We start from the raw sequence: 83,935 nt of genomic DNA, 5'->3' as shown, positions 1-83,935 counted from the left end.
CCCCCCGTATGAAGCCCCTTGCGGAAGGGTCCTCGGGACGGAAGAGAGGCGCTGACTGTCTGAGCGAAGCCGAAGGCGCAGCGAGTTTCAGCGCCGCCGGCCCGAGGGCCCTGGAGCAAGGTCCCCGGGCGGAATCCGGGTGCCCTTCTTGGGGTACTTTCTTGGGCAAGCAAGAAAGTACCTCGGGGTGCGCTGCCGAGACAGCGCAGGCAGGCGGCCGAACGAAGGCACGTAAACACCGGGTGCCGAACCAGACCCAGCCTCCACGGCGCCGGACAGGCGCGACGCTCGCCGTCCGCTGGCGATCAGTCGCGTTCCTGGAACCAGAGGATCAGCCGCGCGTGATGCTTCGGCTGTCCCTCGACTCCGAGCCCCGGGCGCAGGTCATATTCCTCGAACGCACTCTCGAGCGTGTCGCTCTCCTCCAGCCATTCCTCGGTCATCCGCAGGATCAGCGTGGTCGGCGACGGCCGATGCACCGCCGGATGGAAGCGCTGCGAGATCATCCCGGGCAACGGGGGTTCCGGCTCGGACCGGAAGCCGTCGTCGTCACGGAAGCGCTCCCAAGCCGTCTCCAGCAGGGCAATCGCGGCACCGCGATCACCACTGTCGTGCGCCGAATCCCAGTCACGCAGCCCCTGGGCAACATAGGCGTAGTCGTTCAGCGTGCCCTCGCCCGCGTCTTCGCGAGGCAGGCCCATCAGCGTCGGCAGTTCGTCGGGCGACTCGGCCACCTCCAGCAGCCACGCGCGCACGGCCTCTCCGGCCTCCTCGAAGCGCTCGTCGTGGTCCGCCGCCAACGACAACGCGGACAGCAGGAGCCCGTGCGCCCCGGTCAGGACCTTTTCGTCGCGCGGCAGACCGCGCTCTTCTCGGGCCACGATCAGGGCTTCGCGGCCACTGTCCACCTTCTCCTGTACCGCCTCCTCGTCGAGTTCGAAGCGTTCGGCCAGTTGCGCGACCGTTTCACCGCTCCGCGGGAGATAGCCCAGATCGAACACCTTGGCACCTTCCATGCCGAAGTAGGCACGCACCAGTTCGGGATTCTCGTGGTCCGCCAACGCGGACTCCAGATCTTCTTCCGGCCACAGATAGGCCCCGCCTTCGCGGCCTTGATCGTCCACTGCCGAGAGGCTCGCGGCAAAGCCACGAAAGCCGTCCGGACCGGGCTCCGCCTGGTCCCCCAGATCGTCCTCGCGCAGCGCCATGTCGCGTTTGACGAAGTCCAGGTTTTCCAGGCCCAGTTCGATCCAGTCCTGGCGGTCGAAGTGCTCACCCGCCTTCAGGTATACCCAGGCCAGCTGGGCCTGATCCTCCAGCATCACCTCGAAATGCGGCTCGCCCCAGTCCGGGGTGTCGGAATACCGGAAGAAGCCGCCACCCAGCACATCGCGCAGCCCGGATCCACTCATCTCTTCCAGCGTGATGTCCAGGAACTCGGGGACCCAGTCCGGCGCTTCGCCGATGCGTTCGGCCTCCAGCAATGCGCGCAACCAGGGCGAATGCGGAAACTTGGTTGAGCTGCCAAAGCCGCCCTGGAGGTCATCCGCCTCGCGTTCCATGGCGGTCCACAGGACCTGCGGCAGACGCGCCGCCCGGCTGTCGGACATCGGTTCTTCACCCTTACGCAGTTGCTCGGAGAGCTCATCACTGCCGCGGCGGGCGAGGTCGAGCAACGCATCGTAATCCGCCTCCAGGCGTTCGGTGATGCCGTCCAGGAACTCTGCGAAGTCATCGCGCGGGGCGTACACCACCCCGGTCAGCGCATGACCCTCGGGCGTCACCACCACGTTCAATGGCCACCCCGCGCTTCCGGCCGTCGCACGCTGGAACTCGAGCAGATAGGTGTCCAGTGCCCCGTTCACCTCGCGATCGACCTTGACCGGTATGAAATGCTCGTTCAGGCGTTCGGCAATGCCTTCATCCTTGAAGCTCTCGTCCTGCATGACATGACAGTAGTAGCAGGAGTAGTACCCGCTGGAGATCAGTAGCGGGCGCTGTTCCTCACGGGCCTTCTCAAGCAATGCAGGGTCCCACGCCCGCCATTTGACGGGGTCGTCTACATGCAAGCGTAAATACGGAGAAATGCTGTCCGCCATTTCGGGGTTCGCCTGCACGGGCAGGGCGACGGCCAGGCACAGAACTGACGCCGCAGCCAGCATGAATCCGCCTCGAATCCACCGAAACTCCGCAACATTTCTTTCCTGCGACATGGTCGCCTCCGTTTGGGATCCTCTCTGCATTGTTAGGGGACTGATTACTTCCGGGGTTCATTCCACCCGAGCGGACCAATAGTGCCCGGCCGGGAGGACGCAACAGCCACTGCCTCGCGCTCGACAACCCAACCGATCGCCATCATCCAATGACTGGCAGGTTGACGAAACCCAGGTGCCAAACCGATGCTCTGCACGGGCCATGCTAGGTACATGAAACGTACAGATTCTGTACAATCCGAATATGACCAGTGCGACACAAGTGGGCACGTCCGAACAGGAAGGTCTTTATCCTATCCGCCACGTGTGCGCGGAAACGGGGGTAAACGACGTAACCCTGCGCGCCTGGGAGCGCCGCTACGGGTTGATCCGCCCGATGCGCACACCCAAGGGACACCGGCTCTACAGCGCGGATGACATCGCGCGCATAAGGCGCATCCTGGAACTGCTTGACCAGGGAATCCCGGTCTCCCAGGTCCATCGGGTTCTCTCCAGCGAAAGCACGAGAAGCGAGCCTCGTTCCTCCCCGCGTAATGCAACCAAGTCCTCTGCGCCGCACGAACATGCGGATATCGGCCGCCCCGGAGTGGCTCCACACACCCTCGACCCGCTGGCCGAGACGCTGTATGCCTCCGTCATGGACCTGGATACCGGCAAGCTGGAGCGCACCTATGCACGCTTGGTGATGCGCCATGGCTGGGACGGCGTGCATGAAAGCGCATTTCTCGAAGTCTACCGGCGTCTGCGAGAAGAATCGCGACACACCTCCGACGGAGAAATACGCCTGGCAGTATTCGCCTCCTGGGCAACAACAGCCTTCGCCGATCAATTACGCGCTGCGATCCGGGCCTGTGAGGGGCCTGCAATCCCCTGCCTGGTCCTCGGGGGCGGGCACCAGCAGGTCGGCGGCATGCTCCTGCAGCTGGCCTGCGCCCGCCGTGGCGTGCAAACAGTCTCGGTGTTTGACGCAACCAGCCCCGAGGCCCTCGACACGCTCGTACAGCACCTCCACGCCCCTGCACTGGTGATCCATGGGTCCTCCCAACTGATGCGCTCGCCCGAGCTTCCGCGCGTGGAGGCGATCCTCGACCACCCTGGACCGCGCTGCTATCTCGCAGGCTCCGCCGCCCTGGAACTCTCGCAGATGGAACACCAGCGCGAAATCGAAGTGCTACCCAGGACCCCGCTCGAAGCCGCGGACCACCTCAGCCGGCAACTCCAGCCCTGAGACGATCCACCACCCGTTCGTGGTCCAGGGTGCAGGCCGCCGCCATCCGTGAACGACTGCGACATGGAGACCGCCTCTGATGACCGGCCCTGCCCTCGTCTGGCTGCGCCAGGACCTGCGCCTGGGCGACCAGCCCGCGCTCCACGCCGCCGTCGAACGCGGCGGGGCCGTGATCCCGGTGTTCATTCATGCCCCGGACGAGGACTTGCAGTGGCCCCCCGGGGCCGCCTCCAACTGGTGGCTGCACCACAGCCTGCAGGCCCTCAACGAGGCGCTGAACGAGGCCGGAAGCCCTCTGGTCGTGCGCGCGGGCCCGAGCCTCGACACCCTGCGGGAGCTGGTCGCCGAGACCGGGGCCGAGGCCGTGTACTGGAACCGCGTCTACGAACCGGCCCGTGTCCTGCGCGATCAGGGCATCAAGGCCGAGCTGCGTGCCGACGGCCTGGAGGTTCGCAGCTTCAACGCGGCCTTGCTGGTCGAGCCCTGGGAAGTGGAGACCGGCCAGGGCGGCCCGTACAGGGTCTTCACCCCGTTCTGGCGCGCCTGCCTGCAACGCGGGATCGAACACGACCCGCTCCCCGCCCCCTCCCGTCTGCCGGGCCCCGAGAAACCACCGGCCTCCCTGACGCTCGATGACCTGGCGCTGCTGCCCCGAATCGACTGGGCCGCCGGTCTGCGCGCCACCTGGACGCCCGGCGAACATGGCGCCCGGGAGCGCCTGGAGCGGTTCCTCGGACAGACGATCACGGACTATGCCGACAGCCGGGACCGCCCCGACCAGGACGGTACCTCCGGGCTGTCACCGCACCTGCATTTTGGCGAGGTCTCGCCGCGCCAGGTGCTGCGCGCGCTGCGCGATGCCGGCATCAGACTGGAGCACAAGGGGCCCGAGTCCTTTGTGCGCGAGCTCGGCTGGCGCGATTTTGCGCACCATGTGCTCTATCACTTCCCGCACACGCCGGAGCAGCCCATGAACCCGCGCTTCGAGGATTTGCCCTGGCGCGAATCGGAGGCCGACCTCGCCGCGTGGCAACAGGGCCGCACCGGCATCCCGATCGTGGACGCGGCGATGCGCCAGCTGTGGGAAACCGGCTGGATGCACAACCGCCTGCGCATGGTCACGGGATCCTTTCTGACCAAGAACCTGCGGCTGCACTGGGGGCACGGCGCCCGCTGGTTCTGGGACACCCTGGTCGACGCCGATCTCGCCTCCAACACCCTGGGCTGGCAATGGGCCGGCGGGTGCGGGGCCGACGCCGCGCCCTATTTCCGCATCTTCAACCCCCAGCGCCAGGGGGAACAATACGACCCGGACGGGCGATTCGTGCGACGCTTTCTGCCGGTGCTCAAGGAGACCGAAACACGGTATATTCACGCCCCGGGCGCCGGCGGCACCCAGGGCTATCCGAGTCCGATCGTGGATCTGAAAGCCAGCCGCCAGGCCGCATTGGAGGCCTTCGAGGCCATCAAGAAGACTTCATCCCGTTAAAGAACATCAATCCAGCAAGGCCCAGACATGACCTTTTCCGAACGCAACCTAAACTACCCCAAAGGCGTTAGCTACAACTTCAGCCGCCACGACAAGACCACCCCGGTACGCGTGACCCATGAGGGCAAGCGCTACGTCGGGCAGATCCTGAACTCCAAAGCCCCTTACCGCATTCGCGTGACGGAGGAGATCGTCGCGCCCGGCTCCGCGCGCTTCATCCCGGTACGCGAGATCCAGGTGCAAACCCTCGAGGGCGTCGAGTACCTGCACAAGGGCTACCACGGGCACTAAGTCGCCCGCGGGGGGGCATCCAGCCCGGCTCCTCCCCGAAGGAGTCTGGGGCATGGGGACTCGTGTGCAGATGGGCCCCATGCCCTAAACTCGGAGCATAGTCACGACAGAAACCGACCTGGCGTCGGCAAGGGGTTCGCCATGAAGTATCGGCTGATCGGCATTCTCGGCACTGTCCTGCTGGCTTTTCTGCTCGCCAGCCCGGCGGCGGCGGAAAAGCCTTCCGACGAGCGCGCGATTGCGGGGCTGGAACACGGCCAGATCCTCTGGGACATCACCATCGGCGACCCTGAACGCCTGATTGCCCGGCTGAGCGTCATCGAAGAGACCTACGAGGACATGGTGCGCCAAGGCCTGGAGCCGAACATGGTGTTCGCGTTTCGCGGGGGTGCCGCCGCGCTGATCGCGCGCGATACCGACCACCTGGAGATCGAGGACGTCTCGGCGGTGCGCCACATCCATGACCGTCTGGCCGACATCCAGGAACTGGATGGCGTCCACATGGAGGCCTGCTACATCGCCACCCGCCGCTTCGATCTCGGGCAGGAAGACCTGGTTCCGGGTATCAACCTGGTGGGCAATACCTTCCTGTCCATCATGGGCTACGAGCAGCAGGGCTACACCACCATCCGGATCGACTGACCCAACCCCCCAAATAACGTTACAATTCGCGTGGTATCGTCTTTGCGGTCATACATCGCGGGCGAGGCGCGCAATAACCGGCCGGACACCCGCAACGGCGGCAGTGTCGTCAGGCAGGACGCGCCCGGCGTTTGCGACAGGGGGAATGGTTGGCCCATCTCGAGATCACGACCTTTGGCACAGTCGGCGTGCGGATCGAGGGCCGCGATGTGGCGGCCCTGTCCGGCACCAAGCTGGGGCTATTGCTGACCTACCTGGCGGCTGAATGCCCACGACGTGTGCCCCGCCAGGAACTGGCACGCCTGTTCTGGCCCGAGCTCGACAGCGACAGCGCGCGCGTCAACCTGCGCCAGGGGCTTTTCCAGCTGCGGCGACAACTGCCCGACGGGCCAAGCCCTGGCCTGCTCGAGGCCACGCCACGCTACGTCCATTTTCGACTTCAGCCCGGTGCCGAGATCGACGTGATCGCCCTGCGCCGCCTGCGCGCTGACCGCGGCAACCTGAGCCCCAACCAGCTGGCCACCCAAGTCCTTGCGGTGATCCGGCAATACCATGGCCCCTTCCTTCAGCCGGTGCGGGCACTTCAGGATCTCCCCGAACTCGCCGCCTGGGCCCAGACACAGCGCGAGCACTACTGGTCCCAACTGCTCACCCTGATCGAAGAAAACCTCGCGGACCTCTGCCATTCCGCTGACGCCGAATCCCTGCTTGCCGAGCTCCAGCGCCTGCTTGCGCTCGAGCCCCACGAGAAAGCCCTCCACCGCCTGCTCATGCTGACGATGGCCGGCATGGGAAATCGCGAGCGGGCACTGGAACACTTCGAGCGACTGAAGCAACAGACAGGGGAAGACCCTGGCAATCTGCTCATTCGCACTCGCGACGAGATAGCAACCCCAACCCCGAAGGCAACAGCGCCGGCGTCCCTGCATGCCGGATCCGAAACGGCTGCCCTGCGCGCTGAACGGCGCCGTGTCACTGTCGTGTCCTGTTTGGTCCAGCCGGACGCGGATCTCGATGTCGAATTGCAGCACGAGCGCATGCAACACGCGCTGGAACAACTGGATCTGGTCCTGCTGAACCACCGGGGCCATGTCGTTCGCGCACCCGGCAGCGGTCTTCTTGCCTATTTCGGCTATCCCGCGGGGCGCGAACAGGCTACCGTGGATGCCGTCCATGCCGCCTGGCAAGCCCTGCAGACAGCCCCAGCCAACTGCCAACTCCGCATGAGTGTCGATACCGACCTCATCGTAACCGGCGTCGACCCGGATATCCCCGATCCCGCCGGCCAACTTAGCCAGCGTGCACAGGTGCTGGCGCGATCAGCGGACACAGGGACGATCGTGGTATCCCCGTCCGTATACCAGCGAGTCTCGGGATACTTTCTGTTCAGCCCCCACGAGGGCGCTACGGGGGAACTCGCGGGGAGTCAGCGCGTTACCGGCAACCCCGGGCCCCTGGATCGAGTGGATGCACAGCATGCCCGAGGGCTGACCCCGCTGGCCGGGCGTACGGCGGAGCTTGAACGCCTGCAGAAGGTCTGGCACCAGACACTCAATGAACGCACCCCGCACTTCGTGCTGATCCAGGGAGAGGCTGGACTGGGCAAGAGCCGTCTCGCCCGGCACCTGGACGAGCGTATCCGCGGGCAGGCGCGCTCGCGCTTCCTGCTGAAGTGTCGCGAAGACCGTTCACGGCAATTGCTGACCCCCGTGCGCCAGGCGCTCGCCACATGGGTTGGACGCGGGACGATGAATGCCAGCCGCGAGCGACGCCTGGCGCACGCTCTTGCCGCCACGCAGTCGCTTCATCCTGACGCCGCCGCTACCCTGTCCCACTGGCTCACGCACCCTGACAGCAACGACCTCGAGCGCCTCGCTGCGAATGGGCTGGACCGGGATCGCATTATCGATGTGCTTGTCGATCTCACCCGGCGTCGGGCAATGCGTGGCCCCATCCTGCTGATCTGCGACGATGTGCACTGGATGGACTCGGGCACCGCCGAGCTTCTCCGACGCCTGTACCAGCACCTGCCCGAGCAGCCGCTAATGGTCGTGCTCACTGCGCGCATGAGTTTTCGCTCCAACTGGCGCGATGTCGCCCTTGAGCATCTGCGCCTGCACGCACTGCCCGAGGCCGCCGCCCACGAAATCATCGAGCGCCTCGATGCCCAGCATCGCCTGTCTACGCACCTGCGCCATCAACTCGTCGAACGCGGCGAGGGAGTCCCCCTCTTTCTGGAGGAGCTGACGCGCTACACCCTGGATGCGGCGCGTAGCGGCGCCCTGCCCGACAGCCTGCCGCCGGGCCTGTCCAACCTCCTCGTGGCGCGCCTGGAACAAACCGGTACCTCACGCGACCTGGCCCATGCGGCGGCCGTGATCGGGCGCGATTTTGACACCCGAATGCTGAGTCACCTGCTGGGACAACCGGCCGACGCAATCCGGCGCCAGCTCAGCCGCCTCACGGGCCGCGGATTCATCGAACCCGTCGGCGTACTGGATGGGGTGCGCTATCGTTTCCGTCACGCCCTGTTCCGTCAGGCCGCGTATGAATCCATGCTGCTGACCGAGCGTACGCGGCTGCACGGTCGGCTGGCCGACCTCCTGCGCGATGATGAAGGCACGAGCCACACCGACTGGGGGCAGGTCGCCAACCACCTCTATCAAGCCGGGCGTTTGGATGAGGCGGTGCCCGCCTGGCTCGAGGCGGGCGAGACCGCTTTCGCGCGCGGCATGCTGCTGGAGGCTTCGCGCTACTTCGAAGATGCCCTCATCTGCCTTGATCGCGAGCTCGCCGACCGGGAACCCTCGGGAGAACGCGACAAGCAAACGCTGCGCGCCCTCGGGGGACTCGGCGCCTCGAATCTCGCGCTACTTGGCTACGGCTCGCGCACCGTCCACGCCATCTTCGAACGGGCCCTGCGGGTCACCACGCCCCAACGCGATGCAGTCCAGTACTTCCGTGTGCTCTGGGGCCTGTGGCACGGCGCGGGGTCCTGGCACGGCTTCGACGAGGCCCACCGCCTGGCCAACGACATGGAGCAGGTCGCAGCGCAGTCGAGCGACCGCCTGCTGCAGATCGCCGCGCACTACGTCCAGGGCAACACCCATTTCTGGAGTGGCCAGTTCCCGCTGGCCCTGGAACACCAGACACGGGCGCTTGCACTGTACCGCGAGGACGACCACCCCCACCTCGTCGCGCGCCATACCGAGAACCCCGCGATCAGTGCGCGTGGGTTCATGGCCTGGACGCTTCTCTTTTTCGGCAACCATGCCCGCGCCTGGGACGAAATGGATACCGCCTGCGCCGAGGCCGCGGCGCTGGAGCACCGGCCTACCGAGGCCTTCGTCTATGCCTTCCGCGCGGCGCTCGGTTTCTTCGCCGACGATCCCGACGAGGCCCTGACCTCCGCCCACCGCGCGCTCGCGATCGCGGACGCCTACGACTATCCACTCTGGCGGGCCTCCGGCCTGGCACTCCAGCACTGGGCCCTCGCCCGTCAAGGCGATACCTCCGCCGTGGCACCACTCCGGGAACAGGCAGAAGCCCTGCGTCACATCATGGACGGCGTCAGCACCATCTTTCAGCTGTTCCTGCTCGACGCACTGCATGCAACCGGCGTCGAGCCGTCAGAGCGCCTGGAAATCGCGACCGAGGCGCTGAGGAACTGCCTGAATCGAGGCGACCATGGTTTCGAGCCCGCGATTCGCCGGCTGCGCGCCCATGCACTGCTCGAATGCAGCGACAGCATCGACGACGAGGGCTGGCAGGAACTGGAGCGGGCAAGACGGCTGGCGCACGACCACGGCAACCCGAACATCGAGCGGCTGACCCTGCTCGACTATGCTCGCTTTGCGCGCGACGATGTCTGGCGCCAGTGGAGCGAGCGCGAACTCTTGCGCATCAACCACTGCATCATCCCGCGCCGGTACGCGCCCGAGGAGAGACTGCAGCCTAACCCGCGTCTCGCCTGATCAACGCCCCCGCCACAAAAAAGAAAAGGCCCGAACCTTACGGTTCGGGCCTTCTCGGAATAATGGCGTCCCCACGGGGATTCGAACCCCGGTCGCCGCCGTGAAAGGGCGGTGTCCTAGGCCTCTAGACGATGGGGACGTAGAGGCAACGTCTCGTTGCTAGTTTGGCGGGCCCTGGGGCCGGCCGCTTCTTTTGCCTCCGGCGGTCTCACGATACAGGATCGTGGTCACCAAACCGGTAAACACCAGAAGAAATCCAATCGGAACCGCCGCAATCAAGGGCTTGGACCAGGTTTGCTCCCCGGTGAACATCAGCCCGAAACCGCCGAACAGTCCAATCACTGCGATCACCAAACCCACCCAGATGGATATAACCCCAAAACGATGCATCGGTGATCTCGCTTACACCCGAATTTGGTGGAGCCAGGCGGGATCGAACCGCCGACCTCCTGCATGCCATGCAGGCGCTCTCCCAGCTGAGCTATGGCCCCGTGTCAGGCGAGCGCGTACTGTAGCCAGCACCCCCTGGAGTGTCAACCCGCCTCCGCCGAAATTTTCTTCAGCGCCCGGTCGATCCGGGCCAGCGACCGCTCGCGCCCGATCAGCACCAGGGTATCGTCGATCGGCGGCGACACGGTACCGCCGGTCAGGGCCACACGCAGCGGCTGTGCGACCTTGCCCAGCTTGAAATCCAGGCGCTCGGCGGTGTGCAGCACAACCTCGTGCAGCGGCTCCTTCTCCCAGGCACCGAGCGCGCTGAAACCGTCGTGCAGGGTCTGGAGCACGGCCTCGGCGTCGGCCGTGAGCTGCTTGCGTGCCGCCTTCTCGTCGTAGTCCTCGAACTCGCGGTAGAAATACACGCTGTTCTCGGCCATCTCGCGCAGGGTGCGTGCGCGCTCGCGCTGGGCGATCACCACATCGCGCATCGCCGGGCCATTGGACGGGTCAATGCCCAGCTGGCCCAGATGCCAGCCGAACTCCAGCGCCACATGATCCGGGTCCAGCGTCTTGATGTAGTGCTGGTTCAGCCACAGAAGCTTGTCGGGGTTAATCGCGGAGGCGGACTGGTTCACGTCCTGGATGTCGAACAGGCGCACCAGCTCGTCCACCGAGAATATCTCCTGATCGCCATGTGCCCAGCCCAGGCGCACCAGGTAGTTCAGCAGGGCTTCGGGCAGGTAGCCCTCTTCTCGGTACTGCATCACCGAGACCGCACCATGGCGCTTGGACAGCTTGGCACCGTCCGGACCCATGATCATCGGCAGGTGGCCATAGCGCGGTGGCTCCACACCCAGCGCCTTCAGGATGTTGATCTGGCGCGGGGTATTGTTCAGGTGGTCGTCCCCGCGGATCACATGGGTGATCTCCATGTCCATGTCGTCGACCACCACCGTCAGGTTGTAGGTCGGCGAGCCGTCGGAGCGGGCGATGATCAGGTCGTCCAGCTCGCTGTTCTGGAACGCGACCTTGCCGCGCACCATGTCGTCGACGATGGTCACACCCTCGTCCGGCGTGCGGAAGCGGATCACCGGCTCCACGCCCTCACGCGGCTCGGTGCGCGCGCGGCAGCGGCCGTCGTAGCGCGGCTTCTCCTTGCGCGCCTTCTGCTCCTCGCGCATCGCATCCAGCTCTTCCTTCGTGCAGTAGCAGCGATAGGCGTGGCCTGCGGCCATCAGCTGGTCGATCACTTCCTGGTACCGGTCGAAGCGCTCCGTCTGGTAGAACGGTCCATGATCGTAGGTCAGCCCCAGCCAGTTCATCCCCTCGAGGATCGCGTTGACCGATTCCGCGTTGCTGCGCTCCAGATCGGTGTCCTCGATGCGCAGCACGAACTCGCCACCGTGGTGGCGGGCATACAGCCAGGAGAACAGCGCGGTGCGCGCACCGCCAATATGCAGATAGCCGGTCGGACTGGGGGCAAAACGGGTACGAAAGCTCATGCGTCAGACACTCGATTCCGGTGGTCGTGAAAGGCGCACAGGGTAGCAGAAGCGCCGTGGACCGACCGCCCGGAAACGAAAAAGGCCGGGGACAAAGCCCCGGCCTGCAAGGATCCCCACAAGGAGGATTCAGTCTCGCACGCCCGTGTTTACGGCAGCGCGGGGATGTCGAAGCGCGGCATCTCTCCAGTCAGCGCATGCATGAAGGCCTCGATGTCCGCGACCTCGTCATCGCTGAACTCCATGCCCAGCATCTCTTCCCCCATGATGCGGATCGCCTCGTCCAGCGTGGCGGTCTCGCCGTTGTTCATGTAGGGGTAGGTCAGCGCCACGTTGCGCAGCGTCGGGGTCTTGAACGCGTACTTGTCGGCCTCGTCCTCGGTGACCAGATAGCGGCCCTTGTCCTCCGAGCCCGGCACCTGGATGCGGTGGAAGTTGCTGTCGGTCAGCGCCGGCCCGCTGTGGCAGGCCACGCAGCCGTTATCGGCGAACAGCTTCATCCCGCGCATCTGCTGATCACTCATCGCGCCCTCGTCGCCGGCCAGCCAGCGATCCAGCGGCGAGTTCGGGGTGTTCAGCGTGCGCTGGAAGGTCGCCAGGGCCTTGGCCACGTGGTCGGTGTTGATCACGTTGTCGCCGTCATAATCGGGATAGGCGGCCTCGAACTTCTCCTGATACTCGTTGAACTCCTCCAGGCGCGCGATCGCCTCCTCCAGCGGCATCGCCATCTCGATCGCGTCCTGGATGGGGCCCAGCGCCTGGCCTTCCAGATCGTCCTCGCGGCCATCCCAGAACTGGGCCGTGAAGAAGCCGGAATTCAGCACGGTCGGGGTGTTGCGTTCGCCGACCTGACCGTCATGGCCCACCGCGCGCGGGATGCGGTCCGCCCAGCCCAGCGCCGGGTTGTGGCAGGTCGCGCAGGAGATCACGCCGGAGCTGGAGATGCGCGGTTCGAAGAACAGCATCTTGCCCAGCTCGATCTTCTCCTTGGTCATCGAGTTGTCCGCCGGGATCGGCGGCAGCGCCGGCAGCGGCTCGAACACGTCGCGGTATTCGGAATAGTCGGTATCGGCCACGGCCGGAACTGCGGCCCCGAATGCGACGGCCGCGCAGGCCGCCAGCGCCGTCATGCGGAATCCGGAAAGCGTTTTCATACAGGTCTCCCTTGAGTAACAGACATCTGAGAAGCGGATATCGGTGAGGGCCGATATAGACTCGGTCCAAACCACTTAAAGCCCACCCTACAGACGCGGGAACCTGGTCGCGATCAAAATCCGCCCCGGAGATGATCTGCATCAATTATCAGCCTTCAGGGGAGCCGGGTTCGCCTCCACTACACCGTTTCCCGGGATACCCGGACAAACTTGACCCCCTCAAATCCTTCAACTACGGTCCACCACTCTCCAGGTGCCCCGGCGTCCAACCGTCGGGGATAATCGGGAAGCCGGTGCGCGAATCGACATTCGTAAGGCCGGCGCTGCCCCCGCAACGGTAGGCGGAGACGGGCGGATCCAATGCCACTGCGGCGCATCCCCGGGATGCCGCGGGAAGGCGATCCGCTGTGGATGCATCGCGCATCTCCTCCGCGAGTCCGGAGACCGGCCTGGAGAACACCCGACGCCGCGGTGGGCGGCCGAGCGGGCCAGACCGGCGTGTTCGCATCACCCGGCCTACCCTGCTCCCTGCCCAGCTTCCGGCGTCGTTTCATCCACGGCGTGCGGGGTCGCGCGTCCAAGGGAGCAACCCAACAATGACCCATACCCATCTCCGACCGGGGCAACATGCCGTCCCGGCCCTGGCCACCCTGTGCCTGATGACGGCCGCGGGCATCGCGCCGGCACAAGCCGGTTTCGAATTCGGCGACGCGGAAGACGGTCTGCAGGTCACCCTGGATCCGCTGATTCAGGGCCGCTACAGCTACGAACGAGACCCGGATGGCTCCAGCAGCGAATTCGACTTCCGTCGTGCCTGGCTGGACACCTCGGGCACCCTGTTCCACCCCGATCTGAGCTTTCGCCTGCAGCCGGATTTCAGCAGCGGCGAGCTGTCCATGCGCGACATCTGGTTGCAGTACGCAATGGGTGAACACCTGGGCCTGCGGGCTGGCCAGTTTACGGTCCCCTTCGGCCTGTCGCGGGACATCGGTGGCCCCAACCGCCTGTTCACCGAACTGAGCATCGCCGGTAACCAGTTCGAGGTGCCGGCCGGCCGCGACACCGGTATCGCCCTGCTGGGCGGCGCCGGCGACGACAGGGCATGGGCCATCGGCGTGTTTGACGGTCGCGGGCGTCTGGATCAGCGCGACGATCGCCCCTCCACATCCGGCCACCTGTTCAGCGCGCGCGGCGCGTGGGCCCCGGTCGGCGCAGTCCCACGTGACAACACCACGTTAGGCCAGGCCGTGGAGCGCACCGTCGCCCTGGGCGCCGGCGTACAGGCCACCAGCCGCAACCACCTGCGCGACTGGAGCCGCGGCATCGAAGACACGGTGGCCAACCAACGCGCCGACTGGATCACCGCCACCGCCGACGCGGTGGTCAAGTTCGCCCATACCTCGCTGTCGCTGGCGGCCTTCCGCCGCGATGTCTCCCCCGACCGCACCGCGAGCTACCACGACCTGGGGGCCGAACTGGAACTGGCGCAGTCGCTGCCGGTGGAGGGACTGGAGTTCGCCGCGCGCCACGCCGTATTGCGCCACGACGCAGGCGACGATCTTGGCACTGACGAGCGCTGGCAGCGTGAATGGGGTGCCGGCCTGAACTGGTATCACCGTGGCCAGCGGCACAAGACCCAGCTGATGTGGCTGGACCGCGACACCGACACCTCGGCCTGGGATCTGCACCTGCAGCACCAGTTCCGCTTCTGAGAAATGACCGGGAGAATCGACATGAACCAGATGCAACCGATCCATCACCCGTTGAGAACCACCCTCTTTGCGATCCTGTTGCTGGCTGCCGCCGGCAGCCCGGCCACCGCGGAGGTCACTGTCCCGATGCCGGGTCCCTGGGGCGACTATGACGAGACCCTGGACGATCCCGCTGAAGTGGATGCGACCGAGGCCTTCCAGCGCTTTCGTCAGCAGAGCATGCAGGGGACTTCGGCTGTATACCGTAGTCTCGAGCAGATCCTGCGCTACAACGCCCCTTTCGCCGAGCGCCTGCCCAAACTCGCCGACGAACTGGCCAGCCGAGCCGAAGAGATCGAAACCTGGTTCGCGCAGGAGACGCCCGCACGGGACGGAGAGGACGGGGCACTACCCGGGGCCTGGCAAGATCCGGAGTTCTCCGAGTACAAGGCGGCGTTCCGCAAGGCCACGGCCGAGCTGCAACGAAAAGTCGACGCGGCCGACGACCTGGAGGACGAGGAATTCCAGCTGCGCGCAACCGAGGTCCTGAACGGCGTGCGCCATCACTGCCTCGCGTGCCACGACAACTACCGCCGTCGCTGAATCACGCCTTAACCTGGAGCCGCCTGGTGGCCCCGTTCCTGATCAACCGTCCGACACTCAGTCGCCGTCCATGCCGCGGTAACGGCGCACATGCGCCGGGTCGTACAGCGCACTGTCGCGGAAATCGCCCGGGTCCAGCGCCGGGCCCACCAGGATCAGCGCCGAGCGCCGTGTGGTCAGGGCCTGCGCCCGTTCCGCGATATTCCCCAGCGAACCGCGCACCACGGTCTCGTCCGGCCAGCTGGCGCGGAAGACGATCGCCACCGGGCAGTCGCAGCCATAGTGCGGCCGCAGGTCCTCGACCACGGTCTCGATATTGTGCAGCGACAGGTGGATCGCGAGGGTCGCCCCGGTCGCGGCAAAGCTCGCCAGCCGTTCGCGCTCCGGCATGGAGGACGCCCGTCCCGGCGTGCGCGTCAGCACCACCGACTGCGCCACCTCCGGCACCGTCAGTTCCCGCCCCAGGGTCGCGGCGGCGGCGGAGAATGCCGGCACGCCGGGCGTGATGCTGTACTCGATCCCGGCCGCCTCCAGCCGGCGGATCTGCTCGCCCAGCGCGCTGTAGACCGACAGGTCGCCGGAGTGCAGGCGCGCCACGTCCTGGCCCGCCGCGTGGGCCCGTTCGATCTCCTCCATGATCGCGTCCAGCGTCAGCGGCGCGGTGTTGATCACGCGCGCCCCCTCCGGGGCATGCTCCAGCACCGCCTCCGGCACCAGCGAACCGGCATACAGGCACACCGGGCAGGCCGCGATGCGATCGCGCCCGCGCAAGGTCAGCAGATCGGCCGCACCGGGCCCCGCTCCGACAAAATGAACCGTCATCATCCCTCCTCGAAAAGCTCGTCCGTCCCGTTCACCATGCGCACCGCGACCGCGCAGCTCGCCCGCGCGGAGAGCCGCCGCGGCAGCAGCAGGCGCGCCCCGTCGCCGGCCACCGCCAGCGCCGCCGCCTCCGCCACCGAACCGACCCCGGCGACGGCACGCGAGCGCGCCGACTCCGTGGACAGGGCAGCGTCGCGCACGGCCAGCGCGGCCGCCGACGCGAACACCGGCTCCAGCTCCAGGTCGCGCGCGGCCGTCCACAGCACCGGGCTGTCGCCCTTGTGCCCCGGGGCCGCCAGCTGCCGGATCTCGATCGCCTCGCCGCCCCCCGCCCGCAACCCGGCGTGCGCCTCGGCCAGCACCTCGCGGACCAGCGCCTCCAGCTCGCCGGCCGTGCAGGCCGAGGCGAAGCCGACGCCGGGGGTCACCCGGACACGCGCCCCGCTCAGCGTTTCCCTCAGCCCCGGCGCAGCGACCACAGGGTCACCGGCCGCAGCGGCTTCCAGCCGGCCATGCCGCCCAGCGGCTCCGCGCGGCTGACGTTGATCCGCGTGAGCTCGCCGCCGTGGCGCTCGTGCGCCGCCGCCAGCACCGCGTCCCCTTCCACGGTCACGCTGCTGGCGACCAGCCGCCCGCCCGGGCGCAGCTGGTCCATGCAGTGCTCCAGCAGCCCCGGCGTGGTCAGCCCGCCGCCGATGAAGATCGCGTCGGGTGGCGGCAGGTCTCCCAGTGCCTCCGGCGCCCGCCCGTGGATGGGACGCAGCGCCGGCACTCCCAGCGTGCTCGCGTTGCGCGCGATGCGTTCCAGGCGCTCCGCGCGCGGCTCGATGGCCACGGCGGTGTTGGCCGGATCCGCCAGCATCCACTCGATGCCGATGGCACCGGACCCGGCGCCCACGTCCCACAGCCGCTCGCCGCGACCGGGCGCCAGCAGGGCCACCGCCACCGCCCGCACCTCGCGCTTGGTGATCTGTCCGTCCTGCTCGAACTGCGCCTCCGGCCGGCCGGCACTGGCGGCCAGCACCTGCGCCGCCGGATCGGCCCGGCATTCCAGCGCCACGGTGTTCAGCGCCTCGATCGCGACCTCCGGCCAGGCCCCGGCGCGCGCGCTGAAGGCCGCCTCGCGGTCCGCACCCAGGGACTGCAATACGGTCAGGGTGGAATCGCCGAAGCCGAGCCCGGTCAGCCAGTGCGCCAGTTCCGCCGGGGTATCCCCGTCGCGGCTCAGGATCAGCAGTCGCGCGCCGTCATGCAGCCAGGGCCGCAGCGCCTCCATCGGCCGGCCGTGCACCGACAGGCAGTGGGTCTGCTGCAGCGGCCAGCCCATGCGCGCAGCGGCCAGACTGAATGCCGAGGGCGCCGGCCAGACACAGGTCTGCGCGACCGGAAAACGCCGCATCAGGGTCGCACCCACCCCGAACCAGAAGGGGTCGCCGCTGGCGAGCACGCACAGCGGCTGCCCGGCGCGCGCCTCGATCCAGTCCAGCGCGGTCTCCAGCGGCGACGGCCACACCAGGCGCTCCTGCCCCGGCCGCTCCGGCAGCATCTCCAGATGCCGCGCGCCGCCGATCACCGTCGCCGCCGTGTCCAGCGCCATGCGGGCATCCGGGGCCAGCCCGTCGAGCCCCCCCGCGCCCACGCCGACGATGTTCAGCCATGGCGCTCGCTCCTCGTTCGTGGCTAGACTGTTCATCCTCATGAGCTCCCGTTCATCCTCCGATACCGGCCCCGGGGCGGCGCGCCCGCGGCAGATCCTGCTGCTGGGCGGCACCACCGAGGCCGCGGAACTGGAACCGCTGCTGGACGGCCACCCGTGGCTGCACGCCACCGTGTCGCTGGCCGGACGCACGCGCAGGCCGGCACCCTCGCGACTGCCGCGGCGCACGGGCGGGTTCGGCGGCGCCGACGGCCTTGCCGCCTGGCTGCACGAACACGCGGTCGACGCCCTGGTGGACGCGACCCACCCCTTCGCACGGCAGATCTCGGCCAACGCCGTCACGGCCGCACGCAACACCGGCATCCCGCTGGCCCGCCTGACCCGACCGTCGTGGGAGGCCGGACCGGAGGACCGCTGGATCCGCGTTCCCGATCTCGCGGCCGCCGCCCGCGCCCTTCCGGAACTCGGCCGGCGCGTGCTGCTGACCACCGGCCGCCAGCACCTGGAGGCCTTCGAGGCCGCGCCCGAACTGGACTACGTCATCCGCACCATCGACCCGCCCGAACCGCCGCCGGCGCTGCCGCGGGTTGCCTGGATCCACGCCCGGGGCCCGTTCACGGCCGAAGACGAGGCGCGCCTTTTGCGGGAAAACACGATTGACGTGCTGGTGACCAAGGACAGCGGCGGCGATGCCACAGCCGCCAAGCTGCAGGCGGCCCGCGAACGGGGTATGCCGGTTGTGATGGTGGAGCGCCCGCCGGACGCCCCCGGGGTGCCGCGATTCCACGCCCCGCAGGAGGTACTCGACTGGCTGGAGGGTCTTCCGGACGCGCACGGCTAACGCGGCTCCCGCCTCATTCCGCGGACTCGACATAACGCGGGGTGTACACGTGGCGCCGGCCGGAGGGGCGCTCCAGCACCCGGGTGGAGGCGGCGCCAACGATCACCAGCGTGCTCATGTTCGCCATCGTCGGGTCCACCTCGCCGAGAGTGGAGATCTGCACGTCTTCGCGTTCGCCGCGTCCCACCGCGGTGGCCAGCATGACCAGGGTGTCCGGACCCTGGGCCTCGCGCACGATGCCCAGGGCCTCCCCCAGCTGCCATGGCCGCGCGCGCGAGATCGGGTTATAGAACGCCATGGCGAAGTCGGCCTCGGCCGCCAGCCGCACCCGGCGCTGGATCAGCGACCACGGCTTGAGGTTGTCCGACAGCGAAATCACGCAGAAATCGTTGCCCAGCGGCGCACCCAGCCGCGCGGCGGCGGCCTGCATCGCCGAGACCCCGGGAGTCACGTCCACCTCGACTCCCGCCCAGCGTTGTGCCTGCGCCCCTTCCAGCGCCTCGAAGATCGCCGCCGCCATGGCGAATACACCCGGGTCGCCCCCCGAGACCACGACCACGTCCCGCCCCTCGGCGGCCATGTCCAGGGCGTGCATCGCACGCGCCAGTTCCTCGCGGTTATCCGAGGCGTGAACACGGTGATGAGGGCCCGCAATCCGTTCCAGGTACGGCCCGTACCCCACCAGATCGGTGGCCGCTTCGAGACGAGCAGCGACCTCCGGTGTGATCCATTCCGGCCCCGCCGGACCCACCCCGACCACACTCAACCGACCGACCACCGGACCGCCATCCCCGCTCATCGCCGAACCCCGCGCCCGGGGATCACGATCATCGAGAAATAGGGCACCCGTTCCGGGATCTCGGACAGCGGCAGGACCCGCTCCTCGGCGGTGCTCGCGCGTTCCACGTACCAGGCGCGCTCACTCAGCCCCAGCTCCTGCAGGACACCGACCACCGCATCGCGATGGGTGCCCACTTTCATGATGACCGCTGCATCCGTCCCCTGCAGGGCCTGGCGCAGATCGTCGATCGGCATCGTGCCCGGGATCACCGTCAGCAGGTCATCGCGCATGGTCAACGGAGTTGGCAGTTGGGCGGCAGAGGCCATCATCGAAGTCACTCCGGGCACAATACTCGTGCGAAAGCGCTCCTTGAGCCGCAGGTATACGTGCATGAAGGAGCCGTAGAAGAACGGGTCGCCCTCGTTCAGCACCACGACCGAGCGCCCGGCTTCCAGTTCGGCCGCCAGCTGCTCGGCACAGGCGTCGAAGAACTGTTCGATGCGGCAGCGGTATTCCTCGGAGCCGTGCGGAATCTCGTTGGTCACCGGGTACTCCAACGGCATCTCGCACTGGCCGGTACCCAGGTGGGCGTCCACGATCGCACGCGCCTGACCGCGCCCGCCACGGCGGCAGAAGTAGGCCACTACCGGACTCTGTGCGATCAGCCGCGCGGCCTTCAACGTCAGCAGCTCGGGATCGCCGGGCCCGGTGCCGACTCCATACAGGCAGCCCGCCTCCGGGGATGCATTCACAGGGGAAGAAGTCGTCATATCCGGTCACTCGCAAAGGCGTTGATGGCCGCCGCGGCCATGGCGCTGCCACCGCGGCGTCCGAAGATGGTCAGGTACTCGAGGTCCAGCGGGCTGGCGGCCAGCGCCTCCTTGCTCTCCACCGCACCGACAAAGCCCACCGGGATACCAAGTACCGCGGCCGGACGTGGCGCGCCCTGGTGCAGCATCTCCAGCAGGTGAAAAAGGGCCGTGGGTGCATTCCCGATCGCCACGACCGCACCCTCCATATGCGGTCGCCACCATTCCAGCGCCGCCGCCGAACGCGTTGTGCCCATACGCTCGGCAGCAGCCGCCACCCCGTCCTCGCGGAGGCTGCAGATCACCGGGTTATCCGCCGGCAGCCGGGCCCGCGTGACCCCATGCGCCACCATGTTGCTGTCGCACAGGATCGGCGCGCCGGCGGCCAGCGCCGCGCGAGCCGCCCCGGCCACGCCGGCCGAAAACCCGACGTCCCGTGGCAGGTCGGTCATGCCGCAGGCGTGGATCATGCGCACCACCGCAGGCACCAGATCCCCCGGAAAACGATCCAGCGCCGCCTCGGATCGAATAATCGCGAAGGATTCCCGGTAGATGGCTGCGCCGTCGCGTTCGTAATCGGGTACAGCCCCGGCGGTATCGCTCTGCGTCATGTTTCGTCTCCGTTATTCACCATCGCGTTGAGGCGCCGACCCAGCTCGGCCGGTCCCAGCCTGTGCAGGGCCGCGAGCACCCCGCCGCGCTCTGCGTGCGCAATCTGTTCAAGCGCCGACAGGGCCGCTCGCAGCTGATCCGGCGAAAGGCCCACAAGAAGGGTCTCCCAGTGCGCCGGCGCACATTGCAGCGACAAGTCGTAATGCCCCGCCCGCGCCGCAAGGACCATTCGGGCATTCGCGGGCCTCCCACAGTGCTTCTCGCAGCCACTGACATGCAGATATTCGTCATCTGCCAGCAGTCCGCGGGCGGCTGTCGCGAGCATCGCGGCGTCCGCCCGCGTGAATGTTGTACCCGCCGAGCATCCCGCCTGCCCGACACAGGCGCTCACCGCGAGGCGAGGATCCTTTGGATCCGTTACACCGCCCCATGCAGCCAGCCGGTCCAGGGCGATCGGCCGCGCCCCGACCAGCAGCACGCTGCGCCAGGGGGTGAGCCGCAGGCACCCTTCCCCGCCGCGGATCTGCTCGGCCAGCCCCCGCAGGGCCTCGGCGCGCAGGGCTCCGAACGGAAACGCGACCCCGAAGGCGTCGCCATTCAGGCCCGCACCAATCCCGGAGTCGGCGTTTTCGCTGCTCCGTGCCGCAATCGGATCCCCACCCGGAAGCACTCGCTCCAGTCCGGGAGGCGTCAGGGCCTTCGCGCCGAACCGAGCCAGGGCGCCGGGCAAACGCCCCGGCGGATCCGGATCCCCCTGGCGCAGCGCCAGGAATTGCTCGAGGACTTGCAAGGCGGCGTCCACAGCCTTCTCCGGGCGTGCCCACCCAAGCACCGTCGCGGCCTGAGCCGACGCCCCGACGGCCACGCGAATCCACACGCCACCCGGTCCCGTACAGGCCTCCAGCCGAAGGTCCGCCGGCACCCGGCCCAGCGGCAAATCGCCACCCGACTCCACCAGCACCCCGACCTTCGGCGGCAGCGCGCGCAGGCGCGGGGTTGCCCCCAGTGCCCGCACAAGTTGCCGCGCGATGGGCTGTACATCCATGGCGGCCTCCGGGTCGATATCCGTCGCCGGTGCCACCAGCACATTGCGCACCGCCTCCGCCTCGGGATCGCGATCCGCCAGACCCGCCGCCTCCAGTTCGGCCCGTGCCGTCTCCAGGCCCGGCGTGTCCAGACCGCGCAATTGCAGATTGCCGCGACTGGTCAGCTCCAGGTCACCGGAACCGAAACGCAGCGCTACCTCGGCGAGGGTGCACGCCTGCGCCGCGTCGAGCCCTCCGATCGGGTGACGTACCCGCATCAGAAGCCCGTCTCCGGTCGTCATGGGCGCAGCGACTCCGGGACACGCCCGGCGCACACGCGGATGCTCGGCACCCAACGGCTTCGCACCCCTGCTCATGACCGGATCCGCACGCCGCGAGCGACCAGGGCCCAGGCCACCCCGCCGACAACCAGGGTGGTCCCCACGAGCACCCAGAAGGTTGTGGCCCAGGCGAAGGACCCGGTCCCCAGCAGACCGTAGCGAAAGCCCTCGACCATGTAGTACAGCGGGTTCAGCGCCGCCAGCGACTGCCAGGGCTCGGGCATCCGTTCCACCGGATAGAACAGCCCTCCCAGATAGATCAGGGGGGTCAGCACGAACGTCGCCACCACGGAGGTGTGGTCGAAACTGCGCGCGTACAGGCCATTCAGCAGGCCGGCCAGGGCGAACAGCGTGGCACTGACCAGCGCGATCCCCAGCGTCGCCGCCAGGTGGTGCAGTTGCAGGTTGGTAAACGGGATTGCAACCAGCGCCACTAGCGCCCCGGCCAGCAGACCGCGGATCACCCCGCCGGTTGCAAAGCCCGCCACGATCAGCCAGGCGGGGAGTGGCGCAACCAGCAATTCCTCGATGTGCCGCTGCAGGCGCGCGCCATAGAACGCCAGCGTCACATTGCTGTAGGCGTTGGTGGCCACGGCCAGGATGATCAGGCCCGGCAGGATGAAATCGGCGTAGTCGACGCCACGCATGGTGCCCAGCTCGCGCCCGACCAGGTGACCAAAGATCACCAGAAACAGAACGGTCGTCACCACCGATGGCAGCAGGTTCTGCACCCAGGCACGCAGGAAGCGGCGCACCTGCTTGATCACCATCCCGCGGTAGGCAAATCCGTAAGCCGCGAGTCTCATGTCCCGGCCCCCCGCGATGCACTGGCACGTTCCGCGATGCGCTGCAGGAACAGCGACTCGAGCCGGTTGCGCTTGTTGCGCAAGCCCGCCACCTGGACACCGCACGCGCCGAGACGCTCAAAAAGCGCGTTCACCTCCATGCCCTGCGGGAGGTCAATCTCCAGGGTCCAGCGATCCACCCGCCGGATCGCCAGCCCTTCCAGCTCGGGGCACGCATCAAGGGGGGCGCTCAACTCGAGCACCAGGGTCTGCACGTTCAGCCCGTGCAGCAGTTCGCCGGTCTCGCCGCGCGCAACGATCTCGCCCTGATCCAGAATCGCCAGCGAATCGCACAGCGCTTCCGCCTCCTCGAGGTAGTGTGTCGTCAGGAGGATGGTCACACCATCCGCATTCAGCGCACGCAGCAGTTCCCAGGTTGTATGGCGTCCCTCGAGGTCCACCCCCGCGGTCGGCTCGTCCAGCAGCAGCACGTGCGGGCGGTGCACCAGCGCCCGGGCAATCATCAGCCGGCGCTTCATTCCGCCCGACAGCCCCCAGGCGGACTGCCCCCGCCGGTCCGCCAGGCCCACCTGTTCCAGTACCTGGCCAGTACGCTCGCGCGCCCGCCGCGGGGACAATCCGTAATAGGCCGCCTGGGCTTCAACAATCTCGCCCACCGGCTCGAAGCTGTTGAAGTTGATCTCCTGCGGCACCACGCCCATGCAGGCCTTCGCCGCAACCGCCTGTGTCGCCACGTCGAAGCCGCAGACCCGGATCGACCCGCGATCCGCCCGCACCAGCGTGGTCAGCAGTCCCACCAGGGTCGTCTTGCCGGCCCCATTCGGCCCCAGCAGGCCGAAAAAGCGGCCCGCCGGCACCTCCAGGTCAACATCCGCCAGCCCAACCCGGCCACCGGCATAACGCTTGGCCACCGACTGCAGGGCGATCGCCGGGGCCATCATGGCGCCAGACCCCCGGCATCCCTGGCCCACCCGACGATGCGTCCGGCCCGATCCACCGCGCAGACCTCCAGCGCCGTGGTCTCCGGCAGCATCCCGCGCGCCCGCTGCCAGGCGCGCGCACTGATACGGTCGGCCAGCGCCACACCCTGCTCCAGGCAATCCGCAAGCGCCTGGGCGCTGGTATTGGCCGCGCGGATGCGCGCGACCAGTGCCTGGCTGCCTCCCAGATCCGCCGCCTCCTCCGCCAGCGCGTCGAGATCGATGCGTGACTTGCGGCTGTGGGCATCCAGGTGCCCGGCCGCGAATTTGCTGAGCTTGCCGAACCCCGCGGCCAGCACCACCGCGGGCAGGGGGTGACGCCTCAGATACTTCAGTGCCGCCCCGAACAGATCCCCCATCTCGATCAGCGCCATGTCGTCCAGACCGTACTGTTCGCGCATCGCGGCCTCGCTGGTACCCCCGGTGCAGCAGGCCACGCGCGGGCAGCCGTTGGCGCGGGCCACGTCTATGGCCTGATGGATGGATGCGATATAGGCGGCGCAGGAGAATGGCCGGACGATGCCGGTGGTGCCCAGGATCGAGAGCCCCCCGAGGATCCCCAGTCGAGCGTTCATGGTCCGCCCGGCAATGCGTTCGCCACCGTCCACGCCGACTGTAACCCTGAAGCCCCCGCTGTACCCGGCGGCTGCAGCCAGTGTCTCCAGATGCCCCTGGATCATGCGTCGTGGGACCGGATTGATGGCGGGCTCGCCCGGCTCCAGCACCAGGCCCGGGCGTGTGACCGTCCCGACCCCGGCACCCGCGACGAACTCCACGCCGGGCGCACCGCACAGGTTCACCTCCACCCAGACCCGGGCCCCGTGGGTGGCATCCGGGTCGTCGCCGGCATCCTTGATGACCCCGGCAACCGCGCCGCCCGGAGTGGGTTCGAGGTCGTTCAGTGTCAGGCTCACGACCTGCCCCTTCGGCAGGATGACCTCCACCGTCTCGAGCCGCCGCCCCTCCAGCAGCCAGCGTGCGGCGGCAACGGCGGCGGCGGTCGCGCACACACCGGTGGTCAGCCCCGTGCGCAGGCGCCCGCTGGTCTCGGGCGTCTCCGGGCGCATGGCGCCCGCCGAGCTGTTCTGCTCAGCCGGTTTCATGCGTTCCCGGGACGGACTCGGCACCCTGCGTGGCGATCGTCTCGCGCAGGCGCACGACCTCGCCCACGATCAGCAGCGCCGGCGAATGGATATCCAGATCCGCCACCCGCGCGGGGAGGTCGGCCAGAACGCCTTCGATGACACGCTGGCCCGGCCGCGTCCCCTGTTCGACCAGCGCGGCCGGCATCGCGCCGTCCGCACCCGCCGCCATCATCTCGCCACAGACCTCGGCCAGGGTATGCAGCCCCATGTAGACAACCAGGGTCTGCTGCGGATGCACCAGCGAGGCCCAGTCCAGATTGGTCTCGCCGGCACGCCGGTGGGCGGTAACGAACTGGCAGCGATAGGCGTGATCGCGATGGGTCAGCGGGATCCCTGCATAGGCTGCACAGCCACCGGCTGCGGTAATCCCCGGCACGATGCGCACTGGCACCCCGGCGGCGGCAATCGCGGCGGCCTCCTCGCCGCCCCGCCCGTAGACAAACGGGTCACCCCCCTTCAGGCGCACCACGTAGTGCCCCTCCCGGGCCAGCGCGACCATGCGATCGTTCAGATCGCCCTGATCACAACTGTGCCGCGAGCGCGCCTTGCCCACGTACAGACGCTGCGCCTTGGGGTTTGCCAGATCCAGGATCGCCTGCGGGATCAGGCGGTCGTGCAGCAGGATATCCGCGTGCTGCATCGCGCTGAGCGCGTCCAGTGTCAGCAGGCCTGGATCGCCCGGCCCCGCGCCCACCAGATCCACGCACCCGGCCCGCCGCTCGCCGCGAAACGGGAGGGTCACCCCAGGGCGTGCACCGGATCCGATCCTGGCCACCTTGTGCTGCCTTGTGCCCCTCATGCCTGGAACAGTCGCGCCGTGGCCTGCGGGTTGGAGGGGAACCAGGCATGCAGATAGGTCGCGGTCAGGCGCCCGTCACGATAGATCGCCTCGCCCTGCGACCCCGTCCCGCGCGCACGCCAGCAATGACCATAGGGCTCGAGCCCGACCTCGGAATGGGTGTGATGGAAGGTGTGCCCGCGCAGCTCGCCCTCCGGCAGCGGGGCCGCCTGGAGCCCCAGACCCTGCAGGCGGTCTGCCAGCTGGGCCTTGCCCGGCACCAGCCCGGCCATAGCCGCGGCATGGCCCTCGCGATCGGCCAGTTCGTCCAGCAGGTAGAGAAAGCCCCCGCACTCCGCCAGGATGGGGCGGCCCGCCGCATGATGGACCTCAAGGTCCGACTTCAGGGCAGCATTGTCGGACAGCTGATCCAGATACAGCTCGGGGTAGCCACCCGGCAGCCAGACGGCATCGGCCTCTGGCAACCCGTCCCCGGCAAGCGGGGAAAAGAACCGCAGTTCGGCGCCCATCTTCTCCAGCAGACGCAGGTTGGCCGGATACATGAAAGCAAAAGCCGCATCCCGCGCGATCGCAATGCGCACGCCGGACAGCGCCGCCTCGATCGGCGCAATTGTTTCCGGATCAAAGCGCATCGGCTCCGGGAGCCCTGTCACCCCAGCCTCTTCAATCGCGGCCGCTGCCGCCTCCAGCCGCGCATCCAGATCGGCGATCTCGCCGGCCTGCACCAGCCCCAGATGACGGTCCGGGACACTCAGCGTCTCGTTACGCTGCACGGCACCAAAGAAGCGGATTGCCTCCGGGGTGCAATCCTCCAGCATCCGCGCATGGCCGGGACTGCCCACCCGGTTGGCAATCACGCCGGCAAACGACAGGCCCGGACGGTAGGTCGACAAGCCATGCACCAGCGCCCCGAAGGTCTGGCCCATGCCGCTGGCATCCACCATGGCCAGGATCGGCAAGCCGAAGGCCTGGGCCAGATCCGCACCGGACGGATCCCCGTCAAACAGCCCCATCGAGCCCTCCACCAGGATCAGATCGGACTCCTGGGCCGCCTCGTACAGCATCGCTCGACAGGCTTCTTCCCCGACCATCCACAGATGCAAGGCGTCGACCGGATGCCCGGAGGCCTGTTCCAGGATCATCGGGTCGAGGAAGTCGGGGCCGGTCTTGAACACGCGCACTCGCAAACCCTGGTTGCGGTGGTAACGGGCGATGGCGGCGGTGATCGTGGTCTTGCCCTGGCCCGAGGCCGGGGCCGCCACGAACGCGGCGGGGCAGCTGACACTCACAGCTCGATCCCCTTCTGCGCCTTGATGCCGGCCTGGAAGGCATGCTTGACCACGCCGATCTCGCTGACCGTGTCGGCCGCCTCGACCAGCGCCTTCGGCGCGGCGCGGCCGGTGGTGATCACGTGCTGCATCTCCGGTCGCGCGGTGATGTCCTGCAGCACCTCGTCCACATCCAGGTACTGATATTTCAGCGCGATGTGCAACTCGTCGAGCAGCACCAGATCGACGTTCGGGTCGCGCAGCATGTCGCGGGCATGCGCCCAGGCATGGCGGGCGGCTTCGGCATCCTTCTCGCGGTCCTGGGTCTCCCAGGTGTAGCCCTCGCCCATCACGTGGTACTGCACATTGTCCTGACCGCGGAAGAAGGCCTCCTCGCCGGTGGCGAACTGGCCCTTGATGAACTGCACGATGCCGACCTGCATCCCGTGCCCCAGGGCCCGGGCGACCATGCCGAAGCCCGAGGAACTCTTGCCCTTGCCGGTGCCGGTCAGGACCAGGAACACGCCCTTTTCTTCCTGCGCCTCGGCGATCTTGCGGTCCACAATCTCCTTCTTGCGCGCCATGCGCTGGGCGTGGCGTTCGGCGCGTGCGGCTTCGGTGTCGTCGCTCATGTTCTGGTGACTCCTTGATTTGTTTGTATAGGCACGTACGGACGGCCCCGAGATATAGCTATTCGCCGATCAGGATCATGCGTCCGGTTTCCGGGTCACGGTAGACCTGGCCCATCGACTCGAAGCCGGAGCCGGCCTCCCCGGCACCCTCGGGCGGGTCCGGGATCTCGCGTCCGGGCTCGATCTCGGCGCCGCCACTGGCCGGTTCAAGGCCACTCCCCGAGGCGGCCATCACCACCATCAGGCCGACGGCGAACACCAGCATGATGTCGGCCAGGTTGGCCAATGGCCCCATCGGCTCTTCGTCAGGGGCATCGAAGCGGCTGGCGCGGTAGTGCGGGACCCTCATGCCGCCGCCTCCAGGCGCTCCATCGCGGCGTCATACCAGCGCCGCCGGAGGCGTCCGAGCAGAAAGCCGAGGATGCCGACCAGCAGCCCCAGTACCGTGGTGTTGAACGCCACCGTAACGGCCTGGGCGAGGATTTCCAGTTCCCCGCGTCCCATCGCCGCCAGCCCCGGCCCCAGCGGGATCAGCGTGCCCATCAGCCCGAGCATCGGGCCGATGCGTGCCAGCAGATCCGCACGGTCGATGCGGCGTCGTGCGCGGTAGGCCAGGCGCTCGGCATCGCCGGTGGCCTCCAGCCGGCGCACCCCGCCGGAGCGCTCGCCCAGTGCGAGCCCAAGCTCCCAGACGGCGACCGCCACCAGCACCAGCAGGCCGACAATCACCGGCTCCAGCAGCCAGCGCACTACGGTATCCATCAGTTCCATCGTGATCGAGAACGGCATTCGTGTTTACCTCACTAACCTTTGTTCGGCGCTTCCCACGTTCGTGCGTAGGAGGCCAGCCCCCTGGCCGATGGGGTCTATCCGGCGGCGCATCGGCCAGGGGGCTCGCCTCCTACAGGAGATACCCAAGCGGCGGTTATCGGCGGCGGCCTGCGGCGATACCGCCGATCAGCAGCAGAAACAGCGCGGCGGCGACCATCCAGGGAATCCAGGGCATGCCGACCGCCTCGTCGCCGGTCTCCTGGCCACTCTCGGCCTCGGCCGCTTCCGGCAGCTCCTGCATCTCCCGGGCGTCCGGGTCCTCCAGCGGCTGGATCTCCGTGACACGGCTGGGATCGGCCTCCGCCTGTGCGCGATCGATCTGCGCGGACGCGCGCACGGCCTCGAAGGCCTCGCGCAGCTCGGGGTCCTCCAGGCGCTCGGCCACCTCGTCCAGCATCGGGTGGTCGGGGCGCGTGTGCCCGCTGCCCGGCAGGCCGTGTTCCGCAACCAGTTCGGCAAAGCGTTCGGACAGGGCCTCCAGTACCTCCGGTTCGGCCTCCCAGAACCCGCGACTGGCAGCCACCAGATGCACGGCCTGCAGGTGGGTCTTCAAATGCACGTTGTGGCCGTCGGCGAGAAATTCGTCCACGCCCAGTCCGTGCCGGTCCTGTAGATAGATGTCGTGCACCTCGTCCCAGACCCAGGAGCGCACGATCTCGGGGTTGGTGGCCTGCCAGCCCCACAGGTTGTCGACGAAGTCGCGGGCCATGGTGCGGGCCCCGGCATAGCCGTGATCCATCAGCGGCTCGATCCACTGCGGGTTCAGGTTCTGCCCCTGCAGCTCGCGCATCAGCGCGCGCCCCAGTGTCTCCACCTGCGGATTGTCCGGGTCGGCATGCTGTAGCACTCGGTTGTCCGGCACCTCGCCACGCAGGCTTTCCACGGCAGTGGACAGCCCACCCTGGAAATCGAAGCCGTCGTCGTTGTCCAGCAGCCCGTACAGGTGCGAGGCGCGACCCAGATAGGTGTGCCCCACCCCCGCCACGCGCGACTCGAACGCCTCGTGCGCCGCATCTCCGGATGCCGTGGTGCCATAGGCATGCCCCATGCGGCGCAGGTAGGCCGCCCCCAGTTCGGCGCGATCCTCCCAGGCGCCGGAGCGGTCCGCCAGGCGGTTCACCCCGGCGCCGTACGCCCCCGGTGCGGTGCCGAACACGCGCAACGCGGCCTGCTCCCCGGCGGAAGCACCGTCCAGCCCCGCCGCGCGCAGGGCCTCGGTGTCCTCCACCCACTGCGCGGCGACATCGTTACGCGCCAGCGACTCGTCGCCAGGGTCACGCAGATCCTCCGCCAGCGGAGCCAGGGCTGCTTCCAGTGCCTCTTCCAGTTCCGGGTGCTCCTCGAGGATCGTCTCCGAGGCGCCATCCAGCGCCAGCCGTGCGGCCCGGTCCAGCCACACGAGCTGGTCCTCGTAGAGATCGCGGAACAGCCCGGAGGTGGTAAACAGGGCATCCCGGCGACGGTCGCGCCCGGCCTCGTCGAGATCCATGCGCTCCAGGCCCTCGACGATCCCGCGACTGTTCCAGGCGGGCCGGATTCCAAGCATGTCCATGCCGAAGGCGATCATCACCCCCTCGTCACGCACGGTGTCGGAGGCCCAGAGGATGATGGCCTCGCTGCCATCCGCTTCCGGATCACCGTGCTCGCGGGCATCCGCGGCGAGTTCCTGACCGATCCCCCAGGCGATACGGGTTGGCACCAGGTCCGCCGACAGGGCATGGAAGTTTGTCCCGGTGGGCAGTACATCCGGCGTGCGGATCGGATCGTTGCCCTGACCCGGTGGCACGAACCGACCCTCCAGGGCGGCCAGCAGATGGGCGCGTTCACTGGCGGGCGAACCCCGCAGCCTGGCGTCCCAGTCGTCACCGGCCTCACCATCCCCGGCCATCGACTCGAGCATCGTGTCCACGGCTTCGTCCGACCAGTCGCGACCGAACACATGCAGACCCAGCGGCATCTGGTCCTCCTGCATGTCGGTCAGGTAGTGGCCGATCTCGTGCACGAGCAGCTCTTCGTCCATCTCCGCCAGGGGCGTGTCACCGTGATCATGGGCGTGACCGTGGTCATCGCCATGATCATCGTCCCTGCCATGGTCGTCATGTCCATGGCCACCGTCCTGCTCATGCCCGTCGGAGTGGTCATCGTGGTGCCCATCTCCGTCGTCGTGGCCGTGATGGTGATGGCCGCGCGCCAGTTCGCGTTCGATGGTCTCGGTCAGGCCCAGCTCGTCGATACGCTCGCGCAGGGTCTGGGCGGCGCGCGAACGGGTGGCCGCATCTGGCTGGGCCGCGGCCTCGTAGGTCTCCACCAGCTGGCGCAGTTCCAGCAGGCTGTCGTAGAGCTCGGTGGCCGCCAGCGGCGGGGTCAGGTGGCTGATCATCACGCCCATCGAGCGGCGCTTGGCCTGGATGCCCTCGCCGACGCCATCGACGATGTAGGGATAGATGATCGGCAGGTCGCCGCCGAGGATCTCGGGGTAGTCGTCCGGGGCCAGCCCCGCACGGCGGCGCGGCAGGAACTCGCGGGTGGAATGACGCCCGACGTAGACCAGCGCATCCGCCTCGAAGTGCTCGCGAATCCAGTGATAGAAACCGGCGTACTGGTGCGTCGGCGGGAAGGTCGTATTCGCATGCAGCAAGCGCTCGCTGACCTCCCACCCGCGCGGCGGCTGCGGACCGATGAACACGTTGCCGAACTCGATACCCGGGAAGAGCATCTCGCCGTCGCGCGTCATGGCCTCGCCCGGTGGCTCGCCCCATCCGGTCAGACCCGGGATGCCTGTACGCACCAGGGCCTTGCGCAGCTGTTCGGTGGTTTCGTGTTCATCTTCACCGGCCAGCGTGGCCTCCCAGGCAGCCTCGTACTGGGCGAGCAGATCCAGCGCCCGTTCCTGGGCGTCGTGCGGGTAGCTCTCGAGCATATGCCGCAGATCGCCAACACCGCTTTCCAGCGCGGCCTCCGCCAGTTCGTGCTTGTCCGCGTCCCTGGCCGCCTCCAGGCGCGCCTGCAGGTAGCCGATCGGTCCGTCGACCAGCTCCGCCTGCACCGCGGCAGGCAAGCCGTCGAAATACGCCTGGTACTGATCTCGATCCAGCGAGGCGACCCGGCCGGCAATCGCGTCCAGCGCGTCCGCCTGTTCCGGCAGATTCACCGCCCGGTCCTGGATCATGTCCAGCAGGGCCTCGGCATCCTCCGGCACCTCGTCCCCGAGGTCGTAGCCGGCGGCGTCCAGCCGTTGCAGGATCTCCAGCAGTGATTCCGGGACATCCAGCTTGTCGGCGCCAATGTTCTGGCGACCGGGCGGATGGTTGTAGTACACGACCGCGACCCGCTTGTCTGCGTTGTCCAGCTGGCGCAGCCGGTTCCAGCGCTGCATCCGGTCGGCCAGGGCCTCCACCCGCTCGCCCACCGGTTCGGGCAGCGCCAGTTGCACGCCAGTGCGTTCGTCCTGCGTGGGCTCGCCCGCGGTCGCCAGCACCATCGGCTGGCTGGCGCCCTGCAATTCCGGCATGGCCACGTGATAGTGGACCTTGTCCCAGGGGATGCCCTCGTGCGAGAGCCGCCACTCGGTCTCGCTCACGTCCGCCAGGCGAATCCCCTTGACCACCGGGACATCCAGCTCGCCAAAGGCCTCGGCCACCGCCTCGCGGTTGCCACCTCCGCCCACCACGAAGTCCTGCAGGCTGACGATCCCGCGCAGCTCGGCGGGTGCCGCCGATGCAGCGAGGTTCTCGACCGCCTCGCGGCTGGCCCCACCCCAGCGCGCGAGTACCGCGAAGCACTGGATATCCCGGGCCGCCAGCGCCTCGCAGGTCGCATCCAGAAGCTCGCGGTCACCGGGACGGTCACCGGTATCCAGGTCCAGCACAGCCACGGCCGGCCTGGCATCCAGGCCAAGATCCCCCGGGTCGGCCACCGACTGGCCATCCCGGTAATAGCGGATGGTCTCGCGCGGATCCGGTTCCGGCACCTCGATCGAGTGCCCGCCCCGAGCGACCAGCCAGCGCATGAGGCCCTCCATGTTCTCCGGTGTGCGGCCCTGATAGAACGCACGTCCGATCAGCCAGTCGGCCTGGTTTGAGAAGCGCTCCTGCTGCCGGGCCAGGTGCTCGCGCGGATCCTCGCCCGCTTCAGGGTTCTCGGTCAGTTCGGTCCGGGCCTCCTCGTCCAGCTCCTCCAGCACCGCCTGGCCATCGATGCGGGACAGCGCGGTCAGGCGCCGTTCGCTGTTGATTGCAAGGATCGGCGCTGACTCGGCCGGTGGCTCTTCGCGCAGCAGACGTTCGAGACGACCGGCCTGGTCCCCGAACACCGCGGCCACGAGCACCGCGTCGGCATCGCGCCACAGCGCCTGGACTGACGAGTCCGACTTGTCCGCCAGCTGCTCAGGCGTGCGCAGCACCACCTCGGCATCCGGCACGGCCTCCAGGAATCGATGCGCACCGGCGGCCACCTCTGGGGCCGAGCGCTCGGAGACGATGCCGACAATCCTGGGATCCGCCCAGGCGGGCGCGCTCCACAGCACAACCATCAGCAAAACCACGCTGCGTTTCCAGAAGGACATGCGATCAACCCCGAAGAAAATCCGATGGGGCAACGCCACCGATACCGTGGTGGCGTCGCCAGGCAGTTATGCGCAGGAAGGTGCCGTGGAAACGGCACCCGAAAACCGGCAAACGCAGGCGGTCTCAGCCGCGCTTGTTGGCCGGCTGCCAGAGGATTTCCGCGCCGTTCTCGTGACGTGCAAGCACACACGACAGAGCACGAACAGAAGATCCGACAGGCGGTTGACGTAGGCCAGCGAACTTGGCCGCAACGCCTCGTGGTGATTCACCGCCACCAGCCGGCGTTCCGCGCGCCGGCAGACCGTACGGGCGATGTGGCAGTCGGCCGTGGCCGGGCCACCGCCCGGCAGGATGAACTCTTCGAGCGGCGGCAGATCGGCGTTGAAGCTTTCCAGCTCCACATCGAGCCGCTCCACAGAGGCATCCGGCAGTGCCTGATGCCCCGGCACCGCCAGCTCCGCCCCCAGGTCGAACAGCTCGTGCTGAACCAGGGCCAGCACGCGCCGAACCTCTTCCGGCAGATCGTGGACCAGGACCCGGCCCACGACACTGTTGAGCTCGTCCACGTCGCCAAACGCCTCGACGCGGTGGCTGTCCTTGTCCACCCGCGAGCCATCGCCCAGGCCGGTCCGGCCTTCGTCACCCGTGCGGGTCGCAATCTTCGACAGTCGATTACCCATGGATCACCTCTGCTGGTAGCGCAGCTTGACGAAAGCGGCCCGACCCGGCTGGTTGTACCCTCCGGCGGTCTCGTAGTCCTTGTCGAACACGTTATTGACCGTCGCCTGAATCTGCCATTCCGGCGCAATCTGATAGCTCGCTCGCAGGTTCAGCAGCCCGTACCCGGAAAGGCGTTCGTCATTATTGGCGTCGTTATACGAGCGGCTCTTCGCAATCACCGAACCTCCCAGCGAGAGATGCTGGAACTGCCGATCGAGATCCACACGGGCCGTCACGGGTGAACGCCGCTGGAGCTCGTTGCCTGTTTCGCGATCCTCAGCATCCAGCATCGTCAACGAGGCACGGGTAACCCACCGGGCGGTTGCATAGCCTCCTTCAAGCTCAACCCCATGGATCCGCGCCTCGTCGATATTCTCAGCCTGGAAGGCAATCGGATCATAGCTGATCATCTGATCCAGCTCGGTGCGAAACACCGCCGCATCCGCATAATACGGGCCACTGCTGTAACGGGCACCGAGTTCGAAAGTGCGCGACGTCTCTGGTTCAAGATCGGGATTCCCGAACCCCGGGAAATAGAGATCGTTGAATGTCGGAGCCTTGAAGGCGGTCCCATAGCTGGCCCGCAGCCGCAGGGCGTTGTTGGCCTGCATGCCCCAGGCGACCTGCCCGGTGGTCTTGTCGCCGAACTGCTCGTTATCGTCGTATCGGAGTGATCCTTCCAGGTCGTGGTTGCCGAGCTCAGTGCGCACGACCGAATACACGCCGACGTTGTAGCGCGAGTCTTCATCGTAATCCGCAGAGCCGTCGACCTGGTCTTCGTAGGAATCCACCCCGGCGATCAGGTCGGTGCGCTCACCCAGGCGGATATCATTGCGCCAAGCCAATTGATCCCGCCTCGTATCGAAGCGGTCGGCACTTCCCCCCAGAACGCCACCTTCGGTGATTTCGTCACTCTCATCCCGTGACTGCCCCATCGTGATTTCCGTGTCCCAGTGATTGCTTACCGGGATGCGGACACCGGCTCGTAACGCGGCATGAACGAAATCCGTGTACGCCCGATCATACGGACCCAGGTTTGCAAAAGTGACGGGGTCGGACTCATCCGCATCGTATTCAGAACGTCCCTCCGAATACAGCACGTTGCCGAAGACCTCGATCCCGTTGTCCAAGCGGTGAGCCACTTTGCTGGCCAGCGAGGTGTTGTCGTAGCCGTCGCGGTCGTCATCGCCGACGTCATCCTGCACATTGATGCCGTCAGTACCGAAGTGACTGACCGAGAGACTGTAGGTTGTGTTATCGGTGCCACCGGCAACACCAACGCCGGCCTCCCAAGTGTTGAAACTGCCGCCGCCGACAAACGCGTTGACTTTCGGAGGGCCCTTGCGGCCCTCACGGGTGAAAGTCTGCACTACGCCGCCGATTGCGTCGGAGCCATAGATGCTGGTGCGTGGGCCGCGTACGATCTCGACGCGCTCGATCTCTTCCGGAGGCAGGAACTGCCAGCTTGCACCACCCGACGTCGCAGAACCCATGCGCACGCCGTCTATCAACAGCAAGGTATGGTCGGAACTCGTGCCACGCGCATAAACGGAAGTGGACTTGCCGAAGGCGCTGTTCTGGGAGGTTTCGATCCCGGCTCGACCCTCCAGCAAATCGGTGAACTGCTGGGGCTGCAGACGCTCGATCTCCTCGCGTTCGATGACGGTGACAGAGGAAAGGGTCTCATCAACGGTCTGTGCGATGCGCGCGGCGGTGACTTGGACGGTCTCCAGGGTGTGCGCTTCGGAATCGGCGTTCGGCGTCTCGGCCAGAACCGGGGTGGTGGCCAGCAGGATGGCCGTGGAAAGTGCTGTGCGCTTCATGTCGTTCGTGTCTCCCGGCGAGTCGCCCGCACGCCGTTGATTCGTCGGGACCGAGCGGACAGGGGGATACAGACACGAGGGGGACCGGCCACAACCGGCTAGCGGCCGGGCTGATCATCCGCCTCGCATGCCCGCCGCATGCCGCGCGATCATTCCCTGGCCGGTCTCCGGGCTGACGAGCGTTCCGGTGCAGCGCCTTCCCGAACGACCTCGTTCAGTGGCGTGTGCCGCGACCATCAGAGGCCATCAGGGCCTCTCGCTCGATCACCGTTGCGGGGGCAGCGTCGGATTCGTCCAGGTCTGCCCACAGCCGTGGACGGACTCACCGATCTTCCCGTTTAACCCGCGGCGCAAGTCGCCGGCGGGCACCAGAAAACGCGGTAAAGCCTATACAATTGGTCAAGAAATTGCCAGCCCCGCCCGGCGGCACGGCGGCGTCAGGAGCGTTGCGACTCGGCCTGCAGGTAACGGGCACCACGCTTGAGCAAACGACCCCAGGCCTTGTCCTGCAGCATGGCGTCGAATTCCGGCGAACGTTCGGCACGCAAGGCTACTGGCGGGGTCTGCGCACCCTCCTCTACCGGGTGCGCAGCGAGCATCTCGAGTCGTTCCCGGCTAGCACCGTACTGCTGCTCCAGGAAATCACGCATGGAGTCGGACAGGGGCAGGTAGTAGATGCGCGTCAGACGCAGGGCCAGCCACTCCGCCATGCGGCCGAGATCCTGGCGCACGAGGCGCACCATGGCCGAGCCCAGACCGGCCTTTGCATCCGCACTCATGCCGACGTAAAGCCCCCCCAGATAGGCGGCCGGGTTCGCATAGATCGCTCGCTGAATGCTCGGGTTGGTCAGGTCGGCCAGAGGCTCGAGGATCAATGCGAGCTGGATGCCGATGCGCTTGGCCGTATCCGCATCCAGCACCTGCCCTCCAAGGTAGAACAGATCACCCTCGCGCCGTATGCCGAGCTCGGACAGGTATTCGCAGAACTGGTCGGCCAGGCGCAGCTTCTGGTCGTCCGTCAGTTCGATCACCTCCTCGCCCACCCGAATGCCGCGGGTACTGCGCTTGAACCACTTTTGCTGGCCCTTTTTCTCGACCTCCCTGCGTCGCAGCGCTTCCCAGCGCTCGACCGCCGCGGCATAGCGGCTCTGGGCCTGCATGAGCTGGTCACGCGCCGCACGTAGATCCTCGACCTGACGCAGTGCCCGCCCCAGCAGGCGGCCTTCCGGCGAGTGCACGAGCGGACGGGCCTGCTCCAGCTGCCAGAGGGCATCCAGCACCTCCCGCCCGATGCCCAGGGTCGACGCGCGCAGGACCTGCGGATCCAGCCCACTGGCCGGGCTTTGTGCCAGCAGCATCGCCAGGGAGCGCAGGCGGCTGACCACCCCCGCCTGCGCGACACGGAACCGGTTGCCCTGGTACTCGAGCCGGTCGAGCGCATGCCCCAGCCGCCAGCCGCCCGACCACTCGAAACTCAGCCGCCGGATCTGGCGCCCGTTGACCAGCTCGAAGGCCAGCACGAACATCGCCTGGGCATCATCCAGGGTACAGCGGGTCAGGTCGTCCGAGTCCGCCGCCGAGAACAGGCGATCCAGGAACTGATCGATCCGCCGCACACCGTCCTCGCGGGTTGGTGCGACGCCCTGCAGACGGTCGCGCAACGAGTCTGCCAGCTCGGGGGCATCGTGGTGCAGCTTTTCCAGCGCCGCCATCCGTGCATCGGCGGTCACGTCCACCAAATCCGCGACGCGCGAACGAAGCCCCAGCCGACGATAGATCTCGATCTGCTCCGCGGCCGACGCAAGGCTGGTATCGCCGGTCATCTCGCGCACCGCGACCGCGACTCCTTCCGGCGAGATGTCCACCTCGTGCAGCAGGACCTCGGCGGCCTTGCGCCGCCGCATGTCCGGCGCCATCTCGGCCATCGCCAGATCGCGCGTCACAAAGAGCAGATCGGGCAACAGGTCGATGGTATTGCGCAGCTGATCGCGCGAGCGCTCCTGCCGTCTGCCCCGGGTGGCGTCGGCAATAAAACGCGCCAGCAGACCGATCACCCCGAACAGCAGCGTGTAGACGGCAAAGAAGATGAAGTTCTGGGCCGGGGCCGCGTGGCCGAAGCCGAGGAAGTAGCCCCCCTGCATTGCAAGGAAGGTCACCGGACCGGCGGCCCACAACAGCTGCAGCATGTTCAGCGACCAGGGCACTTTGCGCGCACTGGCCGCGACCTCGGTGATCCGGCTGCGTCCGGCCGCCTCGATCAGCACATGGTCCTGACTCGGGCTGGCCGCCTCCGGAGCCTCCTGGCGCTGTTGCCGCTTGCGAAACCTGCCGAACACCCGTCGTCCCTGCCCCTTCAGCGTTTCGGTGAAGTGTAGGGAAAAAGCGGGGTTGCGGGTGCCCGACGAGGGGAAAACGTTCCGAAAAACAGAAAATTGATCGGCGTTTCCCTACGCGGCACTGCGAGCCTGGGCGGCCGCCTCGCCGGGCGGGATGGAGACCACCTCGGGTGCCTCGTCGCCATACAGGTAGTCACGGGTCAGCGGCACGGCATCCTGCTGCTTGGCCATCTGGATGTGGAACACCACCTGGCGCCACCAGCGAAACGTCCCTTCGCAACTGGCCAGATAGAACTCCCACATGCGACAGAAGCGTTCGTCGAAGTGCTCCACCGCCTCGGCGCGGATGTTCTGGAAACGCCGATACCACTCCGCGAGAGTCTCGGCATAGTGCAGCCGCCAGAACTCGATATCGGTGGTATGCAGCGGGGTCGGTTCCAGCGCCTCCATCACCTCGGACAGGGCCGGGGTGTAACCACCAGGGAAGATGTACTTGCCTAGCCAGGGGTTGGTTGTCCCTGGCGGTCCCTGTCGGCCAATCGTGTGCAGGACGGCCACGCCGTCGTCCTTGAGCAGGTCGTTCACCCGCTGGAAGAACGTGCCGTAGTTGGGCACGCCGACATGCTCGAACATACCGACGCTAACGATCCGGTCGTACTGGTCGTCGTGTTCGCGATAGTCCTGATAGAAAAAACGCACGCGATCGTCCAGCCCCCGGCGCTTCGCCTCCGCCTGGGCCACGCGCAGCTGCTCCCTGGACAGGGTAATGCCATCCACCTGGACATCGGCATTCTCGGCCAGGTGGAAGGCCAGCCCACCCCAACCACAGCCGATATCCAGTACCCGCTGACCGGGCTCCAGCACCAGCTTCTTGCGCAGCATCGCGCACTTCGCCTGCTGGGCCTCTTCCAGGGTCATGTCCGGGCGCTCGAAATAGGCACAGCTGTAGAACATCCCGTCGTCGAGAAAACGGCGGAACAGCCACTCGTCCACGTCGTAATGGTGCGAGATGTTCTGGTAGCTGCGCGCGATGCGGTTCCCCTGCTCCAGGATCCCGCGGAACATGCACACCAGCGGGTGGACGCGACGCTGGAACATGGGTGCAAAGTTGCGCATGGCCACATCCAGAAACACCCGGATACCCTCGGGCCCCGGCGACCAGAGCCCGTCCATATAGGTCTCGCCCAGCTGGAATCCGGGATCGCGCGCAATACGCTTGAGAGCCGCCGCATCGTGGATCTGCATCGTAATCTCGGGCGCCCCCTGCCCGAATCGGCGCTCGCTCCCGTCAGGCTCGCGCAGGATCAGCGTGCCGTGGCGCATGTATTCGTTCAGCATCCGTTCGATCATTGCATCCCTTCCCCTGCGAATCGTCTGCCACATGGAACAGAGCCTGTATATCGCGCTGGCCGCGACACAAGCATCTGAAATAGCGGATCGTCGCCACCTCAAAAGGTTCCACACTCACAATAACGGAATTCCTCATGCGAGCAAGCCTCTTCCCGTGAGCCACAGGCGCTTCCCTAGCCGCGGTCAAAACCGCTAACCTGCGCACATGACATTGCGCCCAACCCAAGCCTGCGAGCACTGCTCCCTGCGTCAGCTCTGCCTGCCGATGGGGCTGCCGCAGAACGAACTCTGGCAACTCGACGAGATCGTTCAGCAGCGCCGCCCGATCGAGAAGGGGACTTCGCTGTTCAATATGGGCGAGCGCTTCGACACCCTGTTCGCCGTGCGAACGGGCGCACTGAAAGCGGTCCTGATCAGCGACGACGGCACCGAACAGATCACCGGGTTCGCCCTCGCCGGCGACCTGCTCGGGCTCGACGCGATCCATTCCGGGAAACATCCGGTCAGTGCCGTGGCGCTGGAATCCACCAGTGTCTGCGCAGTCCCGTTCACCCATGTGGACGACCTTGCCGACAAGCTGCCCACCTTCCGCCAGCACATGATGAATGTGATGAGCAAGGGGCTGGCCCAGGACGAGAGCGTGCATGCCCTGCTCGGGCAGCGCACGGCGGAGCAGCGCCTGGCCACGTTCCTGGTGACCCTGTCCGAACGGCACCGTGCGCGCGGCCTGTCCCCCGAACGCTTCTATCTGCCGATGTCGCGCGCCGACATCGCCAACCATCTGGGCCTGACCCAGGAGACCATCAGCCGCCTGTTCACGCAGCTGCGCAAACAGGGGGTGATCAGCCTCCACACCCGGGATCTCGAAATCCTCGAGCCGAAGAGCCTGCACAATGCCGCCGGCGTAACCCTCACGTCCGCCGCCAGCGGTGCCTGAGGCTGCCAGGCCGCACGGCTTGGGCTTCGACAGCTTCTGGGATTTCGCGCTGCGAATCTGGGCCTCCGCACCAGCCCGGGAACGCCTGCTGCACTGGCAGGAGAACCATGACGTCGATGTCATCCTCGCCCTGTTCGCCCTGTGGTACCCGGGGGGCATACGCAAGCACAACTGGGAGGCGCTGATGCAGGCCGCCGCGAGTTGGCGCGATCGAACCACCGCCCGCGTGCGCGCCCTGCGCCGCCGCCTCAAACCCGAAGGCCCCCACCAGCCGAACCGGGCGGCGCTGTACACCGCCACGAAGGCGCTGGAGGTCACATGCGAACGAACGGCTGCGATGCGCCTGTTTAAGTCCGCCCTGGATCTCGGTGATCCCGCCGCGACCCCCGACCTCACACGGCGTCTGCAGCTTCTGTTCCCGGCCCTGCCCGTGACCGAGATCCGGGACGGAATACCCGAACTCACACAGGCCGGCTGCACATAGGCTATCCTCCCGGCACATTTTCTACAGGCAAGCGGCATGTCGGACGATCTGCGCAACCAGCTCCTGAAGACCGGGCTGGTGGATGAAAAACAGGTGCGCAAGGCCAAGAGCCAGAAGCACAAGGCCCAGAAGACACAACCAAAAAAGAAAAAGGGCAAGCCCGCCGACGCCGAGGCCAGCGCCGCGGCGGCCCGCCAGGCCGAGCAGGCCCAGCGCTCGCGCGAGAAGAACCAGGAACGACAGGAAAAGGCCGAACGCCGTGCGCGCCGGGCCCAGATTCGCGAACTGGTCAACCAGCACCTGGCCCCGATCCCCACCGGCGACGCCGCGATCGACTACCACTTCCAGTTCGACGGGCAGATCCGCCACCTGCCGGTAACCGAGGACACCCGCAAGCGCCTGGTCGACGGGCGCGCGGCCTTGGCAGGCCTGGAGCTGCACCCGAGCAAGGGTTTCCGCGTAATCCCGCGCGAGATCGCGGACAAGATCCGCGAGCGGGATGCCGAGTGGCCGCTGGTCATCCCGGCCGAAGAAAGCGGCGATTCCGAGCCCGATCCCGACGACCCGTACAAGGACTACGTCGTCCCCGACGACCTCATGTGGTAGCGCCTCGTTCGGGGCTCAGCCCCTGCCGGGATCGCCCCCGGCCTGGGCGGTGGCGAGTTCGGCGAAATGCTCGCGGGCGCGGGCGACCAGTTGGGCCGGCAGCCCGTTCTTCTCGGCAATCGTAAGGCCGAACGACACACCCGGCTCGCCGATCAGCAGCCGGTAGGTCGGGGACAGCGTCTCGGCATCGAACTGCATCGAGGCGTTCACGATGCCCGCATGCTGGGCGGCGTAGTCCTTCAGGGGCGCCAGGTGGGTATTCACGATCCCGCGCGTGCCACGCGCACGCAGCTCGTCCAGCATCGCCATCGCCAGTGCCGCGCCCTCGTCCGGGTCGGTGCCCGTGCCCAGCTCGTCCAGCAGGATCAGGCTCTCGGGGCCGGCGTGGTCCAAAATGCGCTTCAGGACCTCCACATGCCCGGCAAACGTCGACAGGTGGTGGAACAGGCTCTGGTTGTCGCCGACATCGACCATCACCTGGTCGAAGCGCCCGATGCGGCAGTCCTGCTCGGCCGGGATATGCAGCCCGCACCAGGCCATGGTGACCAGCAGCCCGAGCGTCTTCAGCGCGACGGTCTTGCCGCCGGTATTCGGCCCGGTGATCAGCAACAGGGGCTGCTCGCCATCCAGTCGGATCGACAGCGGCACCGGCTGCGGCCCGTTGCCCTCGGCGAACTGCAACAGCAGCAGCGGGTGGTAGGCCTCGATCAGCTCCACCCCGGCCTCCGCCTCCAGCCGCGGGGCATGGGCATTCATCTGTGCGGATAGCTGCGCGGCGGCGGATGCCAGATCGATCCAGGTCAGGGCCGTCAGCATCAGCTCCAGCGGCTCGCCGTACTGGCGCACCACGTCGGTCAGCTCGCGCAGCAGGCGCTGCTGCTCGGTATTGATCTGGCCGTTGACTGTATCCAGCTGGTTGTTCAGCGGCACCGCCTCGATCGGCTCGACAATCTGGTCGCGCCCACCCATCGCGGTGCCACGACGCACGCCCTTGACCGCGTTGGCCGCCTCGCCGCGCAGCACCATCACCGCGCGCTCCTGGTGCCACTGGACCTTCAGTGCGTCCTCGCCCTTGTGCACGACATCGGAGGCCGCCAGGCGCTTTTTCACCACCGCCTCGACCTCGTCGCGCAGGCGTCCGCGCTGTTCGAAGGCCTCGACCAGCGAGGGGCTCGCGTCTTCGCGCAGCGACCCGCCGGGGTTCAGGCACGCCGACAGGCGCTCTTCCAGCCCCTCGGGCGGATACAGCTTGTTCAGGTCTGCCGGATAGATCTCGGGGGTGTCCGCCAGTTGATCCGCCAGCTCGCGCGCATGCCGCATGATCGTCTGGAGGTTGTGCAGGGCCTGCACCGGCAGCGCGGCCCCGGGGTTGGATGCCTGGCGCAGCGCCGCGCGCACGTCCGGCAGCTGCCCCAGACGCGGCAGGGTGCCCGCATCCAAACGCTGGCGCGCGACGGTCACCGCAGTCTGCAGTGCGCGCGCCGCATCCAGATTCGGTGCCGGCTCCAGCCCGCGTGCGGCATCCGCGCCGTATGGCGTCGCGGTCAGGCGCTCCAGCAGACGCTGGATCGCGGGGAATTCGAGGGCCTTCAGATCAACCTGCATGACATACCCTTGTGCATGAATTCTCTATCGCAGACCCTGTGGGAGCGTGCTTGCACGCGAAGCCCCTGCCAAGGCCGGATGCAGGCAGGGGCTTCGCCGGCAAGCCGGCTCCCACAAGGGGGAGACCAGGCTCCGGCTTACTCCTCGGCCTTCTTGAACATCCCGAGGTAGGCCTTCTTCTCCAGCAGCGGTTCGCGCATCACCGCCAGCATGTCGTCCAGGTGCTCCGGCGTGCTCATGCCGACCAGGGACGTACCCAGCCCCGGCGTGGAGCGGTTGAACTGCATCGCGCGCTGCGCCGGATTGGGCAGGTCCGCCAGCTGCTGCCCGACCACCTCCACCGACTGCTGGGCGAGGTGTCCCTTCAGCATGGAATGGGAGGCGAACATGTACACCTCCAGCTGGTGCGCGGCCTGCAGCGGGCTCGCCACATTGCCCTGCCCGGTCGCGGTATTGAAGCGGGTGAAGCCTTCCAGCATCACCTGGTTGAACGGGAGCATCCCGATCTTGAAGTGGTGCCGGGCGTGGTCGTCGCCGGTCACGGTCTGCGCGGCACGTTCGGCCAGGCCCTGCATGGAGGTCAGCGACTGAAACACAGCGGCGTCGGTCTCCTCGCGGAAGCCCTCGAACGTGGAGATCCCGTAGGCGCGGATCTTCTTTTCCCGCGCCGCGCGCTCCAGCACCTCGAACACCGGCTCCAGCTTGCGGTTGGTCGCCTCCTTGCCGATCTCGTGGATATGGACCTCGGGCTGGTCGATGATGAAGGCATCCAGCGTCTCCACCCCCATCAGCGAGCGCGACAGTTCCATCTGATAGTGGATGTACTCCGGCGTCAGCAGGTGCGCGCCCTTGGCCAGATCATCGCGGTTGCCCATGCCCTGGGACTCGATCTCGCGCTGGAACCAGGCGTCCATGTCATCAGGCGGCCCGCCGCGCAGGGTCAGAAAACCACCCTTGGAGATCAGGAACATCGCCTCGCGCGGGACCCCGGCCTCCAGGGCCGTGCGCACGCCCGCGCCGACGGCCGCCAGCGAGCGCCCGTAGCGGTAGTGGGCACCGGTGTCGACGACATTGATGCCCTCGGTCAGGCCACGGGCCACGATGGCGGAGATCGCGGCGTCCACCTCGGCCGTGGCGGCGCCACCAAAGGTGCCAATGCCCAGGCTGGACAGGCGCATCTTGGCGCGCGAGAACTCGCTGTAGTGGCCCTCGGCGGCCTTGCCCTCGGCGATGTAGTGTTCCGCATACCGACGCGTCGCCTTGGCGTTGGCGTATCCGGGGATCAGTTTCTGCGGCGATTCCATATTGCTCCTCTGCACAATCCGGAGAGGGCCGGTACTCGTTGCGCACCGCCCACTCGCATCCATCCGGAAAACGCGAATCCTACGTCACCCGGGCGTGATTGCTAAAACCCATCCAAACCGGCGAGTCTCCCGCGCGGCCGGATTCCGCCCTGGGTGGATCGTGCAACCCTTCTGTGATCATGGTTGCGCACACCCCCGGGGGATTGGTTCATAATGGTGCCGGACGCGTCGCTGCGGCGTGCGAAAGTGGCCTGGTGGTACCCTTGAGCCTTAATTCTTCACCACGGGACCGAGCACTTCCGTTTCGTTGCGCATGTCCGTCATCGAGCGGAAAGCCTTAAGATTCGGAGGCTTCTCCCACCTGAACCTCTGGTTCAAGGTCGATGGTCACTTCGGCGCCCGCGGGGCGCGTCCACTTCATTACTTGCGGATCGTATGTCCAGGGACGAGACCTCCTTCACGCCTGACGAACTGCGCCAGCTACGGCTGCGCCTGCGCCGCGAACGCGCCGCGCTGTCCGACGAGCGGCTCGAGATTCATTCCGCCCTGATCTGCGATCACCTGCTGCGCTGGTTCCAGCGCTGGCAGCCCCATTGCATCGGCGCCTACCGGGGCCTGCGTGGCGAGGTGGATCTGACCCCCCTGACCGTGGCCCTGGCCCGACGCGGCACTCGCATTGCCCTGCCGGTGATGGATGCCAAGCGCCCTGGGCGCATGCACTTTCACGCCTGGGGGCCGGACGCCCCGCTATGCCACAACGGCTTCGGCATTGCCGAGCCCTGTCCCGATGCCCCGCGCATCTGGCGCCGCGAGATGCAGGTGGTCCTGCTGCCGCTGGTCGCGTTCGACCACGCCGGCAACCGCATGGGCATGGGTGCGGGCTACTACGACCGCTACTTCGCCCGCCGCCGCTTCGGTATCCGCCGCCCCAAGCTGATTGGCGTGGCCCATGCCCTGCAGGGGGTCGAGGCCCTCCCCAGCCAGCCATGGGACGTCCCACTGGACGGCGTGGTCACGGAGGACGGCTGGCATGCGCTGCCCCGCCGCGCGCGGCACAATACGCACACCTGACCCACACGCCCGAGCCGGCACGAGGAAACCGCATGGCCTACTGGCTGATGAAATCCGAGCCCGACGAGTTCAGCATTGACGACCTGGAACGCGTGGGCGTGGAGCCCTGGGACGGCATCCGCAACTACCAGGTGCGCAACATGATGCGCGACGAGATGAAGAAGGGCGATCTCGCCTTCTTCTACCACTCCAACGCCAAGCCGCCGGGCATTGTCGGCATTATGCGCATCGAGAAGGAGGCCTATCCGGACTCCTGCGCCTTCGACCCCGAGGACCCGCACTACGACCCGAAGAGCGACCCGGACAACCCGCGCTGGCTGCGGGTGGATGTCGCCTTCGAGGAAAAATTCGGCGACATCATCACCCTCGACTGGCTGAAGCAGCAGCCGCAGCTCGAGGACTGCCCGCTGGTGCGCCGCGGCAACCGCCTGTCGGTCATGCCGATCACCCAGGAGCAGTGGGACTTCATCCTGAGCCACGCCCAGCGCGGAAAATAACCGCGTGGCTACGCTCTACCACTTCCCGCACGACGCGAAGGCCGACCGCCTGCGCCTGGCCTGTGGCTACAAGGGTGTGGAGCTCGAAACCGTCGCGCTGGACTGGTTCGACGACGAGACCTTCTTCGAGCTGGGCGTGGCCCGCCAGTCGCCGGTCCTGCAGATGGATGACGGTACCCTGGTAACCGACACGCTCACGGCGCTGCGCGACATCGACCACCTGTTCCCGACCGGGGAGCCCCTGGCGGAAGGCGTAATCCCCGAGGATGCCTGGCAGGCCCTGGTCGACTGGCGCAGCAAGGTCGATGTGGTGCTCGATCGGTTGTACGCCCCGCTGGCACCGGGCTTCCACGGCATTGGCGAGAGCGCCGAGGCCCTGGCCGACTACAAGGCCCAGGTGCAGCACCGCTTCGGCCTGTCGCTGGAAGAGCTCGCCAACGATCGCTACGACGGCTACAACCAGCTGGCGAAGCTGAGCCGTCTGCCGGATCTGGCTCGCCACCTGGCGGCCAGCCGCTTCTACCTCGGCCACCCGTCCATCGCCGACTGCGTGATCGCCGCCGACCTCTACCCCCTGCAGATGCACGACGGCATCAACCTGCCGGTCGACATGCTCTACTACCTGCGCCGCGTCGAAGAGGCCTTCAACACCCCCCTCGACACCCAGTGGCTCGCCCGCTAAGCGCGCTCAGCCGAAGCGGTAGTGCTTGCGGATGTCGCGGTGGATCTCCCAGGTGCAGTCCATACCCTCGGGGAAGGTCACCAGATCGCCCTCGCCAACCGTCACCGGCTCGCCGCCGCCGTCCGGGGTGACCGTCACCTGTCCTTCCAGGATGTAGCAGACCTCGCGCTCGTCGTAGTGCCAGGGGAAGGCCGAGACCTCCTTTTCCCAGACCGGCCAGTCGAATACGCCCAGCCGTTCCAGATGGTCCTGCTCCGGCCGATGGATCACTTCGATGGACATGGCAGTCTCCTCTATCGGGAAAAATGGCAAGCCTAACGGGACCGCGACCGGGTGCCAAAGCGCGATTACATCAGCGTCTCCCTAAGCATCGGAGCGAAAAAGCCTTCTCTCGCCCGGGTAAAGCCAGCGCACGAGCAACAACACGAAAGCGATCACACCCAGCGCAGCCGGTACATATTCCAGCCAGAGACCCAGTTCCCAGGCGATATAGGCCGTCACCAGGGCCCAGAGGAAGGGGATGATCGCCAGAATCAGCGCCGGGCGTGGCTGGGCCAGCAGGAGAATGCCCAGAGTGAACAGCATGGTGGGTCCGGGCACCACACCCACGTACTGCGCCTGTGCCCACGGCGTCCCCAGGAGCAGAACCTCCAGCAGCACATGGCCCACCATGGCATAGGCCATCACCAGGACCGCCACAGTCCCGGCCAGCCCTCCAGGCCAGCCAAAGCCATGGCGTGCCAGTAGCGTGAGGGCGAACACCAGCATCAGCCCCTGTGCGACGAACACGCCCGCCAGACGGCTCGCCCAGAAATGGAATTCCGCCAGCGCGCCGCCAATGAACGCGACCCCGATCCAGACCCACAGCACCCCGAGCAGCAGACCGACGACACGCCCGGCCCCGCGCCCGCCCACGAGGGCCAGCGCCAGCGCGACGAGCACCATCAGGGCCGCGACCCCGTGCAACGGCCAGATACCACGATTGTATTGCCCGAAGATCGACAGCAGGGTTTCGGCGGCGAATGGCAGCATCTGGACTCCCCGGCAGGGTTACAGGACCTCGACGTAGTCGATCATGCGCTGGCGCATGTCGTCATCCGGCATCGGACCGTAGAGGGCGCCCATGTTTTCCCGCATGTGCTCCACGACCGAGGTTGCCGGGATCGCACAGGTGATGTCCGGGTGCGAGACGATGAACTTGAGCAGGAACTGCGGCCAGTTCTCGCAATCGATCTCCTCTGCCCAGTCCGGCAGTGGCTCGTTCTCGAAGCGGTTGATCAGCTCCTTGCGCCGGAACGGGCGATTGGCGATCACCGCCAGCTCGCGCTCGCGGGCCAGCGGCAGGAGGCGCTCCTCCGCCTCGCGATCGACGATGTTGTACGTCAGCTGCACAAAGTCCAGGTCCTCGCGTTCCAGGATGCGCGCCAATTGGTCGTGACGGCGCCCGTGGGAGGTCGTCACCCCGATATAGCGGATCTCGCCCGCCTCGCGCTTCTCGCGCATCGTCTCCAGATGCGCCTCCCAGTTCTGCAGGTTGTGCACCTGCTGCAGGTCGAGGGTGTCCAAGCCCCACAGGTCGAGCGACTTCGCATGCTGATTGCGCCCGGTGCCGGTGCTGCCCGTCCAGATCTTGGTCGCCGAGATCAGGCCTTCGGGATGGCCCAGCTCCTGCAGGCAATGCCCCACCACCGCCTCCGCGCGTCCATACATCGGCGAGGAGTCGATCATCCCGCCGCCGCGCCGGAAGAAGGTATCGACAATCTCGGTGCGCAGCGCGAGGGCATCCGGGTCATCCGCGACGTTGAAGGTGATCCAGGTGCCCATGCCGATCACGGGGATCTCCTCACCCGAGGACGGAATCGCCTTCCTGTTCGGTTCGCGTCCCTCGCCGGCCGCGCCTGCAAGCGGCCAGCCGGTACCGGCGGCAATGGCCGAACCGGCCATCCACTGCAGAAACGACCGGCGCGAACGCTGATTCGGGACTCTCGCCATGCGACGGCTATCCTTCGGAACCTTACCCACGTGGTCCCGCCGAACGCGCCAGAAGTTCCAGGCCGGGAGCATTTCGGCCTGCCAGAACGAAAACGGCCCCGGGCAGATGCCGCGGGGCCGGGGCAGGCGGACGGGCCGCCCGGGGCTTCACATCCGCCTAGATAAACAGACAGATGTCCGACTCGCCGGCGAACTCGAAGAACGCGGCGGCGCCGGCATACTCGATGCCGTCAATGAACTCGCTGGTGTCCATATCGAACAGATCCACGGTCATCTGGCAGGCGATCATGCGTACCTCGGCCTCCTGACACAGTTCCCGCAAATCCTCGAGATCGGAGACGCCTTTCGCCTTCATCTTCTTTTTCATCATCGTCGTCATCATGCGCTGCATGCCCGGCAGACCCTGGAGCATGACCGGCATGGGCATGGGCATGGGCATGCCCGGGTTGCCCAGCGACGTGACCTGCAAATCCATCTTCTTGCGCAGCAGCTGCAGCCCGTAAAAGGTGAAGAACACTTCCACTTCGTAGCCGAGCGCGGCCGCAGTCGAGGCCAGGATGAACGGAGGATAACCCCAGTCCAGACTGCCCTTGGTCGCAATGATGGCCAACTTCTTGGTGTCGCTCATTCACTCCTCCTTGGTGGTGGAGGATGGATTCGCCACAGCCCCCTGCGCGCAACCCACCCCCTGTGGATCGAGGTCACCCCGTGCGACCTCGATACTTGGATCTCGTACAGCAGCGGTAATCCGGACCTGTTATTTGGAAGCCAGGCGCGCCCTGCGCCAGTCGCGGATCAGTGCGCAACCCGCGCATATTCCGAGCGCTGCCAGGCTGGCCCAGACCGAGATCGGGACCAGGATCATGGCCAGCGCAAACAGTATCCAGGCGACAACCGTCATAATGAAACTCCCGCATCGTTCCCTCGCCCCCTGACGAGAAAACCATGCATCGCGGATTGCTCAGGGCAACGCCTTCGGCGTTTCCCTAACGCACTTCGGGGCGCTCCGCGTTCGCATCCCCCGGCGTGTCGGCGGCCGGCACTTGCTGTCCAGCATCACCGGTCGACTCCGATACAGTATCCGATTGTGTCTGTTCTGCCGAGCGATGCACATCGGCAGCCGAGGCCCGCCCCCCCGTGCGCGATACGGGCCGGGCATCGACGAACTGGTTGTTCAGGCGCTGGATATAGGCCTCGGCGCGATCGCGCAACGCATGCAGGCGGCCGATCTTGCGCCGTCCCAGACCCAGCGGTGCGCGACGCAGCATCCAGCGCCACGGACGCGTGTTCTTTTCGAAAGCCGCCCGCCAGTTACCGGCGGCCGACTCGGTCGGCAGCGTGCGCGCGATGCGCCGGGCGACCCAGCGGCGGTTAAAAAAGTGGAGCCCGGCCAGCACAAGGACCAATACAACAATGCCGGTCGACGTCCAGATCGGGTGCTCGCCCATCGACGCCCAGGCCGAACCGTCCATCCAGGGCCCGAATCCGCCCGCCGTGTTGTACCCGATCACACCCAGGATCACGGCAATCACCGCGAACATGGCGGCATCGATCTGAAACACCCGCCGCCGCCACCGCTCCAGTGCCCTTCGCAGTGCAGGCAACGCATCCATTTCGATGGATTCGGCGATCGCCTGCAGCGAGCCGAGGATACGATACGAGCGTGACGAGCTGATTTCCTGGATCTTCTCGTGGATCTCCGCGCGATCACGCTGCGACTTTTCCTCGTAGCGTTCGCGCACCTGCTCGTCGCCGATCTCGACCCCGGCGCTCTCGTTGAACATGCAGTAGAAACGCCCGGTCGCGTTGCCCTGGCGCACGACCGCGCGCTGCCAGGCGGAGACGACCTCTTCCAGGTTGTCTTCGCGCCAGGTGGTGTCGATCTGGTTGAGCACGAACACCAGTTTGTTGAAGTCGTTGCGCTCGGCGACGCGATTGACCAGATGCTCCAGCGTGTCGCGCATCGCGCCCGGCTCCGGGTGCCGGGCATCGAAGAAGACCACCACCAGATCGGACAGATCGATGATGTGGTCCGTCAACTGCAGGATCGTCGCGCGCTGCTCGTCGGCATCGAATCCGGGCGAGTCGATCAGGATACGGCCGCGCAGGCGCTCGGAGTTGGCCGTCTTCATTGCCAGGAAGTGGTCCACCGTGCGACCACCGCCATCGGTGATGCGCTCGATCTCGTCGGACACGCGATAGAACGGGAAGCGCGGATCGCCGTCCAGCGCCAACCCTGGCAACTCCTGTACCCTCTCGCTGCCGCCGTAACTGATGACCGTGAACTTGTCGTCCACCGCCTGCGAACCACTGCGCTGCACGGTGGTCCCGACGTACTCGTTGATAAACGTCGACTTGCCCGAGGAAAACGTCCCGAGCACCGCGATCATCGGCCACCAGGAGATGGTAAACGCGTAGGAATCGTCCTGCGGATTCAGCAGCCCGGAGGCATAGCCGACCCGGTCCAGCTCGCGAAAGGGGTCGACGACCCCCTTGAGAACCGGATTTTCTTCGGCGAGGCGATCGCTCAGCAGCTTGAGCTGCTTGCGGACGCGGCGACCAGGACGATTGAACATGCGGACTCCGTTGCTGCGGTGGTTGCCGAAGGACACAGCCGGTTGTGTGCCCGGACACCCCCGCGATGTGGGTTGGTTCTGTTCATGATACCCACTGCGCCCACGCCTGTGTGGCACGCAGTTCGGGTTACGGCCGCCCGGGGACGCTGGCAGTTGGCCAGCGCCCCCCTGACAGCGGCTCGAAAACGCCTGAGAAACGCTTACTGATTCACGTTCCTCTATCGATACTCACCCAGGTGCGCCGCACCGTCCTCGTGATGCCGCTCGTAAACCGGGGCGAGGCGTTCCATCATGCGATGCCGTTCGCGTTCGGGCAGCACCTTTAGGGCGCCTTCCCAGGCATCCATCGCACCCTCGATATCCCGCATGGAAAAGAGCGCGTTGCCCAGTTCCCCATACAGGTCTGCCCGCTGGACGGAGTCTTTCGGCAGCGCTTCCAGACCCTCGCGCAGCACGCCCACCGCCGCGCGCGGCCCCGAACGCCAGAAGGCCTCACGCCCGGCCTGCAAGGCCTTGTGGGCAAACCGGGCGGCACGCTCGGCATCCGCGTCCACGGCCGCATCGCCTTCGAACGCTGGCTCCCGCTCGGCGGTCAGGTCGACTGCCGGCTCGGTTTCCGCGTCTTCCTCGACATACGGCTGATCATGCGCAGCACCGGTCATGGGATCGGGATCCCCCTCCTCCTTGAGGTCCCGGGCCGGCCCCGGATGGGCATCGTCCTCTGCGACCTCGTCCTTCGCGTCCTTCGCGTCCTTCTCGTCGGTCGCGTCGGTGTCGTCCGCCGGCACCGCGTCGGCCTGCTCGGCCGCCTCGTCCTCGGGGACCGCCTCGGCACTCGGGGCGAGGAAATCGCGTGCCGACCACGCGATGAACCAGAGCACAATCACGATCACGATGAAGTAGCGATTAATAAAACTGCGCGGCTTGTCTGCTTTATCCATGCGTCACCCGTCGGTTTACCTTCCAGGTTAATCCTACATCCTCTGTCGCTGTCGGCGCACCGCGCGTTTCCTGCACGGAGCAATCAGTCATCCATCTCCGGCGTCAGGTCAGTGTCGTCGTCAAACGATGGCTCGTCACCCATGCCACCCTCGGTGGGCGGGGGATCACCCGGACCATCGCCGCTTTGCTCGCCCGGGGGCTCTGCGTCGCTCGGCGGCATATCCTGCCCGCCCGGCGGCTGGCCCTGCGGCGGCTCCCCACCTGGAGGCTGACCTTGCGGCGGCTGGCCTTGCGGGGGTTGCCCGGCAGGAGGCTGACCTTGCGGCGGCTGGCCTTGCGGGGGTTGCCCGGCGGGCGGCTGACCTTGCGGCGGCTGGCCCTGGGGCCCCTGCCCCGGCGGTGCACCCTGCGGGTCGCGGCCTTGCGGATCACGCGCGCCCGGCGGCTCGCCCGGTTCGGCGTCGCGCTGTTGCGGGTCACGTTGCTGCGGCGGCTCTCCCTGTCCGGGCGGTGGTGCGCCACCCGGGGTGCCGCCCGGAGGCGCCCCGCCCGGGGGACCCCCTGGCTCGCCACCCGGAGGCGCGCCGCCAGCCGGGCCACCCGGATCGCCACCCGGGCCACCGCCGGGGGCCTGTGCATGGTCCTGATCCAGGTCATATCCCCGCTCGCTTTCGAAGGCGGGGCGCTCACCCAGGCCGGAGGGGCCGGAATAAGGCGCAAGACCCGAGTTGTCACCAGGTGCGTGTTGCGCGGAAACGGCAAAAGGGACGGCCATCAGGGCGCCAAAGACCCCGGCCTTGAGAAGACTGCGTGAATGGCTCATGACGAAACCTCCGTCGGAGCTGACTGCGTGAGTTTGGGGGCCGAACGAACGCCCGGCCCCCGAGGGTCGCCCCGATCCTGGGGCACGCTGGGATCAATCGTCGCGCGATTCCATGTGACGCTCCATCTCTTCGCGATAGGCCTCGCGCGCACGTTCGATCGCGCGGCTGCGCGCCTCGCGGTCGGCCTCGCTTTCCTGCATGCGGCCGCGCATGCCCGGCATGCGCTCCGGATCGAAATCACGCATGCGTTTCTGGTGCATCGGGCCGTGGCCATACGGGGCACCGTAATGCATCGGACCCTGATGGTAATACCCCGGACCATAGCCGTAGCCATAACCCGGTCCCGGGCCATAGCCGTAACCGGGGGCCATCGGGCCAGGACCATAGCCCATTCCCGGCCCCATGCCTTGACCGGGGCCCATGCCGTGGCCGGGACCCATGCCCATTCCCGGACCCATGCCTTGTCCGGGGCCCATACCGTGGCCGGGACCCATGCCCGGACCCATGCCGTATCCATACGGCCCAGGCACTGGCTGACCGTACTGAGCACGTTCACCTTCCTGCTCATCCTGCTCGTCGGCCTGGGCAACCCCCAGGGTCAATACCGACAGGGCGGCGGCCATCGCCAGCGCGCCACCGATTTTTGTCGAAGCGGTTCGTTTGCTCATGATGTTGCTCCTCACTTCTTGTTGCAGTTCGTTGGTAGCCGGGACCGCCCACACACCATCCGGTGCAAACTCAGCCCCTGTCGATTCCGATAGTAGAACTGTGACCACACAATTGCCCGGATGACTCCGCGCCTTCAGGTGCGGATGTCCGGCCATCCAAGCAAATCGCGATGTCCGACCCCCAGGGTAACGTCCCCCGCGGCCAGTTCTGCCGTGCGCCGGACTCCCCAGCCATGAAAGGCGGCCCGCTGTTGCGGAACCTGCTCGGCGGCAGCCTCGACCCAGCCGCGGATCAGCGCCTCGCCGAGCCCGACCTCCTCCGCCCCCAGGTACCAGTCGCTGTTGCGTACCTCTACCCGGTACGCAAGCACCGCCAGGGCACGCGCACAGGCTTCAGCGGCCTCCGGACCCAGGGCCGGCCCCAGTCCCTTGTCCCGGCGCTGATGTCCATTGATCGCTCGGAGCACCAAGGCATCCAGCGGGTCTGGCTTGCTCCATTCGATGCGCCCGTCGTAGTTCAGCGCAAACAGGACTACCGATTGCTGCTGCGTACAGGCGGCGACCAGCTGGTGCAGCCAGTCCGCGGAGACCAGATCCAGCAATGCCGAGGCCGTCACCAGATCCGCATCATGCGGGATCGGCGGCGGGCCTTCGGAAAAATCAAGCACCTGTCGGGCGGTGGCGACGGCACCCTCCGGCTCCGCGACCGTCGCCAGCAAGCCGGCATCGTGATCCACCAGCGTCCAGTGCTGCGGCCCGGCCAGACGCGGCGCCAGGTAGCGCAGGTTGGAACCGGCCCCGCTGCCCAGGTCCACGACATTCAGGGGGCGCGCGCGCTCCGCAAGCGCGTCGTTCAGGGGCACGAGCAATGCCTCCGACCGGGCGGCATGATCCGCCGGTTCGCGCAGAGCCAGCCAGCCCGCGGCAAAGCGCTCGGCCATCTCAGACCGCCTCCAGCCACTGGGCCAGACGACGGGCACCCTCCGTCCAGTCCGGCAGCGACTCGGCATGCGCACGCCCCGCGCGGCCCATGCGTCGACACTGTTCGGGGTCGCACAGCAGACTCTCCAGCGCCTGGCGCAAGGCCTCCACGTCATCGGGCGGCACCAGCAAACCCGCCGCCTCCGGTACGGTATGGGGAATGGCCCCGCCGGTGGTCCCGATCACCGGGAGACCGCGCATCATCGCCTCGGCAAAGGCCATGCCGAAGCCCTCGTAGACACTCGGCAGCACGAAGATCGAGGCCTGGTCATAGAGCTTGCCCAAACCCTCGTGTGTCAGCACTCCGGGTGCCGAGATCCGCGCCTCCAGCCCGCCCTCGGCAATGGCATCACGCACGGAGGCCGTATAGTCCGGATCACGATCCATCGCACCAGCGAGCTCGGCCCGCCAGGACCGTTCGCGCAGGCCGGACAGTGCGCGCACCAGCTCGAGCTGTCCCTTGCGCGGCACCCAGGCGGCCACGCACAACAGCACGGGCACCCCATCCTCCGGGCCACGGGCCAGCGGCGCCGATTCCACGCCGGGCAGAATGCTGCAAAGACGCTCGGACGGCACACCCCAGTCGGCCGCCTGCGCCCGCGTATAATCACTGGTCACGACCACCCGCGAGGCAAGGGCCACGGCCGCGCGCTCAGCCTCGAGCAGCGCTTGTGAGCGCGCAGGCGCAAGCCCCGCCTCCAGGCCCAGGGGGTGATGCATCAGGTAGACGAGCTGCAGGCGCGCCGCGTGACGCCGAAGGACGGCGGGACTCGCGCCCGCGGCCAGTCCGTCGAGCAGCACTCGCATGCCATCGGGAAAGCCCGCCAGGGCCTCTTCCAGGGCCTGCTCCGCGCGCGCATCAGGCCCGGGGAACTGGCCCTCCAGCTCGCGCAGCTCGACCCGCCAGCCCTGCTCGCGCAGCCCGGCGATCATGCGCGCGTCGTAGCGGTACCCGCCAGTGGGCTGATCCAGCGCCCCCGGGACCAAGAATCCAAGCCTGGACATGCGTCAGGGAGCACCCTCGTAGCTCGCCCAGGCCACATGGGACTCGTGCAGGGTCACCGCGACGGCGTCCAGTCCCCGGGCCGACTCGCCGAGCTCCCCCTGGGCGATGGCCTGCGCCACGCGCTGGTGGATCGCATAAGCGAGAAACTCGGTGGTCGTGTTCTGGCCACGAAAGTCTTCGCGCTCGTCAAGGTTCTGGTAATTGAGCTCGGCCAGGATCGCCCGCACGACCTCGCTCGCCCGGCCGATATCCACCACCAGACCATCGGCATCCAGCGCCACACGGCGAAAGGTCACGTCCACCACATACGTGGCGCCGTGCAGATTCTGCGCCGGGCCGAACGTCTCGCCGGAGAAGCTGTGGGCGATCATGAAGTGGTCACGGACATTCAGGCTGTACATGCGTTCTCCTTGCGCGGTTTCGTGGGCAGGATCAGTAGCGAATGCGGTGGCACAGCGTACGATCCGCCTCAGGCCCTGTCACCCGCTGCATCACGGCCGGGAGATCGGCAAACGCATCCTCGCCGGTTATCAGGCCGTCCAGGGCCGGATCGTCGAGCAGCGCGAGTGCAAGCGCCAGCCGCCGCCGGTAATCCCAGCGTGGCGCCCGCGCGGGCGGGATGCGCCCGACCTGCGAGCTGCGCAGGGTCAGTCGGCGTGCGTGGAAACCCTCCCCCAGCGGCAGATCCACCATCCGGTCACCGTACCAGCTCATCTCCACCACCCGCGCCTCCACGCCCGCCAGGCTCAGCGCCTGGCGCAAACCGGCGGGATTGCCGCTGGCATGCAGCACCAGGTCGAGGTCCTGCAGGGAGGCATCCTGCGCGGCCTGCTCCGGGGTCAGGCGGGGCAGGTCGAGTGCGGCACAGATGTCTTCGCGCGCAGGGTTGGGGTCGATCACGGACAGCTCGGTTCCCGGTATGCGGCGCAGCAGCCATGCCGCGAGGAGGCCCACCACGCCTGCGCCGATCACGGCGACGCGGTCTCCGGGACCGACGGCGCTGTCCCAGACCGCGTTGATCGCGGTCTCCATGTTGGCCGCCAGAACCGCACGTTCGGCGGGAACAGCCTCCGGCACCGGCACCACGGCCTGGGCCGGCACGACATATTCGGACTGGTGCGGATGCAGGCAGAACACTGTCTGCCCCGCCCCGGGGCCTTCGGTGACGTCGCCCACACTGATGTAGCCGTACTTCACCGGGGCCGGAAAGTCGCCCGCCTGAAAGGGCGCGCGCATCGCCGCGTACTGGCTGGGGGGGACGCGGCCATGAAACACCAGCGACTCGGTCCCGCGGCTGATCGCCGAATAGCGGCTGCTCACCCGCACCTCGTCGACTCCGGGGGTGGTCAGGAACTCGTCACGCAACTCGCCCCGGCCGGGTCCAGTGACCCAGAAGGCGCTGGCAAGGGGCGCGCTCATGGAGCGGTTCGATCATCGTCCGGCATGGGGGCAGTGTGGTCGATGGTCGTGATTCCCGGCAACTCGCGGGCGTATCCTAGGGAAACACTGATCAATGTACACGCTCGCGCTCGAGTCGCTTTTGCGTGCGAACAAGGCGCGGCGACCGCCGTGCAGTCATTCTGCACAAGGGAACCGCAACTCGTGCGCGCGCCCGTTTTTGATTACAACGGGCGGCCGAGCCCCTTCGGGGTTGGCACCCCAGGTTCCCCGATCCTGCGTTGCGGCCCTTGCCGGTAGAACCACTACCGGCTGCACACCGCGCCTTGTCTCGGAAAACCTGGGGTGCCAACGCGAGCGTGTACATTAATCAGTGTTTCCCTAGATGTTTCCTCAGGACGACTACACTCGAGCCATGGATTCCACGCTGACCTCCAACCGCTGGCCCGAACGCGCACGCACGGGCCTGCGCACCTGGGCGCGGGACTGGGCGCTGGCCGGTGCGGGCGGACTGGCGCTCTCCGCACTGCTGGGCTGGCAGATCGGTGCTGTCGCCCCGCTGCTGATCGCGCACGCCGGGATCTGGGTCCTGCTGGGTCTGATGCTGGTCATGAACACCCCCAGCGGCGGGCTGGCCGACCGGCACCGCGGACCCGGCCCGGCCAACCGCGTAACCCTGGCCCGCGCCGCAATCGCGGCCCCGCTCGGGGCACTCGTTCTGGCGGCAGCTGCCGACCCCGACACGATCGTACTGCTGTGGGTCCTGGGACTCGCCGCAGCGGCCCTGATCCTGGACGGCGTGGACGGTGCCGTTGCCCGCCGCACGAACAGTCGCACGGCCTTCGGTGCGCGCTTCGACATGGAGCTGGATGCGGCCATTATCCTCGCCCTCTCGATCCTGGTCTGGTGGATGACGGCGGTCGGGGCCTGGGTCGTGCTGATCGGCGCCATGCGCTACCTGTTCCTGGCTGCACAGCGCATCTGGCCCTGGCTGGCAGAACCCCTGCCTCCGAGCCGTCGGCGCCAGGCGATCTGCGTATTGCAATCCGGCGTCCTCCTGGTCGCCCTGCTCCCGGGCCTGCACCCTGTGGCGGCGATTGGCGTCGCCCTTGCAGGGCTCGTGGCCCTGACCGGATCGTTCGCCACCGACATCCGCTGGTTACACCGTCAATGCCCCGGAGGTTCGACATGATCAACGCCCGTGCCCCACGCTCGCTGCTCCTGGCCGGCCTGCTGGCCCTGGCCCTCCCTGTCTCCGCGCTGGCCCAGGCCGATCGCTGGGAGATCGACCCGGAACACCTTGCAGTCGGCTTCCTGGTCGATCATGCCGGCTTCGCCAAGGTCCTGGGCATGTTCCTGGAGGCCGAGGGCGAATTCACCTTCGACCCGGAGACCCGGGAACTGCGCGAGGGGTATTTCGTCGTGCAGACAGACAGCGTGTTCAGCAACCACGAGGAGCGCGACGACCATCTGCGCAGCGATGACTTCCTGAATGTCGAGGAATATCCGGAGATGCGCTTCACCGCGACCCAGTACGAGCCCACCGGCGATGACACCGGGCGCCTGACCGGTGACCTGGAACTGCTGGGCGAGACCCGGCCGGTCACGCTGGACGTCACGATCAACAAGGTGGGCCGCTATCCGTTTCCGCTCGGCGGGATGTTCGGCCGCCCCTACGTGCTGGGCGCCTCCATGCGCGGCAGCTTCGACCGTTCGGATTTCGGCATGACCTACGGTCTGACACGGGACCTCGTGGGGGACGAGGTCGAACTGATCATTGAGCTCGAGGCCCAGCGCCAGTAGGCCCGGCGCCGGACATCGGGGCTCAGGTGGGGGCCGGCGCGGCCCGCTCGCGGTTCAGCAGGTCGCGCAGGGTGCGCCCGTCCAGGCGGTCACGGCGTGCGGACTCCAGTTCCTCCAGCGTGGCCTCGACCGCCGGATCGCCCTCCAGGCGGCGCAGGGCGCGGGCATCCGCGTCCTGACGCAGGGCGTCCAGGATCTCATCCACCCGGATCCGCTCCAGGTCCCGCCCTGGCACGTATCGTGAACCGTCCGCACCGGCGCGCACCAGCAGCCCCGCCGACTCCAGCGCCTGCGCAACCTCCCCCAGGGCATTGCCCGGCACCGACAAATCATGCGCCACATGATCCAGCGTCGGCGGCGCACGACCATCCAGGAAGCGCTGACCCACCTGCTGCATCAGGTGCAGACCCATGCGCTCGCGCGCCGCGCCGGACAGGCGCAGCCGCAACCCGCGCACCGTCATGTACTCGGGATGCTGCACGTAGAAGGCCACATTGGCCCCGATCAGCAGGATCAGCCAGGCAAGGTAGATCCAGATCAACAACAGCATCATGATCGCGAAACTGGAGTAGATCGCGTCAAAACGCGTGGAGCCCGCCACCATGGTCGCGAACCCCCAGCCAATGCTCTGCCACAACAACCCGGCCACAACCGCCCCGACCAGGGCCGGGAACAGCCTGACTCGCGTGTTTGGCACGAACACATAGATGAAAGTGAACGCCGCCATGATCAACAGATATGGCACCAGCCGCGAGACGCCGGTGATCAGCGTGCCGAACGGTTCGATGCCCGCCACCGTCTGCATGGCAGTAGTGGACATCACCGTTGCGGTAATGCCCAGCGCGGACACCACCAAAAGCGGACCGATCAGGATGACCGAAAGATAGTTCGAAAAGCGCTGGGCAAAGTTGCGGCTATTCTCGACGCGCCAGATGGTATTGAAGGCCAGTTCGACCTTCTGTACCAGCGCAATAACGGTATAGACGAGAAACAGCAGGCCGATAAAGCCCAGTACGCCGACCCGCATGTTGTCGACGAACTCGATGACGTTGTTCGCAATCTCGACCCCCTGCTCTCCCAGCGGCTCCAGAAAGCCAAGGACGACTGGCTCCACTGCGTTGTGCGCGCCGAAGGCCTTGAGCACCGAAAACGACAGCGCAATCAGCGGGACAATGGACAACAGCGTGGTATAGACCAGACTCATCGCGCGCAGCGTGAGCTGACCCTCCTTGGCCTCGTGCACAATCGCCGCTGCCCCCCGCACTACCCCGAGCCCCACGGCCTGCCAGCGCGGAAGCTGCGTCAGGTCGGTATCCTGCACCAGCGATACCAGACGCTGGCGCTGGGCCTCGATACGTTCGGCCAGCGTCAGCGCCGGCACCGGTCACTCCGTATGGCCGCCAGACTCATCCGGGCTATTTCTGCCGCCACTGACCGTCGCGGTCCTGGTACCAGTAGCCCGAGGGCGCCTCTTCCACCCAGACGCGCGCGAAGGTCTCGCGAATCCGGTCTTCCCAGTCCGGGCGGTCATTCGCCCGCGCGATCTCGCGGTACAGCGAGTCACGGTCGGAGTTTTCCTCGCTCACCAGCCGCTGCACGGTGCTGCGATCACGCAGCGGGACCTCGGAGAGGTCACGGATTGCCACATCGGCGTTGCGACCGAAGCCGATTGCCCCGCTGCGGAAATGGGGCGAAAGCTCCGGTGCCCGCTCGCGCATGGAGGCGCGAATGCGGTTGATCGCCGGGGTCTGGATCTGCAGGTCGGGACCCTGCGCGGCGGCCGGACTCACCAGACGGTCCAGCACCCAGGCCAGCGCCGGCAGGCTCGCATTCGCCGGGGCATTGGGCGGTATCAGCATCGCGCCGGGCTCGGCTTCCGATGGTGCCTCCGATTCCGGAGTGCCTTCCTCCACCTGCAACGCGTCGCGCACGATCGCACGCGCGGCCTCCTCGGCTGCCGCTGTGGGGAAGTAGATATTGATGGTCACGCAGCCCGCCAACAGGGCGAACAGCAGCGCCAGTCCCGGAACACTCCACAAAGCCTTCATGCCGTATTTCCCTTGTCGAGGCGGTCGATCCCGCATGATCCTCAATCTACACCATCAGCCTGAACGGCAACCAAACACCGAACCCCTCGAGTAAATACTGATCAATGCACCACCGGCCCATCGCCCGCCTGGATCGTCCCGAGCCGGTTGATCAGTTCGGGCCAGTCGACCCGGCGGTTGTAGCCGATCACCCGAATCTGCGGGATGCCGCCACCCTGTACCAGCACGAAACCGCCATCCGGACGATCGGCGACGCCAGAGACCGTGCAGACCTCGCCGCGCAGCTCGCACCGAAAGCCCAGACGACGATAACTGAAGTTCTCGAACACCCGCAGGAAGACCGACGAAGCCGCGGCCTGCAGGCCTCCGCCCAGCTCGGTCATGTCCTCCACCGCCCGCTGACTGATCCGTCGACGTCCCGGATCGCGCTCCGGGGTCATGAGTTGCAGATCCATGTGCACCGGCGACCAGTCCACCATCACCAGATCGCGCACGTGTCCGGAGATGCGCCCCTGCACGCGTCCGAAGTCGAAGGCCTGCGTCAGGGGATCCAGATCCAGCCGCTGGATCTCGGCCGACAGGCCCAGTTCCGGGGCATAGCCCAGCAGATCATGGATATACACATCGCGGAGTATGACCTCGCCATTAAACACCTGGACCAGCAGCCGGCCATCCACGTTCAGGTCACCCCGCTCGTAGCGCACCCGGGGGATCATGCCGGCCAGCCGCCCGGAGAACCGTGGCCAGCCCAGCACCTCGGTCAACGGCTCCAGGCTGATCGCTCGGATGCCGCCCTCGAAGCGCACATCCGGCCCTGCATCCGTCTGGCGCAACTCGAAGGCCCCGACCCGCAGCCCGCCATCGAAGATCGGGATCTCGGTTTCGGCCAGCAGCTCCAGGCCGGCCGGCAGAGCGCGAACCTGCGCCTCGAAGGCATCGAACGGCAGCCCGTACAGGTGGGCGACATCCATCGCGAAGGTGCCGGGACTCCCCGCCTCGTCGGCCGACCAGTCGAGTGCCCCGCGCGCACCGGCCAAGCCGAAGCGCCCCCGCCGATCGCTGGCATCCAGTTCCGACCATTCCAGGTCGGCGCGCCGGGGCTGTGAGCCCACCAGTTCCACACGTCCTTCGAGCTGCCCCCCGGTGGCCATATGCCCGAGCACCGTCCCGGCCAGCCACGGGGCCAGCAGGGCATCGTAGACCGGCGCGAGCGCATGGACCCGACCGTAAAAGACGCCATCCAGCCCCGCCCCCGGCTCATAGGCCACCGCCTCGCCCCGCGTCTCAAGGGCATCGCCGTAAAGCAGATCCAGGGCGTCCATCCGGAACGCCAGGGTTCCGGGGTCCCCCTCCAGCCCGTTCAGGGAAACCTTCACCGGCCCCTCCTCGTCCAGATCCAGAAACCAGGGATCGATGTAGACCCCCCCCCCTTCCAGAGCGAGATCCAGATCCCAGCGCGTGCCATCCCCGGACAACTGCGCCGTGGCGCGCAGTTCCTCGCCCGCCTGCAGCCCCAGCGGATCGCTGAAGGCGACATCTTCCAGCCCCAGACGCGCGGTGACCCGACTACCCGGACGCAGCCGCAGGTCGAGGTCGGCGCGGCCGTCTCCGATGGCCACCGGCAGTTCAACGGGCTGGCGGTCGAAGGCGACCAGCGCCTGGAGGTCCAGCCCCCGCAGCCGGGCGTCGACATCCCAACCGCGTTCCGGGGCGAAATCCGCGCGCAGGCTTCCGCGCCCACCGAACCACCCGGGCCAGTCCCCGGCCAGCCGCAGATGGCCACTGTCGCGGGCCCAGGCCAGCGCCAGGCGGTGGCCATCCAGGCGAAGATCGCCCGAGCGCCCCCACAGGCGCGCGTCGTCACACGCCACCTCGCGCCGGGTCAGGCGCAGCTCGGCACATTCCACCCGCGCGGCGCGCAGCGTACCCACCGGCTCCGGCAGCTCGATGCGCTCGGCGCGCAGCTCAAGGCTCAGGCGCCCATCGCTCCAGCTGACGCGGGAGCTCAGTCCCTCGGCGCTCAGGGCCTCGTGCACCACCGAATCGATGCTCAGTTCAGCGCCAAGGGATACAGCCGATTCGGCCCAAGCGCCGGAAGACGTTCCCGCCACGATGCCCCCCACGCAAAGCCCCGCAAGCATCCAGCGCACCGGACGGGGCACGGGCATCAGTCTCCGGTACTGCCGCGCAGGCGCTCGCGCAGTGGTAGCGCCCCCCGCGCCAGCCACTCCCGCAGGGCAAAGCGCGAGGTCTCGATGGCCTCTGTGGTGGGCAGGAAGTCGCGCAGGCCGCGCGGGTCATCGGTGGTGCCGCGCAAACCGGCAGGCGCCGGATAGGCATCGAACCCGGCGCGCTCGAAACACTCCAGCGCACGCGGCAGATGCATCGCCTGGGTCACTACCAGTACGGCCTCCACTCCCTGCCCCTGCAGGCGTTGGCGTGTATGCGTGGCGTTCTCGCAGGTGTTGCGCGACGTATTCTCGAGCCAGCGTGCCGAGACCCCGAGGTCCTGTTGCAGGGTCGCGGCCATCAGTTCGGCCTCCGAACGGCGCCCGGGCAGCGCCCTCGGCGTCCCACCCGAGACCACGATGGGCAGGTCGGTGGCACGGTGCAGCCGCGCGCCCTCGCGCACACGCTCGTGGGTGCGGGGGTTCAGGGCGTCGTGTCCGGCGTCCTCCGCGCGGCCCACCCAACGACCACCGCCCAGGATCACGATCGCATCCGCCCGCCCGGTCGCCAGTACGCTGTCGCGCACCTCGCGCTCGAGGGTATCCGCCAGGGGCTGTGCCACGACCTGCAGGCTGGGCAGCACCAGCGCCAGCAGCCCCAGCGCCAGGAGCGGCCGGCCACCACGCCAGTCGGCCCGCCACAACAGCACGCCCAGCACCGTCAGGGCGATACCCAGCCCCGGCGGCAACAACAGGTGTTCCGCAATGGTTTGCAGGGACGCGAGCATGGGCGGTCCCGGGGGGCTTACTTCTTGCCCGGGGAGTAGAGGTAGTGGGCGTAGGTCGCCACGTCCTCCGAGACACGGCGGATCAGGTGATCCAGGCTGATGATCGCGAACTCCAGCAGGTTCACCGCGATATACGGGTTCTCCACACGCAGGCGGTCGTACATCGAGCGCGACAGGCGCAGCAGCCGCGTCTTGTCGCTCAGCGCACGCATGCGCACGCCGCGCGGCACCCGGTCAAAGAACGACATCGACCCGGCCAGCTCGCCGGTTTGCATGCGGCCCACCTCGATCTCCTGGCTGCCGTCGTCGTGATACAACGCGGCCGTCCCGCTCACCACGAAAAACAGCGACTCGCCCACCTCCCCGATATCCGCGATCACCTGCTTGTGGTGGGTCTCCACCACCTCCAGGTATTCGAGCAGGACTTCCACCTCCGCAGGCGTCAGGGACGCGGAGATCGGGTGCTTGGAGAGGAATTCGGTCAGCAGTTCCTTGGACATGAGAGGGCTTCCTTCTGACGGGTCCGCAGTAGCAGTGAGGGTGGTTTAGAGTATAACGATTGTACCCTCGGCACGGGGGACGGGATGTACCGAGGAGACGTGGATTGATCGACATTGAGGCCCTTCGCCGCCACCTGCCTGCCCGTCTGCGAGACGGTCGGGCCCTGTTGCTCGTGCCCGACACGGACGGGCTGAACAGCCCGTTGGACGTGGAATGCACCACGGCCGCGGTGTTTCTCGAGAACCCACCGGAGCCCCGTGTGCCACTCGTCCTGCTGCTGGACACCCTCAGCACGCTGGATGTCCCGACCGGCCAGCACCTGCTCGGCGGCCTGCGGGACCGCTGGGCGGACGAGGTACTGATCCTGCATCGGCTGGACGACGAACGCTGGGGACTGAACGAGTTTCTCGCGCTGGGCTTTCGGCGCGACCCGGACGCCGAATCCGCCGCGCCGGATCATGCGGTCTACCGCACCAGCCTGTACGACTACAAGCTGACGCCGGACTGGCTGAATGCCCGCTTCTGGGCGAATCCCGAGATGTGGGACAAGGCGCGCTGGTAGGCGCGCGGGGCCTAATCCTTATCGGGATTCAGCCGTGGATGGGTCTCCTCCCCCCACAGCAGTACCAGCGCACCGGACAGGAACATGGCGATGGCCACGAACCAGAAGCCCCAGGTGACCGAACCGCCGATGTGGGCCACGATCCCCAGACCCAGCGCACCAACGCCGTAGCCGAGATCGCGCCAGAAGCGGTAGGTCCCGATCGCGGAGCCACGCCAGTTCGGATGGGCGATATCGGCGACTGCCGCGCTCAGGTTGGGATACAGAAGCGCCATGCCAAAACCGGTCACGGCCGCCGCGAATGACCACCAGATGACCCCCTCGCCGAGCAGCGTCAGGGCCACGCCAGCGCCGCAGATCCACATACCCCAGACGATGGGCTGCAACCGCCCCACATGGTCGGAGAGTTTGCCGGTGGCGAACTGCGACCCGCCCCAGACAAAGCCGTAGATCCCCACGACCCAGCCGATCGCGGCCAGGCTCAGCCCCTGCTGATACAGGAATACCGGATAGAACACCCAGACCAGGGCATCGACGAATTTCTCCACCAGGCCCGCCTGACTGAATGCGGCCATGCGCCGGTCACGCCACGACATCAGCGTGAACACCTCCCAGGTGGTCGGCGTATCGGCAATGGATTTGGGATAACGCGGTTGCGGCCCGGTGGACTGCCCGGCGGCATGCCGGGCCCCCTCGGCCCTGGCCCAGTCCAGGGTCTCGCGCACCCACAGTGCGGTCATCAGGATCGCGATCAGAATCACGACCACACCGAACACGAACACCCCCATGCGCGGTCCGAGGGCAGCGGCCATATAGCCGGTCACGATCCCGGCCACGGCCACCCCGACATAGCCGGAGAACTCGTTCATGCCCATGGTGAAGCCGCGCTCGTCGCTCCGGGTGATATCCATCTTCGCGGTCTGGGTCATCGACCAGGCGAGCCCCTGGTTTACACCCAGCAGAATGGTCGCGGCCACGATCCAGCTCCAGGACGGGGCGTAGAGGATCATGAACGGGATCGGGATGGCCGCCATCCAGCCAAGCATCAGGACGGTCTTGCGCCCCATGCGCTCGGACAGGCGCCCGGCCACGAAATTGAGCACGCCCTTGACCACCCCGAACGCGACGACGAACGCGGTCAGCAGCATGAACGAGCCCTCGGCCACGCCGAACTCGTCCTCGGCCAACGCCGGGATGACGGTGCGCATCATCCCGATCGTCAGGCCGACAAAAAAGACCTGGATCAGCTGCTGCCCGAACTGCCCGAGGTTCTCGCGAATCCCGTGGGTCAGGTGCTCGTAGGCCTGCGCGGCCCTGGATGGATCACTCATATTCGTTCCTTGTCTTGTACCCCTCAGGCCGCGATGTTCGCGGCCACATAGGCATCCATGCCGGGCGGACGCGGGGGGATATCGCTCGTCAGGAAGTCGACGAACGCATCGCGATCACTGAACGCAAGCCCCGGGTTAAATCGTTTCTCGAAACCCAGCGTGGAGGACGGCTTGCCCGACAGACCGGCGCCGCAGGCGCTCCCCGCGTAGTGGCCCGGGTAGATCTCGAGCTCATCCGGCAGCCCCAGCAGCCGCTGATGCAGGCTGTCGTACAGCTGCCCGGCCATCTCGCGCTCCTGCCCGGCCAGGTCGGGGCGCCCGACGCTCCCGATAAACAGCGTGTCACCCGTCAGCACGAACCAGGGCTGCTCACCGCGCCGCTTGTCGGTCACCAGCAGGCACACGCTGTCTTCGGTATGCCCCGGCGTGTGGAGGACCTCTACTTCGACGTTACCAGCCTCGATCCGGTCGCCGTCGCGCAGGGGATGAAAATCAAACTCGACCACCTCGCGATCCGATTCATGGAGGCAGTACTTCGCGCCGGCACGCTCTGCCAGATCGCGCCCACCGGAATAGTGATCGGCGTGGACATGGGTATCGATCACGTGCGTGATCTCGACGCCGACCTGGCGTGCCTGCTCCAGGAACCACTCCTGATCACCCTCGACGACGTCCACGGCAATCGCCTTGCCGAGCGACCCGCACCCAAACAGATAGGACAGTGAAGATTCACGGGTCGGCAACTGACGGAAAAACATGACATACCTCCTGGATCATCCATGATGACGGCAAGGATCGCGCGAGAACGGGGAAACCGGCTGGTTTCATTCCGGGAACGGCGCCCCGCAATCGAACGGAACCTGCCGGGCACGATATTTAGTCTAACGTTCGTTAGAATGTAAACTAGTCCGCCACCGAAGGGATGTCAAATACGTTCTGGCCAATACAGAGGGGGGTCCACCGCAGGACACGGGCGAACATCCAGCGGCACGCCACTCACACGCCTTGCTGGGGGCGCTGACGCGGGAGTGAGCGAACCTGCAAGTCCGCCAACCGAGGTGGTTTCAGCCGTCGGAGGGTCCTGGGAAAACTCGGATCAGGGTTTCCCTTGTTCAAGGGGAAGGCCCTGATGGCGCCATTCGGCCACACCTTCATCGAGACGGACCGCGCGGAAACCGTGTGCGTCCAGGATCGCGACCGCGTCGCGCGCCATCAGGCAATACGGGCCCCGGCAGTAGGCAACCACCGGGATATCCGGCGCCAGTTCGTCGAGGCGTTGCTTCAGCTCGCGCAAAGGGATGGAGCGGGCGTGCGGCAGATGCGCGGTGGCGTACTCGATGTCCGGGCGAACGTCGAGGACGATCACCTCGCCCTTGCGGGCCTGCTCCAGCAGCTCCTGACCGCTCAGCGGGACCATGTCACCGGCGCTGGCCGTCATGTCCCGCACGGCGCCCTGCAGCTCCAGTAACCGGCTCTCGGCCAGCTCCCGCAGCACAACCCAGAAATCCGCGACGCGCGGGTCCGCCAGGCGGTAGAAGATGCGCCGCCCGTCGCGCCGGGACTCCACCAGGTTGGCCTGACGCAGCTCCTTCAGGTGGGCACTGGCCAGTTTGACGCTGATCTGGGCGTCCGACGCGAGCTGATCGACGCTCTTCTCCCCCTGCACCAGGAGCTCGATCAACTCGAGTCGCTTCGGGCTGGACGCCGCCTTGCCGATCCGGGCGACCTGGTCGTAGAGCAAATCCTTCAGTTCGCGATCGGACATGACGCATTCCGGATGGGGAAGTCGGCAAGGTAGACCGCCCCGCCGCAAGGCGCAAGGCCCGAGCGCGAACGAGGGTTTGTTGCGCCGAATTCATTCTTGACTAGATTACTCGGGAACTATTTATTAGCAGTTGGTAACGAACTAACTGACAAGCCGTGCCCCGCCGCAGGGGCACCCGTTCCCGAAAGGAGGACAACCATGAGCCAGCTGATCCACAACTTCCCGGCCGACGGCGTCGTCACCATCAACCGCGTGATCCTGAAGCCGGAGTACAGCATCGACGACCTGCAGGAACGGGTTGCCATGCTGTGCGAAAACGTGAAGACCTATCACTCGGACACCGGCTTCGTCGGCGGCTTTGTTGCCCTGAACTCCGGCGCCGTCTCCAACGAGGGCTCGACCATCGGCCAGGCCGTGGAGAGCCCGATGAAGGACAAGGAGGCGCTGATCATCACCTTCTGGCGCAGCTTCGAGGAACACGAGGCCTCGCACCGCAGCGAGACCTTCCAGCCGCTGTTCCAGGAGGTCCTGGAGCTGTGCGAAAACGGTAACGAAGAGATCGCCTACGAAATGCTCTGGTCCGGCGCCGCCTATTCGCCGGAAGAGGCCAAGGCTGCCCGCGAGGCGAAGGAAACCCACCAGGCGGCCTGAACCGCCTGCATCAGGGAGTGAACTCCAGTCGCATTTCTCTCCCGCGACTGTGCCCATTGCCGGGACTTTGCGTCCCGGCTTTTTTATGGCCGGTCGTCCCGGATCCCGGTCAAGGCTGGCTCAGCGGCGTGGCTCGTCGTCCGCAGAGGATTCGTTCATCTCCGGTGGCGAGGCGAGCGTATGCGTCTTGTCGTCGTAGCGGCCCTTCAGTTCGTCGGAGCGTGTGTGTTCCCACAATGGAACCCCGACGAAGTAGCCGGCACGGCCGATCGCATGCGCAGCCACCGGGGCGGTGAGCAGCAGAAAGCCGATCACGGCCACCGCACGGGCGGTCACGCCCCCGTCACCGAAGTAGACAGCAACCCCTACCATCATCAGGCCGGCCCCGAGCACGCCGGCCTTGGTCGTGGCGTGCAGACGCATCGGCAGGTCCGGCATGCGCACAAGCCCCAGCGCTGCCACCATCATGAAAGCGGCCCCGATCACCAGAAAGAAACCCGTAATCAGTTCAATCATCTTCGCGGTGCCCCCCTTTCTCGAGATAGCGGGCGAACCCGATTGCGGCGAGGAATGCAGTCAGCGCCAGCACCATCGCCACGTCGATGAACGGGGTCCGGCCACTGGAGATTACGTACACCGCGATAAAGCCAATGGTCAGGGACGCGATCAGCTCCAGCGCCACTACCCGGTCGGGCAGCGTCGGCCCGAGATAGAGACGCCAGAACCCCAGCACCAGGGAGATGCTGAGCAGGACATTGGCCACGATGATGGCGATTTCGAACATCTGTGTCCCCCGCGCCTAGCGCAGGACCTCCAGGGCCCGGTGTTCCAGATACTTGATCGAGCGAACCACCGCGTCGCGGTCCTCCAGATACATCACGTGGATGTAGAGCACCTTGCGGTCGGTCGATACGTCCAGGCTCAGGGTGCCCGGCGTCAGTGAAATCAGGTTCGCGACGATCGTGATCTCGCCATCGGTCTGCGCATCCAGCGGAAAGGCAATCACGCCGGGGACCATGTGGTGGGTGGGCGTCATCACATCGTAGGCCACTCTCAGGTTCGACAGGAACAGCTCCCACAGGAAGAACCCGATGAAGGCAATGAACCTGGGCACCCGGCGCGCGTAGCTTGCGAACGCCGGCTTGTCGCGTAGCGCGAAGGCCAGCAGCACATAGCCAAGGAAGAAGCCGATCAGCAGGTTGCCCCCGGTGAAGTTGCCGGTGAGGAATACCCAGATCAGGGCCAGCGCGATGTTCCAGGTCAGGGCGATCATTGGCGCGCCTCCCCGAGGACCGCCTCGATGTACTGCGACGGATCCAGCAACTGCTCGGCCGACATCGCCGCCATCTGGTAGATCGGCTCGCCATACAGGCCAATGGCCACGGTCATCAGCGCGAGCATGATCACCGGCACCCACATCCAGATCATCGGGCCCGAGCTTACATCACGGATCTCGTCCTCGACCCCTTCCGGCTGTGCCTTCCAGAAGACCTCCGCCCAGATCTTGATCATCGAATAGAGCGTCAGCAGACCGACCACCAGCGCCACGGCGACGACCCAGTAGGCCTCGGCCTCGATGCCCGCGCGGATGATGATGAACTTGGCGAAGAACCCGGACAGCGGCGGCAGACCCGCCAGCGACAGCGCCGGAATCAGGAACAGTACGCCCAGCATCGGATTCGTGCGGTAAATGCCGCCCATGTACTTCAGCTCGTGGGTGCCCTTCATCACGAAGGTAATCCCGCTGATCAGGAACAGATTCGCCTTCACGATGATGTGGTGCATGATGTAGAACACGCCACCCACCAGCGCCAGCGGCGTATACAGCGCCAGCCCCATGATCATGTAGCCGATCTGGCTGATGATGTGGAACGACAGGATGCGCCGGAACTCGTAGTGGGCGGCCGCCCCGAGCACGCCGGTCAGCATCGTGGCCGCGGCGACCCACAGCAGGATCTCGTGGGTATAGTCCACATCCTGGTTGAAGATCAGCGTGAACACACGGAACAGCGCATACACCCCGACCTTGGTCAGCAGGCCCGCGAACAGCGCGGAGACCGCGACCTTCGGCGTGTGATAGGAGGCCGGCAGCCAGAAGAAGAACGGGAAGGCCGCTGCCTTCACCCCGAACGCGACCAGATACAGCATCGCGATCACGGTGATCAGCCCGGTGTCCTCCACCGTGGACAGCTTGTCGCCGATGTCCGCCATGTTCAGCGTGCCGGTCAGACCATAGGTCAGACCGATCGCGGTCAGGAAGATCATCGACGACAGCAGGTTCAGGGTGACGTACTTGATCGCCCCTTCCATCTGTGCGCGCTCGCCACCCAGGATCAGCAGCGCGAACGACGCCACCAGCATCACCTCGAACCAGACATAGAGGTTGAAGATGTCGCCGGTCAGCATCGCACCATTCACACCCGCCAGCAGCAGGTGCAACAGTGGGTAGTAGCCAAATTTCTCCGACATCTTGCCAATGCCGGACAGGGAATAGACGGCCGTCGCAAAGCCGATGATGCCGGTCAGCACCACCATGATCGCGGCCAGCATGTCGGAGACCAGCACGATCCCGAACGGCGCCGGCCAGGTGCCCATCTCCATCACGATGTGGCCGTGCTCCCAGGTCTCCAGCAACAGCCAGACGCTGGTGGCCAGCATCGCGCCGGTCCCGAGCACGCCCAGCGCGCGCTGCGCGAAATGCGAGCGCCAGAACATCACCGACAGGGCGCCGGCGAGCAGCGGGATGATGACCGGGAGGGCGACGGACATGTTCATCGATCCGTGTCCTTCATCTGGTCCATGTCATCCGCCTTCACAACTTCGTAGGCGCGATGGATCAATACCACGGCAAACGCCAGCACGCCGAAACCGATCACGATCGCGGTTAGCACCACAGCCTGCGCAAGCGGGTCTGCGGCTGCCCCGTCGGGCATCGACATGCCCGGCGGGATCAGCGGCGGCGCCCCCGACTTCATTCCGGCCAGGGTAAAAATCAGCAGATTGGCCGCGTTCGACAGCAGAACCAGCCCGATCACCAGCTTGACGATCGAACGCCGGAGCATCATATAGATGGCCGCGGCATACATGCCGCCGACCACGAAGGCCATGACGACTTCCATCAGTCTTCCGCCTCCGCCAGATTGAGCATGATCGTCAGCACTGACCCGATGACGACGAGATAGACGCCGATATCGAAGATCAGCACGGTGGAGAGCTTGATCTCGCCGAAGACCGGGACCGTGAATTCCCACCACTGAGCCGTGAAAAACGCCTGCCCGAGGAAGGCCGCGGGCAGCGCACTCACAACCGCCAGCACCATGCCCGCGCCCAGCAGGTCGCGCGGATCCACGCGCAGCACCTTGCGCGCGGATCGAATATCCATCGAGAACAGATACAGCACGATCGCCGCAGCCGCGACGAGGCCACCGATGAACCCGCCACCCGGCTCGTCATGGCCGCGCAGCAGCAAGAACACGGAGAACAGCAGCAGCAGCGGCAGCAGGAAGTGTCCGGCCGTGCGCAGAATCAGTGAGTGCATGCTCATCGGCGATCCTCCGCACGGAAGCGAATCATGGCGTACACCCCGATCGCCGCCAGAGCCAGCACGAAGATCTCGCCCAGCGTATCCAGTGCCCGGAAGTCCACCAGCACCACGTTCACGATGTTACGGCCATAGCCGGAGGGTTCCGACTCCTCGATGAAATACTGCGAAATCGAGTCGAACAGGCGCGCATCCAGGGTGCTCAGCATCAGCAGCGTGATCATGCCGCCGGCCACCAGCGCGATGCCGGCATCGCGCAGCCGCAGCGCGGTGGACGACAGGCTCAAGAACCCCGGCAGACGGAACAGTACCAGCACCAGCAGGATCACGGTCAGGGTCTCTACCAGCACCTGCGTGATCCCCACGTCGGCCGCGCTGTACAGCACATAGACCAGGGCCACCGTAAAGCCCAGAGAGCCCAGCGCCGCCACGGCGCCCAGGCGCGAACGTGTCAGCACCGCGAACAGCATCGACGCCACAAGGATCGCGATGATGGCCATTTCGTGGATCTGCAGGCGTTCGAAGTGCACCGCGCTGACGCTCACGTCGAATAGCTGGGCGGTCACCCCGACCAGGCCCGCGGTCATCGCGACGATCACGATCACGTAGTAGCGCAGATAGCCGTTTTGCAGCACGCGGGTCTGCCATTCGGAGATCCAGACCAGGCCATCCATCATCTTGAAGTAGCCCTTCTCCGGACCGTATTCGGCCGCTTGGTCCACCCACGCCAGGGCGCGCCGTGCCTGCTCCCACCGCCAGTAGAGGAGGCCACCCGCGATCAGGCTGAACGCGGAGATCGCCAGCGGCCAGTTGACGCCGTGCCACAGCGCCAGATAGGCATCCACCGGCGCGCCCTGCACGCTCGCCGCCGCGGCGTTGACGAGTCCTTCGTCCGCCAGCCCCGGCCCAAGGCCAAAGATCAGGCCCAGGCTCGCCAGCACGACCGGGCCGGCCAGCATCGCCGGCGGGGCCTCGTGGTGCGGGGTCTTCGGCGTCTCCACCCGCGAGCCGAACCACGGCCGGATACCAACGATCGCGGCAACCGCGACCCCGAGGATCGCGGTCAGTACCGCCAGCAGTGTCAGGATGCCCACCAAACCCGGGGCCTCGAGCACCGACTCCAGCATCAGCTCCTTGGCGACAAAGCCGAACAGCGGGATCACCCCGCCCAGCGAGAGCGCCGCGAGGATCGCAAAGGCCGCTGTAACGGGTAATGCCGTGCGCAGCCCGCCCGTCTGCAGAAAGTCCTTGGCCCCCGCCTCGTGGTCAAGGATACCGGCGACCATGAACAGCGCGCCCTTGTACAGCGAATGCGCCAGCAGGAAGGCCATCGCGGCCATCAGCGCGGTCTCGGTGCCGATACCGATCAGCATGGTCAGCGTGCCCAGCGCCATCACGGTGGAATACGCCAGGACCTGTTTCACGCCGGTACTGCGGAAGGCCAGGAACACCCCCGTAAACATCGTGAGCGCGCCGAACAGCGCCAGCGTGGTGAACCAGATCTCGGTGCCGCCCAGCGACGGGTTCAGGCGCGCCAGCAGGTACACCCCGGCCTTCACCATGGTGGCGGAGTGCAGGTAGGCGGAGACCGGCGTCGGCGCCGCCATTGCGCGCGGCAGCCAGAAATGGAACGGGACCTGTGCCGACTTGGTAAAGGCCCCGATCAGTATCAGGATCAGCAGTGGCAAGTACAGCGAGTGTTCGCGGACAACATCGCCGTTGGCCAGGATCTCGGAGAGTTCGTACGAGCCCCCCGCCATCGCCAGCATGACGATCCCGGCAAGCAGCGCCAGGCCACCACCCACGGTAACAATCAGGCCCTGCAGTGCGTACTTCCGGGCGTCCGCATTCTCGTGGTTGTAGCCGATCAGCAGATAGGACGTGATGCTGGTCAACTCCCAGAACACGAACATCGCGATCAGGTTATCCGCCAGCACCAGCCCCAGCATGGAGCCCATGAAGGCGAGGATGATCACGTAGAAGCGCCCGAGGTCGCGGTGCCCCTCGAGATAGCGCCCGGCATAGGTGACGATGAAGAACCCGATACCCGAGATCAGCAGCGCGAACAGCAGCGACAGGCCGTCCACCAGGAACGACAGGTGGATATCCAGCCCCGGCAGCCACGGCCAGCTGAGCACGATGGACTCGCCACTGGAGACCGCGGGCAGGAAACTCAGGAAATAGAGGAACAGCGCCGCCGGGAGAATCCCCAGCACCCAGCCACTGGCACGACCGGTCACTCGATGGACCGCGGGCGCAATCGCGGCCACCAGGAATGTTGACAGAATTGCGTAGAGCATCCGGCCAGCTGAGTCCTTTTGCGTCGGGCGTTATCCGCGTGACACCGAAACCTGCCTGGAATCACGCTCCTGGAGTTGCGTCCGTCACCCAGGACCACCGGCGACGGCTTCAAAACAGCTGCGAAAGCCTAATGGCTCGACGAGCACCACGCAAGAAACGCGAAGCGGGACACGTGTGCCCCCCCGGAGAAACTCCGGGGGGGCACACGATCAGTACCAGTCGCTGCGACGGCGGCGAAGCGGGATGCGCGTCAGGATGATGCCGAGAATCAGGCTGCCAACGGTCACCGCCGCGCCGGTCATGAACCAGCGCCGCTGACTGTCGGCCTGCATGACCTCCACCTGCCGACGGTACTCGTCCGCGGAATCACGCGCATCGACCAGCTCGCTCTCCAGACGTTGGTTCTCGCGCTGGATCTCCTGCGGGCGCGCCGCCACGTCACGCAGTTCCTCGAGCTCGGATTCCATATCCGCCACCTGCAGCTCGAGATCGTCACGCTCGGACTCGAGTTCGCCGCGGATATCCAGCAGTTCGGCAATCCGGCCCTCCTGGTCGTCCGCGCCCGAGCGGATCTCGGCCAGCTCGCTCTCGACCTCTTCCAGGCGTTCCCGGGAATGCGGTTCATCCTGCAGGTAGCGAGTCAGAATCCAGGCCTCGGTACCGCTCGGCAGGCGAATACGGGTATGGCCATCACCGCTCTCCTCGAGCACCGTGACCTCCTGCCCGGAGCGCACCGAACTGATGATGCGGCTGTTCGGCCCGGTGCCGTTGCGCACCCCGACCTCCAGCTCGTCGCTGACAAAACGCGTGGTCTCGGCCATTACCGCCGTCGCGGTCAACCCACCCAGGACCAGTATTCCGGTTACCGTCAGCCCGCGAATCACCCGCTGCACCTGCATGCCCATGTCCTGCCTCTCACCTGGTAGCCTGATCCGGCCATTTACTTGAGGGAGCGCATTCTACAGCGGCATTTGCGCCGCGCGGGAATGCTCCGTCTATGGGGTGATCCCCGTCACATTCCGGGGTCCGCCCCCCGGGAAGACGCTGCATGTCCCATCAGCCGCTCGCGTACCGCGCGCGGCGGAAAGGTCACCAGCTCGAACAGGGCCGGCAGGAGCCGCCGCAGCTGCAGCGCGATCACGGCCAGCAGGTGCAGCACACCCGTCAGTAGCGCCAGCACGATGCCAAGCAGTCCCCCGACCAGCACCCGTACCGCCTGCAAGAGGGAGACCAGCCACAGCGGCGCAAGTGCCATCACCAGCGGAACCACCAACCCGACTGCCGCGCCGACCAGCTGCTCGGTCCAGTACAGCGTGGGCGGAGGCGCCACTTCTCCGGCCAGCAGCGTCTCCAGCAGCTCGTTCCGATAACGCACCCACTCGAGGTGAAAGCCCGCCAGTCCGGACAACGCGACTACAGCACCCAGCACCAGTAATGCCATGACAACCAGCCCCATACGGGCCCAGTTGTCGCGCTCCATTACCGCCTGCGGCAACAGCCGGATCGCCCCTCGGCTTTCGGCCAGCAGCCACCCGCTCACCAGCGCAATCCCCAGCAGCAGGGCAATGATCCGGTCCGACAGCGCGCCGGGCCCGGCATCCTCGGCGGCCGGGAACTGCCCGGCGAACGGTGGCCCGAAGAGCTGGTGGTACACGATGACCGCCAGCCCCGTCAGTGCGAGGCCCACCAGCCCCAGCAATCCCTGACTGACGGCCTGGGCATACGACGGCAGCTGGTGCCGGATCGAAGGCTCGGTCTGTTCACAGCGCGCCAGGGCACGGTCCAGACGATCGCCCTGGCGCTGCAGGTCACCGAGGCGCCTTTGCAGACTTTCCAGCCGATCCACCAGCTGGTCCACCGGCGACTCCAGCCGCCGCCGGGCCGCCAGCATGCCCTGAGCAAGTTGCCTATGCTCTTCCATGCCCAGGCGCGCAATACGCAGGATCGTCTCCTGGATATCCTGCGCCAGTCGCTGGCTCTGCGGGGTATCGCTAACAGGGGTACTGGCCAGCGCCTCGAGACGGCTCACCCAGGCGGGCTCCTCGAGCAGACGGGTCTCATCGTTTTCATAAGCCTCGCGCAGGGCGCGCAAGGTGTCGGCCGCCTCCTGGCGAAGCTCCGGCATCTGCGCCAGATCATGTCCTACCAGGTGGCCATAGCGACGCTCCAGAGCTTCCACCGCCCCGTGGATTCGGTCCGCTTCCAGACGTGCCAGATAGCCGCGATGCCAGCCCGTCACGGCATCCCGCAGATGCACGAGGTGTCGCCGCAAGGCACAGCACACGCGCACCAGCCCGCCCGTGATCGCGAACAGCACCGCGCGCACCGGTTCTCGCGCCCAGTCCAGCAGCACGATGGCGATGATGATCGCCAGAGTCACAATCAGGATCGTGATAGCCACGCCACCCCCTCGTCGATTCTGCCTGGTACCCGGACGCGCCGAGCCCATCCCCGCACGGTTTGCGACCGGCTCCCGCCCGCCGCCGGTTCTCTCCGGCCGCGATTATGGCCGATCCAGCCTCGCGACGCGCGGCCCACCCCACGTGCTCAAGTTTGTCGCCGCGACGCCGATAGGAGGTGTAAATCCCCGGAGAACTTCGATGCTGCAGACCGATCTACTCCCCGTCGCAGGCCCCGAACCCATCGGACAGCCCGGCTGGCTGGACGCCGGCTTCACTGCCGGCTGGCTGCCCGCGTTTCGCCATCGCGGTACCGGAGAGGTGCATGCCAGCCATCTGGAAGACGGCCGCCTGGCCTGCACTCATATTCTCGACACCCTGCCCGCGGGGTGGATCGCCGAGCGCGACGCCGAAGGACGCCCCGGCGCGCTGGTGGCCGACATCCAGGCGGGCTACCTGCGCGGCTCGCGCTTCTACACGCTGGCCGAGCTGTTGCGCTACCCCTGCGATGCCTGACGCCCGCGGCTGAACGGCCGCGAACGCGAGCGCGCCACGCCGGCCGGTAACCGGCGGAATTGCTTTTGCGCGCGGGTTTCGGTCCAATACCGGGCTTTTCCCCGAGCGGCGCCCCCATGCAGAAGAATCAGTACGATCGCGACGAACTCCTGGCCTGCGGCTACGGCAACATGTTCGGCCCGGGCAACGCCCAGTTGCCGGTCCCCAACATGCTGATGATGGATCGCATCCTGGAGATCAACAGCGACGGCGGCGAGCATGGCAAGGGCCAGATGATCGCCGAGCTGGATATCGACCCGGACCTGTGGTTCTTTGCCTGCCACTTCCCCGGCGACCCCGTGATGCCCGGCTGCCTGGGGCTGGACGCGATGTGGCAACTGGTCGGCTTTTACCTCGCCTGGCTGGGCAACCCCGGACGTGGCCGCGCCCTTGGCGTGGGCGAGGTGAAGTTCACCGGTCAGGTCCTGCCCACCGCGAAGAAGGTCACCTATCGCATCGACATGAAGCGGGTGATCTCGCGCAAACTGGTGCTGGGCATTGGCGACGGCATCGTCGAGGTCGACGGCCGGCCGATCTACGAGGCCCACGACCTGCGCGTGGGCCTGTTCACCTCCACCGAAAACTTCTGACCTGAGCGGCGAGCCTGCTCCGGCAGGAAGCTAGTCCGTCGCCAGCGGCGCGGGCGTGGCGTCCGGGTGAAAGCGGTGGCCCTGGCGCAGGCAATAGCGCAGCCACTTGAACAGAAACCGGTTGTGCCGCCAGCGGCAGCCCAGCCCCGGGTGTCCCGCGATGGTATCGATCACCAGATCTTCGCCGCTGCGCCGGCAATGACGCCCCAGTACCTCGGCCTGCCGCGCATCGTGAAACAGGCGCACCCGGGCATCCGGTTGCAGACGCGGTTCGTCGCGCCCGGCAAAGGCATAGGTGAGTCGGAGCGTGGTCGTGTACCGCGTGCGCTCCAGCACCTCCAGGTGCAGATCCAGCGCTCCCTCGACCCGCGAGACCGCACGCACCGGCTGACGATGCAGCTCCGGGCACAGACGGCGTACCGACAGGTAGTTTTCCTCGTACATCTCCATCAACGCCGCGAAGGTGACCGGGCGTGGTTCGAGATGGGCGGGGGTGCGGGTATCCAGCAACATGCCGCGCAGTCTAACAGCCCCCGGGCAAACACTGGCCAATGTACCCGCCCGCAATAGTGTCCCGTTTTCCACGATCCACCCTTCGCTGCACCATTGCCAACAACGCCGGGTCCAAGTTGGCCGGTGGATGGCGTCTGCCGAAAACCATACGCAAACCCACCGCCAGGCACGGGACACCCCCGACCCTTTTTGGTACCGTCGAACAAGACGGGATTCACCGGTGCGCGTTAACCAACAAGGACTCACGACTCCATGGATATCAGTGTCGTCACGACCCGGCCATTCACCGACCAAAGGCCAGGCACCTCGGGCCTGCGCAAGCGGGTACGACAGTTCCGGCAGCCCCACTACCTGGAAAACTTCATCCAGAGCATCTTCGAGGCGCACCCTGGCCTGTGCGAAGGCGAGCTGATCCTCGGCGGCGACGGACGCTTCCACAACCGCGAGGCCATCCAGACCATCCTGCGCATGGCCGCTGCCAACGACGTCAAGAAGGTCGCGGTCGGGCATGCCGGCCTGCTGTCGACACCGGCCGCCAGCCACCTGATCCGCTCGCGCGGTGCCGCCGGCGCCATCATCCTCTCGGCCTCCCATAACGCAGGCGGGCCCGAGGGCGATTTTGGCGTCAAGCTGAACACGGCCAACGGCGGACCCGCGCCGGCCAGCATCACCGATGCCATCTTCGAACGCAGCAAGGTGCTGACCCACTACCGGATCGCCAGTGGCACGCCGCACGTCGACATCGACCACCTGCACAGCACCCATCTCGGCGAGATGTCGATCGAGGTTGTCGACCCCGTGGGCGCCTATGCCGACCACATGGCGGCCCTGTTCGACCTCGAACGCATTGGCGAATTGCTGCGGTCGGACTATTTCCGTATGCGCTTCGACGCGATGCATGCGGTCACGGGGCCCTACGCCGAGGAGATCCTGATCAATCGCCTGGGTGCCCCCGGCGATACCCTGCTACGCGCGGAACCGCTGGCCGACTTCGGCGGACGCCACCCGGACCCGAACCTGGCCCATACCCGCGAGCTGCGAGAGGCCCTGTACGGGCGCAACCCGCCGGACTTTGGCGCGGCCTCCGACGGCGACGGCGACCGCAACCTGATCCTGGGCCCGCATTTCTTCGTCACGCCCTCCGACAGCCTGGCCATCATGGCGGCCAACGCCCATCTGATCCCCGCGTTCTCCGACGGGCTGAAGGGTGTGGCGCGCAGCATGCCGACCAGCCAGGCAGTGGACGTGGTCGCCGAGGCGCTCGGCATCCCCTGCTTCGAGACCCCCACGGGCTGGAAATTCTTCGGCAACCTGCTGGACGACGGCCGCATCCGCCTGTGCGGCGAGGAGAGCTTTGGCACCAGCTCCGATCATGTGCGCGAAAAGGATGGCCTGTGGGCCGTGCTGTTCTGGCTGAACCTGCTGGCCGCCCGCCGCCAGTCGGTGGAAGAGATCGTGCGCGACCACTGGCGCGACTACGGCCGCCACTACTACACCCGGCATGACTACGAAGGGCTGGACACCTCCCGCGCCGAACAGGTAATGGCGCGCATCGGCGAGCAGCTCTCGAGCCTCCCGGGGCAGTCGCTCGCCGGCATGCGTGTCGCGGAGGCGGACGACTTTGCCTACCGCGACCCGGTGGACGGCAGCGTGACCGAGCACCAGGGCCTGCGGGTCCTGTTCGAGGGTGGCGCGCGCATCGTGTTCCGCCTCTCCGGGACTGGCACCGAAGGGGCGACCCTGCGCATCTACATCGAGCAGTACGAGACCCACCCTGAACACCTGGACCGCGAGCCGCAGGAGCTGCTGCGCCCGCTGATCGAGGCAGCCGTGCGACTGGGTGACCTGCCGGGCCTGACCGGTCGCGACAAACCCGATGTGATTACCTGACCCAACCCGCGGTCCACCGCTGATGGACATCGTCGCCACCCGGCAGCGCTGGACGCATGGCTATGCGTTCGTGCTGGCCGCCACCGCCTCGGCGGTCGGGCTCGGCAACATCTGGAAGTTCCCCTACATCCTCGGCCAGAACGGGGGCGGCGCCTTTCTCGCCGTGTACCTGCTGACCATTGCGCTGATCGGCATCCCGATCATGATGGCGGAGGTCATGATCGGGCGGCGTGGTCGCCGCTCCCCCGGGTATGCGGCCCTCGCCGTCGCCCGCGAGGCGCGTGTCCGCGACGCCTGGCAGATGGTTGGCTGGATCGGGATCATCGCCCTGTTCGTGATCATGACCTTCTACGCCGTAGTCACCGGCTGGGTCTTCTCCTATGTGCCACGCGCCGCCAGCGGGGCCTTCGCCGGCGTGGACGCGCCCGAGGTCATCGCAATCTTCGAAGGGGTTCAGACGTCGCTTTCGGGGATGCTGCTGTGGACTACGCTGGGCCTTGCGGCGACCTTCGCGATTGTGGCCCTGGGGCTGCGCAACGGGCTGGAGCGCGGTGTGGCACTGGTGATGCCGCTGTTGTTCGCCCTGCTGCTGGCCGCCATGATCGGCGGTCTCTGGGTCGGCGACGTCGAAACCGCCCTAGACTTCATGTTCCGCCCGGACTTCTCCGCTCTCGACCGGCACAGCCTGGTAATCGCGGTCGGTCATGCGTTCTTCACCATGACCCTGGCTGCCGGCGTGCTGATGATGTTCGGCGCCTACCTGCCCAGGAGGACCTCCATCGCCGGCACCGCGATCGGGGTTGCAATCGCCGACACCGTGATCGCACTGATCGCCGGGGTCGCGATCTTCCCCGTGGTCTTTGGCTATGGTCTGGATCCGGCCGCCGGCCCCGGCCTGATGTTCGAGGCCCTGCCGCTGGCCCTGTCCGCGGTCCCGGCGGGGGTCATGCTCACCACGCTGTTCTTCGCGGCGCTAAGCCTCGCGGCCTTCAGCACCATGATCGCGAATGTCCAGGTATTCGTGCATCTATTGCACGACCACTTCGGCATCTCCAACCTGCAGGCCGCCCTGGGTAGCGCGCTGGCCATCTGGGGTTTCAGCCTGATCACGATCTTCTCGTTCACCGGGGCCGGCTGGGCCCAGATCGACCTGGTCGTGCTGGGGCGCGAGCTGCCAACGCTATACCACCTGCTGGAACACACGGCCATCAATATCCTGCTGCCCGTCAGCGGCCTGCTGATCGCGCTGTTTGCCGGCTGGATCCTGCCTGCGACCATCACCCGTGACGAACTGGGACGGCCGCCGATGGCCTTCCATATCTGGCGGCTGATCCTTCGCTATATCGCACCGATCGCCCTGCTGACCCTGTTCTGGCAGAACTCGGTGATCGTCAACCACCTGCCATTGACCTGAGCGACCACGCCCCGGCACCCCGCGCGGAACCCTGATTCCGGGGCACCCGTGGAACCGCCGCCACCCAGAACGCGGGGCCCACCGGTACGCCTTTCTGCTCTCGGCCAGACAGACCCGGAGGCACGTCCGCGTCTGAACCGCTGAGTCGCGGCGACCGCATGCGGGGCCGCCATCGCGGCTGCTCAGTCTGGCTGACCGTGTTCCCCTCTGCCGATACCGGCGTTCCTTGTCACGCCCACCTCACGGACACGGACGCAGACCGCACAAGGCCCCGTTAGAATGCGCGGATGAACGGCGAGTGGATGATCACCTTCGAGATCGCGGCGACGCTGTTTGCCGGACTCGGACTGTTCTTCGTCGGTATCCGCCTGATCAGCGAGCACCTGCGCCAGCTCGCGGACCAGCGACTGCGTGCACTGGTGGGGCGCGCGACGGGCTCCAATCGCGCCGCCGCCTTCCTGGGTCTTGTGGGCGGGGCGATCACACAGAGCATCCACGCGGTGATCTTCGTTCTGATCTCGCTGGTCACCGCCGGCGTGCTCGACGCCCGGCGTGCCCAGCCGGTGATCAACTACGCCAACCTCGGCACCTCGTTGCTGGTCCTGATCGCCGCGCTCGACCTGACCCTGATGGTCTTCATCCTGGTTGGGGTCACCGGGCTGATGTTCTACTTCGACCGCGACCAGTCCGCGCGCGTCCGTCACCTGATCCGCGCCCTGCTCGGCATCGGCCTGCTGTTCCTCGGGCTGATGTTCATCAAGGAAGGGGCCAAGCCCCTCACCGATCTGACCTGGATGACCGGCCTGATGTCGCTTTCGGCGCAGTCGCTGCTGATCGCGTTCGCCACCGGGCTCGTATTTGCGGTGATCGCGCACTCGGCCTCCAGCATCACGATCGTGACGATGGCACTGGCCGCCAGCGGCGTGATCGACCTCGAATACGGCCTGATGGTCGTCTACGGGGCCAGCTTCGGCACGGGCATCTCGACGCTGATCCTGGCCGCCTCGCACAAGGGGCTTGGGCGCCAGCTGGCGCTTTACCAGTTCATCCTCAAGGCGCTGGGCCTGATCCTGCTGCTGCCGCTGTTCTGGATCGAGTTCTACGGCGGCATCCCGTTGATCGCCTCGGGGCTGGAAGCACTCGCGATCGGCATCAGCCTGCAGATTGCCCTCGCCTACATCCTCTACCAGGTCGTCTGCGACCTGGCGATGCACCCGGTGCACGGTCCCGTCGCGCGCTTCCTGGAACGCACGGCACCCCCGACCGAGGAAGAGGCCCTGGGCAAGCCGCATTACATCTACGCCGGGGCGCAAAACGACGCCGGGTCCGCGCTGGTACTGGTGGAGAAAGAGCAGCTGCGCCTGCTCAAGCGGCTACCCGACTACCTCGACAGCGTGCGCGACGACAGCGACGGCGCCCGCCCCGAGCGCCTGGCCCTGCATCGCGGCAACCTGCAGGTCACCGAGGCGCTCGAACAGTTTCTAGACGAAATCCTCTCCGGAGCCCTGAGTGGGGCCACGCTCGATCATGCGATCGTGCTGAAGAACCGCAATCAACTGCTGCTGCAACTGGAAGACACCCTGAACGACCTCGCCACGGAGATCGAGCGTTCCCTCCATGCGGACGCCTCCGCCGAGGCCCGCGCCCTGACCCACAACCTGGTCGAGACGCTCCACATGATGCTGCTGACGCTGACCGACGCGGCACGCACCGGCGATACCGAGGATATCGCCCTGCTGCAGTCCCTGACCCACGACCGCTCGGAGCTGATGGACTCGATCCGTCGCCGTCTGCTCGCCTCCAGCGACCTCGACGGCCGCGTACGCGACGCGGTGTTCGGCGCCACCAGCCTGTTCGAACGGGGCATCTGGGTCCTGCGGCGCTATGCGCTGCTCCTGACGCCGCCGGTGGGGGCCTCCTACGAGGCCGATCCCGCCACCGCTCCCGCCAAGCCTTAGTCCTCTACCTCCGCTCTCACGGCGAAGCTCGTTCCCACACAAAGGCTGGGCCCGGTTCGTCATCCGGTGTTTACGTGCCTTCGGTCCGCATACTGCCGAGCGCTGTCTCGGCAGCGCACCCCGAGTTACTTCTTTGCTCGTGCAAAGAAGTAACCAAGAAACACGCCCGGGATTCGCCCAGGAACCTTGCTCCGGACGCGCCAGGCCGGCGGCGCT

The 83,935-nt window shown here is 66.8% G+C and carries 78 protein-coding genes, 2 tRNA genes, 1 other RNA gene, 3 pseudogenes and 2 riboswitches; of the genes and pseudogenes, 25 read left to right on the top strand and 59 right to left on the bottom strand.

Annotated features, from left to right (window positions below):
* Positions 1-305: 305 nt before the first annotated feature.
* Positions 306-2,162, bottom strand: coding sequence for a thioredoxin domain-containing protein (locus tag G372_RS0108175; protein ID WP_026340310.1), 1,857 nt, complete (start codon positions 2,160-2,162; stop codon positions 306-308).
* A gap of 277 nt (positions 2,163-2,439) precedes the next feature.
* Between G372_RS0108175 and G372_RS14575 the strand changes: the two are divergent.
* The 6 genes and pseudogenes from G372_RS14575 to G372_RS0108150 form a co-directional block, all read left to right on the top strand.
* Positions 2,440-2,716 (top strand): annotated as a pseudogene (locus G372_RS14575) (MerR family transcriptional regulator); the annotation flags it as partial.
* Between the two features lie 77 nt (positions 2,717-2,793).
* A pseudogene (locus G372_RS0108170) lies at positions 2,794-3,441 on the top strand (MerR family transcriptional regulator); the annotation flags it as partial.
* 79 nt (positions 3,442-3,520) lie between these two features.
* Positions 3,521-4,930: a cryptochrome/photolyase family protein gene (locus G372_RS0108165; protein ID WP_019623531.1), complete on the top strand. Its 1,410-nt coding sequence runs from the start codon at positions 3,521-3,523 to the stop codon at positions 4,928-4,930.
* 27 nt (positions 4,931-4,957) lie between these two features.
* Positions 4,958-5,221, top strand: a complete 264-nt coding sequence (locus tag G372_RS0108160; RefSeq protein WP_018865066.1) for a hypothetical protein — start codon at positions 4,958-4,960, stop codon at positions 5,219-5,221.
* 141 nt (positions 5,222-5,362) lie between these two features.
* The gene (locus tag G372_RS0108155) at positions 5,363-5,863 is read left to right on the top strand and encodes a DsrE family protein (RefSeq protein ID WP_018865065.1); all 501 of its coding nucleotides are present in this window, start codon (positions 5,363-5,365) and stop codon (positions 5,861-5,863) included.
* A gap of 149 nt (positions 5,864-6,012) precedes the next feature.
* The gene (locus G372_RS0108150) at positions 6,013-9,837 is read left to right on the top strand and encodes an ATP-binding protein (protein ID WP_019623532.1); all 3,825 of its coding nucleotides are present in this window, start codon (positions 6,013-6,015) and stop codon (positions 9,835-9,837) included.
* A 63-nt stretch (positions 9,838-9,900) separates the two neighbouring features.
* Here the strand turns inward: G372_RS0108150 and G372_RS0108145 are convergent.
* The 5 genes from G372_RS0108145 to G372_RS0108125 all read right to left on the bottom strand — a co-directional run bounded on the left by G372_RS0108145 (position 9,901) and on the right by G372_RS0108125 (position 12,907).
* Positions 9,901-9,976: transfer RNA gene (locus tag G372_RS0108145), tRNA-Glu, on the bottom strand.
* Positions 9,977-9,996: 20 nt separating this feature from the next.
* Positions 9,997-10,227 (bottom strand): hypothetical protein, encoded by a 231-nt coding sequence (locus tag G372_RS0108140; protein WP_018865063.1) that lies wholly within the window; start codon positions 10,225-10,227, stop codon positions 9,997-9,999.
* Between the two features lie 25 nt (positions 10,228-10,252).
* A tRNA-Ala gene (locus G372_RS0108135) sits at positions 10,253-10,328 on the bottom strand.
* 42 nt (positions 10,329-10,370) lie between these two features.
* Positions 10,371-11,777 (bottom strand): glutamate--tRNA ligase, encoded by a 1,407-nt coding sequence (gene gltX, locus G372_RS0108130; protein ID WP_018865062.1) that lies wholly within the window; start codon positions 11,775-11,777, stop codon positions 10,371-10,373.
* Positions 11,778-11,926: 149 nt separating this feature from the next.
* A complete protein-coding gene (locus G372_RS0108125; RefSeq protein ID WP_018865061.1) occupies positions 11,927-12,907 on the bottom strand; it encodes a cytochrome-c peroxidase in 981 nt (326 codons plus the stop codon).
* A 258-nt stretch (positions 12,908-13,165) separates the two neighbouring features.
* A riboswitch (cobalamin riboswitch) is annotated at positions 13,166-13,398 on the top strand.
* A gap of 129 nt (positions 13,399-13,527) precedes the next feature.
* Between G372_RS0108125 and G372_RS0108120 the strand changes: the two genes are divergently transcribed.
* Both G372_RS0108120 and G372_RS0108115 read left to right on the top strand, forming a co-directional pair.
* A complete protein-coding gene (locus G372_RS0108120) occupies positions 13,528-14,643 on the top strand; it encodes a porin (protein WP_019623534.1) in 1,116 nt (371 codons plus the stop codon).
* 21 nt (positions 14,644-14,664) lie between these two features.
* Positions 14,665-15,225, top strand: coding sequence for a cytochrome c (locus G372_RS0108115; protein ID WP_018865059.1), 561 nt, complete (start codon positions 14,665-14,667; stop codon positions 15,223-15,225).
* A gap of 57 nt (positions 15,226-15,282) precedes the next feature.
* On the opposite strand, the gene cobM is transcribed toward G372_RS0108115, so the two are convergent.
* From cobM to G372_RS0108100, 3 genes are read right to left on the bottom strand one after another with little or no spacing between them, the layout of a single operon-like run.
* Positions 15,283-16,047: a precorrin-4 C(11)-methyltransferase gene (gene cobM / locus G372_RS0108110; protein WP_019623535.1), complete on the bottom strand. Its 765-nt coding sequence runs from the start codon at positions 16,045-16,047 to the stop codon at positions 15,283-15,285.
* The gene (locus tag G372_RS0108105) at positions 16,047-16,475 is read right to left on the bottom strand and encodes a cobalamin biosynthesis protein (protein ID WP_026340311.1); all 429 of its coding nucleotides are present in this window, start codon (positions 16,473-16,475) and stop codon (positions 16,047-16,049) included. Before G372_RS0108105 ends, cobM begins: the two co-directional genes overlap by 1 nt.
* A 29-nt stretch (positions 16,476-16,504) precedes the next feature.
* A complete protein-coding gene (locus G372_RS0108100; protein WP_019623537.1) occupies positions 16,505-17,740 on the bottom strand; it encodes a bifunctional cobalt-precorrin-7 (C(5))-methyltransferase/cobalt-precorrin-6B (C(15))-methyltransferase in 1,236 nt (411 codons plus the stop codon).
* Positions 17,741-17,744: 4 nt separating this feature from the next.
* On the opposite strand from G372_RS0108100, the gene G372_RS0108095 reads away from it, so the two are divergent.
* Positions 17,745-18,545, top strand: a complete 801-nt coding sequence (locus tag G372_RS0108095) for a cobalt-precorrin-6A reductase (protein ID WP_019623538.1) — start codon at positions 17,745-17,747, stop codon at positions 18,543-18,545.
* A gap of 13 nt (positions 18,546-18,558) precedes the next feature.
* On the opposite strand, the gene cobJ is transcribed toward G372_RS0108095, so the two are convergent.
* From cobJ to G372_RS0108010, 17 genes and pseudogenes are all read right to left on the bottom strand, one after another.
* Entirely contained in the window at positions 18,559-19,344 is a 786-nt protein-coding gene (cobJ, locus tag G372_RS0108090; protein WP_018174783.1) for a precorrin-3B C(17)-methyltransferase, read from the bottom strand.
* A complete protein-coding gene (locus G372_RS0108085; RefSeq protein WP_038070412.1) occupies positions 19,341-20,096 on the bottom strand; it encodes a precorrin-2 C(20)-methyltransferase in 756 nt (251 codons plus the stop codon). Before G372_RS0108085 ends, cobJ begins: the two co-directional genes overlap by 4 nt.
* Complete coding sequence (locus tag G372_RS0108080; protein WP_018865052.1) at positions 20,093-20,746, bottom strand: precorrin-8X methylmutase; 654 nt, start codon at positions 20,744-20,746, stop codon at positions 20,093-20,095. Before G372_RS0108080 ends, G372_RS0108085 begins: the two co-directional genes overlap by 4 nt.
* Positions 20,743-22,128: a precorrin-3B synthase gene (gene cobG / locus G372_RS0108075; RefSeq protein ID WP_081621262.1), complete on the bottom strand. Its 1,386-nt coding sequence runs from the start codon at positions 22,126-22,128 to the stop codon at positions 20,743-20,745. The genes G372_RS0108080 and cobG overlap by 4 nt, the downstream gene beginning before the upstream one ends.
* 17 nt (positions 22,129-22,145) lie before the next feature.
* Complete coding sequence (locus G372_RS0108070; RefSeq protein ID WP_038070413.1) at positions 22,146-22,919, bottom strand: ABC transporter permease; 774 nt, start codon at positions 22,917-22,919, stop codon at positions 22,146-22,148.
* On the bottom strand, positions 22,916-23,860 hold the full coding sequence (locus G372_RS0108065) for an ABC transporter ATP-binding protein (RefSeq protein ID WP_019623541.1): 945 nt from the start codon (positions 23,858-23,860) through the stop codon (positions 22,916-22,918). The genes G372_RS0108070 and G372_RS0108065 overlap by 4 nt, the downstream gene beginning before the upstream one ends.
* Positions 23,857-24,966, bottom strand: coding sequence for a cobalt-precorrin-5B (C(1))-methyltransferase (locus G372_RS0108060; RefSeq protein WP_026340313.1), 1,110 nt, complete (start codon positions 24,964-24,966; stop codon positions 23,857-23,859). The genes G372_RS0108065 and G372_RS0108060 overlap by 4 nt, the downstream gene beginning before the upstream one ends.
* 22 nt (positions 24,967-24,988) lie before the next feature.
* Positions 24,989-25,843, bottom strand: coding sequence for a uroporphyrinogen-III C-methyltransferase (gene cobA, locus G372_RS0108055; protein ID WP_026340314.1), 855 nt, complete (start codon positions 25,841-25,843; stop codon positions 24,989-24,991).
* The gene (locus tag G372_RS0108050; protein ID WP_019623544.1) at positions 25,840-27,132 is read right to left on the bottom strand and encodes a cobyrinic acid a,c-diamide synthase CobB; all 1,293 of its coding nucleotides are present in this window, start codon (positions 27,130-27,132) and stop codon (positions 25,840-25,842) included. The genes cobA and G372_RS0108050 overlap by 4 nt, the downstream gene beginning before the upstream one ends.
* Entirely contained in the window at positions 27,129-27,743 is a 615-nt protein-coding gene (gene cobO, locus G372_RS0108045; RefSeq protein WP_019623545.1) for a cob(I)yrinic acid a,c-diamide adenosyltransferase, read from the bottom strand. Before cobO ends, G372_RS0108050 begins: the two co-directional genes overlap by 4 nt.
* A 58-nt stretch (positions 27,744-27,801) precedes the next feature.
* Positions 27,802-28,092, bottom strand: coding sequence for a DUF2149 domain-containing protein (locus G372_RS0108040; protein ID WP_018138715.1), 291 nt, complete (start codon positions 28,090-28,092; stop codon positions 27,802-27,804).
* A complete protein-coding gene (locus G372_RS0108035; RefSeq protein ID WP_018174775.1) occupies positions 28,089-28,532 on the bottom strand; it encodes a MotA/TolQ/ExbB proton channel family protein in 444 nt (147 codons plus the stop codon). The genes G372_RS0108040 and G372_RS0108035 overlap by 4 nt, the downstream gene beginning before the upstream one ends.
* Positions 28,533-28,668: 136 nt before the next feature.
* Entirely contained in the window at positions 28,669-33,138 is a 4,470-nt protein-coding gene (locus tag G372_RS0108030; RefSeq protein WP_019623546.1) for a cobaltochelatase subunit CobN, read from the bottom strand.
* A 124-nt stretch (positions 33,139-33,262) separates the two neighbouring features.
* A pseudogene (locus G372_RS13555) lies at positions 33,263-33,819 on the bottom strand (cob(I)yrinic acid a,c-diamide adenosyltransferase).
* Between the two features lie 3 nt (positions 33,820-33,822).
* Positions 33,823-35,682 carry a TonB-dependent receptor domain-containing protein gene (locus G372_RS0108020; RefSeq protein ID WP_019623547.1) on the bottom strand — a complete coding sequence of 620 codons (1,860 nt, stop codon included), beginning with the start codon at positions 35,680-35,682 and terminating at the stop codon, positions 33,823-33,825.
* Positions 35,683-35,823: 141 nt separating this feature from the next.
* A riboswitch (cobalamin riboswitch) is annotated at positions 35,824-36,070 on the bottom strand.
* Between the two features lie 49 nt (positions 36,071-36,119).
* Positions 36,120-38,018 carry a hypothetical protein gene (locus G372_RS0108015; RefSeq protein ID WP_019623548.1) on the bottom strand — a complete coding sequence of 633 codons (1,899 nt, stop codon included), beginning with the start codon at positions 38,016-38,018 and terminating at the stop codon, positions 36,120-36,122.
* A 111-nt stretch (positions 38,019-38,129) separates the two neighbouring features.
* Entirely contained in the window at positions 38,130-39,368 is a 1,239-nt protein-coding gene (locus tag G372_RS0108010) for an SAM-dependent methyltransferase (RefSeq protein ID WP_018865043.1), read from the bottom strand.
* Positions 39,369-39,573: 205 nt separating this feature from the next.
* Here G372_RS0108010 and fnr point away from each other — a divergent pair, with 205 nt between their 5' ends.
* Genes fnr through G372_RS0107995 form a run of 3 tightly spaced genes read left to right on the top strand, consistent with a single transcriptional unit; the run spans position 39,574 to position 41,395 of the window.
* Positions 39,574-40,305, top strand: coding sequence for a fumarate/nitrate reduction transcriptional regulator Fnr (gene fnr / locus G372_RS0108005; RefSeq protein WP_026340315.1), 732 nt, complete (start codon positions 39,574-39,576; stop codon positions 40,303-40,305).
* Positions 40,298-40,789 (top strand): TIGR02444 family protein, encoded by a 492-nt coding sequence (locus tag G372_RS0108000; RefSeq protein WP_026279079.1) that lies wholly within the window; start codon positions 40,298-40,300, stop codon positions 40,787-40,789. The genes fnr and G372_RS0108000 overlap by 8 nt, the downstream gene beginning before the upstream one ends.
* A 36-nt stretch (positions 40,790-40,825) precedes the next feature.
* Positions 40,826-41,395: a DUF2058 domain-containing protein gene (locus G372_RS0107995; RefSeq protein ID WP_018865040.1), complete on the top strand. Its 570-nt coding sequence runs from the start codon at positions 40,826-40,828 to the stop codon at positions 41,393-41,395.
* 15 nt (positions 41,396-41,410) lie between these two features.
* Here G372_RS0107995 and G372_RS0107990 read toward each other — a convergent pair whose 3' ends face one another.
* Together G372_RS0107990 and G372_RS0107985 are read right to left on the bottom strand one after the other, a co-directional pair.
* Positions 41,411-43,000 carry an endonuclease MutS2 gene (locus G372_RS0107990; RefSeq protein ID WP_019623550.1) on the bottom strand — a complete coding sequence of 530 codons (1,590 nt, stop codon included), beginning with the start codon at positions 42,998-43,000 and terminating at the stop codon, positions 41,411-41,413.
* 137 nt (positions 43,001-43,137) lie between these two features.
* The gene (locus G372_RS0107985) at positions 43,138-44,304 is read right to left on the bottom strand and encodes an aldo/keto reductase (protein ID WP_018865038.1); all 1,167 of its coding nucleotides are present in this window, start codon (positions 44,302-44,304) and stop codon (positions 43,138-43,140) included.
* A gap of 225 nt (positions 44,305-44,529) precedes the next feature.
* On the opposite strand from G372_RS0107985, the gene ssrS reads away from it, so the two are divergent.
* The 4 genes from ssrS to G372_RS0107970 all read left to right on the top strand — a co-directional run bounded on the left by ssrS (position 44,530) and on the right by G372_RS0107970 (position 46,554).
* A non-coding RNA gene (gene ssrS, locus G372_RS13960) (6S RNA) lies at positions 44,530-44,715 on the top strand.
* 24 nt (positions 44,716-44,739) lie between these two features.
* Positions 44,740-45,375, top strand: coding sequence for a 5-formyltetrahydrofolate cyclo-ligase (locus G372_RS0107980; RefSeq protein ID WP_018868515.1), 636 nt, complete (start codon positions 44,740-44,742; stop codon positions 45,373-45,375).
* A gap of 32 nt (positions 45,376-45,407) precedes the next feature.
* Entirely contained in the window at positions 45,408-45,872 is a 465-nt protein-coding gene (locus G372_RS0107975) for an EVE domain-containing protein (RefSeq protein ID WP_018865036.1), read from the top strand.
* A gap of 4 nt (positions 45,873-45,876) precedes the next feature.
* Positions 45,877-46,554, top strand: coding sequence for a glutathione S-transferase family protein (locus G372_RS0107970; protein ID WP_018865035.1), 678 nt, complete (start codon positions 45,877-45,879; stop codon positions 46,552-46,554).
* A gap of 6 nt (positions 46,555-46,560) precedes the next feature.
* Here the strand turns inward: G372_RS0107970 and G372_RS0107965 are convergent, their stop codons facing one another.
* The 13 genes from G372_RS0107965 to G372_RS0107900 form a co-directional block, all read right to left on the bottom strand.
* A complete protein-coding gene (locus G372_RS0107965) occupies positions 46,561-46,836 on the bottom strand; it encodes a cupin domain-containing protein (RefSeq protein WP_019623551.1) in 276 nt (91 codons plus the stop codon).
* 81 nt (positions 46,837-46,917) lie between these two features.
* Entirely contained in the window at positions 46,918-47,586 is a 669-nt protein-coding gene (locus G372_RS0107960) for a DUF6064 family protein (RefSeq protein ID WP_019623552.1), read from the bottom strand.
* 18 nt (positions 47,587-47,604) lie between these two features.
* Complete coding sequence (locus G372_RS0107955; RefSeq protein ID WP_038070429.1) at positions 47,605-48,498, bottom strand: aldo/keto reductase; 894 nt, start codon at positions 48,496-48,498, stop codon at positions 47,605-47,607.
* A gap of 205 nt (positions 48,499-48,703) precedes the next feature.
* On the bottom strand, positions 48,704-49,174 hold the full coding sequence (dsrE2, locus tag G372_RS0107950) for a sulfur carrier protein DsrE2 (RefSeq protein ID WP_018138697.1): 471 nt from the start codon (positions 49,172-49,174) through the stop codon (positions 48,704-48,706).
* A gap of 129 nt (positions 49,175-49,303) precedes the next feature.
* Positions 49,304-49,447: a hypothetical protein gene (locus G372_RS14355; RefSeq protein ID WP_018865031.1), complete on the bottom strand. Its 144-nt coding sequence runs from the start codon at positions 49,445-49,447 to the stop codon at positions 49,304-49,306.
* 85 nt (positions 49,448-49,532) lie between these two features.
* The gene (locus tag G372_RS0107940) at positions 49,533-51,122 is read right to left on the bottom strand and encodes a dynamin family protein (RefSeq protein ID WP_019623554.1); all 1,590 of its coding nucleotides are present in this window, start codon (positions 51,120-51,122) and stop codon (positions 49,533-49,535) included.
* A gap of 218 nt (positions 51,123-51,340) precedes the next feature.
* Positions 51,341-52,063: a hypothetical protein gene (locus G372_RS0107935; RefSeq protein WP_019623555.1), complete on the bottom strand. Its 723-nt coding sequence runs from the start codon at positions 52,061-52,063 to the stop codon at positions 51,341-51,343.
* An 83-nt stretch (positions 52,064-52,146) separates the two neighbouring features.
* Positions 52,147-52,284: a hypothetical protein gene (locus tag G372_RS14185; RefSeq protein WP_019623556.1), complete on the bottom strand. Its 138-nt coding sequence runs from the start codon at positions 52,282-52,284 to the stop codon at positions 52,147-52,149.
* A gap of 696 nt (positions 52,285-52,980) precedes the next feature.
* A complete protein-coding gene (locus G372_RS14460; protein ID WP_231362425.1) occupies positions 52,981-53,556 on the bottom strand; it encodes a hypothetical protein in 576 nt (191 codons plus the stop codon).
* A gap of 134 nt (positions 53,557-53,690) precedes the next feature.
* On the bottom strand, positions 53,691-54,497 hold the full coding sequence (locus tag G372_RS0107915) for a class I SAM-dependent methyltransferase (RefSeq protein WP_018865026.1): 807 nt from the start codon (positions 54,495-54,497) through the stop codon (positions 53,691-53,693).
* 1 nt (position 54,498) lies between these two features.
* The gene (locus tag G372_RS0107910) at positions 54,499-55,542 is read right to left on the bottom strand and encodes a glycosyltransferase family 4 protein (RefSeq protein ID WP_026279078.1); all 1,044 of its coding nucleotides are present in this window, start codon (positions 55,540-55,542) and stop codon (positions 54,499-54,501) included.
* A gap of 3 nt (positions 55,543-55,545) precedes the next feature.
* Positions 55,546-55,944, bottom strand: coding sequence for a 6-pyruvoyl trahydropterin synthase family protein (locus G372_RS0107905; RefSeq protein WP_018865024.1), 399 nt, complete (start codon positions 55,942-55,944; stop codon positions 55,546-55,548).
* Positions 55,945-55,975: 31 nt separating this feature from the next.
* The gene (locus tag G372_RS0107900; protein WP_018865023.1) at positions 55,976-56,962 is read right to left on the bottom strand and encodes a zinc-dependent alcohol dehydrogenase; all 987 of its coding nucleotides are present in this window, start codon (positions 56,960-56,962) and stop codon (positions 55,976-55,978) included.
* Between the two features lie 394 nt (positions 56,963-57,356).
* On the opposite strand from G372_RS0107900, the gene G372_RS0107895 reads away from it, so the two are divergent.
* Together G372_RS0107895 and G372_RS0107890 are read left to right on the top strand one after the other, a co-directional pair.
* Positions 57,357-58,133 carry a CDP-alcohol phosphatidyltransferase family protein gene (locus G372_RS0107895; protein WP_018865022.1) on the top strand — a complete coding sequence of 259 codons (777 nt, stop codon included), beginning with the start codon at positions 57,357-57,359 and terminating at the stop codon, positions 58,131-58,133.
* Positions 58,130-58,744 (top strand): YceI family protein, encoded by a 615-nt coding sequence (locus tag G372_RS0107890; RefSeq protein ID WP_018865021.1) that lies wholly within the window; start codon positions 58,130-58,132, stop codon positions 58,742-58,744. Before G372_RS0107895 ends, G372_RS0107890 begins: the two co-directional genes overlap by 4 nt.
* Positions 58,745-58,766: 22 nt before the next feature.
* Here G372_RS0107890 and G372_RS0107885 read toward each other — a convergent pair whose 3' ends face one another.
* The 5 genes from G372_RS0107885 to G372_RS0107865 form a co-directional block, all read right to left on the bottom strand.
* Entirely contained in the window at positions 58,767-60,125 is a 1,359-nt protein-coding gene (locus tag G372_RS0107885; RefSeq protein WP_018865020.1) for a YhjD/YihY/BrkB family envelope integrity protein, read from the bottom strand.
* 34 nt (positions 60,126-60,159) lie between these two features.
* Positions 60,160-60,792, bottom strand: coding sequence for a YdbL family probable chaperone protein (locus tag G372_RS0107880; protein ID WP_018865019.1), 633 nt, complete (start codon positions 60,790-60,792; stop codon positions 60,160-60,162).
* 101 nt (positions 60,793-60,893) lie between these two features.
* Positions 60,894-62,933 carry a hypothetical protein gene (locus G372_RS0107875; protein ID WP_026279077.1) on the bottom strand — a complete coding sequence of 680 codons (2,040 nt, stop codon included), beginning with the start codon at positions 62,931-62,933 and terminating at the stop codon, positions 60,894-60,896.
* Positions 62,934-62,959: 26 nt separating this feature from the next.
* Positions 62,960-63,748: a YdcF family protein gene (locus tag G372_RS0107870; protein WP_019623559.1), complete on the bottom strand. Its 789-nt coding sequence runs from the start codon at positions 63,746-63,748 to the stop codon at positions 62,960-62,962.
* A 17-nt stretch (positions 63,749-63,765) separates the two neighbouring features.
* Positions 63,766-64,248, bottom strand: coding sequence for a Crp/Fnr family transcriptional regulator (locus G372_RS0107865; RefSeq protein ID WP_012982173.1), 483 nt, complete (start codon positions 64,246-64,248; stop codon positions 63,766-63,768).
* Positions 64,249-64,352: 104 nt separating this feature from the next.
* On the opposite strand from G372_RS0107865, the gene G372_RS0107860 reads away from it, so the two are divergent.
* Positions 64,353-64,811 carry a DUF6231 family protein gene (locus G372_RS0107860; RefSeq protein WP_018865016.1) on the top strand — a complete coding sequence of 153 codons (459 nt, stop codon included), beginning with the start codon at positions 64,353-64,355 and terminating at the stop codon, positions 64,809-64,811.
* An 11-nt stretch (positions 64,812-64,822) separates the two neighbouring features.
* Here the strand turns inward: G372_RS0107860 and G372_RS0107855 are convergent, their stop codons facing one another.
* The 3 genes from G372_RS0107855 to G372_RS0107845 form a co-directional block, all read right to left on the bottom strand.
* Positions 64,823-66,142 carry an MFS transporter gene (locus tag G372_RS0107855; protein ID WP_019623560.1) on the bottom strand — a complete coding sequence of 440 codons (1,320 nt, stop codon included), beginning with the start codon at positions 66,140-66,142 and terminating at the stop codon, positions 64,823-64,825.
* Between the two features lie 23 nt (positions 66,143-66,165).
* Positions 66,166-66,900, bottom strand: coding sequence for an MBL fold metallo-hydrolase (locus tag G372_RS0107850; RefSeq protein WP_019623561.1), 735 nt, complete (start codon positions 66,898-66,900; stop codon positions 66,166-66,168).
* A 338-nt stretch (positions 66,901-67,238) separates the two neighbouring features.
* Positions 67,239-67,907, bottom strand: coding sequence for an ArsR/SmtB family transcription factor (locus tag G372_RS0107845; RefSeq protein WP_018865013.1), 669 nt, complete (start codon positions 67,905-67,907; stop codon positions 67,239-67,241).
* Between the two features lie 198 nt (positions 67,908-68,105).
* Between G372_RS0107845 and G372_RS0107840 the strand changes: the two genes are divergently transcribed.
* A complete protein-coding gene (locus G372_RS0107840) occupies positions 68,106-68,558 on the top strand; it encodes a hypothetical protein (RefSeq protein ID WP_017925939.1) in 453 nt (150 codons plus the stop codon).
* Positions 68,559-68,678: 120 nt separating this feature from the next.
* On the opposite strand, the gene mnhG is transcribed toward G372_RS0107840, so the two are convergent.
* From mnhG to G372_RS0107795, 9 genes are all read right to left on the bottom strand, one after another.
* Positions 68,679-69,074: a monovalent cation/H(+) antiporter subunit G gene (mnhG, locus tag G372_RS0107835; RefSeq protein ID WP_018865012.1), complete on the bottom strand. Its 396-nt coding sequence runs from the start codon at positions 69,072-69,074 to the stop codon at positions 68,679-68,681.
* Complete coding sequence (locus G372_RS0107830) at positions 69,067-69,342, bottom strand: cation:proton antiporter (RefSeq protein WP_018861719.1); 276 nt, start codon at positions 69,340-69,342, stop codon at positions 69,067-69,069. Before G372_RS0107830 ends, mnhG begins: the two co-directional genes overlap by 8 nt.
* Before the next feature lie 15 nt (positions 69,343-69,357).
* Positions 69,358-69,831: a Na+/H+ antiporter subunit E gene (locus G372_RS0107825; RefSeq protein ID WP_019623562.1), complete on the bottom strand. Its 474-nt coding sequence runs from the start codon at positions 69,829-69,831 to the stop codon at positions 69,358-69,360.
* On the bottom strand, positions 69,828-71,333 hold the full coding sequence (locus tag G372_RS0107820; RefSeq protein WP_018865009.1) for a Na+/H+ antiporter subunit D: 1,506 nt from the start codon (positions 71,331-71,333) through the stop codon (positions 69,828-69,830). The genes G372_RS0107825 and G372_RS0107820 overlap by 4 nt, the downstream gene beginning before the upstream one ends.
* Positions 71,330-71,677 carry a Na+/H+ antiporter subunit C gene (locus G372_RS0107815; protein WP_018865008.1) on the bottom strand — a complete coding sequence of 116 codons (348 nt, stop codon included), beginning with the start codon at positions 71,675-71,677 and terminating at the stop codon, positions 71,330-71,332. The genes G372_RS0107820 and G372_RS0107815 overlap by 4 nt, the downstream gene beginning before the upstream one ends.
* On the bottom strand, positions 71,677-72,102 hold the full coding sequence (locus G372_RS0107810; protein ID WP_018865007.1) for a Na+/H+ antiporter subunit B: 426 nt from the start codon (positions 72,100-72,102) through the stop codon (positions 71,677-71,679). The genes G372_RS0107815 and G372_RS0107810 overlap by 1 nt, the downstream gene beginning before the upstream one ends.
* Positions 72,099-74,399 carry a putative monovalent cation/H+ antiporter subunit A gene (locus tag G372_RS0107805; protein ID WP_019623563.1) on the bottom strand — a complete coding sequence of 767 codons (2,301 nt, stop codon included), beginning with the start codon at positions 74,397-74,399 and terminating at the stop codon, positions 72,099-72,101. The genes G372_RS0107810 and G372_RS0107805 overlap by 4 nt, the downstream gene beginning before the upstream one ends.
* Before the next feature lie 210 nt (positions 74,400-74,609).
* Positions 74,610-75,299 carry a TIGR04211 family SH3 domain-containing protein gene (locus tag G372_RS0107800; RefSeq protein WP_026279076.1) on the bottom strand — a complete coding sequence of 230 codons (690 nt, stop codon included), beginning with the start codon at positions 75,297-75,299 and terminating at the stop codon, positions 74,610-74,612.
* A gap of 113 nt (positions 75,300-75,412) precedes the next feature.
* Positions 75,413-76,801, bottom strand: coding sequence for a hypothetical protein (locus G372_RS0107795; RefSeq protein ID WP_019623564.1), 1,389 nt, complete (start codon positions 76,799-76,801; stop codon positions 75,413-75,415).
* Positions 76,802-77,000: 199 nt separating this feature from the next.
* Between G372_RS0107795 and G372_RS0107790 the strand changes: the two genes are divergently transcribed.
* Positions 77,001-77,315, top strand: coding sequence for a hypothetical protein (locus tag G372_RS0107790; protein ID WP_019623565.1), 315 nt, complete (start codon positions 77,001-77,003; stop codon positions 77,313-77,315).
* A 116-nt stretch (positions 77,316-77,431) separates the two neighbouring features.
* Positions 77,432-77,944: a 3-hydroxyacyl-[acyl-carrier-protein] dehydratase FabA gene (gene fabA / locus G372_RS0107785; protein ID WP_018861710.1), complete on the top strand. Its 513-nt coding sequence runs from the start codon at positions 77,432-77,434 to the stop codon at positions 77,942-77,944.
* Between the two features lie 30 nt (positions 77,945-77,974).
* Here fabA and G372_RS0107780 read toward each other — a convergent pair whose 3' ends face one another.
* Positions 77,975-78,457 (bottom strand): DUF1249 domain-containing protein, encoded by a 483-nt coding sequence (locus tag G372_RS0107780; protein WP_019623566.1) that lies wholly within the window; start codon positions 78,455-78,457, stop codon positions 77,975-77,977.
* A gap of 252 nt (positions 78,458-78,709) precedes the next feature.
* Between G372_RS0107780 and G372_RS0107775 the strand changes: the two genes are divergently transcribed.
* The 3 genes from G372_RS0107775 (at position 78,710) to G372_RS0107765 (ending at position 83,719) form a co-directional block, all read left to right on the top strand.
* Positions 78,710-80,347: an alpha-D-glucose phosphate-specific phosphoglucomutase gene (locus G372_RS0107775; RefSeq protein WP_019623567.1), complete on the top strand. Its 1,638-nt coding sequence runs from the start codon at positions 78,710-78,712 to the stop codon at positions 80,345-80,347.
* A gap of 22 nt (positions 80,348-80,369) precedes the next feature.
* Positions 80,370-81,761, top strand: coding sequence for a sodium-dependent transporter (locus tag G372_RS0107770; RefSeq protein ID WP_018865000.1), 1,392 nt, complete (start codon positions 80,370-80,372; stop codon positions 81,759-81,761).
* Positions 81,762-82,048: 287 nt separating this feature from the next.
* Positions 82,049-83,719: a Na/Pi cotransporter family protein gene (locus G372_RS0107765; protein ID WP_019623568.1), complete on the top strand. Its 1,671-nt coding sequence runs from the start codon at positions 82,049-82,051 to the stop codon at positions 83,717-83,719.
* Positions 83,720-83,935 lie beyond the last annotated feature (216 nt).

It is taken from the genome of Thioalkalivibrio thiocyanoxidans ARh2 (genome assembly GCF_000385215.1).
In the GTDB taxonomy this organism is placed as follows: Bacteria; Pseudomonadota; Gammaproteobacteria; order Ectothiorhodospirales; family Ectothiorhodospiraceae; genus Thioalkalivibrio; species Thioalkalivibrio thiocyanoxidans.
This window is presented reverse-complemented; position numbering and strand designations above follow the sequence as displayed.

Bases quoted from the DNA above. Each gene is read 5' to 3' on its own strand.
- G372_RS0108175 (WP_026340310.1), bottom strand. From the start codon at position 2,162: ATGCTGGCTGCGGCGTCAGTTCTGTGCCTGGCCGTCGCCCTGCCCGTG.
- G372_RS0108165 (WP_019623531.1), top strand. From the start codon at position 3,521: ATGACCGGCCCTGCCCTCGTCTGGCTGCGCCAGGACCTGCGCCTGGGC.
- G372_RS0108160 (WP_018865066.1), top strand. From the start codon at position 4,958: ATGACCTTTTCCGAACGCAACCTAAACTACCCCAAAGGCGTTAGCTAC.
- G372_RS0108155 (WP_018865065.1), top strand. From the start codon at position 5,363: ATGAAGTATCGGCTGATCGGCATTCTCGGCACTGTCCTGCTGGCTTTT.
- G372_RS0108140 (WP_018865063.1), bottom strand. From the start codon at position 10,227: ATGCATCGTTTTGGGGTTATATCCATCTGGGTGGGTTTGGTGATCGCA.
- gltX (WP_018865062.1), bottom strand. From the start codon at position 11,777: ATGAGCTTTCGTACCCGTTTTGCCCCCAGTCCGACCGGCTATCTGCAT.
- G372_RS0108125 (WP_018865061.1), bottom strand. From the start codon at position 12,907: ATGACGGCGCTGGCGGCCTGCGCGGCCGTCGCATTCGGGGCCGCAGTT.
- G372_RS0108120 (WP_019623534.1), top strand. From the start codon at position 13,528: ATGACCCATACCCATCTCCGACCGGGGCAACATGCCGTCCCGGCCCTG.
- G372_RS0108115 (WP_018865059.1), top strand. From the start codon at position 14,665: ATGAACCAGATGCAACCGATCCATCACCCGTTGAGAACCACCCTCTTT.
- cobM (WP_019623535.1), bottom strand. From the start codon at position 16,047: ATGACGGTTCATTTTGTCGGAGCGGGGCCCGGTGCGGCCGATCTGCTG.
- G372_RS0108100 (WP_019623537.1), bottom strand. From the start codon at position 17,740: ATGAACAGTCTAGCCACGAACGAGGAGCGAGCGCCATGGCTGAACATC.
- G372_RS0108095 (WP_019623538.1), top strand. From the start codon at position 17,745: ATGAGCTCCCGTTCATCCTCCGATACCGGCCCCGGGGCGGCGCGCCCG.
- cobJ (WP_018174783.1), bottom strand. From the start codon at position 19,344: ATGAGCGGGGATGGCGGTCCGGTGGTCGGTCGGTTGAGTGTGGTCGGG.
- G372_RS0108085 (WP_038070412.1), bottom strand. From the start codon at position 20,096: ATGACGACTTCTTCCCCTGTGAATGCATCCCCGGAGGCGGGCTGCCTG.
- G372_RS0108080 (WP_018865052.1), bottom strand. From the start codon at position 20,746: ATGACGCAGAGCGATACCGCCGGGGCTGTACCCGATTACGAACGCGAC.
- G372_RS0108070 (WP_038070413.1), bottom strand. From the start codon at position 22,919: ATGAGACTCGCGGCTTACGGATTTGCCTACCGCGGGATGGTGATCAAG.
- G372_RS0108065 (WP_019623541.1), bottom strand. From the start codon at position 23,860: ATGATGGCCCCGGCGATCGCCCTGCAGTCGGTGGCCAAGCGTTATGCC.
- G372_RS0108060 (WP_026340313.1), bottom strand. From the start codon at position 24,966: ATGCGCCCGGAGACGCCCGAGACCAGCGGGCGCCTGCGCACGGGGCTG.
- cobA (WP_026340314.1), bottom strand. From the start codon at position 25,843: ATGAGGGGCACAAGGCAGCACAAGGTGGCCAGGATCGGATCCGGTGCA.
- cobO (WP_019623545.1), bottom strand. From the start codon at position 27,743: ATGAGCGACGACACCGAAGCCGCACGCGCCGAACGCCACGCCCAGCGC.
- G372_RS0108040 (WP_018138715.1), bottom strand. From the start codon at position 28,092: ATGAGGGTCCCGCACTACCGCGCCAGCCGCTTCGATGCCCCTGACGAA.
- G372_RS0108035 (WP_018174775.1), bottom strand. From the start codon at position 28,532: ATGCCGTTCTCGATCACGATGGAACTGATGGATACCGTAGTGCGCTGG.
- G372_RS0108030 (WP_019623546.1), bottom strand. From the start codon at position 33,138: ATGTCCTTCTGGAAACGCAGCGTGGTTTTGCTGATGGTTGTGCTGTGG.
- G372_RS0108020 (WP_019623547.1), bottom strand. From the start codon at position 35,682: ATGAAGCGCACAGCACTTTCCACGGCCATCCTGCTGGCCACCACCCCG.
- G372_RS0108010 (WP_018865043.1), bottom strand. From the start codon at position 39,368: ATGATCGAACGGATGCTGAACGAATACATGCGCCACGGCACGCTGATC.
- fnr (WP_026340315.1), top strand. From the start codon at position 39,574: ATGACATTGCGCCCAACCCAAGCCTGCGAGCACTGCTCCCTGCGTCAG.
- G372_RS0107995 (WP_018865040.1), top strand. From the start codon at position 40,826: ATGTCGGACGATCTGCGCAACCAGCTCCTGAAGACCGGGCTGGTGGAT.
- G372_RS0107990 (WP_019623550.1), bottom strand. From the start codon at position 43,000: ATGCAGGTTGATCTGAAGGCCCTCGAATTCCCCGCGATCCAGCGTCTG.
- G372_RS0107985 (WP_018865038.1), bottom strand. From the start codon at position 44,304: ATGGAATCGCCGCAGAAACTGATCCCCGGATACGCCAACGCCAAGGCG.
- G372_RS0107980 (WP_018868515.1), top strand. From the start codon at position 44,740: ATGTCCAGGGACGAGACCTCCTTCACGCCTGACGAACTGCGCCAGCTA.
- G372_RS0107975 (WP_018865036.1), top strand. From the start codon at position 45,408: ATGGCCTACTGGCTGATGAAATCCGAGCCCGACGAGTTCAGCATTGAC.
- G372_RS0107965 (WP_019623551.1), bottom strand. From the start codon at position 46,836: ATGTCCATCGAAGTGATCCATCGGCCGGAGCAGGACCATCTGGAACGG.
- G372_RS0107960 (WP_019623552.1), bottom strand. From the start codon at position 47,586: ATGCTGCCATTCGCCGCCGAAACCCTGCTGTCGATCTTCGGGCAATAC.
- G372_RS0107955 (WP_038070429.1), bottom strand. From the start codon at position 48,498: ATGGCCGGTTCGGCCATTGCCGCCGGTACCGGCTGGCCGCTTGCAGGC.
- dsrE2 (WP_018138697.1), bottom strand. From the start codon at position 49,174: ATGAGCGACACCAAGAAGTTGGCCATCATTGCGACCAAGGGCAGTCTG.
- G372_RS14355 (WP_018865031.1), bottom strand. From the start codon at position 49,447: ATGACGGTTGTCGCCTGGATACTGTTTGCGCTGGCCATGATCCTGGTC.
- G372_RS0107940 (WP_019623554.1), bottom strand. From the start codon at position 51,122: ATGTTCAATCGTCCTGGTCGCCGCGTCCGCAAGCAGCTCAAGCTGCTG.
- G372_RS0107935 (WP_019623555.1), bottom strand. From the start codon at position 52,063: ATGGATAAAGCAGACAAGCCGCGCAGTTTTATTAATCGCTACTTCATC.
- G372_RS14185 (WP_019623556.1), bottom strand. From the start codon at position 52,284: ATGCCGCCGAGCGACGCAGAGCCCCCGGGCGAGCAAAGCGGCGATGGT.
- G372_RS14460 (WP_231362425.1), bottom strand. From the start codon at position 53,556: ATGAGCAAACGAACCGCTTCGACAAAAATCGGTGGCGCGCTGGCGATG.
- G372_RS0107915 (WP_018865026.1), bottom strand. From the start codon at position 54,497: ATGGCCGAGCGCTTTGCCGCGGGCTGGCTGGCTCTGCGCGAACCGGCG.
- G372_RS0107910 (WP_026279078.1), bottom strand. From the start codon at position 55,542: ATGTCCAGGCTTGGATTCTTGGTCCCGGGGGCGCTGGATCAGCCCACT.
- G372_RS0107905 (WP_018865024.1), bottom strand. From the start codon at position 55,944: ATGTACAGCCTGAATGTCCGTGACCACTTCATGATCGCCCACAGCTTC.
- G372_RS0107900 (WP_018865023.1), bottom strand. From the start codon at position 56,962: ATGAGCGCGCCCCTTGCCAGCGCCTTCTGGGTCACTGGACCCGGCCGG.
- G372_RS0107895 (WP_018865022.1), top strand. From the start codon at position 57,357: ATGGATTCCACGCTGACCTCCAACCGCTGGCCCGAACGCGCACGCACG.
- G372_RS0107890 (WP_018865021.1), top strand. From the start codon at position 58,130: ATGATCAACGCCCGTGCCCCACGCTCGCTGCTCCTGGCCGGCCTGCTG.
- G372_RS0107880 (WP_018865019.1), bottom strand. From the start codon at position 60,792: ATGAAGGCTTTGTGGAGTGTTCCGGGACTGGCGCTGCTGTTCGCCCTG.
- G372_RS0107875 (WP_026279077.1), bottom strand. From the start codon at position 62,933: ATGCTTGCGGGGCTTTGCGTGGGGGGCATCGTGGCGGGAACGTCTTCC.
- G372_RS0107870 (WP_019623559.1), bottom strand. From the start codon at position 63,748: ATGCTCGCGTCCCTGCAAACCATTGCGGAACACCTGTTGTTGCCGCCG.
- G372_RS0107865 (WP_012982173.1), bottom strand. From the start codon at position 64,248: ATGTCCAAGGAACTGCTGACCGAATTCCTCTCCAAGCACCCGATCTCC.
- G372_RS0107855 (WP_019623560.1), bottom strand. From the start codon at position 66,142: ATGAGTGATCCATCCAGGGCCGCGCAGGCCTACGAGCACCTGACCCAC.
- G372_RS0107850 (WP_019623561.1), bottom strand. From the start codon at position 66,900: ATGTTTTTCCGTCAGTTGCCGACCCGTGAATCTTCACTGTCCTATCTG.
- G372_RS0107845 (WP_018865013.1), bottom strand. From the start codon at position 67,907: ATGTCCGATCGCGAACTGAAGGATTTGCTCTACGACCAGGTCGCCCGG.
- G372_RS0107840 (WP_017925939.1), top strand. From the start codon at position 68,106: ATGAGCCAGCTGATCCACAACTTCCCGGCCGACGGCGTCGTCACCATC.
- mnhG (WP_018865012.1), bottom strand. From the start codon at position 69,074: ATGATTGAACTGATTACGGGTTTCTTTCTGGTGATCGGGGCCGCTTTC.
- G372_RS0107830 (WP_018861719.1), bottom strand. From the start codon at position 69,342: ATGTTCGAAATCGCCATCATCGTGGCCAATGTCCTGCTCAGCATCTCC.
- G372_RS0107825 (WP_019623562.1), bottom strand. From the start codon at position 69,831: ATGATCGCCCTGACCTGGAACATCGCGCTGGCCCTGATCTGGGTATTC.
- G372_RS0107820 (WP_018865009.1), bottom strand. From the start codon at position 71,333: ATGAACATGTCCGTCGCCCTCCCGGTCATCATCCCGCTGCTCGCCGGC.
- G372_RS0107815 (WP_018865008.1), bottom strand. From the start codon at position 71,677: ATGGAAGTCGTCATGGCCTTCGTGGTCGGCGGCATGTATGCCGCGGCC.
- G372_RS0107810 (WP_018865007.1), bottom strand. From the start codon at position 72,102: ATGAGCATGCACTCACTGATTCTGCGCACGGCCGGACACTTCCTGCTG.
- G372_RS0107805 (WP_019623563.1), bottom strand. From the start codon at position 74,399: ATGCTCTACGCAATTCTGTCAACATTCCTGGTGGCCGCGATTGCGCCC.
- G372_RS0107800 (WP_026279076.1), bottom strand. From the start codon at position 75,299: ATGCAGGTGCAGCGGGTGATTCGCGGGCTGACGGTAACCGGAATACTG.
- G372_RS0107790 (WP_019623565.1), top strand. From the start codon at position 77,001: ATGCTGCAGACCGATCTACTCCCCGTCGCAGGCCCCGAACCCATCGGA.
- fabA (WP_018861710.1), top strand. From the start codon at position 77,432: ATGCAGAAGAATCAGTACGATCGCGACGAACTCCTGGCCTGCGGCTAC.
- G372_RS0107780 (WP_019623566.1), bottom strand. From the start codon at position 78,457: ATGTTGCTGGATACCCGCACCCCCGCCCATCTCGAACCACGCCCGGTC.
- G372_RS0107775 (WP_019623567.1), top strand. From the start codon at position 78,710: ATGGATATCAGTGTCGTCACGACCCGGCCATTCACCGACCAAAGGCCA.
- G372_RS0107770 (WP_018865000.1), top strand. From the start codon at position 80,370: ATGGACATCGTCGCCACCCGGCAGCGCTGGACGCATGGCTATGCGTTC.
- G372_RS0107765 (WP_019623568.1), top strand. From the start codon at position 82,049: ATGAACGGCGAGTGGATGATCACCTTCGAGATCGCGGCGACGCTGTTT.